The following is a 115078-nucleotide window of genomic DNA, read 5'->3' as shown; positions in this document are numbered from 1 at the left end:
GACCGCGCGGGGCGTCCACACGCGCGGGCGGTTTGTCGCCCATGTGGGTGATCTGGTGGGTGCTGGGGTGAGACTTCCCACCGGAACGGCGGGCCGACGGTGCCGAATTGCTGTCGCCGGGCTGGCATCCTGGGCGCGGTGCGCGAACCCGGGCGGAACCGCCGCCGGCCCGTCCCGCGGGCGGGCGGCAGGGCGCGGCGCGCGCGCCGCAGCACCCCGCAGCCACCGGACCGGCCGCCCGCACGGTCCGTTCGTCCCCGACCCAGGAGCCCCGATCACGTGACCAGCACCCCGACCTCGGCGCACGGGCTGTCACCGCTGCGCACGGTCCAGGTGCTGGGGCACGGCAGCGCCGGCAGCGCCGCGCACGTCCGCTCGCTGGCCGAGGGGCTGGTCGCCCGCGGGGTGCGGGTGACCGTCTGCGCCACCCCGGAGGCCGAGGAGGCCTACGACTTCGCGGGCACCGGCGCCCGCTTCGTGCACGTCCCGCCGCGGATGGACCCGGCGAGCGTGGCCTCGCTGCGCAGCGCCTGCTGGGACGCCGACCTCGTCCACGCGCACGGCCTGCGGGCCGGGATGCGCGCCTCGATGGCGCTGCGCGGACTGCGCGGCCCCCGGGGCGGCGGGCCGGTCCCGCTGGTCATCACCTGGCACACCAAGGCACACACCGAGGGCGCCCGGGCCGGGCTGGTGCATCTGATGGAGCGGCGGGTGGCGCGGGCCGCCGCCGTCGTCCTGGGGGCCTGTTCCGATCTGGTGGACCGGGCCCGCGAGCGGGGCGCGCGCGATGCCCGGCTGGCCCCGGTCGCCATTCCGGGCCCCCGGGCCGGCGGTGCCCCGGCCGAGCCCGAGGAGCAGGACCGGATGCGCGACAAGGAGCGGGCCGAACTGGGCGCGGTGGGCCGCCCGCTGCTGCTCGCGGTGGGCCGGCTGGACCCGAGCCAGGGCCATGACCTGCTGCTGGACGCGGCGCACGCCTGGTGCGCGCTCGATCCGCAGCCGCTGGTCGCCATCGCGGGGGAGGGCGAGCAGCGGGCCGCGCTCCAGCGCCGGATCGACCACGAGCGGCTGCCCGTCCAGCTGCTCGGCCGCCGCGACGACGTGCCCGAACTCCTCGCCGCCGCGGACCTGGTGGTGCTGTCCAGCAGATGGGAGGCGCGCTCGCTGATCGCCCAGGAGGCGCTGCGCGCCGGGGTGCCGCTGGTCGCCACCGACACCGGCGGCACCCGCGAACTGGTCGGCCCGGCCGCGGAGCTGGTCCCCTACGGGGATGCCGCCGCCCTGGCCCGCAGCGTGCGCGCGCTGCTCGCCGACCCCGTACGGCGCACGGCGCTCGCCGAGGCGGGCCGGACCCAGGCGGCCGGCTGGCCCAGCGAGAACGACACCGTCACCCAGGTCCTGAGCGTCTACGACGAACTGGCCCAGCCGATCCAGCCGGTGTAGCCCGCTCCGGTCCCGCGGCCGGGGCGGTCAAGGCTGACGTGCCCCGGGCGACCGCCGCCGTCAGCTCTGGTCCGTGTGACGTCGGGCGCGCAGGGCCAGCCGCAGGCCCAGCACCGTCTGCGGATCGTCCAGGTCCGTGCCGAGCAGCTGGGCGATGCGGGCCAGCCGGTCGTACAGCGTCTGCCGGTTCACGTTCAGATCCCGGGCGGTCTCCGCCTTGCGGCCCGCGCTGGCCAGATAGGCCTCCAGCGTCGGCAGCAGCGGCTGGCGGGCACCGCGGTCGTGCGCGAGCAGCGGCCCGATGGCGCGCTCCACGAAGTCGGTGAGGACGCCCTGCTCGCCGTGTTCGCGCATCCGCCACAGCAGCAGCTCGATGTCCAGCCGTCGGGCGTCGTACCAGGGCGCCTCCGGCAGTCCCTGGGCCGCGGCCGCCGCCTGGGCCGCGTGCCGCAGGCCGGGGCCCGCGGCCGCCCAGTCGCCCGGTGTGCCGACGACGACCACGGGGCGGGGCGCGGCCGGGCGGTCCAGACCGGCGCGGACGACGCCGGCGTGCAGGGCCTCGGCGATCCGGTCGGCGAGCGCCGCCCGGTCCAGGCCGGCGCGCAGCGCCACGAGCACCGGGACCCGGCTCTCCACGGGGCGCACGCCGAGCAGCACCGGCACCCCGGGAGCGGCGAGTTCCTCGCGCAGGGCCTGGGCGAGCAGCGCCCAGCTGCCGGGGGAGGGCAGGCCGGCGGGCAGCCGCATCACCACCGGGAGGACCGGGTCCGTACCGGGGCGGAAGCCCAGCAGGCGGGCCTGCGCGGGCGCCTCGGCCGCGGTGATCCGGCCCTCCGCCAGATCGGCGAGGAAGTCGCCGCGGCCCCGGGCGGCGAGCACCTCCTCCTGGCGGGACTGGAGCATGACGACGGCGAGCAGGTCGGCGGCGCGCTCGGCGGCGATGCGGTGCACCGGCGCCAGCGGGGTGTTGACGGGCAGCAGGACGAGCCGGGCCCGGACCGCGTCGGGGCCGTGGCCGCCGCCGGGGACGTCGATGCGTGCGCCGGTGTCGCGCAGCCCCTCCCAGGCCAGCAGCGGATCGGCGTCCGCCGGGCCGTCTTCCCCTTCCGGCCCGTCCGGCCCGGCCGCGTACAGCGGGCTGCCGTCGGGGGCCTCCAGGCAGAGCGGGTTGCCGGTGAAGCCGGCCAGCAGCCGCAGCACCTCCGGGGCGCCGCCACCGCGCAGCAGCACGTCGGTGCAGCGCCGCAGGACCTCGTCGGCGCGCCGCAGCATCGCGTAGTGGCTGTTGACGATCTCGGTGTGGATCGCCTCGGTGACCGTGACGTAGGCGACCTCGCGGTGCAGCTGGATCAGCGGCAGCCCGCAGTCCCGGGCGGCCTCGACCAGGGCGGTGGGCAGCGAGGCGAAGCGGGAGCCCAGCTCCACGACGAGCGCGGCGATCTCGCGGTCCGCGAGCTTGCGGATGAAGGCGCGCTGCTCGGAGGGCCGGGCGCCCAGCCCCAGGCCGGTGGTCAGCAGCAGCTCGCCGCCCTTGAGCAGCGAGGCGATGTGCGGGACCTCGCCCGCGTGCACCCAGCGCACCGCACGGTCCAGCCGGTCGCTGCCGGCCAGTACCTCCGGCAGGCCGCGGCGCAGCGCGGGCAGTTCCAGCGCCCTGCGCACCGTGATCTCGGTCTCCATTTTCGCTTCCGGCCCCATGGCCAGGAACGGTACCCGCAGTCCGCATTCCGGAGCGGGGTGGTCCGGTGTCACGGGGGTGTGTGCCCGAACGGCGAAGGGTGCCGCCCGGAAACCGGACGGCACCCGAGAGCCCCAGGAGTCCTAGCCCCCGTAGGCACCGCTGGCCGTCAGCCGCAGCGCGGTGTCGATCAGCGGGACGTGGCTGAACGCCTGCGGAAAGTTGCCGACCTGCCGCTGGGCCTTGGGGTCCCACTCCTCGGCCAGCAGGCCCAGGTCGTTGCGGAGCGAGAGCAGCTTCTCGAAGAGCTTGCGGGCCTCGTCCACCCGGCCGATCATCGCCAGGTCGTCGGCGAGCCAGAACGAGCACGCCAGGAAGGCCCCTTCCTCGCCCTCCAGGCCGTCCACCCCGAGGTCGTCGGCGCCGGACGTCGGGTAGCGCAGCACGAACCCGTCCTCGGTGGACAGCTCCCGCTGGATCGCCTCGATGGTGCCGATGACGCGCTTGTCGTCCGGCGGCAGGAAGCCCATCTGCGGGATCAGCAGCAGCGAGGCGTCCAGCTCCTGCGAGCCGTAGGACTGGGTGAAGGTGTTGCGCTCCTTGTCGTAGCCCTTCTCGCAGACGTCCCGGTGGATGGTCTCGCGCAGGTCGCGCCAGCGCTCCAGCGGACCGTCGACGTCCCCGGCCTCGATCAGCTTGACCGTGCGGTCGACCGCGACCCAGGTCATGACCTTGGAGTGCACGAAGTGCCGGCGCGGACCGCGGACCTCCCAGATGCCCTCGTCCGGCTCGTCCCAGTGCTTCTCCACCCACTGGATCAGCTTGAGCTGGAGCAGCGAGGCGTAGTCGTTGCGGGCCAGGCCCGTCATGTGCGCGAGGTGCAGCGCCTCGGTGACCTCGCCGTAGACATCGAGCTGGAGCTGCCCCGCGGCGCCGTTGCCGACCCGTACCGGACGGGAATTCTCATACCCCGGGAGCCAGTTGAGCTCGTTCTCGCCCAACTCCCGCTCACCGGCGATGCCGTACATGATCTGGAGGTTCTCCGGGTCGCCGGCCACCGCCCGCAGCAGCCACTCCCGCCAGGCCCGGGCCTCCTCGCGGTAGCCGGTGCGCAGCAGCGAGGACAGCGTGATCGCCGCGTCCCGCAGCCAGGTGAAGCGGTAGTCCCAGTTGCGCACCCCGCCCAGGCACTCCGGCAGCGAGGTCGTCGGCGCCGCCACGATCCCGCCGGTCGGCGCGTACGTCAGCGCCTTCAGCGTGATCAGCGACCGCACCACCGCGTCGCGGTAGGGGCCGTGGTACGTGCAGTGCTCGACCCACTCGCGCCAGAACTCCTCGGTGGCCTCCAGCGACCCCTCCGGGTCGGCCACGGCCGGCGGCCGCTTGTGGGAGGGCTCCCAGCTGATCGTGAACGCGATCCGCTCACCCGGCGAGACCGTGAAGTCGGAGTAGGTGGTGAGGTCCTTGCCGTAGGTCTCCGCCGCGGTGTCCAGCCACACCGAGTCGGGGCCCGCGACCGCCACCGTACGGTCGTCGATCTTGTGCACCCACGGCACGACCCAGCCGTAGGAGAAGCGCATCCGCAGCTCGGAGCGCATCGGCACGCGGCCGCTGACCCCCTCCACGATGCGGATCAGCTGCGGCGCCCCGTCACGCGGCGGCATGAAGTCGATCACCCGGACCGTGCCGCGCGGGGTGTCCCACTCCGATTCCAGCACCAGCGAATCGCCGCGGTAGCGCCGGCGGTCGGCCGGCACCGGGCGGCCCTGGGACCCGTTGGCCGGCCCCATCCGCCAGAAACCGTGCTCCTCGGTACCCAGCAGCCCGGCGAAGACCGCCGGCGAGTCGAAACGGGGCAGGCACAGCCAGTCCACCGTGCCGTCCCGGCACACTAGAGCGGCGGTTTGCATATCGCCGATAAGTGCGTAGTCCTCGATGCGCCCGGCCACGTGCGTCTCCCGTCGAACTGGAGTCACGCCCCCCATGGGACGTTGTGATTGTCCGTCCTGCCCATGAAACGTCGCCGAGCAGCGGGACCGGAAATCGGGCTGGGGGCACTCCCCGGCAACTGCCGGGGGGACCCCCACCCAGCGGTAGCTGGAGGAGGGTGGTGCCTTCCCGGACGGCTCAGGGTGGTGCCTTCCCGGACGGCTCGTCGCGAGTGTCCGAGCAGGATACGACGCACGTGGGTTCTCCGCGCGACCCTCGCGAGGACGAACATGGTCCGAACGGGTGGCCTCCGTCACGTGACACCGGCACGGGTGCCGCCGCCGCACGGATTCCGCTTCCGGCCGGGCGCGACCACCCCAGGTCGCTGATAGCCTGGTATCCCGTGGACCGGTGGGCCGCCCAGAGACGTCACGGCAGTGGTGAAGGCACCCCCGAGCCGCAGCGAGGCACCCCTGAAACCCCAGGCCGGCGCCGCTTCGCACCTCTCCACCTCGCGACCACGGGAGCCCCCTCTTGGCCATGCCGCCCAAATCCACGACGACCAAGCACCTCTTCGTCACCGGGGGCGTCGCCTCCTCTCTCGGCAAGGGCCTCACCGCCTCCAGCCTGGGAGCGCTCCTCAAGGCGCGCGGCCTGCGGGTCACGATGCAGAAGCTCGACCCGTACCTCAACGTCGACCCGGGAACGATGAACCCGTTCCAGCACGGTGAGGTCTTCGTCACCAACGACGGCGCCGAGACCGACCTGGACATCGGCCACTACGAGCGGTTCCTCGACGTCGACCTCGACGGCTCCGCGAACGTCACCACCGGCCAGGTCTACAACACCGTGATCGCCAAGGAGCGGCGCGGCGAGTACCTCGGTGACACCGTGCAGGTCATCCCGCACATCACCAACGAGATCAAGCACCGCATCCGGCGGATGGCGACCGAGGACGTCGACGTCGTCATCACCGAGGTCGGCGGCACCGTCGGCGACATCGAGTCGCTGCCGTTCCTGGAGACCGTCCGCCAGGTCCGCCACGAGGTCGGCCGGGACAACGTCTTCGTCGTGCACATCTCGCTGCTCCCCTACATCGGCCCGTCCGGTGAGCTGAAGACCAAGCCGACCCAGCACTCGGTCGCGGCGCTGCGCAACATCGGCATCCAGCCCGACGCGATCGTGCTGCGCGCCGACCGCGAGGTCCCCACCGCCATCAAGCGCAAGATCTCCCTGATGTGCGACGTCGACGAGGCCGCGGTCGTGGCCGCGATCGACGCCCCGTCGATCTACGACATCCCCAAGGTCCTGCACACCGAGGGCCTGGACGCCTATGTCGTGCGCAAGCTGGACCTGCCGTTCCGCGACGTGAACTGGACCCAGTGGGAGGACCTGCTGGACCGCGTCCACAACCCCGACCACGAGGTTCGGGTCGCGCTGGTCGGCAAGTACATCGACCTGCCGGACGCCTACCTCTCGGTCACCGAGGCGCTGCGGGCCGGCGGCTTCGCGAACAAGACCCGGGTGAAGCTGAAGTGGGTCACCTCCGACGACTGCAAGACCCCGGCCGGCGCCGCCGAGCAGCTCGCGGACTGCGACGCGGTCTGCATCCCCGGCGGCTTCGGCGACCGCGGCGTGGACGGCAAGGTCGGCGCGATCACCTACGCCCGGGAGAACAAGCTCCCGCTGCTCGGCCTGTGCCTGGGCCTGCAGTGCGTGGTCATCGAGGCGGCCCGCAACCTCGCCGGCATCGCGGGCGCGAACTCCACCGAGTTCGACCCGGCCGCGGCCGACCCGGTCATCTCCACGATGGCCGAGCAGATGGACATCGTCGCAGGTGAGGGCGATATGGGCGGCACGATGCGACTGGGCATGTACCCGGCCAAGCTCGCCGAGGGCTCGATCGTCCGCGAGGTCTACGACGACCAGCCCTACGTCGAGGAGCGCCACCGCCACCGCTACGAGGTCAACAACGCCTACCGCGGCGAGCTGGAGAAGAAGGCCGGGCTGCTGTTCTCCGGCACCTCTCCGGACAACAAGCTCGTGGAGTACGTCGAGTACCCGCGCGAGGTGCACCCCTACCTCGTCGCCACCCAGGCGCACCCCGAGCTGCGCTCCCGTCCGACCCGCCCGCACCCGCTCTTCGCCGGACTGGTGAAGGCCGCGGTCGCGCGCAAGACGGGCGCCGCGAAGTAGCCGCACCGCGACGGATACGGTTGCCGGGGTACGGCCTCGTTCTTCGAGGCCGTACCCCGGTTTTCTGCGCTGTAGAGGCACATACAGGAGGACGCGCCATGGCGATCAAGGACACCCCCGAGGAGTGGACGGTCACCGCGACCACGACGCCGTTCACCGGGAACAAGACCAGCGTCCGCACCGACCACGTCGTCATGCCCGACGGCTCCAGCGTCTCGCGGGACTACCAGGTCCACCCCGGCTCGGTGGCCGTCGTCGCGCTCGACGGCGAGGGCCGGGTGCTGGTGCTGCGCCAGTACCGCCACCCCGTGCGCCAGAAGCTGTGGGAGATCCCCGCCGGACTGCTCGACATCCCCGGCGAGAACCCGCTGCACGCCGCGCAGCGCGAGCTGTACGAGGAGGCGCACGTCAGCGCCGAGGACTGGCGGGTGCTGACCGACGTCTACACCACGCCCGGCGGCTGCGACGAGGCCGTACGGATCTTCCTCGCCCGCGGGCTGTCCGAGGCCGAGGGGGAGCGCTTCGAGGTCTCCGAGGAGGAGGCCGACATGGAGCTGGCGCGGGTCCCGCTGGCGGAGCTGGTGCGCGGCGCGCTCGCCGGTGAACTCCACAACAACTGCCTCGTCGTGGGCGTGCTGGCGCTCACCGCGGCCCAGGGCGGCGCCGGCCTGGACGCGCTGCGCCCCGCCGACGCGCCGTGGCCGGCCCGCCCCTTCGAGGCCTGAGCCGCCGGGCCGGCACCGCGCACCGCGGGCCCGTCGGATGATCCGCCGATCCGATCGGGTGACGTAACCGCCCCGCTCCGCACCGGACGTGACGCGCCGTGAACTACCCTCGGCAGCGTGCCGTCCGCGCCCCAGCGGCGGACTCGTACGCGCAGGTGGACGGGAGCGTGACCGGTGACGGACCAGGCGGTGGGCGGGGGACCCCTCCTGCCGGAGACGGGGGAGGCGCCGGCCGCGCCGGCACCCGGCAATCGCGCCCCCGGAGCCCGCCCGGAGGGCGCCGCCGCCCGCCCCGCGCCCTCCACCGGGGCCCTCGCCCCGCACTTCGCCGGGCGCCGCCGCGAACTCAAGGAGCTGCACGCCGACATCGCCCGGGCCGGCCTGGACACCCTCTCCGGCCGCAAGGGCACCCGCAGCCGGGTCCTGCTGATCGCCGGCCGCCCCGGCTCCGGGCGGACGGCCCTGGCCGAGCAGCTGCTGCGCGAGCGGGCCGGCGACCACCCCGACGGGGTGCTGCGGGCCATGCTCACCGGGCCGGGCGGCGAGCCGGCCGACACCGCCCGCACCGCCCGCGAGCTGCTGGCCGCCCTCGGCGCCGAGGCCCCGCCGGGCGCCGCCGAGGACGAGCTGACCGCACAGCTGCGCGAGGCGCTCGCCGCTCGCCGCGCCCTGCTCTTCCTGGACGACGCCCCCGGCGCCGAACAGGTCGAACCGCTGCTCCCGGACGCCCCTGACTGCCTGGTCGTGGTGGTCTCCCAGGGTCCGCTGACCGGCATTCCGGACGTCCGGCCGTGTGCCCTGGGCGGCCTGGACAGCGCGGCCGGCGTCGAGATCCTCAGCCGGTACGCCGGGCCGACCCGGATCACCGTCGACCCCCGGACCGCCGACAGCGTCGTGGAGGAGTGCGGCGGCCAGCCCGCCGCCCTGGTGCTGGCCGGTGCCTGGCTCGCCGCCCGCCCGATGTCCTCGGTCGCCGACCTGCTCCGGGCGCTGCACGACATCGACCTGCCCGACGACCTGCCCACCGGCGTCCGCCCGCTGTGCCGCGCCTTCCGGCTCGCCCACGACGCGCTGCCGCCGCCCGCCGCCCGGATACTGCGGCTGCTCACCCTGGCGCCGGGCGGCCTGGTGGACGCCCATATCGCCTCCGCCCTGGCCGGCTGCTCGGTGGCCGCGGCCGCCACGACCCTGGACGACTTCGCCACGCTCGGCCTGCTGCGCCCGCTCGCCGCACCGCAGGACGGGGACGGCGACGCCGCCGGCATCCGTACGCCCGACGCGGCCACCCACCCCCCGTACCGCCTGCCCGGCTGCCTCGATCCGCTGGTGCGGGCGCTGCTGCCGGAGTACGAGCGCCCGGCGGAGGTCCAGCTGGCCCGCGCCCGGATGCTGGAGCGGACCGTCCGGCTGCTGCAGTCCTGCCGCGCCATGGGGGAGCCGGCCGACTCGCCCGCCCGGCAGAAGGTCGCCGGCCTGCCGCGCTCGCTGCGCTTCGCCTCGCGGGCGGCGGCCGCGCACTGGCTGCACAGCCGCCGCGGCGCGCTGCTCGACGCCGCCGCGATGGCCGTCGCGGACGGCGAACTCGACACTCTGGACCGGCGGTTGATGGCCGCGCTGACCCGCACGCTGCTCGCGCACCGCGGCCCCGAGGCCGCCGCGCCCGACCTCTACGCGCTGCACGGGCTGGTCCTGCGGGTCGCCGAACGGCGCGGGCTGGCCCGGGAGCGGGCCGCCGCGCTGCTCAACCTCGCCGACCTGGACGGCCGGGCGGGCCGTACCGCACAGGCCCTGACCCGCTACCGGCAGGCGCTGGAGGCGGCCCGTTCGGTGCCGGACCCGGTGGCCACCGGCCGCGCGCTGGAGTCCCTGGGCTGCACGTACACCGAGCTGGGCGACTGGCAGCGGGCCGCCGACTGGTACGGCCGGGCGCTGGAGCTGCGGCTGGCCCGCGGCGAGGGGGCCGACGCGGCCCGGCTGTACGGCCGGATCGGCGGCGCGCACTCCTGCGCGGGCCGCTGGGACGAGGCGCTCACGTCCTGGCGGGCGGCCGCCCGGACCTTCCGCCGGCTCGGCGAGGTGTCCGGCCAGGCGCGGGCCACCGGGGAGATGGCCCGGGTGCGGGAGTACGCGGGACGGCCCGAGGAGGCGCTGCGGACCTGCCTGGAGGCCCTCGATCTCGCCCGCAAAGCGGACGACGGACGACTGGAGGCGGCACTGCAGCTGCGGATCGCGGACACCCTCGACCGGCTCGGCGACCCCGCCGCGGCACGGCTGCACCGCTCCGTCGGAGAACGACTCCTCGAAGATTACCCCGAGTGACCTACGAAATCGGTAGTGCTACTCCGAAAGATTATTGCTTTGCAAGGCTAGACAAGATGGGCTCCTTCAATAGACTGGCTTGGCCGCGTACGGCGCGGTCAGTTCCGTCATGCAGCGCATGAGGGGATAATTCCTCCTGCACCCTCTCTTTCAAGGACCGTGATCGACGTGAAGGTCGGCATCCCCCGCGAGGTCAAGAACAACGAGTTCCGCGTGGCCATCACGCCCGCCGGAGTCCACGAACTCGTCCGCCACGGCCACCAGGTCTTCATCGAGAAGGACGCCGGTCTCGGGTCGTCCATCACGAACGAGGAGTACGTCGCCGCCGGCGCCGGCATCCTCGACACCGCCGATGAGGTCTGGGGCACCGCCGACCTGCTGCTGAAGGTCAAGGAGCCGATCGCGGAGGAGTACCACCGCCTCCGCAAGGACCAGACGCTCTTCACCTACCTGCACCTGGCCGCGTCCCGCGAGTGCACCGACGCGCTGCTGGAGTCCGGCACCACCGCCATCGCCTACGAGACCGTCGAGACCGCCGGCCGCCAGCTGCCGCTGCTGGCCCCGATGTCCGAGGTCGCGGGCCGGATCGCCCCGCAGGTCGGCGCCTACCACCTGATGCGTCAGGCCGGCGGCCGCGGCGTGCTGCCCGGCGGCGTCCCCGGTGTCGCCGCGGGCAAGGCCGTCATCATCGGCGGTGGCGTCTCCGGCTGGAACGCGCTGCAGATCGCCGTGGGCCTCGGCTTCCACGTCACCCTGCTCGACAAGGACATCAACAAGCTCCGCGAGGCCGACAAGATCTTCGGCACCAAGGTGCAGACGATCGTCTCCAACGCCTACGAGCTGGAGAAGGCCGTCGTCGAGGCCGACCTCGTCGTCGGTGCCGTGCTGATCCCCGGCGCCAAGGCCCCCAAGCTGGTCACCAACGAGCTCGTCGCCAAGATGAAGCCCGGAAGTGTTCTTGTCGACATCGCGATCGACCAGGGCGGCTGCTTCGAGGACTCGCGTCCCACCACGCACGCCGAGCCGACCTTCGAGGTCCACAACTCGGTCTTCTACTGCGTCGCCAACATGCCCGGCGCGGTGCCGAACACCTCCACCCACGCCCTGACCAACGCCACGCTGCCCTACATCGTGGAGCTGGCGAACCGCGGCTGGGTCGAGGCGCTGCGCCGTGACCCGGCGCTGGCCAAGGGCCTGAACACGCACGACGGCAAGGTCGTCTACGGCCCGGTCGCCGAGGCGCACGAGCTGGAGCACATCGAGCTGCGCACCCTCCTCGGCTGACGCGTCAACGACACGCGTCAACGCGGCACATCCGGCCGGGTCCTGGTCACAGGGCCCGGCCGGTCGCATGTCCGAGCAGCGGAATCATGTGTTCCGGAACGCCCGCTCTCAACTCGCCGCGAACGTAACCCTTTAACCGATTCGCGCACCCCCAAAACATCGGTGCGATACCGCCTGCGCCCTTGACATCGGGGGGTCCGGTTACCGACACATCGTGCCGGGTCCGGTGGATTGTGTTGCTGCGGACGCCCGACACGCCATAGAGTCGCCAACCGTCGGCATGGTGCCACGCTGACCTATCGATAAAGTTTCCTGGTTACATCCAAGGAGGTAAGACGACTTGTGAATGAGTCGACATTTTCTCCCGGAGGTGGTCAACCAGGAGTGGTTGCACGGGGCCAGGGTCCCTCGGGGCGCGAGGCTGTCGGCTCCGTCGCGGTCCACACCTCCGCAGCCCATCAGAGCATTTCCACGACAGCCCACCAGAGCATGGACGGCCATCACGTGAACGCCATGGCCGGCGACCGGGGCAGTGGAGAACCCGCCCGTCTCGCCGACTACGACGACCTGCCCCAGGGGCACTTCTACGATCCGGACGCGGAGTACGAGCCGGACCCCGAATACGCCGCGACGCTCGCGCCGGACGCCGCGCGACAGCGCCGCGAACGCGTCGGCCCGACCGGACGCCCGCTCCCCTACTTCCCCATCCCCGGACCGCTGTCGGACCACGGCCCGGCCAAAATCATCGCGATGTGCAACCAGAAGGGCGGGGTCGGCAAGACCACCTCGACCATCAACCTGGGTGCCGCGCTGGCCGAATACGGCCGCCGGGTGCTGCTCGTCGACTTCGACCCGCAGGGTGCCCTGTCGGTCGGGCTCGGTGTCAACCCGATGGAGCTCGACCTGACGGTCTACAACCTGCTCATGGAGCGGGGGATGTCGGCCGACGAGGTGCTCCTGAAGACCGCGGTCCCCAACATGGACCTGCTGCCCAGCAACATCGACCTGTCCGCGGCAGAGGTGCAGTTGGTCAGCGAGGTCGCGCGCGAGTCGACCCTCCAGCGCGCGCTGAAGCCGCTGCTGGCCGACTACGACTACATCGTCATCGACTGCCAGCCCTCCCTCGGCCTGCTCACGGTGAACGCCCTGACGGCGGCTCACAAGGTCATCGTGCCGCTGGAGTGCGAGTTCTTCGCGCTGCGTGGTGTCGCGCTGCTCACCGAGACGATCGAGAAGGTGCAGGAGCGGCTCAACCCCGAGCTGGAGCTGGACGGCATCCTGGCGACGATGTACGACTCCCGCACCGTCCACAGCCGCGAGGTCCTGGCGCGCGTCGTCGAGGCCTTCGACGACCACGTCTACCACACCGTCATCGGCCGTACGGTCCGCTTCCCGGAGACCACCGTCGCGGGCGAGCCGATCACCACCTACGCCTCCAACTCCGTCGGGGCCGCCGCCTATCGCCAGCTCGCCAGGGAGGTGCTCGCCCGGTGTCACGCCGAGTGAGTCTTCCGGGAGCCGACGAACTGTTCCGTACCACCGGGGGAGTGGGGCTGCAGCCCTCCACCCCCCGCCGGCCGGTGAACGGCTCGGCGGCGCCCGGCGAGGCGCCCCGCGTGCCCGCACCGGCCGGCGAACCCGATCCGGCGGCGGACGCGCCGGAGACGGCCACCGCGGTCGGCCCGCGGCGGCCCGGCACCGGCGCGGACACCCCCGCGGCCACGGCCGGTGACGGCGGACCGGCCACCCCGCCGCGGGTGCCCGCCGTCGGCGCCCCGGCCGAGCACGGCGGCCGCGAGACGGATGGCGACACCGCCAAGAACCACCGGGGCCAGGCCGGGCAGGCCGGCACCGACGCGGCCGCGGCCGCCCAGCAGGCCGGCGGCCAGGGCCGCCGGCGCGGTGGCCGTGGCGCCAACCGCCGCCCCAGCGGCCGGGAACGGCACGACGAGAAGATCACCGTCTATGTCTCCGCCGAGGAGCTCATGGACCTCGAACACGCCCGGCTGGTGCTGCGCGGCGAGCACGGCCTCGCCGTCGACCGCGGCCGGATCGTCCGCGAGGCGGTCGCCGTCGTCCTCGCCGACCTCGAATCGCGCGGCGACGCCAGCATCCTCGTACGGCGGCTGCGCGGCCGTTAGCGGGTGCACGGGATAACCTGCCCACCCGGCGGGTGTCCCGCCCCTGACCAGCCCGCCGCCCCCGGCGCGGGACCTCCGCAGCATGGACCGCGATGCCGACGACCCACGACGACGCCACCCGGCCCCGCGCCCGCAGATCACTCGGGCCCGGGCCGGCCGAGGCAGCGGTGGAGCCGGAGGCGCCCGGGACCCCGGCGCCGCCCACGGCCGCCGCTCCCGTTCCGTCTCCGGCGGCCGCGGTGGACGAGGAGAGCCCGCAGGACGGTTCCGCCGCGGACGCGCCGGAGGACGGTGGCAGTGCCGGCGAGGGGACCTTCACCCTCCGGCTGGACAACTTCGAGGGCCCCTTCGACCTCCTCCTGCAGCTGATCTCCAAGCACAAGCTGGACGTCACCGAGGTCGCCCTGTCGAAGGTCACCGACGACTTCATGGCGCACATCCGCGCCATGGGGCCGGACTGGGACCTGGACCAGACCACCGAGTTCCTGGTCGTCGCGGCGACCCTGCTGGACCTCAAGGCGGCCCGGCTGCTGCCCGTGGCCGAGGTGGAGGACGAGGCGGACCTCGCGCTGCTGGAGGCCCGCGACCTGCTCTTCGCCCGGCTCCTCCAGTACCGCGCCTACAAGCGCATCGCGGACATCTTCAGCGGCCGGCTGGCGGACGAGGGCCGGCGCCACCCCCGTACCGTCGGGCTGGAGCCGCACCTCGCCGAGCTGCTGCCCGAGGTCGTCATCAGCATCGGCGCGGAGGGCTTCGCCCGGCTCGCGGTGAAGGCGATGCAGCCCCGGGCCAGGCCGCAGGTCTATGTCGACCACATCCACGCGCCGCTGGTGAGCGTGCGCGAGCAGGCCGAGGTGGTGATGGCGCGGCTGCGCGAGGCGGGCGAGGCCGGCTTCGGCAAGCTGATCGCCGACGCACCGGACACCCTCACCGTCGTGGCCCGCTTCCTGGCCCTGCTGGAGCTCTACCGGGAGCGGGTGGTGGCCCTGGAGCAGGAGGAGGCCCTGGGCGAGCTGACGGTGCGCTGGACGGGCGCCGAGGGGGCCGCGCCGCGGGTCACCGACGAGTTCGACCGGGAGCCGGGGCGGCCGACCGACGCGGCGGAGCCCGCGGAGCAGGAGGAGGAGCAGGCATGAGCGGTGCGGCCGGTGGTGAGGCGTACGACGTCACGGAGGCGGGCGCGCGGCCGCGGGGCGGGGCGGACGGCGACCCGGGGGCGCCGGCCGGGGCGCCGGCCGTCGACGGGCTGGAGCTGAAGCCCGCGCTGGAGGCCGTCCTCATGGTCGTCGACGAGCCGGCGACCGAGGAGCACCTGGCCAGGGTGCTCCAGCGGCCCCGCCGGGCGGTGGCGCTGGCGCTGCGCGAGCTGGCCGACGACTACACCCGCCAGGGGCGCGGATTCGACCTCCGGCTGGTCGCCGGCGGCTGGCGCTTCTACTCCCGCGCCGCCTACGCGGACGCCGTGGAGAGCTTCGTCCTGGACGGCCAGCAGGCCCGGCTCACCCAGGCCGCATTGGAGACTCTGGCCGTGGTCGCGTACCGTCAGCCGGTCAGCCGTTCCCGAGTCTCGGCCGTACGCGGCGTGAACTGTGACGGTGTGATGCGCACGCTCCTCCAGCGCGGCCTGGTGGAGGAGGCGGGGACGGAACCTGAAACAGGTGCGATCCTGTACAGGACGACGAATTACTTTCTGGAGCGGATGGGCCTGCGCGGCCTGGACGAGCTCCCTGAGCTCGCACCCTTCCTCCCGGAGGCGGAAGCGGTCGAGGGCGACTCCCCGGAAGGTATCCCGTCGTTCGACGTAGACGACAGCGGCGACTCTCAGACGGATCATTGATGCGAAGCAGCGGCAGGAACAACAGGGACAGCGGTCGGAGCGATCACCGCGGAGCCGAGGGGGGCTCCGCCCGGCCGAAGGCCGGCGGCAAGCGGGACGACAAGCAGCAGCGCGCGGGCCGCCCCCGTCCCGAGGAGCGCCGCTACGACGTGGGCGGCTCCGGCGGCTCCGGTGGTTCGGGCGGCTCCTCGGGCCGCAAGGACGAGCGCACCGGCGGCGCCAAGAGCGGCGGTCCCAAGAGCGGGGGCCCCAATGCCGGTGGCGCCAAGAGCAGCGGCAGCCGGGGCGCGGCGGCCCGTGGCGGCGCCAAGGGCGGCCCCCGTACCGGCGCGGCGTCCAAGGGCGCCCGCCCGGGCGCCAAGGGCGGCGCCCCGCGCGGCCGGGGCCAGGCACCCGCGCGTCCCCGTGAGTACGACGCCCAGGTGGAGGAGCGCAACCGCGCCCGCCACAGCAAGCCGCAGGTCAAGACCCCCAAGACCTTTGGCGAGCAGGAGGGCGAGCGGCTCCAGAAGGTCCTGGCCAGGGCCGGTATGGGCTCCCGCCGGGCCTGTGAGGAGCTGATCGACCAGGCGCGGGTCGAGGTCAACGGCCAGATCGTCATGGAGCAGGGTGTCCGGGTCGACCCGGAGAAGGACGAGATCAAGGTCGACGGCCTGACCGTCGCCACCCAGTCCTACCTCTTCTTCGCGCTGAACAAGCCGGCCGGTGTCGTCTCCACGATGGAGGACCCCGACGGCCGCCAGTGCCTGGGCGACTACGTCACCAACCGCGAGACGCGGCTGTTCCACGTCGGCCGGCTGGACACCGAGACCGAGGGCATCATCCTGCTCACCAACCACGGCGAGCTGGCCCACCGTCTGACCCACCCGCGCTACGGCGTCAAGAAGACCTACCTGGCCGCGATCCAGGGCCCGCTGCCGCGCGACCTGGGCAAGCAGCTCAAGGACGGCATCCAGCTGGAGGACGGCTACGCCCGCGCCGACCACTTCCGGGTCGTGGAGAACACCGGCAAGAACTACCTCGTCGAGGTGAGCCTCCACGAGGGCCGCAAGCACATCGTGCGCCGGATGCTGGCCGAGGCCGGCTTCCCGGTCGACAAGCTGGTGCGGACCGCCTTCGGCCCGATCGCCCTGGGCGACCAGAAGTCGGGCTGGCTGCGCCGGATGACCAACACCGAGGTCGGCATGCTGATGCGCGAGGTGGAGCTCTAGGCTCCGGGGCCCGCCGCCGGGGCCGCGCACCCGCGCCGAATTCCCTTGCGGCACGCCCCCACCACCCCTTAATGTCACTGTGACGTTAAGGGGTGGTGCTGTTCAGGGTGCCCACGGGGGCTCCCGCTACCGGCTCGCTGATAGGCCTGGCGCCGGGCGACGCGCTCGGGTGTCCCACCGAGTTCGACGACGTGCCGTCGATCCTGGCCGGGTGCGGCCCGTGGCGGCGGACGGCAGGCCGAACACGGCCCGGCGGGCGAGGTGGTGGCGGCGGCGCGGCTGCGCGCGGACGTCGAGGCGCTGCACGCCCGGCTGGACGCCACCCAGGCCGTCACGGCCCTCCTGGACGCCCCCGCGGGCCGCGACGCGCTGCACGACCTGATCGCGCGGGCCCGCCTCAGCCCTGTGCGGACGCCTTCCGGGCCCGGAAGAGGAAGTCCGCCACCCGGCCCACGTCCGGCTCGGCCGGCAGCGGCGAGCCGGACACCGCCGCCTCCGCCTCCTCGGACAGCCGCGCCATCCGCCGCTCCACCGTGGACCAGGCCACCTCACCGCGCCGGACCGCCAGCAGCGCCTCCCGCTCCTCGCCGACGTCCAGGGTGAGCCGGCCCGTGCGGAGCAGATCGCGCGAGGCGGCCAGCAGCCGCAGCAGATGCATGGCGTGCTTCCAGCGGGGCGCGCCGTGCTGCCGGACATCGGCCCGCAGCTGCTTGAGCTGGCCGGTGGCGTACCCCGCGAAGGTGCGGTGGGCCTGCCGCGACAGGAACGCCCCGCGCAGCGCGAGCAGCTCGCGCCCGACGGCGTCGACGCGCTCCACCAAGGGGGAGTGCAGGCACTCCAGGGCGGTCGGGTTCGCGCGCAGCCCCAACTGGCAGAAGCGCTCCAGCTCCCAGGAGAACTCCTCCTCGCGCGGCCCCTCCACATGGGTGGGCGGCTTCTCGAAGCCCCAGAACAGCGGGGTGGGTGCGAGATAGACCCCGCGGCGGTCGGTGTCACTGCTCTCCGTGGCCAGCCCGAAGGCCCGCGAGCCCATCACGCACGCGTAGACGGTGTGCTCGGCGACCAGCGAATGCCCTGCGGCGGCTTCCGACATGGCGGAGATTGTCGCTGGTGGGAGGTCGAATGTCACCCGTTTGGCCGACCCTCGCCGACGCCCCGTCCTGCGCTCACGGTCGGTGCCCGGAAGATCGCCGGACGTGCGGACGCGGGCCCGCCCGTTCCGCCGCCCGGCCGCCGGGCACGGAATGTCGGTGCGGCTGGTTACGCTGATCGGGACGCGCACGGGTGCGTGCGGCGGCACAGGACGCAGGGGAGCAGTGACGTGGCGGTACGAGCGGTCCGCGGGGCCGTCCAGCTGGAGCGGGACGACGCGCAGCACATGCAGGAGCAGGTCGGCGAGCTGCTCACCGCCGTCCTGGAGCGCAACGGCCTGCTGCCGGACGACCTCATCAGCGTGTGGTTCACCGCCACCCCCGATCTGCACAGCGACTTCCCGGCCGCCGCGGCCCGCGCCCTGGGCATCACGGACGTCCCGCTGATCTGCGCCCAGGAACTGGACATCAACGGCGCCATGGAGCGCGTGGTGCGGGTGCTCGCCCATGTCGAGACCGACCTGTCCAAGGCCGGGATCGCCCATGTCTACCTCGGCGCGGCCGGGGCGTTGCGGAAGGACATCGCGCAGTGAGGACCGCCCTCGTCATCGGCACGGGCCTGATCGGCACCTCGGCCGCGCTCGCGCTGCACGCCCGGGGCGTGCAGGTCTTCCTGGAGGACCACGACCCGGCCCAGGCCCGCACCGCCGCCGCGCTCGGCGCCGGCACCACCGAGACCCCGGGGGCGCCGGTCGATCTGGCGATCGTGGCGGTCCCGCCGGCCCATGTCGCCTCGGCCCTGGCGGACGCGATGGGCCGCGGCGTGGCCCGTGCGTACATCGACGTCGCCAGCGTCAAGGGCGGCCCGCGCCGCGAGCTGGAGGCCTCGGGCCGCGAGCTGTCCGGCTACCTCGGCACCCACCCGATGGCCGGCAAGGAGCGCTCCGGCCCGCTGGCCGCCACCGCCGACCTCTTCGAGGGCCGCCCCTGGGTGCTCACCCCCACCCGCGACGGCGACACCGAGGTGCTCAATCTCGCACTGGAGCTGGTCGCCCTGTGCCGGGCCGTCCCGGTCGTGATGGACGCGGACGCGCACGACCGCGCCGTCGCCCTGGTCTCGCACACCCCCCAGCTGCTCTCCAGCCTCGTCGCCGCCCGCCTCAAGGGCGCCGACGAGACCGCCGTGCGCCTGTGCGGCCAGGGCATCCGGGATGTGACGCGGATCGCGGCCTCCGACCCGGCGATGTGGATCGACATCCTGTCCGCCAACCCGGGCCCGGTCGCCGATGTGCTCTCCGAGGTCGCCGCCGATCTCGACGAGACCGTGCGGTCGCTGCGGGCCCTGGAGTCCGCCGACGAGGACAAGCGCGGCGGCGGCGCCCTCGGCATCGAGGACGTGCTCCGCCGCGGCAACGCCGGCCGCGACCGGGTGCCCGGCAAGCACGGCGCCGCCCCGGCCGCCTACGAGATCCTCGCCGTCCACATCGGCGACCAGCCCGGTGAGCTGGCCCGGATCTTCGCCGACGCCGGCCGGGCGGGGGTCAACATCGAGGACGTCCGCATCGAGCACGCCACCGGTCAGCAGGCGGGCTTCATCCAGCTCATGGTCGAGCCGCAGGCCGTGCCGGTGCTGGCCGCGGAGCTGCGGGAGCGGGGCTGGTCCATCCGGCAGTGAGACCGTGGACGGGGCGGTGCGGGTGAGCCAGTAACCTTGTCCGAGGCCCTTGTGGCCCTTGGACCCCCGCCCCGTGTACAAGAAAGGTGTTCGTCACCGTGGAAACCGCCGCTCGGACCGCCCCGGCAGCAGTGATTGTCGCCATCGACGGCCCCGCAGGCACGGGCAAGTCCAGCACGTCCAAGGCCGTCGCCGCCAAGCTCGGCCTCGGCTACCTCGACACCGGCGCCCAGTACCGCGCGATCACCTGGTGGATGCTGAACAACGGCATCGACGTCGACGACGCGATCGCGGTGGCCGACGCCGCCGCCAAGCCCGTGATCGTCTCCGGCACCGACCCGGCCGCCCCGACCATCACGGTCGACGGCCTGGACGCCGCGGGCCCGATCCGCACCCAGGAGGTCACCGCCGCGGTCAGCGCCGTCAGCGCCGTCCCCGAGGTGCGGGCCCTGATCACCGACCTCCAGCGCTCCATCGCCGCCGAGGCGCCCGAGGGCATCGTCGTCGAGGGCCGGGACATCGGCATCACCGTCCTGCCCGACGCCGACCTCAAGATCTTCCTGACCGCCTCCCCCGAGGCCCGGGCGGCCCGCCGCAGCGGTGAGCTCAAGGGCAAGGAGGCCCAGGCCACCGACCTGGCCGCCACCCGCGAGGCGCTGATCAAGCGGGACGCCGCCGACTCCGGCCGGAAGACCTCCCCGCTGGCCAAGGCGGACGACGCGGTCGAGGTGGACACCACCGAGCTGACCCTGGAGCAGGTCATCGAGTGCGTGGTCACCCTCATCGAGGGCGCCGGCGCCGAGAAGGCGGGGCGGGTCGCCCGGTGACCGACAGCGGCAGCGCGCCGAGCGCGGCCGGCGCCGCGGTCGGCCGGCGGATCGGCATCGGCCTGATGTACGGGCTGTGGCGGCCACGGGTGCTGGGCGCCTGGCGGGTGCCCTCGGCCGGCCCGGTGATCCTCGCCGTCAACCACTCGCACGGCATCGACGGCCCGATGCTGATGGGCACCGCGCCGCGGCCGGTGCACTTCCTGATCAAGAAAGAGGCCTTCGCCGGCCCGCTGGACCCGTTCCTGCGGGGCATCGGGCAGGTGAAGGTCGACCGCAGCACCGCCGACCGCAAGGCGATCACCGACGCGCTCGGGGTGCTGGGGAACGGCGGGGTGCTGGGGATCTTCCCGGAAGGCACCCGGGGCGAGGGCGACTTCGCCTCCCTGCGGTCCGGCCTGGCGTACTTCGCGGTGCGCTCCGGCGCCCCGGTGGTGCCGGTGGCGGTGCTCGGCAGCACCGACGGCCGCAGCCGGCTGACCCCGGCCGTCCCGCCGCTGCGCGCCCGTGTCGATGTCGTCTTCGGTGACGCCTTCGCGGCACAGGAAGGCGCCGGTGACGGGCGGCAGGCGGGCACCGGCCGGCGCACCCGCAGGGCGCTCGACGAGGCGACCGTGCGGATCCAGGAGCGGCTGACCGCCCACCTGGACCGGGCCCGGCGCCTGACCGGGCGCTGACACCCACACTTGAGTAGTGGGCCGCGGACGGGCGGCCCACCGACCACGATGATGAACGAGGAACGGACTTCATGAACGACCAGAACCCCACCGGCGACGAGCACGGTGCGCTTGGCGACGCCGAGTACGCGGAGTTCATGGAGCTCGCCGCGGAAGAGGGCTTCGACCTGGAGGAGGTCGGGGGCGACATCGCCGCGGCCGGCCACGGCCCGCTGCCCGTCCTCGCCGTCATCGGCCGCCCCAACGTCGGCAAGTCGACGCTGGTGAACCGCATCATCGGCCGCCGTGAGGCGGTCGTCGAGGACCGGCCGGGCGTCACCCGCGACCGCGTCACCTACGAGGCCGACTGGAACGGCCGCCGCTTCAAGGTCGTCGACACCGGCGGCTGGGAGCAGGACGTCCTCGGCATCGACGCCTCCGTGGCGATGCAGGCCGAGTTCGCCATCGAGGCCGCGGACGCGGTGGTCTTCGTGGTCGACGCCAAGGTCGGCGCGACCGACACCGACGAGGCCGTCGTCAAGCTGCTGCGCCGCGCCGGCAAGCCCGTGGTCCTGGTCGCCAACAAGGTGGACGGTCCCTCGGGCGAGGCCGACGCCGCCATGCTGTGGTCGCTCGGCCTCGGCGAGCCGCACCCGGTCTCCGCCCTCCACGGCCGGGGCACCGGCGACATGCTCGACGCCGCCCTGGACGCCCTGCCCGAGGCGCCCGCGCAGACCTTCGGCGCCGCGCTCGGCGGCCCCCGGCGGATCGCGCTCATCGGCCGCCCGAACGTCGGCAAGTCGTCGCTGCTGAACAAGGTCGCCGGCGAGGAGCGGGTGGTCGTCAACGAGCAGGCCGGCACCACCCGCGACCCGGTCGACGAGATGATCGAACTCGGCGGCAAGACCTGGAAGTTCGTGGACACCGCCGGCATCCGCCGCCGGGTGCACCTCCAGGAAGGCGCCGACTACTACGCCTCGCTGCGCACCGCGGCGGCCGTGGAGAAGGCCGAGGTCGCCGTCGTCCTGATCGACGCGGCCGAGTCCATCAGCGTCCAGGACCAGCGCATCATCACCATGGCCGTCGAGGCCGGCCGCGCCCTGGTGATCGCCTACAACAAGTGGGACACCCTCGACGAGGAGCGCCGCTTCTACCTGGAGCGGGAGATCGAGCGGGACCTCGTGCAGATCCCGTGGGCGATGCGGGTCAACGTCTCCGCGCGCACCGGCCGCCACATGGAGAAGCTGGTCCCGGCGATCGAGACCGCGCTGGCCGGCTGGGAGACCCGGATCCCCACCGGACGGCTCAACGCCTTCCTCGGTGAGATCGTCGCCTCGCACCCGCACCCGATCCGCGGCGGCAAGCAGCCCCGCATCCTGTTCGGCACGCAGGCGGGCACCAAGCCGCCGCGCTTCGTCCTCTTCGCCTCCGGCTTCCTGGAGGCCGGCTACCGCCGCTTCGTCGAGCGCCGGCTGCGGGAGGAGTTCAGCTTCGACGGGACGCCGATCCACATCTCCGTGCGGGTGCGCGAGAAGCGCAGCAAGAAGAAGTAGCGGCACCCCGGCCGCGCGGGCGGCTCAGCGTCCGTGCGGCCGGGTATCCCGCGGGGCCGGCGGCAGCGCCGGCGCGTGGCCCCTGCGGTGGTGGTAGGGCTGCCGGTTCACGACCTCCCAGTGGCCGGCGGGCGGCTGCGGGGTGCCCCAGTCCCCGGCGCCGCGCAGCACCTCCGGGAGCTCCGGCTCGTCCGTACGGTCCCCGGGCAGCGCCCGGAAGGAGCGGCGGTACTCGGCGTACAGCGCGTCGTAGATCGGGGTGGCCGAGCGGTGCTCCGTGGTGTGCGCCGTCCCGTGTTCGTACGACGGGCGCATGCCGGGGATCGGGTGGGTGTACGGGGCGCGGGAGGAGGCGTCGTATGCGTGCACGTATGTGCCAACGACCCCGATGGCAGAGGGATGCGGCTTTCGGGCGGAAATGGCGGATCGCGAGGGCATGACCGTCCGGAAGGGCGGCCCTGTCCCCGCGATCGGGTACCGAGCTACGGTCAGGTGCCGGCCAGCGGCATCTCCGCGGCGACCAGGGCGCCCTTCGCCGCGGCGTTCTCCAGCGCCTGCCGCAGCAGGTCCTCGCGCGGCTGGTGGCCGATGCTGCCGGCCGGTGCGGCGTACATCAGCACCGACTGCGCCTTGTTGGCCGCGGCGCGCCAGCCGTCGGAGACGGCCAGCGGCTGGTGGGCCTGCCACCAGGCGGCCTGGTTGCCGCCGCTGCCCGGCTGGAGGACGGCGTGCAGCTTGCCCATGGCCAGCAGCGCGGACCAGCCCGGGTTCGGGCCGGGGAGCTGGTTCATGTCCGCCACCGGGTGGAAGCCCTGCTCCAGGAGCAGCGGGAGGAAGTCGTCGTCCGTGCCGGCCGAGCCGGGGCGGGCGATCGGGCCGTCCGGCTCGACCACCAGGGCCGGGCGCAGATCGCCCTCGATCAGGACCAGGCCGCAGGTGATCCCGAGGGTCGCCTGGCGCGGGGTGGTGGGCACCGGGGCGGCCGGCGCGGGCTGCGCTCCGGGCGCGGGGGCGGCGGCGTCCTCTCCGGTGATGGAGCGCACGGCTCCCTGGAGCTGCTCCTCGGACACCGGGACGACCTGCGAGGGGATGCAGGTGGCATGGGCGAACGCGAGCACCGCGGTCTCCTCGCCCACGAACAGGACGGTGCTGGTGCGCTCCTGGTCGCTGTCCCCGGGGGTCCGGCAGGAGGTGCAGTCATAGCTGCCGGGGGCGTCGCCACCGGCCAGCAGGCGGTCGGCTTCTTCGTCGCCGATCTCGGCGCGAACGTCGTCACTGACGTCGAGCATGCGCGGCACGGGTGGCTCCTCGATCTCTGTGCGTCTGCCGGGTGGTCTCCCGACTCGTACCAGGACAACGGGTGACCTGCGGCAGGAGTCACGCGAGGACGGGAACGGAATCGAACCAATCGCCGCACAGGGGAAATCAACGGAAAGCCGCCCCGCAAGCGGTCACATAGCGCCAACTCTTGGTCAGGACTTGGCGCAGTCGGGGCCGTTCCGTACGCCGGACCGGGTGGCAACGGGCCGGCGAGGGCGTGGCGCGCTGGTCAACGGCGGGCGGCTGCCTACCGTCACCGGCTATGTCGGACAACTCTTCGTCGCCACGGCGCTTCGCGGGATCCGTCGGACTCCTCACCTCGGCCGCCGCCGCCCTGGTCCTGTGCCTGCCCGGTGGTGCCGCCGCCTTCGACGGGCCGGACGGCAACGGCACGGGCGGCGGCAAGGCCGGGCACGCCTGCGCCGACGACCAGTGGCCGTGGGGCTGCCTGGCGGAGTGCGAGAGCAGCGGCGACTGGCACATCAACACCGGTAACACCTTCTACGGCGGACTGCAGTTCTGGCAGCCCACCTGGGAGGCCTTCGGTGGCCTGGAGTTCGCCTCGCGGGCGGACCTCGCCACCCGCGACGAGCAGATCGAGATCGCCAAGCGGGTGCAGGAGGCCCAGGGCTGGGGCGCCTGGCCGGTGTGCGCCCGGCGCTACGGGCTGACCGGTGACGGGGAGCGCAGCCATGTCGTACGGCGCGGGGAGACGCTCGGCGATATCGCCCGCAAGTACGGGGTGAAGGGCGGCTGGCAGGCCCTCCACAAGGCCAACCGCACGGCCCTCGGGGACAACCCGAACCGGCTCTCGGTCGGCACCAGGCTGCGGGTGCCCTAGGGCTGCCGTCGAGTTCCCCGGCGACCGCCGTCCGGATCAGGCCAAGCCGCGAAGCCTCCGCCGGCCGGTGCGGCTCGTCTCGCCCTTGTCTCCTTTACCTCCCTCACCTTCCGCCGCTCCGGTGTACCGGCAGGACGGGTGGACCGCGCGGTGAGCGACTCCTGCCCGGTCCGCGTGCGTACCGGCGACGGCGGCTTCCTGCCGGGACGGTTTCGCGCCCTCACCGGCGGTTTTCCGGTCCGGGGGCTACCGGGGCGGGGTGCGGCGCTCGGGAACGGCGGCTTCTGGAATTACTGATTCCAGTTCATTGGGGGTGGAGGGTATTCGCGGCAATGGGGTTCCGTAAAGCCGTTACCGATGTCCTAACTCTTTCGGAACAACTTGGCCCCGCCCGCCAACCCGGAACCTCCTTTCGGTGTCCTTCCGTTCAGCAGGGGGAAACGTCGCGCCATCAGGAGGGGAGTGCGACGTCACCCACGGGGAGACCAGCATGGACCGGAAGACCAGGGGATACGGGGACGGATGCACATCTCATTCCTGATTCACAACGCGTACGGGATAGGGGGGACGATCCGCACCACGTTCAACCTGGCCCGCACGCTCGCCGAGCGGCACGACGTCGAGATCGTCTCCGTCCTGCGCCACCGCGACGCGCCGGTCTTCGACCTCGGCCCGCGGGTCGCGCTGCGGCATCTCGTGGACATCAGGGAGAGCGCCCCCGGCTACGAGGGCGCGGACCCCGCGCACGCCCGCCCGGCCAGGGTCTTCCCCGCCGCCGAGGTCCGCTACCGCCAGTACAGCGAGCTGACCGACCAGCGGATAGCCCGGCACCTGGGCCGCACCGAGGCCGATGTCCTGGTCGGCACCCGGCCCGGACTCAACGTGCACATCGCCCGGCAGGCGCGCAGCGGCCCGGTCCGCATGGGCCAGGAGCACCTCACCCTGGACACCCACCACCCCGAGCTCAAGCTGGCGCTGCGCAGCGCCTATCCGCGCCTCGACGCGGTCACCACCGTCACCGAGGCCGACGCCCGCTCCTACCGCCGCACGCTGCGGCTGCCCGGGGTGCGCATCGAGGCCGTGCCCAACAGCGTGCCGGCGCCCGCCGTCGAGGCCGCCGACGGCAGCGGCAAGTGGGTCGTCGCGGCCGGCCGGCTCACCCGCGTCAAGCGCTACGACGTGCTCATCCGCGCCTTCGCCCAGGTCGTCGCCGCGCGGCCCGACTGGCGGCTGCGGATATACGGCGGCGGCACGGAGAAGGCCGCCCTGCGCGCGCTGATCGAGGAACTCGGCCTGTACAACCACGTCTTCCTGATGGGCCCGGCCAACCCCCTGGAGGCCGAGTGGGCCAAGGGCTCGATCGCGGCCGTCTCCTCCAGCCTGGAGTCCTTCGGCATGACGATCGTCGAGGCCATGCGCTGCGGCCTGCCGGTCGTCGCCACCAACTGCCCGCACGGCCCCGGCGAGATCATCGCCGACGGGGTGGACGGCAAGCTGGTGCCGGTCGGCGACCCGCAGGCGCTGGCCGGCTCGCTGCTCACGCTGATCAACGACGACGACGCCCGCATACGGATGGGCGGCGCCGCGCTGGCCGCGTCCGCCCGCTTCGACCCCGCCACGGTCGCCGGGCGCTACGAGGACCTTTTCGGGGAACTGCTCGCCCGCCGCCGGGGAAGCCGGCTGCAGTGCGGACTGCATCGCGCCCGGGGAGCCCTGCTCAGCGGCGCGTACGCCACCAAGGATGCGGCCCGCGCCGCGCTGAGAGGGGTGCGGACGGCATGACGGCGCCGAGCCGGCTGACCGCGACCGGACACGACACGAAGGAGTCCTCCGCCATCGACCAGGAACCCGAGGCTCCGGACAGACCGGGGCCCGACGGCACCGAACCGCCGCCGGAGCGGGGCGCAGCGACGGCGCCGGCGGAGCTGCGGGCCGACTGCATCGCGGACTCCGCGGGCGGTCTCACCTTCGATCTGAGCGTCCCTGGGGACCTGCACCTCAACTGGAGCGCGGCGCTGGTGCTGCGGCTGCGCGGCGGCGACGGCGCGGACGACGCGGTGCGGCTGCCGCTCGGGCCGAACGGCGCCGGCCGGCTGCGCGCCGTGCTGCCCAGCACCGTCGCGCTCGCCGAGGGCCGCTGGAACGCCTACGCCGACCTCGGCGACGGCGAGGACCCCCGGCGCCTGCTGCCGGGCATCAACGACCTGCGCTCGCTGGTGGACCGCCGGCCGCTGGCGGGCATCGGCCGGCTCGGCGTGCGCATCCCGTACGCGACCAAGTTCGGCAACCTCGCGCTGCGCAGCTGGCTGCGCGGCCCGCACGCCGAGGCCGGCGACATCCTCGTCACGCCCGACGGCATGACGGTCTCCGGCCGGCTCTACGGTGCCGCGCCGGCCGCCGGCGCCCGGGCGGAGGCCCGGCTGCGCCGCACCGCGGCCTCCGCGGCGGCCCCCGCGGTCACGGTCACCGTCCCGCTGACCGTCGAGGGCGCGGAGTTCAGCTTCACGCTGCCCTACGCCGAGCCGGCCGGCCACTGGGAGGACGGCAGCGAGCCCTGGGACCTGTGGCTGCGCCCGGCGGAGGGCGCCGGGCCGGTGCGGATCGCCCGCCTCCTGGACGACGTCGCCGACAAGAAGCAGGTCTTCACCTACCCCGCGATGCCGGTGCCGACCGCCGCGGGCGACCTGCGGGCCGGGCCGTATTACACGCTCGACAACGATCTGGCCCTGCGGATCGCGGGACCGGTCGGGGACTGACGGGAAGCGGACCGCCGGCCGGGGCGCATCGAGGACCGCGGCTGTCCGCAAGGGCTGCGAGACTCGGGTCATGTTGGAGACCTCGGCACGGCTGCTTCGCCTGCTTTCCCTGCTGCAGTCCCACCGGGAGTGGTCCGGCGCCCAGCTCGCCGACCGGCTCGACGTCACCGCGCGCACGGTGCGCCGGGACATCGACCGGCTGCGGGAGCTGGGCTACCCCGTCCACTCCGCGTCCGGGACGGCCGGCGGCTACCGCCTCGGCGCCGGCGCCGAACTCCCGCCGCTGCTGCTGGACGACGACGAGGCGGTGGCGGTCGCGGTCGGGCTGCGCACCGCGGCGGCCGGCGGGGTCGAGGGCATCGAGGAGACCTCCGTACGCGCGCTGGCGAAGCTGGAGCAGGTGCTGCCGCACCGGCTGCAGCGGAGGGTCGGCGCGCTGAACGCCTTCACGGTGCCGATGTTCGGCGGCGGCCCCCGGGTCGACCCGAACACCCTCACCGAACTCGCGCACGCCTGCCGGGACTGCCGGCGGCTGCGCTTCGACTACACCGCCCACGACGGCACGCACTCCCGCCGCACCGTCGAACCGCACCGCCTGGTCTGCGCCCGGCGCCACTGGTACCTCGTCGCCTGGGACACCGACCGCGCGGACTGGCGCACCTACCGCGCCGACCGCATCACCCCCACCCCGCCGCACGGCCCGCGCTTCACCCCGCGCCCGCCGCCGGCCGAGGACCTCGCCACGTACGTCTCCCACGGCATCTCCACCGGCGCCTACGCCCGGCAGGCGACCGTGCTGGTGCGCGCGCCGCTGGAGCGGGCCGCGGAGCGCATCGGCCCGGCCGCCGGGACGCTGGAGGCGGTCGACGCGCACAGCTGCCTGCTGCGCACCGGGGCGCACAGCCTGGACGTGATGGTGGTGCACCTGGTGCTGCTGGGCTTCGACTTCGAGATCCGTGAGCCGCCCGAACTGCTCGCTCACGTACGGGAGATCAGGGACCGGCTGTCCCGGACGCTGGCAGCGGCGCCGGCGGCCGGTCCACCTCCGGGTGGTGCAGATCGAACGCCGGGGACTCCGAGCGGATCCTCGGCAGGGTCGTGAAGTTGTGCCGCGGCGGCGGTGAGGAGGTCGCCCACTCCAGGGAGCGGCCGAAGCCCCAGGGGTCGTCCACCGTGACCTTGGCGCCGTAGCGGGTGGTCTTCCAGACGTTGTAGAGGAAGGGCAGGGTGGACAGCCCGAGGAGGAAGGAGCCGATGGTGGACAGGGTGTTCAGCGCCGTGAACCCGTCGGCGGCCAGGTAGTCGGCGTAGCGCCGCGGCATGCCCTCCACGCCCAGCCAGTGCTGGACGAGGAAGGTGGCGTGGAAGCCGACGAACAGCGTCCAGAAGTGGATCTTCCCGAGGCGTTCGTCGAGCATCTTGCCGGTGAATTTCGGCCACCAGAAGTAGAAGCCCGCGTACGTCGCGAACACCACCGTCCCGAAGACGACGTAGTGGAAGTGGCCGACGACGAAGTACGTGTCGGTGACGTGGAAGTCCAGCGGCGGCGAGGCCAGGATGACGCCGGTCAGCCCGCCGAACAGGAAGCTCACCAGGAAGCCGACCGACCACAGCATCGGCGTCTCGAAGGACACCGAGCCGTGCCACATGGTGCCGATCCAGTTGAAGAACTTCACCCCGGTCGGGGCCGCGATCAGGAACGACATCAGGGAGAAGAACGGCAGCAGCACGGCCCCGGTCGCGAACATGTGGTGCGCCCAGACCATCACCGACAGGGCCGTGATGGCCATCGTCGCGCCGACCAGCATGACGTACCCGAAGATCGGCTTGCGGGAGAAGACCGGGATGATCTCCGTGATGATGCCGAAGAACGGCAGCGCGATGATGTAGACCTCGGGATGCCCGAAGAACCAGAACAGGTGCTGCCACAGCAGGGCGCCGCCCCACTGGGCCTCGAACACCACCGTCCCGAACTGCCGGTCCGACTCCAGCACCAGCAGCGCGGCCGCCAGCACCGGGAACGCCATCAGCACCAGGATCGAGGTGAACAGGACGTTCCAGGTGAACACCGGCATCCGGAACATCGTCATGCCGGGCGCCCGCAGCGTGATCACCGTGGTGATGAAGTTGACCGCGCCGAGGATGGTGCCGAAACCGGCCAGCGCCAGCCCCATGATCCACAGATCGGGCCCGGAGCCGGGGGAGCGGGTCAGCGAGTTCAGCGGCGCGTAGGCGGTCCAGCCGAAGCTGGGGCCGCCGTCCGGGGTGAGGAAGCTGCCCAGCACGATCAGGCCGCCGAAGAGGAAGAACCAGTACGAGAGCATGTTCAGCCGCGGGAAGGCCACGTCCGGGGAGCCGATCTGCAGCGGCATGATCTCGTTGGCGAAGCCGGCGAAGGCGGGGGTGGCGAACAGCAGCAGCATGATCGTGCCGTGCATGGTCACCGCCTGGTTGTACTGCTCGGGGCCGACGATCTGCAGCCCCGGACGGGCCAGTTCGGCCCGCATCACCAGCGCCAGCACCCCGCCCACCAGGAAGAACCCGAACGACGTGATCAGGTAGAGGTGGCCGATCTTCTTGTGGTCGGTGGTCGTCAGCCAGTCGACCAGTACGGCTCCGCGGCTCTGCGCCCCGGGAGGCCGCAGGTCGGCCCGGCCGGTGTCCGTCACCATCCGCTGCACCTCGTTCGTCGAGGGTGTACTGGGGCCCGGGACATGATCCCCGCGGCCGCGGCGCAGTGCGAGAGGGCGCTCCGGGCCGTTCCGGTGGGATCCGGCGGGTCGCGTCGGCCCGCCGGCCGACGCGCGGGCGGGGCGGGCCGCGACGTGCACGCGTCCGGCAATCGGGGCGTTGTGCGGGAAATGTGTTCGGAGTGTGTCTCGTTGGTCAATTTCCGGACGGCCGATAAACGGCATTGAGCGGCGGATATCCGGTGCTGCCGGGGGATTGTTTTCGGGCGCCGCGGCGCGCGGCCCGGACGGCCGATGACCGTTTTGTATTCGATCAAGGTGGAATTTCGGCTGCCGGCAAAGTCCACCCGGTTGCGCGGTCACGCGGCGCGTACGGGTGACGGAAGTCCGGCGGTCGTACCAACGCAGGCTGTGACACAAGTGTGACGAACGGCGGACCGCACGGTCACCGGAGTATGCACGGATGGGGCTCCCACCGCCCGACGGGCCGGGCTCCCACCGTGCGCGGACCGGGCTTCCACGGGCCGCCGCGGCCGCATACGGTGGCTGTCATGGCTGACCTACCGCACCTTCCGGACAACCCCGAGGACGACATCGAGGCCTACGTCGGCCTCGCGCAGGAGAGCGCCGAGGAGCAGGCCAGAGCGCGCGGCTGGACCACCGTCCGCTCCCTGCCGCCGGGCGCGATCATCACCATGGAGTACCTCTCCGGCCGCCTCAACTTCGAGGTCAAGGACGGCACGGTGCACCGCAGCTGGCAGGGCTGAACCCCCTGACGCACGACGAAGGCCCCGGCCGCTCCCTCGGGAGCGGCCGGGGCCTTCGTTGCGGGGTGGGGTGTGCGTACCGGCCCCGCGGTCGGTGCGGGCCGTCAGCCGCCGTCGTTGCGGCCGCGCCAGGTGGGCGGGCTCATCGGGGTGCCGCGGGGCATCCGGTCCGCGTGCGGCGGGCGCCGGGTGCCGGCCGGGGTGACCGGGGAGCGCTCGGAGCGGATGGTGTACGGCCGTGCCGGGTGGTGCGGCCAGCTGTCGGGGGAGTGGCCGGCGGAGCGGCCGCCCGTGCCGGCCGGGACGGTCTCGCGCACCAGCACCTCGCCGTCGGGCGCCAGGCGCTGCCGGGAGACCCCGGGGGCCAGCGCGCCGGCCGGCAGCGGGCCGCGCAGCGAGTTGGGGCGCAGCCGCAGCCACAGCCGCAGCAGGATGCCCATGAGCCGGTCCTCGAACCAGGTGACGCCGGGCTCCAGCCAGGGCATCGCCAGCAGCACCAGCAGCCCCGCGGCCCAGCCGAGCAGGACATCGCTGACCCAGTGCGTGCCGAGGTAGACGGTGGTCATCCCGACGCCGAGCGCGCCCAGCGCGGCGATCACCGACAGCGTGCGGCGGCGCAGCGAGGTGGTGGCGAGGTAGGCCAGCACGCCCCAGGTGACCACGGCGTTCGCGGTGTGGCCCGAGGGGAATATGTCGCCGCCCAGGTTCATCTCGTTGGCGCCGACCACGGTCGCGTAGTGCGGGCCGAGCCGGCCCATGCCGAGCTTGGCGGCGCCCACGGTGATGTTCAGCAGCAGCAGCGAGGCGCCGAGCACCAGCAGCGGGTGGAGGTTGCGCTGGCGCCAGCAGCGCCAGCCCAGCCAGGCCGCCACGGCCACCGCGGTCGGCCCGCGCTGGCCCAGTACAACGAAGTAGTCGAGGAAGGCATGGATCTCAGGCCACTGCTTGTACGGCTTGAAGAACATGACTTGCCAGTCGAGCGTGACCAGCCATGAAGTGACCAGCACACCGACCACGATCGCCAGGTACACCGCCAGCGTGCCCCAGAACAGCCACAGGCGGGTCCGGGTCATGCGGGGTGGTCGGGCGCGATCGGTCGGGCGCTCCTCCATCTGGTCGAGCTTGTCATCGGTACGCACTCAATCGACGTTACCGCGTGTGATGTAGGTGCTTGGTCAAACTGTGCGCTTTGTAATGACGATGTGATGTGGAATGTGTCTCAAACGAGGCTTCGCCGAAGGGATTTGCAAGGGAATTCCTGGCGATTCTCAATCGCTTCCCGTCATCCGCGTGTCGGCGCCCCGGGCGCCTTATCTGCTTTTCTCCGGAGGGAGTTTATCCGCCATTCGCCGCCAGGCCCCGTAGCGTTTCCCCGCGGCGCCGCTCACGGAGCGGAACCGGCCGGTCACGGCGGGCCCGAACCGTTCAGCCAGAACGCCCCGTAGACCGCGGAGCCGGCCGCCGCGGCGCCGATGGCCAGCCACGACCACACCGGCCGCCGGCGGGCCAGCGCCGCGGCCAGCGGCAGCAGCAGCGGATAGGCCGGCATCATCAGCCGCGGCTTGGACCCGAAGTAGCCCTTGGCCGTCAGCGCGAGCAGCAGTACCGCCCCGCCGTAGACCGCCAGCGGCAGAGGCTGCCCGCGGCGCACGCCGCGCACGTACAGCCAGCCCACCAGCCCGACGCCGAGGAGCAGTGCGACCCCGGCCGCGGCGGTGGGCCCGTTCAGCAGGCCCCAGGCGAACGCGCCGAACGCCAGCCCGCCGTCGAACCCGTTGCCCCAGCCGCCCTGGACGTCGAGGTAGCCGGTGAACGAGCCCTGCCGCGCGCCCACCCACAGGAAGTAGCCGCACCAGCCGAGCGGGGCCAGCAGCACCCCGGTCGGCAGGCCCGGGTGCGCACGGAGCGCGGCGCGCAGCCGGATACCGCCGTTGTGCTCGCGCCACAGCGTCGCCACCGCGGTGAGCCACACCGCCGCGACCACCGCCACGCCCACCGGGCGGGTCAGCCCGGCCAGCGACGCGCACACCCCCGCCGCGACCCAGCGCCCGGTCAGCACGGCGTACACGCCCCAGGCCGCGAGCGCGGTGAACAGCGACTCCGAGTACGCCATCGACTGCACGATCCCGACCGGCAGCGCGGCCCACAGCGCGGCCAGGACGATCCCGGCCCGCGGCCCGTGGAGCCGCTCACCGGTCGCGTACAGCGCCCAGGCCGCGGCGGCCGAGGAGAGCCAGGCGACCGCCATCCCGGCGTCGGCCGCCGAGACCGGCAGCAGCGCCGACAGCCCCCGCTCCAGCCACGGCAGCAGCGGGAAGAACGCCAGGTTGGAGTGGATGTCGCCGCCCGGCATCGTCACCGCGTAGCCGTAGCCGTCCTCGGCGACCCGGGTGTACCAGAGCGAGTCCCAGCGGGCGGTCAGCAGGGTGTGCCAGTCCTTGCCGTCGGCCGCCGACCACACCGCGAGCACGAGCACGCCCAGCAGCCGGATCGCCGCGTACGCCGCCAGCGCGGGCGCGGCCCGGCGCAGCGGGGTCCCCGCGGCGGGGTCGGCGCACCGGGTCGGGCCGGGAGCGGCGGCGGGCGCAAGATCGTTCATCCCGGGGATTATCCCGTGGCCGAAGAACGACGGTCGACGGCGGGTGGGGGGAACGCGAGGGGCTGCGATGCGCGTCTCATCGTGAGGTGAACCACGCAGGGTAGCGGGGGATTCGCGTAGTCTGACGTCTCTACTCGCCCGTGCCGCCGGTTCCCCCGGGGCGCTTTCGCGCCCTGATCCGCGGCAGCGAGAGCATGACTGGAGGTGCTGCATGTCAGGGACGACCGCGTCCGGCAGTGGACGGACCGCTGGTGTTCCCCGGCTGCCAGCCGGCGGTGTGAACCGCTGGACCGTGCTGATCGTGCTCTGCGTCAGCCTGCTCTTCGTCGCGCTGGACACCACCATCCTGTACGTCGCGGTGCCCTCGGTCACCGAGGATCTGCGGCCGGGACCGGTGGAGCTGCTGTGGATCGTGGATGTCTATCCGCTGATCGCGGCCTCGCTGCTGATCCTCTTCGGCACCCTCGGCGACCGCGTCGGACGCCGGCGCGTCCTGCTGCTCGGCTACGGCCTGTTCGGGCTGGCCTCGGCCGCCGCCGCGCTCGCGCCCAACCCGCAGACCCTGATGGTGGCCCGCGCCCTGCTCGGCATCGGCGGCGCCATGATCATGCCGGCCACGCTGTCGATCCTGCGGCAGGTCTTCCCCGACCGGCGCGAGCGCGCGGTGGCCATCGGGGTGTGGAGCGCGGTGGCCGCGGTCGGCGCCGCGGTCGGCCCGGTCCTCGGCGGCTTCCTCGTCGAGAACTTCTGGTGGGGCTCGGTCTTCCTCATCAACATCCCGATGATGGCGGCGATGCTGCTGATAGGCCGGTGGCTGCTGCCGGAGTCGCGCGGTGAGCGCAACGGCCCCTGGGACGTGATCGGCGCGATCGTCGCGGCGCTCGGTGTGCTGGGCGTGGTCCTCGGGGTGAAGCGGCTCGGCAGCGGCGCCCCGGTGGTGGGCTGGACGACCCTGCTGCCCATCGTGCTCGGCGTCGCGCTGCTGATCCTCTTCGTCCGCCGCCAACGCCGGCGCACCCACCCGCTGATCGACATGCGGCTGTTCGCCCGGCCCGCGTTCGGCACCTCCGTCGGCTGCATCGTGCTGGCCATGCTCGCGCTCGTGGGCCTGCAGCTGATCGCCGTGCAGTACCTCCAACTCGTCCTCGGGCTGAGCCCGCTGCAGACCGGACTGCGGATGCTGCCGCTGGTCTTCGCCGCGATGGCGGCCGGCCTGACCGGCTCGAAGATGCTGCAACTCCTCGGCCCGCGCGCCATGGTGTCCCTCGGCTTCGTGCTGACCGCCGTCGCGGTGCTCTGCCTGACGGCGATGAGCAGCCAGGACCGGCCCTGGCTGCTGTCCCTGGGCTTCGTGCTGCTCGGCTTCGGCTTCCAGTCCACGCTGTTCGGGGCGTACGAGTCGATGCTCAGCGAGGCGCCCGCCGAGCAGTCGGGCGGTGCCGCCGCGATCGGCGAGACCTCCTACCAGCTCGGTGCCGGTATCGGCGTCGCCCTCCTCGGCAGCGTCATGAACGCCGCCTACGCCCCCGGCCTGACCCGGGTCGACGGCGTCCCCGCGCACGCCTCCGCCTCCGCCGCGCACTCCCTCGGCGAGGCCTACAAGGTCGCCGCCGGACTGGGCGACGCGGCCCGGGCCGCGCTGCGCGAGGCCGCCCGGGAGTCCTTCGTCCGCGGGCTGCACATCACCCTGGTCGCCAGCGCCGTGCTGCTGCTGGTCGGCGCGGCGATCGCGCTGCGGCTGCCGCGCCGGGCCGCGGAGTCCACGGAGCGGGCGGAGGCGGAGGCGGACGGCGAGGCCGCGCCCGGCGACCGGCCGGCCGGCCGAGGTGCGCCCGCCGCGGCGCGCTCCGGGCACTGAGCGGCGCTTCCCGTCCCGGCTCCGTCCCGCCGTACGCCCGCGTGGCGCACGGCGGTGACCCTTGCCGGGCGGTACCGCGGGCCGTACCGTCGAAGGCGCATAACTACCACTGCTAGTTTTCGCCGCCGGAGGCCCCGCCATGCCCGCAACGCCGTCCGCAGAGTCCGCAGCGCCGTCCTCGAAGGGGGCGCCGTTCGACGCCCACGACCCCCTGGGCATCGACGATCTGCTGACCGACGAGGACCGCGCCGTCCGCGCCACCGTCCGCCGGTGGACCGCTGAGCGGATCCTGCCCTCGATCGCCGACTGGTACGAGCGCGGCGAACTCCCCGGCATCCGCGAACTCGCCCGGGAACTGGGGTCGATCGGCGCCCTCGGGATGTCCCTGACCGGCTACGGCTGCGCCGGCGCCTCCGCGGTCCAGTACGGCCTGGCCTGCCTGGAGCTGGAGGCCGCCGACTCCGGCATCCGCTCGCTGGTCTCCGTGCAGGGCTCGCTGGCCATGTACGCGATCTGGCGCTTCGGCTCCGAGGAGCAGAAGGAGCGGTGGCTGCCGCGGATGTCGGCCGGCGAGGTCCTCGGCTGCTTCGGCCTGACCGAGCCCGACATCGGCTCCGACCCCGGCGCGATGCGCACGCACGCCAAGCGCGACGGGACGGACTGGGTGCTCAACGGGCGCAAGATGTGGATCACCAACGGTTCGGTGGCCGGGGTCGCGGTGGTCTGGGCCCGGACCGACGACGGCATCCGGGGCTTCGTCGTCCCCACCGACACCCCGGGGTTCTCGGCCCCCGAGATCAAGCACAAGTGGTCCCTGCGCGCCTCGGTGACCAGCGAACTCGTCCTGGACGAGGTGCGGCTGCCGGCCGATGCCGTACTCCCCGGGGCCACCGGGCTGCGCGGTCCGCTCGGCTGCCTCAGCCACGCCCGCTACGGCATCGTGTGGGGCTCGATGGGCGCCGCGCGCGCCAGCTTCGAGGCGGCGCTGGACTACGCGAAGACGCGCGAGCAGTTCGGCAAGCCCATCGGCGGCTTCCAGCTCACCCAGGCCAAGCTCGCCGACATGGCCGTCGAACTGCACAAGGGGATCCTGCTCGCCCATCACCTGGGGCTGCGGATGGACGCGGGGCGGCTGCGGCCCGAGCAGGTCAGCTTCGGCAAGCTGAACAACGTCCGGGAGGCGATCGAGATCTGCCGCACGGCCCGGACCATCCTCGGCGCCAACGGGATCTCGCTGGAGTACCCCGTCATGCGGCACGCCACCAACCTGGAGTCGGTGCTCACCTACGAGGGGACCGTCGAGATGCACCAGCTGGTGCTGGGCAAGGCGCTCACCGGGCTGGACGCCTTCCGGTGACCGGCGCCGTGCGGTGATGCCGTGCGGTGGGGCGGGTGGCCGCCGCCCGGCCCTCGTGGGCCGGGACACGCCGGCGGCGGCCACCGTGGTCGCCGGGCCCGTGCGCGGGCCCGGGTCCGCTCAACTCTGGTTGAAGAAGCCGCCGTTGCGGTGGCCGCGGGCCTCGCCGCTGAGCACCTTGTAGTCGGCGGGGGTCAGCAGGAACACCCGGGTCGCGACCCGCTCGATCGAACCGCGCAGACCGAAGGTCAGCCCGGCCGCGAAGTCCACCACCCGCTTGGCGTCGGCGGACTCCATGGCCGTCAGGTTGACGATGACCGGGACGCCGTCCCGGAACAGCTCGCCGATACCGCGGGCGTCGCGGAAGCTCTCCGGGGAGACCGTGGCGATGCGGGTGCCCTGGTCCTGGGCGGCCTCATCGGCCACCCGGACCCGGGGGTCGGTGACCCACGGGTGGTTCTCCCCCGAGTCGCCGGCATCGGGTCCCTCGGCGTAGTCGTCGTCGTAGTAGCGCTCGTCATCACTGTCGTCGACGAGGCCAAGCCAGGCACTCGCCTTGCGCACCGATCCCATTGACGCCTCCTCTCACCCGCGGTCTCTGCGTGTCCGCCCCTATCGTCGTCCATGAGGCGGAGGGTGTGCCAAGTGGATAGCCGCCGCACGGGGGGTTCGTGACACATCTGGTGCAAAGAGGGTGGCGCGGCATCAGCTTACGCGCCCCATAAGGAAACTGACAGTATGAAGAACGTGACGGTCGGTATTTTACCGGCCCGATACCGAAAAGTGGCCGGTGAAAGGCGGAGCGGACCTCTGGGTAGGTTCGTGCACGGGACCAGGGCAAATGCCAAAGGCGCCGGCGCACCACCGGGAAATAGGACGATGATCGGGTGACTGGCCCATCCGGGGGTCGTTGACACGGCAGCAGATCGCGATCTGCGCACCGCATCAACTTCCCTCGAAAGTTCTCTACGTGGAATCTCAGACCACCCGCGCCGGCTACCGGCGCCTCCTGCGGACGCTGACGGACACCGTCGTGGCGCCGCGCACCCTCCGCGCCAAGCTCATCCGCATCCTGGCCGTCTCCCTCGCGATACTCCTGGCCCTGCTGGGCTTCTCCGCGGAGCGGCAGCTGGGCGACTACGAGAACGCCGGCACCACCGCGGCCGACGCCCGGCTCTCCGACGCCCTCCAGGGCTTCATCCACGAGCACCAGAAGGAACGCGGCCTGACCACCGGCTATGTCGGCGGCATCCGGGAGTTCCACGACCGGATGCTGGCCCAGCGCACGCTCACCGACGCCGCGCGCCGCACCGTCGGCCACGCGCTCGCCGGCCGCCACGACAGCGCCGCCGGCGCCGTGCGCGCCGCCCTGGTCCGGGTCAACGCCCTGCGGGACATCCGCGCCGCCGCCGACCGCGGCTCCGGCAAGGTCGAGCGCACCTACGACTACTTCACCGAGACCGATGTCGCCCTGAACCGGCTCGGGCTCGGGCTGGTCCAGGTCCGCGACGGCGAGCTGCGCGCCGACTACCAGGCGCTGCAAGTCCTCGGCACGGCAAAGGAGTTCACCGGCCAGGAGCGGGCCGTCGTGCTCGGCTCGCTGCACGCGCGGCGGTTCCACGGCGAGGACTACACCCGCTTCATGACCGCCCGCTCCGGGCGGCCGGCGGCCCTGGACTCGTATCCCGCGTGGGCCTCCGCGAAGCAGCGGCGCGAGGTGGACGAGGCGCTCTCGACCCCGGTCGCCCGGCGGCTCTTCGGCTACGAGAAGGTCATCGTCGAGGGGCGCGGCGCGATGCCGGCGCCCGCGACGGTGCCGCCGACCGCCTGGTACGACGCGGCGACCGCCACCATCAACGGCCTGCGCACCGTCCAGATCGCCCTGGGCCGGGACATCACGGACCGCGCCTCGGTGCTGCAGGACGAGGCCACCCGGACCCTGGTGCTCTTCGGGCTGCTGGCCCTCGGCTCGGTGCTGGCCCTGGGCGCGCTGGCCGTCGGCGCCGCCCGCTCGGTCTCCGGGCCGCTCGGCTCCCTCACCCGCCAGGCCCGCGAGGTCGCCGGCGGCCGGCTGCCCGACGCCGTCGCCCGGGTGCAGTCCGGGGACGGCTCGCCCGAGCCGCCCGGCCCGCTGACCGTCCCGCGGGGTGCGGGCACCGAGGTCCAGCAGCTGGCCGACGCCTTCGACCAGGTGCAGAAGGTGGCCTACGACCTGGCCACCGAGCAGGCCGTACTGCGCCGCAACGCCACCGAGTCGCTGGTCAACCTCGGCCGCCGCAACCAGAACCTGGTGCGGCGTCAGATCAGCTTCATCAACCGGCTGGAGCACGAGGACGCCGACCCGGGGACGCTGGCCAACCTCTTCGAGCTGGACCACCTCGCCACCCGGATGCGGCGGAACGCCGAGAGCCTGCTGGTGCTCGCCGGCGAGGCCAGCCCGCGCACCTCGGCCACCCCGCTGTCCGTCACCGACGTGATCCGGGCGGCGCTCTCCGAGGTGGAGGAGTACCGCCGGGTCACCCTGCGCCGGGTCGACGCCGGCTTCCTCAGCGGCGCGGTGGCCTCCGAGATCGCCCACCTGCTGGCCGAACTCGTCGAGAACGCGCTGAGCTTCTCGCCCCCGGACACCGAGGTGGAGGTCGAGGGCCGCCGCACCAGCGCCGGCTACCTCATCGCGATCGTCGACCACGGCACCGGCATGACCGCCCCGGCGATGGCCGAGGCCAACGTCCGGCTCTCCGGCATGGCCGGCTTCATGGCCGAACCGACCCGTTTCCTGGGGCACTTCGTGGTCGGCGCGCTGGCCCGCAGATGCGGCATCGAGGTCCGGCTCGGCGAGGCGCCGGCCGCCGGCACGGTCGCCCGGGTGCTCGTCCCGGGCAGCCTGATCACCGAGCCGTCCGCCGCGGCGGACGCGGCGGACACTCCCGGCACACGCGACGAGGAGCGGACCGCGAAGCCGGAGAAGAGCCGGCCGGCTGCCGGGCCCCGCGCGGACGGCGAAGCCGAGCGGCACGACGCGGCCGGCGCCCCCGCCGAGCCGCATCCGGCGGCCGGACCCGCCGCGGACGACCGGGCTTCCGAGGCGCTGCCGCACCCGCGCGCGTCGCGGGAGTCCACCGAAGCGAGCCCGGCCGCGGCCCGTGGCTCGGCCGGGTCCCGCACCCGTAACGGGCTGGTCAAGCGCGCCCGGCGCAGCGCCATCCAGTCGGCGGTGAACGAGGCGGCCGCCCCGCGCTGGCAGCAGCAGGCCGCCCCCACTCCGGACCGCAGCCCGGACGAGGTGTCCGGCCTGCTCGCCACGCTCCGCAGCGCCCATATGCGCGGCGGGATCAGCGTGGAGAAGGAGCGCGAGAAGGAGCAGGAGAAGGAGCAGGCGGCGGGCGCGGCCGGGCCCGCGCGGGAAGGCGACCGGGACAGCGGGCAGGACACCCGGCCGGAGGCGGCCGGGACGGCGACGAAGGGTGACGAGAAGTGAGCGTCGATCTCCACAGCGATTCACAGACCTTCAACTGGCTGCTGGCCAGCTTCGTCCGCAAGACGGACGGGGTGCGCGACGCGGTGGCCGTCTCCTCGGACGGGCTGCTGATCGCGGTCTCCGACGGTCTGGGCCGCACCGACGCCGACCATCTGGCGGCGGTGGTCTCGGGCCTGTCGAGCCTGGCGCGCAGCGCCTCGCGCCGCTACGAGTTCGACGGCGTCAAACTCATCATGATCGAGATGGGCCGCGGCTTCCTGCTGGTCTCGGCGATCCGGGACGGCAGCTGCCTGGGCGTGCTCGCCGACAGCACCGGCGAACTCGGCCTGGTCGGCTACGAGATGGCGGTGCTGGCCGAGCGGGCCGGGGATCTGCTCAACCCGGCGCTGATCGCCGATCTGCGGCAGGGCCTGCCGCGATGAGCGAGGAAGCCGACGCGGAGGAGCTGTTCGTCCGGCCGTTCATCATGACCGGCGGCCGGTCCGAGCCGATGCACGACGGGCTGCGCCTGGAGACGCTGGTGGTCGCCGGGCCCGACGCGTCGCTCGCGGGCCTGGAGTTCGAGCGCCGCCGGATCGTGGCGCTGTGCGCCCGGCCGACGATGGTGGCCGAGGTCGCGCAGAAGACCGGGGTGCCGCTGGGCGTGGCCAAGGTGCTCATCGCCGATCTGGTCGTCGCCGGACTGCTGGTGTGCCAACAACCCAAGGAGCTGCCGCTCCATGTCCTGGAGAGGATCAGGGACCATGTCAGGGCGCTCTGACAAAGCCGCACCGCTCGCCGTGAAGATCGTGATCAGCGGTGGTCTCGGCGTCGGCAAGACGACGTTCATCGGCGCGATCTCCGAGATCGAACCGCTGGACACCGAGGCCGCCATCACCCAGGTCTCCGTCGGAGTGGACTCGCTGGCCGGGGTGGAGGACAAGACCACCACGACGGTCGCGCTGGACTTCGGGCGGATCACGCTCGATCCCACCCTGGTGCTCTACGTCTTCGGCACCCCGGGCCAGGACCGCTTCTCCTTCCTCTGGGACGACCTGGTCGAGGGCGCGCTGGGCTCGGTCGTGCTGGTCGACACCCGGCGGATCGAGGACTCGTTCCCGGCGCTGGACTACTTCGAGGAGCGCGGCACCCCGTTCGTGCTGGCGGTCAACCGCTTCGACGGCGCCCGGCACTTCGAGCTGGACGAGGTCCGTGAGGCGCTGGGCATCGACCCGGCGGTCCCGGCGCTGGTCTGCGACGCGCGCGGGCGCCGGTCCGTGCGCGAGGTGCTGGCCGCGCTGATGGACGAGGTCGTGCGGCGGCACACGGCCGCCGGCCCGGCGCGGGCGGGGGCGCTCGCCCGCTGACGGGCAGGGGCGGGCGGCCGGACCGCCCGCCCCGCACCCGGCCGGACCGCTGCCCCGCACCCCGGTTGGTGTCGTCCCGGGTCCCGTCAACGGGACTGCCGGGAGCCGGTGTTGCGGGCCCCGGTGGGATGTCGGCCGTGTGACGGTCGCAAGTCGTGGGTGTCATGCCTCTTGCGCAGGGCGGGCGGTGCGCCGGACACTCCAGCTCAGCGCTTGTCAGGGGCACGCCGAAAAGGGACGTGCGGATTCCGGCCTGCCCCTCGGCTGCGCCTCACGGGCTGCCCACCGGCGGCCCCCCGATCCCCCTCGGAGGAATCAGTGAGGAACGCGCGCACCAACCCCCACAACGGCGTGGCGAGACGTACCCGGCTGATCGCCGTGGCGTCCGGACTGGTGGCCGTCGGCGCCATCGCCGTCCCCACCGCCAGCGCCCAGAACCCCGCACCCGCGAAGACGTTCAGCGCCGCCCAGCTCGGCGCCGCCGGAAGCGCGGTCCGTGCGGCCGATGTCGCCGGCACCGCCTGGCGCGTCGACAGCGCCACCCACACCCTGGTCGTCACCGCCGACCGTACGGTCTCCCCGGCCGGGATCGCCAAGATCGAGCGGGCCGCCGGCAGCAACGCCGCCGCGGTCCGCATCGACCGCATCCAGGGCACCTTCCGCAAGTTCATCGGCGGCGGCGATGCCATCTACACCCCCAGCTGGCGCTGCTCGCTGGGCTTCAACGTCCGCAGCGGCAGCACCTACTACTTCCTGACCGCCGGTCACTGCACCGAGGGCAGCCCGCCCTGGTACACCAACTCCTCGGACTCCACCAGCATCGGCCCGACCACCGGCTCCAGCTTCCCGGGCAACGACTACGGCATCGTGAAGTACACCAACAGCTCCCTGGCGCACCCCGGGACGGTCGGCAGCCAGGACATCACCAGCGCCGGCACTCCCACCGTCGGCCAGACGGTCACCCGCCGCGGCTCGACCACCGGCATCCACAGCGGCAAGGTCACCGCGCTGAACGCCACCGTCAACTACGGCAGCGGTGACATCGTCTCCGGACTCATCCAGACCACCGTCTGCGCCGAGCCCGGCGACAGCGGCGGGCCGCTCTACTCCGGGACCAAGGCCCTCGGCCTGACCTCCGGCGGCAGCGGCGACTGCACGTCTGGCGGCACCACGTTCTTCCAGCCCGTCACCGAGGCGCTGAGCGCCTACGGCGTGAGCGTCTACTGACGCCGGCCGGCTGAGGTCCCCGCGGGCCGTGGGCCCCGGCCCGCGGGGACGGACGCGCCATGGACCGCCGGAGCCGGTTCCGGCGGTCCGCGGCACGTCGGCCCCTGTCCGCCGGCGGACAGGGGCCCCGCCCCGCCCTGCCCTGCCGCGCGCGAGCCTCGACCGCCCCTCCAAGCCGGGCATACCATGGTAAATAAGGCGATTCGCATGGCGCAGGGCACACGTCAGGGAGCCGTGATGGTCGGAGAACTGGTGGCGACCGGGGTGGCGCTGGCCTCGGTGGGCGCGGTGTACCTCGCCGCGGCGGCGCGGGTGGTCAAGCAGTACGAGCGCGGGGTGGTGCTCCGGCTGGGGCGGCTGGCCTCGGAGGTGCGCGGACCCGGCTTCACCATGATCGTTCCGTTCGTCGACCGCATGCGCAAGGTCAACATGCAGATCATCACGATGCCGGTGCCCGCCCAGGAGGGCATCACCCGGGACAACGTCACCGTGCGGGTCGACGCGGTCGTCTATTTCAAGGTCGTGGACGCCGCCGACGCGGTCATCCGGGTCGAGGACTACCGCTTCGCGGTCTCGCAGATGGCGCAGACCTCGCTGCGGTCGATCATCGGCAAGAGTGAACTGGACGATCTGCTGTCGAACCGGGAGAAGCTCAACCAGGGCCTGGAGCTGATGATGGACAGCCCGGCCATCGGCTGGGGCGTGACCGTCGACCGGGTGGAGATCAAGGACGTCTCCCTGCCCGAGACGATGAAGCGCTCGATGGCCCGCCAGGCGGAGGCGACCCGAGACCGGCGCGCCCGGGTGATCAACGCCGATGCCGAACTCCAGGCCTCGAAGAAGCTGGCCGAGGCGGCCGAGGCGATGTCCGACCAGCCCGCGGCCCTGCAACTGCGGCTGCTGCAGACCGTGGTGGCCGTCGCCGCCGAGAAGAATTCCACCCTTGTCCTGCCTTTCCCGGTCGAACTGCTGCGGTTCCTGGAGCGCTCCGGGCTGCAGGCACAGGCGGAGACCGCGGCCGCCGAGGCCGTGCGCGGGCGCGCGCGGCGCCCGGCCGCCCCCGAGGTGGCCGACGACTCGCCCGCGGCCGTGGAGGGCGAGGCGGAGGGCGAGCGGCTGCCGGAGCTGGAGGACCTCCCGGAGGCGGAGGACCTGCCGGGCCGGCCGGAGGATCTGCCGTAGGGGGAGACCCTGCCGCAGGGGTGGAGGGGTCCGCCTCACGAAGGCCTGATGTCCCGTTGGCCGCCGTATATGCCTGTTGATGCGGGTGTGTACGGCGGCCTTCCGCGGTCCGGGGGCGGCTTCCGGTCGGCGGTTTCCGGCCAGCTATAGTCCTCACACGTGGCGAGGCCGCCGAGCTTCCGGACGCCCGCTGATGTCCGCACTCCGCATTGAGGGGCGCGGACACAGGTGTGACCGCCGTGTGGCGAAATGGTGAACTCCCGTATGTGAGACCGGTACTCGGTCTTGTGCACGAGTGAGGCCGATGGGGATACTCGGCCGCGCACACGTCGGCATGGACGCGGCTTCCAGGGGTGCGGCAATCCCGGGGGGACCGTCCGTGTGTCCATCCCACACTCTCCGGGCCCGGGCAACTCCCCACGGTTTCCGGGCTCTTCCCCCCCACGGAAGGCCCCGAGTTGAAGCACCGTCGCATACCCCACCGCCGCGCCGTGATCGCGGGAGCGGGCGCGCTCGCCCTCGCCGCCACCGCCACCGTGACCCTGGCCAACGCCAACGCCACCCCGGCGCCGCCCGCCACCCCCGCCCTCGCGAAGCTGACCTCCGCCGCGGCGACCACCCTCGCCTCCCACCTCAAGACGGATACCGCGGGTGCGTTCTACGACGCCAAGGCCAAGAAGCTGGTGGTCAACGTCGTGAACCAGGCACAGGCCAGAGCGGCGCGGGCGAAGGGGGCGGAAGCCAGATTCGTCAAGCACACCTTCGCCCAGCTCGACTCGGCCCGGCAGACCCTGAAGGCGAAGGCGACCATCCCCGGTACGTCCTGGGGGATCGACCCGCAGAGCAACAAGGTCGTGGTGACCGCCGACCGCACGGTCAAGGGCGCCAAGCTGGACCGGCTCACCGAGGTCGCCAAGAGCCTCGGGGACAAGGTCGAGGTGCAGCGCAGCAAGGGAGAGTTCAAGCCCTTCATCGGCGGCGGCGACGCGATCTGGGGCAGCGGTGCCCGCTGCTCGCTCGGCTTCAACGTGGTCAAGGACGGCAAGCCGTACTTCCTGACGGCCGGCCACTGCGGCAACGAGATCAAGAGCTGGTCCGACCAGCAGGGCGGCTCGGCGATCGCGACCACCGAGGAATCGACCTTCCCGGGCCACGACTTCTCCCTCGCCAAGTACACCGGCGACACCCCGCACCCCAGCGAGGTCGACCTCTACGACGGCAGCACGCAGAAGATCACCAAGGCCGCGGAGGCCACCGTCGGTGAGAAGGTGCAGCGCAGCGGCAGCACCACCCAGGTGCACGGCGGCACCGTCAAGGCGCTGAACACCAGCGTCAACTACCAGGAGGGCACGGTCACCGGTCTGATCCAGACCGATGTCTGCGCCGAGCCCGGCGACAGCGGCGGCGCGCTCTTCGACGGGGACGCCGCGATCGGCCTCACCTCCGGCGGCAGCGGCGACTGCACCAAGGGCGGCGAGACCTTCTTCCAGCCGGTGCCGGAGGCCCTGAAGGCCTACGGCGCGGAGATCGGCTGACCGCTCCGCGGTCCGGGAGGCCCTGACCTGCCGGACATGGCGATCCCCGGGCACCGCCGTCCGGTGCCCGGGGATCGCGAACGGTCCGGTCAGAAGTCGAAGACCGAACCGCGGCCGTCGGTCATCGTGCAGGGGTTGGCGAAGGTGTAGGTGTACGACACCCGCTTGCCCTGCCAGACGCCGTCCGCGGTGACCACGACGGGAGCCCACTCCTTGGTACACAGCCGCTGTGACGGCGCGGCGGTCACCGCGCTGAAGTCGCCGGCCACCGTGCGCAGTTGGTCGCAGGCGGCTATCGCGTTCGGGTGGCTGCCGCCGGACTTCGGCATGCAGGTGAGCGTCACCGCACGCTGCACCGTGGCGGTCGCACGGCTGTCGCCCTGGCCCATCGTCAGCACCAGTTCACTCGGGGCGTACAGGCCACCGGTCCGCGCGGGCTGCGCCGGGGCGGCCACGGCCTGCGCCGTGGTGGCCAGGGTGCCCAGAACCAGTGCCGCGCCGAGCGCGACCGCCCCAGTGATGTACCGCATGACGAACACTCCCTATCTCGAAGGTGCAGATACCGGACGGGAGTCTGGCCCAACCGCACCCCGAAAGCACCTTGAGTGCGCTTGAAGCGTTCACTTTGAGTCGTTACTCGAAAGCTGAGGGTAATGGCGCGAACCGGCCGGAGTAGATGCGGCACGGGTGGGTCGGAGTGCCGTGCGGCCAGCGGGGTTGCCCCGTTCGTCATGCTTCCGGCAAGCGGCGGCGCGCTCCGGTGTGCCGGGATCCGGCCACCGACCGGCCGTTCGGGCGGGTTTCGATCTCCGGCGATTGGCCGAAGAGGGGGGCCGGAGGGTCCCTCCGAGCGGTGCCGGGCGCCCGCCGAGGTAAGAGCCGGACCGCCGCTGCCCGCCTTACCGGCCCGCCGTCGGGCCTTCCTCGAAGCGCTACCGGCCCGGTTTCCCGGTGCCCGCCGGCCCGTCGCCGCGCCGCCCCCGCGCCGTGCGGCCGGACGTCTCGTTCGCTCCCCGTCCGCGGGTCCCCGCCCGTCCGTGTACCCCGGTCAGCTCCGGCATACCGGCCGTCAGCGCCCGCATGCTCCGCGCCACCAGTGCCGCCGGGCCCCGGGGCCCGTCCGGCGGCTCGTCGCCCGCCGCCCACTGCTCGACGGCGACCCGCAGCGCGCTGTTCGCGGCCGCCGCGGCCAGCCGTACCTCCAGCGGCCCGGCGCCGGTCAGCCGCTCCAGGACCGGCACCAGCGCCTCCTCGGCGTCGTGGTGCACCCGGTGCCAGACCGCGCGCAGCGCCGGGTCGCCCGGCATCGCCCGCAGCAGCCCGCGGGTCAGGCGCAGCGACTCGGCGGCCGGCGCGTCCGCGGGGGTCAGCGCCCGGCGGGCCGCCCGCTCCAGCACCTCGCACACGGGGGGCGCGTCCGGGGCGGCCGGCGCCGCCGTCAGCTCGTCGACCCACTCCCGCACCCCGCCGGCGAGCAGCGGCACCACCGCCTCCTCCTTGGTGCGGAAGTAGCGGTAGAAGGTGCGCAGCGCGACGCCCGAGGCGCGTGCGATCTCGTCGGCGGTGACGGCGGCGCCACGCTCCGCGAACAGCGCGGCCGCGGTCCGGGCGATCTCCAGCCGGGTCTCGGCCTTGCGTCGTGCGGTGAGCGAGGGGCGGGGAAGCGGGGCGGGTTCGGACACCGAGGGCATGGGGGCAGCCTACGTGTCGTGCCGTAACGGCACACCATGTGACATTGGCACAATGTGCCACTTCGGAGTTAGCGTGCCGGAGAATCCCGAGAACGGAGCTGGACCATGGATCGCTTTGACGGACGCCGTGCCCTGATCACCGGAGCCGGTTCGGGCATCGGGCGGGCCACCGTCCACCGGCTCCTCGCCGAGGGCGCCCGGGTGGTCGCCGCGGACATCGACGCGGAGGGGCTGCGGGGCACCGCCGCCCGCGCCGCCGAGGACGGGACGGGCGGGCGGCTGGAGACGGCGGTGCTGGACATAGCCGACGAGGCGGCGGTCCGCTCCGGCGTCGCCGCCGCGGTCGCCGGCCTCGGCGGCCTGGACGTCCTGGTCAACGCGGCCGGCATCCTGCGTTCCGCGCACACCCACGAGACCGGCCTGGACCTCTTCAACAAGATCATCTCGATCAATCTGACCGGTACGTTCCTGATGACCCGCGAGGCGCTGCCCGCCCTCCTGGAGGGCCGCTCGCCGGTCGTGGTCAACTTCAGCTCCACGTCCGCCGCGTTCGCGCACCCGTACATGGCGGCCTACGCGGCGAGCAAGGGCGGCGTCCAGTCCATGACGCACGCCATCGCCGCCGAGTACAGCAAGCAGGGGCTGCGCGCGGTGTGCGTGGCGCCGGGCTCGATCGCCAGCGGGATGACCCACGGACGCGGCCCGGGGCTGCCCGACGACGCCGACATGTCCCTCTTCGCCAAGCTCACCCCGGCCCTCGGCGAGGGCTTCGCGGCCCCGGAGACGGTCGCGGGCGTGATCGCGATGCTCGCCTCGCAGGACGGCGCCTTCATCACCGGCACGGAGATCCGGATCGACGGCGGCACGCACATGTGAGCCGCCGCGGGCGGGCGAGGCGGCCTCACGTGCCCGCGGGCGGGGGAGCGGGCCTCACGCCTGCCCGGTCTCGAAGCGGCTGACCTTGCCGTCCGCCACCGTGAACCTCCAGCGCGTCCGCATCTCGCCCCAGGTGTCGTTGCGGTAGTCGGCGACGAGGGACAGCCCGTGGTCCGACTCGGAGCGCACGTCCAGGTGGCCGCGGGTGGCGAAGACCTCCCGGTCGCACCACTCCCGCAGGTCCCGGTCGGCCCCGTCGTCGGACATCGTGGCGTCGGCGGTCAGGGCGTCGAAGAACGCCTGCTCGTCATGGTTGTTGAGGGCCGTGACCAGGGCACGGACCGCGGGGTGGGACAGCCGGCCGGCGGAGATGGTCATGCGGGGGTCACATCCTTCGTGCGGAAGACCGACAGGGCCAGGGTGAGCAGGGTGCCGCCCACCGCCCAGGCGGAGAGCACCAGGAGCGGGCCGGTGAGGGCGCTGCCCCGGAAGTAGGCGAGGGAGCGTGCCGCCCAGGTGCCCGCACCCGGCGGCAGGGCGGGGCCGATGGCGCGCCAGAACGGGGGCAGCAGGGGGTAGGGGTAGGCGCCGCCCGCGCTCGGGTTGCCCAGGATGACGATCAGCAGGATCGCCAGGCCGATGCCGAGGATGCCCAGCAGGGCCTGGCAGGCCAGGGTGGTGGCACCCACCGCGAAGACGACCAGGGCGCCCAGCCCCCACAGCCCGAAGAACGTGCCGGGCAGGGCGTCGAGGACCGGCCCGACGACGACCGCGCCGGCCAGCCCGGCGGCGATCGCGTACACCGCCAGCGCGGCCAGCCGGATGACCGCCCGGTGCCCGTTGGAGGGGCGCGCCCCGGCGCTGATCGCCAGGATCGCGGCGCACAGATAGCCGCCGACGCACCAGCCGACGACGAGGTAGAAGGCCGACAGGCTGCGGCCGTCGCCCGGTGCGACCGGGCGCACGTCCACCGTGCGGACGGTGCGGTGCCGGGCCTTCTCCACCGGGCGGACGACCTGTTCGAGCGCCTGGGCCAGGGAGGTGCCACCGCCGCCGGCGACCAGCAGCCGGTCGGTGCCGCCGCGCGGGTCGACGATCAGGGCCCCGGCGACCTCCCGGTCCGCGATCCGCTGCCGCGCCTGCCGTTCGGTGGGCGCCGCGCGCGGGTCCAGGGGGGAGCCGGGCAGCCGGTCCAGGGAGTGCACCAGCTGTCCGCCGGCCGGCGCGGGGGCGACCACGGCGAGCGGTACGTCGGTCGGCCGGGGGTGGTGGAAGGCGCCGGTGTACGACGTGATGAACGCGGTCATCAGCCCCAGCACGCCGAGCACCAGCAGCGAGGCGCGCGGGGTCACCGCGCTCTTCACCTCCGTGAGGAAGGTGGTGCGGGTGCCGTCGTCCGTCGTGGCCATGTAGCGCTCCCTGCCACCTCGCGGCGGGCGGTCCGGTGCTTTTGTCCCCCTATCTTCCGGGCGGCGCGGGGGCCGTGCAGAGCGGGTGGGGCCGATCGGCGGACGGGTGGGGCGGTGATCTTCGGCGTCTCTTCGTACGAATGTTCGATGGACGGGTATGGTGGAGGAGAGGAGCGGGGGACACAGGGTCGGTCGGGGCGGATGAGGCGCGGGAGGTGCGGATGCCAGGGTTCACGCATCTGCACACCGCTTCGGGCTTCTCCCTGCGCTACGGCGCCTCCCACCCGGAGCGCCTCGCCGAGCGCGCCGCCGAACGCGGCATGGACGCCCTCGCGCTGACCGACCGGGACGGGCTCTCCGGGGCCGTGCGGTTCGCCAAGGCCGCCGCCGAGGCGGGAGTCCGCCCGCTGTTCGGCAGCGAACTCGCCGTGGCGGAGCACGTGGTGGACCCCCCGGCCGGCAACCCCGCCGTGCGGCGGCGCACCCCGGTGCGCGGCGGCGCCTTCCTCGACGAGTCCGCCGCCCGCGCCGTCTTCCTGGCCCGCGACGGCGCGGCCGGCTGGGCCGCCCTGTGCCGGCTGGTCTCGGCCGCCCACGCGGGCGCGGCCGAGCGGCCCGTCCTCGCGTGGAGCTCCCTGGAAGCCGCCGCGGACGGGCTGACCGTGCTGCTCGGACCGGACTCCGAGGTCGGCCGGGCGCTGGCCGCCGGCCGCCCGGACCGCGCCGCCCGGCTCGTCGCGCCCTGGCGGGAGCTGTACGGCGAGGGGCTGCGCCTGGAGGTCGTCGACCACGGGCGGTCCGGCAGCGGACCCGGCTCGGCACGGCTGGCCGCCCGCACCCTCGGCTTCGCCGTCGACCAGGGCATCCGCGCCGTCCTGACCAACGCGGTCCGCTATGCCGACCCCGGCCAGGGCCCGGTCGCCGACGTCCTGGACTCCGCCCGCCGCCTGGTGCCGGTGGACCGGCGCCGGCCCGAGACCTGGGACGGCGGGGAGCGCTGGCTCAAGGACGCCGCCGCGATGCGCCGCACCGCCGGGCGGATCGCCGAGGCCGCCGGCTTCCGGCGCGACCTCGCCCACCGGCTGCTCGCCATGACCGAGGAGACCGCCGGCGAGTGCCTGGTCGATCCGCAGGACGACATCGGGCTCGGCCGGGTCCACTTCCCCGAGCCGCGGCTGGTCGGCGCGGAGCACCGCACCGCCGCCCGGGTGCTGCGCTCGCACTGCGCCGCCGGGATGGTGCTGCGCGGATACGACCGCGACCGTGCGCGCTGGGCGCGGCTGGAGGACGAGCTGCGCACGATCGAACGACTGGGCTTCCCCTCGTACTTCCTGACGGTCGCCCAGGTCGTGGCGGACATCAAGGAGCGGGGGATCCGGGTCGCGGCCCGGGGGTCCGGCGCCGGGTCCCTGGTCAACCACCTCCTGGGCATCGCCCACGCCGACCCGGTCGCCCACGGGCTGCTGATGGAGCGCTTCCTGTCCGAGCGGCGGGCGGCGCTGCCGGACATCGACATCGACGTGGAATCCGCCCGCCGGCTGGAGGTCTACCGCGCGATCTTCGACCGGTTCGGCGCGGAGCGGGTCGCCACGGTCTCGATGCCCGAGACCTACCGGGTGCGGCACGCGGTACGGGACGTGGGCGCGGCGCTGGGCATGGACCCGGCCCGGGTGGACCGCCTCGCCAAGGCCTTTCCGCACATCCGCGCCCGTGACGCGCGGACGGCGCTGGCCGAGCTGCCGGAGCTGCGCGGGGTGCGGGAGGCCGGCGACGAGCGGCTGTGGCAGCTGGTCGAGGCGCTGGACGCGCTGCCGCGCGGGATCGCCATGCACCCGTGCGGGGTGCTGCTCTCCGACGCCACCCTGCTGGACCGCACGCCCACCGTGCCCACCAGCGGCGAGCACTTCGCGATGTCCCAGTTCGACAAGGACGACGTGGAGGAGATGGGGCTGCTCAAGCTCGATGTGCTGGGCGTGCGGATGCAGTCCGCGATGGCGCACGCGGTCGCCGAGATCGGCCGGGCCACCGGACGCCGGATCGACCTCGACGACCCCGCGCAGGTGCCGCCCGGAGACGAGGCGACGTATACGCTGATCCGCTCGACCGAGACCCTCGGCTGCTTCCAGATCGAGTCGCCGGGCCAGCGCGACCTGGTCGGCAGGCTCCAGCCCGCCACCTTCCACGATCTGGTCGTCGACATCTCCCTCTTCCGGCCGGGGCCGGTCGCCGCCGATATGGTGCGGCCCTTCATCGAGGCCCGGCACGGCCGCAAGGCGATCCGCTATCCGCACCCCGACCTGGCGGAACCGCTGCGCGAGACCTACGGGGTGGTGGTGTTCCACGAGCAGATCATCGAGCTGCTGCGGATCATGACGGGCTGTCAGCGGGACGAGGCGGACGAGAAGCGGCGGGCCCTGTCGCACCCCGAACTCCAGGGCCGGGTCCGCGCCTGGTTCGCGCAGTGCGCCGGGCGGCGCGGCTATCCGTCCGATGTCATCGCCCGCACCTGGGAGATCGTCGAGGCCTTCGGCTCGTACGGCTTCTGCAAGGCGCACGCGGTGGCCTTCGCGGTCCCCACCTACCAGTCGGCCTGGCTCAAGGCGCACCACCCCGCGGCCTTCTACGCCGGGCTGCTCACCCATGACCCCGGGATGTACCCGAAGCGGCTGCTGCTCGCGGACGCGCGGCGGCGCGGGGTGCCGGTGCTGCCGCTGGACGTGAACCGCTCGGCCCTCGCTCATCGAATCGAACTGGTGTCCGGTGCCGGGTTGGGTTCCGTCGGTCCCGGCGGTTCCGGGGGCCGGTCCGGCGCGGTCTGGGGGCTGCGGCTCGCGTTCTGCGATGTGCACGGCATGAGCGAGGCCGAGGCGCGGCGGATCGAGGCGGGGCAGCCCTACCACTCGCTCCAGGACCTGTGGCAGCGGGCCAGGCCGAGTCGCCCGGTGGCCGAACGCCTCGCCCGGGTGGGCGCGTTGGACGCCTTCGGCGCGAACCGGCGGGATCTGCTGCTGCACGTCGCCGAGCTGCACCACCGCGGGCGGCAGGCGTCCGGCGGCCAGCTGGCGCTGCCGGACCGGGCCCTCGACGGGGCGGACGCGGAGCCGGGGGCGGCGGCCGATCCGGTCGAGCCCGCGGGGCTGCCCGACCTCGGCGAGGTCGAACGGCTCAGCGCCGAGCTGGGCGTCCTCGGCATGGACGCCTCCCGCCATCTGATGGCCGACCACCAGGAGTTCCTCGCGGAGCTGGGGGCGCTGCCGGCCCGGCTGCTGAGGGAGGCCCGGCACGGCGAGACGGTGCTGGTCGCCGGCGCCAAGGCGGCCACCCAGACGCCACCGATCCGCTCCGGCCGGCGGGTCATCTTCACCACCCTCGACGACAGCACGGGCCTGGTCGACTGCGCCTTCTTCGACGACAGCCACGAGGCCTGTGCGCACACGATCTTCCACTCCTGGCTGCTGCTGGTGCGCGGCACGGTCCAGCGGCGCGGTCCGCGCAGCCTCAGCGTGGTCGGCGCCGCCGCCTGGAACCTCGCCGAACTGGCCGAACTGCGCCAGGAGGGCGGGCTGGAGGCGGTCGCCGCCCGGCTCGCGACCCGGCCGGACGGGGGAGCCGCCGGGGCGTCCGGGGCGTCCGGGGCATCCGGGGCGGACACCGGGGAGGCCGGGGCGGACCGGGGGCCCGGCGGGGAGTCCGGCGCGGGCGGGGAGGCCGAGCCGGCCGGCGCCCCGGGCCGCACCATCCGGCTGGAGACCGGCTACGAGCTGCACCCGTGGGCCGACCTCCAGCCCCCGGGGGAACGCGCCGCCACCGGACGCAAGTTGTGGCACTCCAGCCCCGGGAGCGCGGGATGACCCCCGGCGCCGACACCGGACCCGGCCCGGCGGCAGTCCCCGCCGAGCGGCAGCCGGGCATGCTGCACATCCGCTTCCGGACCGCCGACGGCACCCCGCTGGGCGCCGGGTGCTTCGCGCAACTGCTGCAACTGCTCGCACAGTTCACGCCGGTGATCGAGGCGCTGCCGCCGGACGCCGCGCTGGCGGACGTCCGCGGTGCGCTGCGCTACTTCGACCGGGACGCGGCGGGCCTGGCCGAACTGGTGCGGCTGCGCGCGCTGGCCTGGCACGGCGTGCGGTGCACGATCGGGATCGCCGTCAACCCGCTGCTCGCCCGGATGGCGGCCCAGGGAGCGGCCCCGGGGGAGATCAGGGTCGTCCCCGATGACGCCGCCGCCGTCGCCGCGTTCCTCGACCGCCGGCCGGCCTCGGCGCTGCACGGTGTCGGCCCGGCGGCCGCGCGCGCCCTGTGCGCCTACGGGCTCGACAGCGTCGGCCGGGTCGCCGCCGCACCGCCCGCGACCCTCCAGCGGATCCTCGGCGCGCGGACCGGCCGGGTGGTGTACGAGCGGGCCCGCGGCATCGACCCGACGCCGGTGGTCCCCAACGCCGCGGCCCGCTCGGCGGCGGCGGAACACCGCTTCGCCCACGACGAGTTGGACCCGGACCGCCGCCGGCGGGCGCTGCTCTCGCTCGCGGACGGCCTCGGGGCCCGGATGCGGGCGAGCGGACAGGTGGCCCGCGCGCTCACCCTCACCGTCCGCTACGCCGACCGCTCCACCACCACCCGCACCCGGCGGCTGGCCGGGCCGACCGCGCACGGTCCCGCGCTGGTCGAGGCGGCGTACGCGCTGCACGCCGCGCTCGGGCTGCAGCGGGCGCGGGTGCGGTCGGTGGCGCTGCGCGCGGAGGACCTGTGCCGCGCCGAACTCGCCGCCCGCCAGCTGTCCTTCGACCCGTCCGACGACCGGGCGCACCGCATCGAGGCGGCCGTCGACCGGGCCAGGGCCCGCTTCGGGGACGGGAGCGTACGACCCGCGGCGGCCTTCGGCGGAGCCGGCCGCCCGCCCCCGCTCCGGGGCGCGAAACCTTCCGGCCCCGGTGCTACCCGGCCGTGACCCACCGGCCGTTCGTGACTCACCGGCCCCAATGCACCCCGCACCCGGCGTCGGCCCGCCGTCCGGCCCGGCGCCCGGACCCGCCCCGGTCGCTCAGCCGTACAGCCGCTCCGCGTACCGCGGGCCGTAGTGCCGCTCCAGCTCCTCCAGGGGCAGATCCTGGGCCTCGACGCCCTTGACTATCCGGGCCCGCGACGGCAGGGCGTCCGGCTCCCAGGTCTCCGGCTTCCACAGCTCCGAGCGCAAGAACGCCTTGGAGCAGTGGTAGAAGACCTCCTCGACCTCCACCAGCAGCGCCAGCCGCGGGCGGTGGCCCCGGACGACCAGGTCGTCGAAGAACGGGGCATCGCGCAGCAGCCGGGCACGGCCGTTGATGCGCAGGGTGTCACAGCGCCCCGGAAGGACGTAGTCCAGCCCGACATACGGATTGGCCAGGACGTTCATCAGGCCGTCCATGCGCTTGTTGCCGGGGCGGTCGGGGATCACGAGGGTGGTGTCGTCCAGGACGTGGGTGAAGCCCGCGGGGTCGCCCTTGGGGGAGACGTCGCAGCGGCCCTGCGCATCCGCGGTGGCCAGCATGCAGAACGGCGAGCGGGCCAGCCACTGGCGGTCGAGTTCGTGCAGGCGGTGCCGGGTCTTGTGCGCGGCATGGGCGGAGGGCTCACCGATCAGTTCGCGCAGCTCCGCCGCCGACGAGATCTCCACCAGCCCGGCCGCGTCCGCCGCCCCCGCCGCGTCCGCCGCTCCAGCCGTGTCCGCCGCTTCCGCCGTCCCCATCGGCGTCTCCCCTCACTCGCTCGGTCAAGGCATCACCGAATGTACGCGATGCCACTGACAATCGACCGTCCGCGTCCGGACCGGGCGCGCGGTCCCGCCGGAGCCCAACAGGACCTGGGGCGAACGCAGTTACGCACCGCGACCGGCCGCCCGGGCGGCGGGACAGGAGAGGCGCCGTGCCGCGCGCCGCGCGCAGCACGGTCCGGCCGCCGCGCACCCCGGACATCCGGTGAGGATTGTGTGGCGCTTCCTTCACCGTCACGCCGCTGGCACATCTCGCTTACCCGGCCGTAACTTACTTGTCAGTCAACTGCGTTGGCCCTTGCGATCCGGATCGCGTGAACGACTCACCGAGCACGTCGGAGTCCCCCTCACCCCGCAAGGAGCATCGTATGAAGCTGCGCTGGTCAAGAGCGCTGACCTGCCTCTCCGCCCTCGCCCTGGCCTTCGGTGCCGCCACCGTGCCCGCCGCCGCCGACGCCCCCACCGTCAGCAGCGGCTGGAACAACTACTCCTGCAAGCCCTCCGCCGACCACCCGCGGCCGGTGGTCCTGGTGCACGGCACCCTCGGCAACTCCGTCGACAACTGGCTGGGCCTGGCGCCCTACTTGGTGGCCCGCGGCTACTGCGTCTTCTCCCTGGACTACGGCCAGCTGCCCGGCGTCCCGCTCTTCCACGGGCTGGGCCCGGTCGACGCCTCCGCCGGGCAGCTCGCCGACTTCGTCGACCGGGTGCTGGCCGCCACCGGGACGCGGCAGGCCGACCTCGTCGGCCACTCGCAGGGCGGCATGATGGCGCGGGTGTACCTGAAGTTCCACGGCGGCGCGGACAAGGTGCACACGCTGGTCGGGCTGGCCCCCGACAACCACGGCACCGACCTGGACGGGCTGACCCGCCTGCTGCCGTACTTCCCCGGTGCCAAGCAGTACCTCGACAGGGCGACCCCGGGCCTGACCGACCAGATCGCCGGCTCCGACATCCTGCGCCGCCTCAACGAGGGCGGCGACACCGTCCCCGGGGTCCACTACACCGTGCTCGCCACCCGCTACGACGAGGTCGTCACGCCCTACCGGACCCAGTTCCTCGACGGCCCCGATGTGCACAACGTCGTGCTCCAGGACCTGTGCGCGCTCGACCTCTCCGAGCACGTGGCCATCGGACTCCTCGACCGGGTCGCCTTCCACGAGACGGCCAACGCCCTCGACCCGGCCCACGCCACCCGGACGACCTGCACCTCGGGCTGACCGGGAGCCGGTCCGGCCCCCTGTCGGCGAGGGGGCCGGACCGGTGTCGGCGAGGACCGGACCGGCCGCGTACCCGGGGCCGCCGCCGTCAGCCGTCGGCCAGCAGGGCGGTGGTGCACTGCTCGGCGAGGTCCTCGGCGTGCGGGGGCAGCGGGTGTCCGCCGCGCAGATGGCGGCGCACCACTGCCAGCGGGAGGTCGATGACCGCGAGCGTCACCCGGTCCAGGGCGGGGCGGCCGTGCATCCCCAGCGCCCCCGCGAGCGCCGCCATGGCGGCCCGGACCTGCATGTTCCCGTCCTCGGCCCGCAGCAGGTACTCATCCGGCCAGTCGTCGTGGCCGAAGTCGTGGGCCCCGTACAGCAGCAGCGCGGCCTCCCGGGGATGGGTGCGGCTCCACGCCACGACGTGCCGGGCGGCGGCCCGGGCCCCCGAGAGGGGGTCGTCCGACGACTCCAGGGCCTCGAAGTAGCCCTCCTGGAAGCCCTCGACGGTCCGCAGCCACACCTCGGCGAGCAGCGCGGACCGGCCGGGGAAGCGGTGGTAGAGCGAGCCGCTGGGCGCGCCGACGGCCGCCGCGACCGCGGACATGGTGACCCCCGACGGCCCGGCGTCGGCCGCCAGCCGCACGGCGGCGTCGAGCAGCCGCGGGGTGTCGAAGCGGGAGGGCCTGGCCATGTTCTGGAGGGTACTCTCCACATGCCGGAGATACCCCTCCGAAACGGTCCGAAGCGGGTGGACGGGGGACGGAAACGGCGCCGCCTCCCCGTTCACCGGACGGGGAGGCGGCGCCGCTCCCGGGCTTCCGGGCCGACGGATCGGTCACGGGCGGACCGTCACGGGACCGATCGGCCGGGTGGCCGGTCAACCGCGCAGGTCAGCCGCGGGACCGGGCGGCCTTGCGGCGGGTGGTGGCGATCAGCACGCCGGCGCCCAGGGCCACGACGGCGGCGCCGGTGGCGGCCAGCGGGGCGGTGGAGCTGTCACCGCCGGTCTCCGCCAGCTGCCGGGTGCCGGCCGGACGGGCGCCGCCGTCGGGCCGCGGGGCGTTGCCGGAGGCGTCCGCGCCCCCGCCCACCGCGGGGTCCTCGGCGCTCGCCGACCGCACGGTGCCGGTGTGGCCGTCCGCACCGGCGCCCTGGTGGTCGTGGTGGCTCATGTCCATCGACGACTTCGCGGCGCCCGCCGCGATCTGGCTGTCGGTCGGCGCGGAGGCCAGGGGCGCGGACTTCACGCTGGCTCCGGCGGCCGCGCCCTTCCCGAAGACGACGTCGGAGCAGGTGTAGAACGCCTCCGGGCTGTCCGACCGCTGCCAGATGCTGTAGATCAGGTGGCGCCCGGACCGCGCCGGCACCTTCCCGCTGAAGACGTACTCACCGTTGGTCAGCTTCGGGTCGGTCACCTTCACGAACGGCTTCGACTCCAGGTCGGACCACTTCAGCGGCTTGGCCGGGTCGTAGCCCTTCTTGGTGAGGTACAGCTCGAAGGAGCCCTTGTGCGGGGCGGTGGCCTTGTAGTGGAACGTGTGCGTCCCGGCCCGCATACGGGAGGACGGCCAGTCGGCCCGCGCCAGGTCCAGGCCCTTGTACGCGGGGTTGTTGGCGCTGCACAGCTTGCCGTTCGGGATCCGGGTCTTCGACTTGCCGCCGGCCTCGCCGTCCCGCACCCCGTTCCAGTCGTAGAGCGCCTGGCTCCCGCCGACCCGCACGGCGGCCTTGCACGCCGCGGACTGCGGGCTCTCCGGCCCCTCCGCGTAGCAGGCCGAGACCCGGCTCACCGGATCCGTCATCGAACCGTGCGCGGCGGCCGGGCTCGCGGCGAGCACGGTGAGCACGAGCGGCGCGGCACCGACCAGCGCGATCCCGGTGGCCTTACGACGAGCGGTCATCGTGGGGGTCTCCTTCATCAGTGGGCATCCAGCCGGGGCAGGGGGAGCAAGGGCGGCGCCAGTGGTGGGGGGTCGGGATGCGCACGACGGCACCGCCCCCCGGTGAACGGTGCCGGCGCCTCGCAACGCCGCCTTGCGAGAAGCACGCTAGCCCCGCTGAACAGCGGATTTACGGCACGGAGGGCGATGCGGATGATCTTTATGGTGGGCTTAAGGAGCCGCTAAGCGGGGGCACAGGCAGGCCGGGAGGAAACGGGCGGCGCGGGTGGGGCCGGTGGGGGGTTCCGGCTCACTGGTCGTCCGCCGTGGTGAAGGCGGGCGGGGTGCCGAGGTCGGCGGCGAGGGTGGTGAAGTCGTTCGCCGGGGCGTCCAAGGGAGCCGGGCGGAGGGGGAGTTCGGCCCAGATGATCTTTCCCTGGGAGGTGTGGCGGGTGCCCCAGCGCTGGGCGACGCGGGCGATGAGGAACAGGCCGCGGCCGCCCTCGTCGGTGGTCCGGGCATGGCGGAGGTGCGGGGCGGTGCTGCCGGTGTCGGACACCTCGCAGATCAGCGCCCGCGCCCGGATCATCCGCAGGCTGATCGGGCCGGTGGCGTGCCGGATGGCGTTGGTGACCAGCTCGCTGACGATGAGTTCGGTGGAGAAGCCGAGCTCCTCCAGGTCCCACTCCGCCAGCCGGGCCGCCGCCGCCCTGCGGGCCTCGCCGACCGCCGAGGGGTCGGCGGGGATCTCCCACGTGGCCAGCTGGGTGTGCGGCAGGGCCCGGGTGCGGGCCAGCAGCAGCGCCACGTCGTCGACCGGCCGGGCGCCCGGCAGCCCGTCGACCACCGTGTCGCAGAGGCTCTCCAGCGGCGCCTGCGGATCGGCCAGGGCGCTGCGCAGCCGGGCGATGCCCCCGTCGAGGTCGAGGGCCTTCCCCATCAGCAGCCCGTTGGTGTAGAGCGCCAGCAAACTCCCCTCGGGCAGGTGCAGTTCGGCGGATTCGAAGGGCATCCCGCCCAGCCCCAGCGGCGGTCCGGTCGGCAGCTCCAGCAGTTCGGCGGCGCCGGTGGGGCTCACCAGCAGCGGCGCGGGGTGGCCGGCGCGGGCCAGCGTGCAACTACAGGCGACCGGGTCGTAGACCGCGTACAGGCAGGTGGCGCCGACGACTCCGTTGCCGGCGGTGTCGGCGGTGCCGGTCTGCGCGTCGTCGGCGACCCGGTTGACCATGTCGTCGAGGTGCGCCAGCACCTCTTCCGGGGACAGCGGCAGGTCGGCCAGCGCCTGGACGGCGGCGCGCAGCCGGCCCATGGTGGCCGCGGCGTGCACGCCGTGGCCGACCACGTCGCCGACCACCAGCGCGACCCGGGCCCCGGACAGCGGGATCACGTCGAACCAGTCGCCGCCGACGCCGCTGAGCGAGTCGGCCGGCAGATAGCGGTAGGCCGCCTCCACCGCGCACTGGTCGGGCAGATCGCGCGGCAGCAGGCTGTGCTGGAGGGTGAGGGCCGTGGTGTGCTCGCGGGTGTATCGGCGGGCGTTGTCGATGGCCATCGCGGCGCGGGTGCCGAACTCCTCGGCCAGCACCAGGTCGTCGGGCTGGAAGGGCCCGGTGTGCTGCCAGCGGGCGAACGCGGCGGCGCCCAGGAAGACCCCGCGCGCCCGCAGCGGCACCACCATCAGCGAGTGGAAGCCGAGCGCGCGCAGCTGCGCGGCGTGCACCGGGTCCTCGGCCGCCCAGTCGCCGTCGTCGAGGTCGAGCGTCTGGAGCAGTGTGGAGTTGCCCTCGGTCAGGCTCAGCACCACGGGCGCCGACGGCGGGTAGGAGGCCCGCTCCCCGACCGCGACCACGGCCTCCGGGCAGCCCTCGCGCACGGACTGCTGGCCCGCGCGGCGCATGGCGAACAGCGCCGAGGCCTCGACCGGCCCCGCGGCCGGCTGCTCGCCGCTGAGCAGCGCGTCGAGCAGGTCGACGGTGACGAAGTCGGCGAGATCCGGCACCGCCGCGTCGGCCAGCTCCTGCGCGGTCCGCCAGACGTCCAGTGAGCTGCCGATGCGCTCCCCGGCCCGGTTCAGCAGCGCCATCCGCTGCCGGGACCGGTAACTCTCCGTGACGTCGAGCACCATGTAGCAGACGCCGAGGACCTGGCCGGCGCTGTCCTCCAGGCGGAAGAACGACGTGGAGTAGGCATGCTCGCGCTGCGGATCGGACTGCGGCCGGCCCAGGTACTCGTAGCCGACCGAGGGCAGGCCGGTACGCAGCACCCGGCGCATCTCCGCCTCGATGGCCTTCACGGCCAGGCCCGGCTGGACGTCCCCCAGGCGCCTGCCGAGGCGCGCCTCGCGGCTGGTGCCGCCCATCCGCTCCAGCGCGTCGTTCAGCCACACGAACCGCAGATCGGCGTTCACCATGCCCACGCCGATCGGGGACATCCCCAAAATCCCCTCCAGGAACGACCGGCTCGCTCCTGACCAGGGGGTCTGTGTCATCTCGGCGGCCAGCAGGAGACGTGCGGAGCCGTGCTCGGTGTCCTGGACCGGCAGGATGCGAAGTTCCAGGTCGAGCCGGTGCCCGTCCTTGTGGCGTACGGCCTCCAGCCCGCTCCAGCCGTCCGCCGACGCCAGCCGCGTGCGCCACTCACTGTCCGGCGCCGAGCTGGGGTCCACTCCGGTGAACAGGTCCGCGAGGGGCCTGCCGACGGCCTCGGACACCCGGTAGCCGAGCAGCCGCTCGGCCCCCTCGGTCCAGCCCTGCGTGACCCCCGCGCGATCCGTCACCACCACGGCCGTCCGCGTGAGGTCGAAGACGCCGTCTCCGGAGACACGGCTGCTCTGGGGCACACTCATATGACCGGTCCAATGCCGGTACCACCTGCGACGGACGCCCTTCCCGGACGTCCTCGACGCACCGTACCGGCCCTTCCACGGTACTCCCTGCGCCCTTGGCGGGCGCGCTTCCCGGCACCGGCCGCCGCCCCGCGGAGCCCGCCCGGGAACCGCGTCCGCACGGCGTTGTCAGTGGTCGCTGCCATCCTCGGCGCATGAGCACCGATGCCACTGCCGACCCTTCCCGCCGACCCCGTTCCGCCCCCGCCAACCCCCGTGCCCGCCCCCGGGAGTCGCCCCTGCCGACCGCCGGCGCCGCCTACTGGGAAGCGGCCGCCGCCTCCTTCGACGACGAGCCGGACCACGGCCTGCGCGACCCGGCCGTCCGTGCCGCCTGGGCCGCCCGGTTGCGCACCTGGCTGCCGTCCGGGCCCGCCGCCGTCCTCGACCTGGGCTGCGGCACGGGCAGCCTGGCGCTGCTCGCCGCCGAACAGGGGCATCGCGTCACGGGCGTCGACCGCTCACCGCGCATGATCGCCCGGGCGCGCGCCAAGCTCGCCGGCCACGAGGCCGCGCTCCTGGTCGGTGACGCCGCCCAACCACCCGTGGGGGAGCGGAGGTTCGACGCGGTGCTGGTGCGTCATGTCCTGTGGGCGCTGCCCGATGCCGCGGCCGCGCTGCGCCGCTGGGCCGGTCTGCTGGCCCCCGGCGGGCGGCTGGTGCTGGTCGAGGGCCGCTGGGGCGAGGCCGAGCCCATGGGCCTGCCGGCTGCCGAACTCACCGACCTCGTCGCGCCGTTGGCCGCCGGGATACGGGTGGAGAGCCTGGTGGGTGATCCGGTGCTGTGGGGCAAGGAGGTGACCGACGAACGCTATGCGCTGATCGCCGAACTCCCGGGCCGGGACGCGGCGGTGACCGGTGCCGTGCCCCAGCCCCCGTGCGGGTGAGCTGTCGGGTGCGGGTGGTGCTCAGCCCTCGCCCAGCGGGCGGACGTACCGCCACTCCGCGGCGAACGGCCGGTAGCCGAAGGTCTGGTTGAGGGCGAGCATCGGGGCGTTGTCGGCGTCGTTGCCGGTGAACGCCTCGGTGTAGCCGGCCTCGCGGGCGCGGTGCAGGGAGGCGGTCTTGGCCAGCCGGGCCAGGCCCCGGCCGCGGAAGGCGCGGCGGGTGCCGGTCATGTCGGAGGAGTAGCGGGTGCGGCCGTCGGTGAAGGCCAGGGCGAAGGAGGCGATCTCGCCGTCGACGGTGACCACCGAGGTGAGGTCCGGGTCGTGGTGGGGGTGTTCCCAGGTGTGCCGCAGCCAGTCCTCGTAGGCCATGGCGTCGATGGTGACATCGCCCGGCACATCCGCGGTGGCCTCGGTGTCCGCCTCGAACAGCCGCCGCGGGTCGGCCTCGAGGTCCGTGCCGGGGTGCAGCCGGACGCCGGGCGGCAGGTCGGAGGGGAGCTGCGGCAGCGCGGCCCCGGTGAGGTCCAGGCGCAGGAAGCGGGCCTGCCGGGTGCGGCGGTAGCCATGGCGCTCCGCGAAGGCCGATCCGCCGGTCCCGTCCACCGCCCAGCCGTGCAGCCGGGTGGCGCCGACCGCGGCGAGATGCTCCTCGGCCGCGGTCAGCAGGGCGCGGCCCACGCCCCGGCCGCGGTGGTCGGGGTGGACCTGGGGAGTGGCCGCGGCCTGCCCCGGAACGGCGGCGTCGTGCACCACGACGGCCCGCACCGTGCCGACGACCCGGCCGTCCCGCTCGGCGACGAACAGCCGCAGCCGCTGCGCCGCGGGCGCCGTGGCGACCTCCCAGGCGACGCCCTGCGGGGTGGAGAGGAGGAAGGGCACGGCGGCCCGTCGCAGCTCGGCGACGGCCCGGGCGTCGGACGGACGGAAGTCGCGCACGGTGAGTGTCATGACGGCGGACAGTACGCGTCGGTGCGCCCGGGCGCCGCCGAATTTCCGGCGGGCGGGGCGCGGCAGACGGCCGTGGCTCATTCCGTACGGCCGCCGCACGGTTTCAGTGGCCTGTACATCTATTCGCGCGTACGGTGCTGCTGTGGGCCGCCGCCGTGGCGCGGAGGCCCGCCGATGCCACGAAGGAGGAGCCGCCTCATGTGCGGAATCACCGGATGGATCTCCTACGACACCGACCTCACCACCCAGCGCCGCACGCTGGAGACGATGACCCGGACCATGGCCTGCCGCGGGCCCGACGCGGACGGGGTCTGGCTCGACACCCACGCCGCGTTCGGCCACCGCAGGCTCGCCGTCATCGACCTCGACGGCGGCGCCCAGCCCATGGCGGTGGACCACGAGGGCCGCACCCTGGTCGTCACCACCTACAGCGGCGAGGTCTACAACTACCGTGAGCTGCGCCGCGAACTGACCGGACTGGGCCACACCTTCCGCACCCACAGCGACACCGAAGTGGTGCTGCACGCCTACCTCGAGTGGGGCGCGGCGTGCGCCGAGCACCTCAACGGCATGTACGCCTTCGCGCTCTGGGACCCGCGCACCGAGGAACTGCTGCTGATCCGCGACCGGATGGGCATCAAGCCGCTCTACTACCACCCCACCCCCGACGGCGTGCTGTTCGGCTCCGAGCCCAAGGCCATCCTCGCCCACCCCTCGGTACGCCCCACCGTCGACGCCGAGGGCCTCGCCGAACTCATCACCTTCACCAAGACCCCCGGCCACGCCGTCTACCAGGGCATGCACGAGGTGCGCCCCGGCCATGTCGTCCGGGTCGGCCGCAACGGCGTGCGCACCACGCGCTACTGGGCCCTCGAGGCCCGCGAGCACACCGACGGCCTCGACACCACCGTCGCGCACATACGGGAACTCCTCGACGACATCGTGGCCCGCCAGCTGATCGCCGACGTGCCGCTGTGCACCCTGCTCTCCGGCGGCCTGGACTCCTCCGCCATCACCGCGCTGGCCGCCAAGGCGCTGGCGGAGCAGGGCCGCGGCCCGGTCCGCTCGTTCGCCGTCGACTTCACCGGCTACACCGAGAACTTCACCCCCGACGATCTGCGCGGCACCCCCGACGGCCCGTACGCCCACGCCCTGGCCGAGCACGTCCGCTCCGACCACCGCGACATCGTCCTGGACACCGCCGACCTGATGGACCCCGGCCACCGCGCCGCCGTGCTCGCCGCCCGCGATCTGCCCAACGGCTTCGGCGACGGCGACACCTCCCTCTACCTGCTGTTCAAGGCCGTCCGCGAACGGTCCACGGTCGCCCTGTCCGGCGAGTCCGCGGACGAGGTCTTCGGCGGCTACCGCTGGTTCCACGACCCCGCGGCCGTCCACGCCGACACGTTCCCCTGGATCGCCGCCGGCATCGCCGGCCGGTTCGCCGGCGGCGACACCGACCGTGAGGCGCTGCTCGACCACGGGCTGCTCGGCAAGCTCGACCTGCCCGGATACGAGCGGCGCCGCTACCGCGAGGCGCTCGCCGAAGTGCCCTACCTCGACAGCGACACCGGCCTGCAGCGCCGGATGCGCGAGATCAGCTATCTGCATCTGACCCGCTTCGTGCAGATCCTGCTCGACCGCAAGGACCGGGCCAGCATGGCCGTCGGCCTGGAGGTCCGCGTCCCGTTCTGCGACCACCGCCTCGTCGACTACGTCTTCAACACCCCCTGGGCGATGAAGACCTTCGACGGCCGGGAGAAGTCGCTGCTGCGCGCCGCCACCCGCGAGGTGCTCCCCGACCTGGTGGCCGACCGGGTCAAGAGCCCCTACCCCAGCACCCAGGACCCGCGCTACAGCGAGGCGCTGCGCACCGAGCTGAAGGCGCTGTGCGCCGACCGCGACGCCCCCGTCCGGCCGCTGCTGGACGCCGCCGCCACCGCGCACGCCCTCACCGACGGGGCGGCCGCCGGCATCCGTCCGGCCGCCGAACTCGTCCTCGGCATGAACGCCTGGCTGCGCACGACCGGCACCGCCCTCGCACTGTGACCACCCCCGGGGGATAGCACCTCCCGGCACGGCGGGCGCTCCTGACGCACAATGGATGCGACAAACAAGCGCACCGGCGGGTCCGCGCACCTCACGCACCCCGGGAGCCCCCGGGGCGGAGAGGCGTCGCGCACCCGCCCCACCACCAGCAACAGGAGCGCCCCCGTGTCCCCGCAGACCTTGTCCCTCACCATCGACCCGGCCGCGTCCGCCGCGCCGTTCGAGCAGGTACGCACCCAGATCGCGGATCAGGCCCGGGACGGCGCCCTGCCGGTCGGCTACAAGCTGCCCACCGTCCGCGGCCTGGCCGAGGACCTCGGGCTGGCCGCCAACACCGTCGCCAAGGCCTACCGCGCCCTGGAGACCGACGGGGTGATCGAGACCCGCGGCCGCAACGGCAGCTTCATCGCGGCGGCCGGCGAGGCCGCCGACAAGGAGGCCGCCGCGGCCGCCGAGTCCTACGCCCGCCGCGTCCGGCGCCTCGGCCTGGACCAGCGTGCCGCCCTCGCCGCCGCCGAGAACGCCCTGCGCGCCACCTACGGCGCCGGCGCCTGACCCGCACCGCCACCCAGCACCCGCCGCCCGAAAGGACCCGCATGCCCAGCCGGCACGCGCTCATACGCCGCCCCGGCCCCCGCCTCGCCGAGGGCCTCGTCACCCACATCGACCGCCGCCCGGTCGACCCCGCGCTCGCCCTGCGCCAGTGGGAGGCCTACGTCGGGGCGCTGCGCGACCACGGCTGGCAGACCACCGAAGTGGCCCCCGCCGACGACTGCCCCGACGCGGTCTTCATCGAGGACGCCGTGGTCATGTTCCGCAATGTCGCGCTCCTCACCCGCCCCGGCGCCGGCTCCCGCCGCCCCGAGGTGGCCGCCGCCCGCGCCGCGGTGGAGGCCCTCGGCTGCTCCGTGGGCGAGGTCCGGGCCCCCGGCACCCTGGACGGCGGCGACGTCCTCAAGGTCGGCGACACCGTCTACGTCGGCCGCGGCGGCCGCACCGACGGCGAGGGCATCCGTCAACTCCGCTCCGCCTTCGAGCCGTTGGGCGCCCGCGTGGTCGCCGTACCGGTCAGCCGCGTCCTGCACCTGAAGTCCGCGGTCACCGCCCTCCCGGACGGCACCGTCATCGGCTACCCGCCGGTGGTCGACGACCCCGCCCTCTTCCCCCGCTTCCTGCCCGTCCCGGAGGAGTCCGGCGCCCATGTCGTCCTGCTCGGCGGCGGCAGGCTGCTGATGGCCGCCAGCGCCCCGAAGAGCGCGGAACTCCTCGCCGGCCTGGGATACCGGCCGGTCCTCGTGGACATCGGCGAGTTCGAGAAGCTGGAGGGCTGCGTGACCTGCCTCTCGGTGCGGCTGCGCGAGCTGTACGCGTGACGGGCGCCGTTCCGCACCGCGTGCGCCTGCCCGGGCCGCGCGCCCGACCGCGCCTATCGTGACGCCATGAGCAACCTCGACCTCAGACCCGCGCCCGGCGTGTGCGGCGGCACCGGCCGCACCGGCCCGGTACGCGATGTCCAGCCCGGCAAGCAGGTGCCCCTCGGCGAGAGCACCGTCGTCCGCCGACTGCTGCCGAACCTCGGCCGGCGGATGGTCGGCGCCTGGTGCTTCGTCGACCACTACGGGCCCGACGACATCGTTGCCGAGCCCGGTATGCAGGTGCCGCCGCATCCGCACATGGGTCTGCAGACCGTCACCTGGCTCCACCAGGGCGAGGTGCTGCACCGCGACAGCCTGGGCAGCCTGCAGACCGTGCGGCCCCGGGAGCTGGGCCTGATGACCTCGGGCCGGGCCATCGCGCACTCCGAGGAATCCCCGCACGGCCACGGCCCGTTCCTGCACGGTGCCCAGCTGTGGGTCGCCCTCCCGGACGCGCACCGCGACACCGCCCCCGCCTTCGCCCACCACACCGACCTGCCGGTGATCGAGGGCGGCGGGCTGTCCGCCACCGTCCTCCTCGGCCAACTGGACGGCGCCACCTCGCCCGGCGCCACCTACTCCCCGCTGGTCGGCGCCGACCTCACCCTCGCCGCCGGCACCGACACCCGGCTGCCCGTCGACCCCGACTTCGAGTACGCGGCGCTGACCATCTCCGGCGAGAGCGAGGTCGACGGCGTCCGCCTGGGCCCCGGCGCCCTGCTCTACCTCGGCTGCGGCCGCGGTGAACTGCCGCTGCGCGCCGACTCCGACAGCAGCCTGCTGCTCCTGGGCGGTGAGCCGTTCGAGGAGCGGATCGTGATGTGGTGGAACTTCGTGGGCCGCTCGCACGCGGACATCGAGGAGGCCCGGTCGGCCTGGATGTCGGGCTCGCGCTTCGGCGAGGTGACGGGCTACGACGGCGACCGGCTGGCGGCTCCGGCGCTGCCGCCGGGGGCGCTGAAGCCCCGCGGCAGGGAGCGCTGACGGCGCCGGATCCGCCGCGCCGGCCCGCTCCCGACGAGCCGGTGGCAGATCCGTCCCGGCCGCTCAGATCGGGTCGTCCGGCGCGAGGCGCCGGACCCCGGGCAGCCGGTCGTCGAGTTCGCCGGGCTCGAACCGGCACATGCCCACCACGTGCCAGAACTCGCCCGCGATGTCACCGTCGTACTTGTAGCCGCCCGAGGGGGACAGCGCCGCCCAGCCGCCCGGCACACCGACCAGCGTGGCCCGCGGGGCCGGTGCGCCGTCCTCGGGGACGTCCCACAGCCGGACCGTGCCGTCCTCGCCGCCGCTCGCCAGCAGCGACCCGTCCGGGCTGAACGCCAGGGTGAGCACGCGGCCGGTGTGGCCGGTCAGCCGGGCCGTCTCCCGGCCCTCCAGCGGGTTCCACAGGCGTACGGTCCGGTCGTCGCCGGCCGTGGCCAGCAGCGGCCGCGCCGGATGGGCGGCGGCGGTCCACAGCCGGCCGACGTGGCCCCGGAGCCGGTGGCGCAGTGCGCCGTCCTGCCAGATGATCGCCTCGCCGTCCCAGGACGCGCTCGCCAGCCAGGCGTCACCGGGGCCGTGGGCCACCGCGTACACCCGGGCGGTGTGGCCCGCGAGTTCGGCGACGAGGCGGCCCTCGGCGAGGTCCCACAGCCGCACGCACCGGTCGTCGCAGCCGGTGGCCAGGCCCGTCCCGTCCGCCCGGAACGCGATCGACCGCACCCGGCCCCGGTGCTCGGCGAGGGTGGTCACCCGGGCGCCCGTGCTGCGGTACCACAGCGCCACGGTGTCGTCGTCGTTGGCGGTGGCGAGGATCTCGCCGTCGGTGCTGAACGCCTCGGCCCACACATGGTCGGTCTCGGCGTCGATCTCGCGCTGGTACTCACCGGTGCGGGCGTTCCAGAGGTAGAGGTCGCCGTCGCTGCTGGCGGTGGCCAGTTGGTGGCTGCCGGGGACGAACAGCGCCGAGACCAGGCGGTCGTGGTCGCCGGCGAACTCCCGGGTGCGGCGGCCGGTCGCGGACTCCCACAGCCGGACCACGCCGTCGTTGCCGCAGGCCGCCAGATACGTCCCGTCCGGGCTGAAGGCCAGGCTCGCGATCCGCCGCCCGTGGCCGCGCAGGATCCGCCGGCCCTGACCGGTGGAGGTGTCCCACAGCCGCACCAGGCCCTCGTTGCCGATGGTCACCAGCACCGGGTCGGCCTCCCGGGTGCCGAAGCGGCTCCGCGGCCGGAACCGGCAGGCCCAGACCGCCCCCTGATGGGCCGCGGGCTGCTGCCGCAGCGGGGTCACCGTCCAGTCCCCGGACCGGTGCGCCACCCGCCACAGGCGGACCGATCCGTCGCTGCCGCCCGCGGCCAGCATCGTCCCCTCGGGGTCGAAGACCACCTGGTAGACATGGCCGCCGCCCTCGGCCGGCGCTCCGGCGGCGGCCCCGGTCACCGGGTCCCACAGCCGTACCTGCCCGGTGGTGTCGCCGCTGGCGAGCAGCCGGCCGCCGGGGTGGAAGTCGAGGGTGTAGACGCGGCCCGTGTGACCGGTGAACTCGTGGCGCAGCCGCCGCTCGGCTACGTCCCAGACCCGCACCGTGCCCCGCTCGTCCGCGCCCATGTCACCGGTGGCCAGCAGGGTGCCGTCCGGGCTGAACTGCGCGCGGTAGGCGGGCCCCTGATGGCCGTCGAGGGAGCCGAGGAGCCGGCCGGACGCGGTGTCCCACAGGCGCACCGCACCGGCCGCGTCGCCCGTGACGAGGGTGCGGCCGTCGGGGCTGAACCCCGCGGTGTAGACGGGCGCGGTGTGGCCGTACAGCCGGTGCCGCGGGGTCCCGTCGGCCACCTCCCACACCGTGACCGTGCCCTCGCGGTCGCCGGTCGCGAGCTGCGCCCCGACGACGTCCAGGGACACCGGCCACACCCCGTCCGGGTGCACCTCCAGCCGGTGCAGGCAGGTGCCGGCGACCGGGTCCCACAGCCGCACGGTGCCGTCCGCGCCGCCGGTGGCGAGCACCCGGTCGCGGAACTTCACCGCGTAGACCCGGCCGGTGTGGCCCTGGAGGGTGCGCACCGCCGTGCCCGTCGCGGCATCGCACACCAGCACGCCGCCGTCCTCGCTGCCCACGGCGAGGAGTTCGCCGTCGGGGCTGTAGGAGACCGGCTCGGGCAGCCTGCTGGTGCGCATGTCGAAGCCGTACGGCACGCCGACCGCGGACGGCCGGAAGCCGGCCTCCACGGGCATGCCGGGCGCCTTGGCCGCCGCCCGCAGCTCTGGGGTGTCCAGCGTGGTGCCGTCGGCGACGGTGTTGATGAGGGCGGCGCGGTGCCAGTGGCTGCCGGCCACCCGGGCGCCGCGGAGTTCGGCGCCGATCAGCCGGGCCATCCGCAGATCGGCGCCGCGCAGATCCGCGCCGGTGAGCCGCGCCTCGTCGAGGCGCGCCCCGGCCAGGCAGGCGTCGCGCAGCACCGCGCCGGAGAAGTCCGCGCCGACCAGGCCGGCGTCGGTGAGGTCGGCGCGGGTGAGGTCGACGCCGGAGAAGTCGCGGTAGGAGAGGTCCTCCCCGGCGAGGACGGCGCCCCGCAGATCCGTGTGGGCCGGCACCCGCAGGCGGCTGAGGACCTTGACCGCGTTCGCCCGGGCGGCCTCACTACCCTCCGCAGCGGCACCCGGCTCGCCCTCCGCCCCCTCGGCACCGCCGGCCAGCACGCGTTCGGCCCACTGCTGGCAGGTGCGGTGGTCGGCGAGGTCGCACAGGAACTCCACCGCGAGCCGGCTCAGCGGGCGGCGGGCGAGCAGGCCGCTGTCCCCGGGGGCCGCGCCCGCCAGCTGCGCGGCGGCCTCCCGGGCCACCAGCCACTCGACCACCGAGCCGTGGATGAACTGGAACAGGCCGTCCTCGGTGCGCAGCAGCAGACTGCCCGAGCCGACCGCGTGGGCGGCCTGCGGCACGGAGAGCCTGCTGTCGGCGAGGCCGGTCAGCACCTCGCCCACGTCATGGAGTTCGTCCAGCCGCAGCGCGCTGCGGCCGCTCTCCCACAGGCGCAGCGCCAGGGTCGTCACGCCCCGCCACAGCTGCCGTTCGCTCAGCCCGGGCAGGCTGCCGGGACCGCCCTGGCCGCGGCGCTCCTCGTAGCGCAGCCAGGAGGTGAACACCTCCTCGTACAGCCCCGCAGGGCTCAGCGCCCGGCCGGCGCCCGCGACGGCGCGCAGCCGCTCGTGGTCGAGGTCGGCGACGAAGCTGAGCAGCCGCGGGTTGCGGCACATCGCGAGCAGGTCGGGGACGCCTTCGAGCAGCCGGACCCGGCGTTCGGCCGCGTGCTCGTCGCCGTAGCGGTTCACCAGGTAGGTGCGGATCTGGCGGGGTGAGAACTCCTGGACGGCCAGGACCCGGCGCTGCGGCAGCAGTCCGACGCGCTCCCCGAGCGCGGTCAGCACCTGGGCCTGCGACCTGAAGTGCTGGGTGCGGCTGCTGACCACGATCTTGGCGTTGTCCACCGCGGCGTCCAGCAGCATCTGCAGATGGTCGGCGGCGCGCTCGTAGCTGACCTGGTTGACCAGTTCGTCGAACCCGTCGAAGAGCAGCACGATGCGGCCCTGCCGGAGCATGTAGCGAAAGGCCCGCAGATCGATGGTGTCGACGCCGTGGTTCGCCAGATGGGCCGCCACCAGGCCGTCGACGGTGTGGGCCTTGTCGAGGGTGCTCAGCTCGATCAGCAGCGGTACGGCCCGGGGGAGTTCCTCGGGCAGCCGGCGGGCCAGCTCGCGCAGGGCGAAGGTCTTGCCGTGGCCGAAGTCGCCGAGGAGCAGCACGAAGCGGCCGTGGTCGGCGTCGAGCAGCCGCAGCATGTCCTCGACGAGCCCGTCGCGCTCCGCGCCGCCGGGCCGCTCCACCTCGCGGTAGCGCTGCGGCAGATACAGGCTCGGGTGGTAGGGGAGGTCGGTGCTGAGCCGCTCGGTCTGGCGGGCCACGTAGCCGCGCAGATCCAGCAGCCCCTGGAACTCGGTGAAGCTGCGCACCCGCACCCCGCGGCGGCGGGCCCGCTCGCGCAGCTCCGGCGGCGGGGGCGGGCCGTCGTGGACGAGTTCGGCGTCCGGCAGCGCATCGGAGGCGTGGAGGTGGTCGAGGAAGCGGTCGACGAACTCCGGCTGCGGGGTGCCGGTGCAGACCGCCACCCGCTGCTGCCGGACGAACCCGGACTCCGGCCACGTGACGAGCAGTTGCGGCACCTCGCCGGGCACCCGGCGGAGCTGGGCGCCCTCGTGGCGGGTGCGGCAGACCTCGGTGACCCGGGCGATCAGGGTGTCGAGCGGGTCCTCGACGGTGCGGCCGGCCTCCGGCGCGGGCGCCGCGGAACCGGCCCCGGCCGATGCGGCGTCCGGGGCGCCGGACGCCTCGCCGCCCGGGGCGGGCGCCGCCTCCGGACCGCCGAAGACGCGCCGGCTGCCGCCCCATCCGGTGGCGAAGCTCCGCGGCTGCCCGCCGGAGCGCTCCGGCCAGCGGGTGACGCCCTCGCCGGTGATCCGGAGCAGCTGGTGCCGGGCCGGGGCGGCGGCGCCGAAGACCGGGAGTTCGCCGGCGGCGAGGGGGAGTGCGGCGGCGGTGGGCGCGGCGGACGCGGCCCGGGGGCCGCCGGCGGGCCCGTGCAGCAGCAGATGCAGCCGCGGGCCGGTGAGCCGGGCGAGGACATCGCCGTCGCGGACCGGCGCGGCGCCGGGCGCGGTGTCCTGGCCACTGCCGCGGCGCGGGCCGCGGTCGCCGTCCGGGGCCGCGCCGGACCCGCCGTCGGAGGCGAGCGGCCGGTCCGCCCCCACCGGGTGGCGCAGCGCCCCGATCCGCAGCCACCCCTCCTGCTCGTACGGGCGCAGGGCCTGGGCGAACCAGGCCGCCTGCTCGGGCCCGAGCAGGCCGTAGCGGTCGTCGGGCCGGTGGCTGTACGCCATCGAGGAGTTGAGCCCGGCGACGACGGTGCGCAGGGCCGGGACCGGGAACAGGCTCCAGGGCTGGTCGCCGTCGAAGACGACGTCGAGGCCCTGGTAGAGCTCCTGGAACAGCCGGTGGTAGTGCCGCCACTTCGGCCAGTACGGCGGCCGGGGCTGCATCTCGTCGGCCTCGCAGGTGCTGAAGTAGGCCCGGCAGGCGGCCTGGCTGACGTCCTGCCCGCCGGGGACGACGGCGAGCCGGTCCGGATCGAGGCCGAGCCGGGAGCGCAGCCCGGTCAGGAAGCTGAGCGCCTGTTCGCACTCCCGGGGGCTGCCGGACGCCGTGAGGTCGCCAGTGACGACCAGGAGGTCGGGCTCGGGCGCCCCGGCGTCGGCGAGTTCGACCAGATCGCCCCAGATCGCCGCCTGGAGCGCGGCCGGTTCGGCGCCGCGGCCGAAGCACGGCCCGGCGAGGTGCAGCACCGAGACGGCCTCCCGGGACGGGCTCGCCTCCACGGCCTGCGGGTAGCGGGGCGGCACCGCGGGCCGCCGGCGCCCGGCCCAGCCCGGCTGCCCGAGCGGGCGGTGCGAGGAGGGCCGCGGGACGCTCGGCACGGCGGGCGGCGCGGAGCGCGCCTGCGGGCCGCCGGGGAAGCCCGGGCGCGCGGTGGGCCGCGCCCGGCCCTCCAGCGCCTGGCCGACCCGGGTGAGCAGCAGGTCCTTGGCGGCGGCGGTGTCGCTGACGCCCACCAGGTCGACGTAGGTGATGGTGGCGAGCAGGCCCTCGACGGGGATGTCCTCCGTACGGACCGTGATCAGCCGGCGCTCCGGGGCGTCGGGGTCGGCGCGTAACGCGGCCTGCCACTCCATCCGCCCGTACCGGGAGCGCTCGTAGTTGCGGGAGAGGACGGCGATGACGGCGGCGGACTCGCTGACCCCGCGGTCCATGAAGTCGACGAAGTTCGTGCCGGCCACGAAGTCCCAGGCCTGCACGACGGTCCGGTAGCCGGCCTCCTCCAGCGTCCAGGCGATCCAGGAGGCCCATCGCTCGTCGGCCGGTGAATAGCTGATGAAGAAGTCCAGCAGCTGCGTTTCCCCCGAAAGTTCCTGACGCCCGCCCATGGTGCCATCCTAGGGAGCGGGCCCCCGCGGGGCACCGGGTTCGCACGAACGGTGTGCCATGCTTTGCGGGTGCGTGCCGCCATACAACGTCTCCATGTGCTGGACTGGCTGGCCGGGGGGATGCTCGCCTGCGGTCTGCTGTGCCTGGCCACCGGGCTGCTGCCGGCCGGGTCCGCCGGGGACGCCATGCTCCGCGTAGCCCCGCTGCTCGCCTTCCTCGGTACGGTGATCGTGCTGGCCGAACTCACCAGCGCGGCCGAGGTGTTCGACGTGGTCGCCGCCGGTGTGGCGCGCGCCGGGCGGGGCAGTTACGCCGCGCTGTTCGTGCTGTGCGTGGCCTTCGCCTCGCTCACCACCATCACCCTCAACCTCGACACGACGGCGGTGCTGCTCACCCCCGTCATGCTGGCGCTCGCCACCCGGGTGGGGATCGCCCCCGTGCCGCTGGCCATGACGACGGTGTGGCTGGCCAATACGGCGAGCCTGCTGCTGCCCGTGTCGAACCTGACGAACCTGCTGGCGGCGGACCGCGTCGCGCTCACCCCCACCGGGCTGGCGGCCACGATGTGGGCGCCCCAGCTGGTGGCCATCGCGGTCACCATGGGCTGCCTGTGGCTGTTCTTCTGGCGCGCCGGCCGGCGCGGTGCGCGCAGCTACTCGCCCCCGGCGCCGCACCGGCCCGCGGACCGCACGCTCTTCCGCGTCTGCGCGGTGGTCTGCGCGGGCTTCCTGCTGGCCATCCTGCTCGCCGACATCCCGCTGTGGGCGGCCTCGGCGGCGGCCGCCGGCATCGTGGTGGCGGCGTTCGCGGTGCGCCGCCGGGAGGCGCTGCGGCTCTCGCTCGTCCCGTGGCGGCTGCTGGTCCTGGTGCCGGGGCTGTTCCTGGTGGTCGAGACGGTCGACGCGAACGGGCTCCACGAGCTGCTGGCGGCCGCCATCGGCACCGACGCCGGGCTGCCCGGCATGCTGCGCGCCGCGTCCGTCGGCGGCGGGCTGTCCAACGTGCTCAACAACCTGCCCGTCTACCTGGCCGGCGAGGCCGCCGTGCCGGCCGGCAACCACCACCAGCTGCTGGCACTGCTCATCGGGACGAACGTCGGCCCGGTGGTGACCCCGTGGGCCTCGCTGGCGACGCTGCTGTGGTTCGAGCGCTGCCACGCCCAGGGGGTGCGGGTGTCGATGAAGACCTTCATGGCCACCGGGGCGCTGCTCGCCGCCGTCGCGCTGCCGGCCGCCACGGTCGCGCTCGCGGTGGCCGGTTAGGCGCCCCCGGAGGGCTCAGCGGATGCCGGCCGCCGCTCCGCGCGCGGCCAGCTCCAGCAGATACGGCAGGGCGTCCGGCCGTCCGGCGACGAAGCTGCGGTCGGTGTCCGGGCCGGTGGCGGTACCGCGGAACGGGCCGCCGTCGAGGGCCCGGATCTCCACCCCCGCCTCCGTGGCGAGCAGCGCGCCGGCGGGCAGGTCGACGGCCTCCGCGCGGTAGCCGACGAAGCCGTCGATCGCACCGCGGGCCAGCATCGCCCAGGTCAGCAGCGGCGCCCACAGCTGGAGCAGCCGCCGGGAGCGGACCTCCAGCACCTCCTTCAGGGCCCGTGCCGCCGGATCGTCGCGGGCCACCCCGTGCCCCTGGGTCCAGGCGAGCAGCGGCCCGGCGGGCGGCAGCGCGCGCCCGGGTCCGGTCATCCGGCCCCGCGGCCCGTACGCGCCGCAGCCGGCGAGCGCGGTCCAGGTCCGGTCGGTGACCGGGTCGTGCACGACGCCGACGGCGGCCTCGTCGCCCACGCACAGGGCGATGCCGACGACATACGCGGGCAGGCCGATGACGACGTTGTTGCTGCCGTCGAGCGGGTCGACCAGCCAGGTGCGCGGGGTGCCCCGGCCGCCGTCGTCGCCGTCCAGCGCCCCGGCCTCCTCGGCGAGGATCCGGTCGTGCGGATAGCGCTCCCGGATCCGGCGGACGATCAAGTCCTCGGCCATCGTGTCGAGTTCGGTGACCACGTCGCCGTCGTCGCCCTTGGCCCGCACGCCGTAGTCGTCGGAGTCGTCCCGGAAGCGGGAGCGCAGCAGGGCGCCGGCCTCCCGCGCGGCGGCGACGGCCAGCTCCCGCTCGGCCGCGAACCGCGCCGAGGGGCTGTCAGGGGCAGGGGTCATGGATCCTCCTGAGCACGGTCCGCGCGGTCCGGGCGGTCTGCTCGGCGTCGCATGCCTGTCGTACCACTCGATGGCCGGTGCCGTGCAGCGGTCCGAGGGAAAGGTCGAAGCGCCCCGGCAGGGTCCGGCCGAGCACCAGCGTGGCGGCGGGGCGGTCCTCCGGGACGACCGTGGTGTGGAACTCTCCGGCCGGCAGGGTGTACACCGTGCCGCGGTGGCTGGTCTGCTGAGGGCCCGGCTCGCAGCTCACCAGCCGGGAAGTCGGCTGAATCTCGTCCACGCCCGAGGGGCGGCTGAGGACCTCGAACACCCGGTGGGTGGGCTCCGCCGGCCGCTCGACGACCCGCACCCGCAGATTGCCCACCGCCCCGTACAGCACACAACTGGTCAGCTCCCAGCTGTGCGAGTGCACCGGCGAGGTGGTCGGCCGGGCCGCCTGCCCGGCCGCCTCGCCGCCGAACGCGTGCACGCAGACGCCGTGGTCGCCGACGCGCTCCACCGGGAAGCAGACGAAGCCGAGCGGATGGCGCACCGCGCGCAGTCCGCGGCGGCCGGCGGCGATCTCCTCCAGGACCGAGGCGGCCGTCTCGAAGACCTCCGCGGGGGCGCCCTGCCGGTGCATGGCCCGTGCGAGCCGTCGGTGATCCATGGGACTGTGCACTCGGCAGCTCACCTCCGGTACGGGTTCTCCGCGCGCAGCGCCTTCTCGATGACCTCGCTGACGTCCCCGTCGGTGAAGGACGTCGGGAGCGGCAGCCCGAGGCCCTCGAAGAGCCGCAGGGTCTCGTCGACCGTCGGCTCCTCGCTCAGCGGGACGGTGCGCCGCAGGTCGAGCGCGACGGCCTGCTCCCGGCTCTGGTGGAGTTCGGTGACGTAGTAGTCGTAGAGCGGACGGTCCCGCTCCACGAGGAGGTTGACCCGCCGGGGGTCGTCCTGGGTGATGATCAGGCACGAGGCGGAGAGGTCGAAGCGCAGAGTGGGCACGACCGATGACAGATGCACATCGATCTCCAGCGTGTCGAGCCGCTGCCGGTGCCAGCAGGCCGCGAGCACCGTGGCGAACGACTCCTTGCGGGTGCGGTCGGCGCTCCAGCTGTCCGGCGGCACGACGTCCAGCCGGTGCGCGAAGGTCTGCCGGAAGCGGGCGTAGGCGGCGCAGGCCTGCTCGTCCGCCGGGTTGATGATGTCGATCTTGACGGTCAGGGAGCGGCGCTGGAGCTGCGCCTCCCGGATGCAGACCGGCAGGGTCACCGCACGCAGGTACGTTCCGGTGCCGCCCTTGAACACCCAGCGGTCGGTGCGGTGGCGGGCCCGGTCCAGGGCCTGCTCCAGCTCGGCGCCGGTCAACGACCGCACCATGGTGAGGTCTTCCAGCGCCCGGTGCGTCGCCGACATCGCGCCCTGGATGTCGGCCACCCGGCGTCTGCGCTCGGTCAGCGTCCCGAAGACCAGCGCGGCGAGCACCAGCAGGGTCGCGCCGGAGACGACGTTGTCCTGGATCGCCCCGCCGAAGACGTCGAGCAGCCCGATGACCAGCGCGGCGCCGAGCGCGACGACGCTGTCGAGATTGCGGAGGGTCCAGGCGACGGAATTCTCGACGCTGTGCCGTGTCCGCCCTGCCTGCCCTGCCTCTGCGGTCCTGCGTGCCACGCCCACAACCTCTCCCCCGGGTACCGGCATCGTAGGAGCGAGCCGAGCCCGGCGGCCAGGAAAAGGGCCGTTGACGATATCTTCTGCGCCACCTCCGCACGCCCCTCCCGCCGTCAGGACGGGGGACGGCACCGTTGCGCCGGGAGCAGCGCGCCCGTTCCACCGGGCCCTGCCGCCGGTTCGCCGCCGTCGTCGTCCTCGTCGTCCTCGTCGGGCGGTGTACCGGCGCCGCGTCGTGCGTGATCGCTGACCTTCAGCAGCAGGGCGATCAGCAGCCAGTTGGCGACCATCGACGAGCCGCCCTGGGCGAGGAAGGGCAGCGCCTTGCCGGTCAGCGGCATGAGGCCGGTGACGCCGGCCGCGACGACGAAGACCTGGAGGGACAGCGCCACGGCCAGTCCGAGCGCGAGCAGGGTGCCGAACGGGTCCCGGGACAGCAGCGCCGCGCGCAGGCCCCGCTCGGCCAGCAGGACGTAGAGGAGCAGCACCGCCATCAGCCCGGCGAGGCCGAGTTCCTCACCGACGGTGGTGAGGATGAAGTCCGAGCGGCCGGCGAAGCCGATCAGTTCGGGGTGCCCCTGGCCCAGTCCGGTGCCGGTCATGCCGCCGGTGCCGAAGCTGAACAGCGCCTGTGCGGCCTGGTCGGAGATCAGGCCCGGCGGGCGCCGGTCGGGGGGAAGGAAGATGGCGAAGGGGTGCAGCCAGGCCTCGATCCGGCCCTTGACATGGGGTTCGGTGGAGCCCACGACGGCCGCGCCGGCCACGGCCATCAGCGCGCCGCACACCACCCAACTGCCGCGCCCGGTCGCGACGTACAGCATCACGATGAACAGGCCGAAGAAGATCAGCGAGGTGCCCAGGTCCCGCTCCAGGACCAGGACCAGCAGGCTCGCGATCCAGATGGCGACGATCGGGCCGAGCTGCCGGCCGGGCGGCAGCCGCACGCCCAGGGTCCGCCGGCCGGTCAGCGCCAGGGCGTCGCGGTGGACCACGAGGTACCCGGCGAAGAACACGGCGATCATGACCTTCACGAACTCGCCCGGCTGGAAGGACACCGGCCCCAGATACACCCAGCGCTTGGCCCCGTAGGTGTCCCCGGGGTAGAGGGCCGGGGCGATCAGCAGCACGAGCGCGGCGGCCATGGTGACGTAGAGGTAGCGCTGAAGCCGCCGGTAGTCCTTGAGCAGGGCCACCGTCAGGATGCAGGCGGCCACCCCGATGACGGTCCACAGGAGTTGCTGCCCGGCGGCGGGCGGGGTGCGGTAGGCGTGGTCGAGGCGGTGCAGGAGGACCAGGCCCAGGCCGGTGAGCAGGGTGGCCACCGGCAGGATCAGCGGGTCCGCGTCCGGGGCGTAGCGGCGCAGCGCGAGATGCGGGGCGGCGGCGAGGCAGCACATCGCGAGCGCGAACCCCGCGGTCCCGTCCGGCACCGCGCCCCCGGTCGCCATGCCGACCGCGAGGTAGCCGAAGAGCACGACGACCACGACGAGTCCCAGCAGCAGTGCCTCGGTCCGGCGCGCGGCCGGTGCCCCCGGGGTGCCGTCGGACCCGGTGGCCCGCCGGGCCGGGAGGGTCAGTCCACGCACGGGACGCCGCCTCCCTCGACCGTCTCGCGCCGCGGCCCGCCACCGGACGACGGGGGAGCGCCGGAGCGGTCGGCCGCGGGCGGGCCGGAGTTGCCGCCCGCTGCCTTGTCCGGAGCCTTGCCGTCCGCTCCCTTGCCGTCCGTTTCGTTGCCGTCGGTTCCGGGGCCGATGCGCTCCCGCACCAGCCGCCGGATCGTCGCGGGGTCGACCAGGTTCACGTCCTCGCCGTGGTGCTTGGCGAATCCGGTGATCGGCAGCGTCGAGAACTCCACGTTGCCGCCGGAGAGGTTCTTCGCCTGCCGGAGGAAGGCGGGCAGGTCCCAGCCCTGGTCGATGACCACGTCCTGCTTGGCGGCATCGAGCAGGCGCAGCAGCCGGGCCGGGTCCGTGAACGTCTCGGCGCTGTCGAGCTCGTGCAGGGCCGAGGCGAGGAACGCCTGCTGCCGGCGGGTGCGGTCCAGGTCCCCGCGCGGCAGGCCGTGGCGCTGCCGGACGAAGGCGAGGGACTGCGCGCCGTCCAGCGTCTGGCGGCCGGCGGGGAAGTCGGCCCCGGAATAGCGGTCCTTGACCGGGTGCTTGAGGCAGACCGGTACGCCCCCCAGGGAGTCGGCCAGGTGGTAGAAGCCGGCGAGGTTGACCTCGGCGAAGTGGTCGACGGGCACGCCCAGGAACTGCGAGACGGTGGTGATCGCCGCCCGCCGCCCCGCCTCGCGCCCGGCCTGCTCCAGGGCCCGGTGGTCCGCGCCGCCCTGCCCGGCGAGGAGGTTCTCGTGGTGCGCCTTGGCCAGCCCGTACGCCTTTTTGATCTTGTCCCGGGGGAAGCCGGGGATGTCGACGAGGTCGTCCCGCGGCACCGAGAGGGCGGTGGCCCGGCCGCCGCCGGCCGGCACGTGCAGCAGGATCAGGGTGTTGGTGTTGTAGCCCCCGATCTCGGAGCTGCCGGCGTGCAGCTTGTCCAGCACCGCCGGGGGCAGGTCCTCGCCGTTCTGGTCCTTGCGGCTGTCCAGCCCCATGAGCAGGATGTTCGTCGCTCCGTCGGTGGACCGCTCCGCACCGTCCAGGGCCCGGGAGCTGCCCATGCTGCCGAAGACGTCGTGGTAGACGTACCAGCCGCCGAACCCGGCCACCACCAGCAGCAGGGCCAGGAACACGAGCACGAAACGGGCGGCCCGGGAACGTCCGCGCCGGTGGCGGCGGGTGCGCGGGGCGTCGGCCCCGGCCGGCCCGGGGGAGGCGTGACGGCGGTGGTGCATACGGGCGTCCTGTCGGTCTCGTCCCGGCGGCTCTCGGCGGACGAGGCCACGGGCGCTGGGGGCGAGTCCCGAGTGTGGGCAGGGCCGGCTGAAGGAAAGCTGAGGTTCCTGACGGCGCCTTCAGGCTCCCGGGCCCGGCGGCGTCCTCATCAGGCTCCGCGCGCGGGGAAGCGGGCCACCAGGAGCGCGCCGCGCTCGCTGGGCTCCACCCGCAGGCCGCCGCCGTGGGCCCGTGCGATGTCCCGCGCGATGGCCAGGCCCAGTCCGGTGCCGCCGCCCCCGCGGTGGCGGGCGGCGTGCAGCCGGGTGAAGCGCTCGAAGACCCGCTCGGCGGCCTCCGGGGGGATGCCCGGCCCGTCGTCGGCGACCCGCAGCACCGCCTCCCCGGTGGCCGGGTCGACGCCGGCGCCGAGGCGGACCTCGTGGGCGGCGTGCCGCAGGGCGTTGTCCACGAGGTTGGCCAGCAGCCGCTCCAGCTGCACGGCGTCGCCGCGTACGGGCACCGGAGCCGCCGCGTCCAGCACCAGCGGCACCCGGGGGTCGCGGCGCCGGGCGACCTCCTCCGCGCACAGCAGCGCCAGATCGGCCGGCTCCCCGGCCGGCACCGGGTGGGTGTCGAGCCGGGCGAGCAGCAGCAGATCGTCGGCGATCCGCTGGAGGCGCACCGCGGCGTCCAGCGCCTGCCGTACGGACGCGGCCGAGTCCGGGTCCCGCGCGGTGCGCAGCGCCACCTCCAGTTCGGTGCGCAGCGCGGCGATCGGATTGCGCAGCTCGTGGGAGGCGTCGGCGGTGAACTGCCGCTGCCGCGAGACGGCTTGCTCCAGGCGGTCGAGGGTGAGGTTGACCGTACGGGCCAGCTGCGTGATCTCGTCCTTGCCCTTGGGATCGGGCACCCGCCGGCCCAGTTCGCTCGCCGTCACGGACGCCAGCTCGGCGCGGATGGCCTCCACGGGGCGCAGCGCGAGCCCGGTCACCGCCCAGGCGATGAGGGCGGCCAGCGCCATCAGCAGCGGACCGCCCGCCAGCAGCGTCACACCCAGCGCGCGGGTGGCGTCGTTGAGGTCGGCCAGCGTGGTCAGCGCGTAGACGTACCGGGTGCCCTGCGCCGAGTCCGCCCGCACGACGACCGCCAGGCTGCGCTGGCCGAAGGCCGCCGTCCTGGGCAGGACCTTGCTGCTCGCCTCCCTGCCCGGGCCCGGCCGGAAGCCGGCGAGGTCGGCGGCGCCGGCCGTCGGGTCCGGGCCGGTGCCGGCGAGCGCCCTGCCCCGCGCGTCCAGGACGACGACGGCATCGACGCCGCCGGCCGGCTGCGGCAGATGGTGGGGCAGCGGGCCGGTACGGGCGGCCACCTTGCGGGCGGCGAGTTCGGTGCGGTCCTGGGTGTTGTCCAGGAGGTTGTCGGTCAGCGTCATGTACAGCCAGGCGCCGCCCACGGCCAGGACCATGGCCATGACCAGCGCGGCCGCCGTGGCCGCCCGCGCCCGGACGCTGCGCGGCAGCGGCAGCGCGCGCACCAGGGCGCGCAGCCGGTCAGCCGCCATCGGGAGAGATCCGGTAGCCGAGCCCGCGCACCGTGCGGATGGCGCGCCGCCCGAAGGGGACGTCGACCTTCTTGCGCAGCGAGCTGATGTAGACCTCGACGATGTTGGGGTCCATGTCCAGCGGCGAGTCCCAGACCTCGTGCAGGATGTGCAGCTTGGCGACCGTGCCGCCGTCCCCCGCCATCACACAGGCCAGGACGGCGAGTTCACGGGCGGTGAGTTCGATCTCGGTGTCCCCCCGGCGGCAGCGGCGAGCGACGGTGTCGACGACGAGGTCCCCCGCCTGGAGCGTGGGGGAGTGCACCTGCTGCGCACGACGGCCCAGCGCCCGCAGCCGCGCCAGCAGCACGACGAACGAGAAGGGCTTGGCGAGGTAGTCGTCGGCGCCCGAGTCGAGCCCCTCGGCCTCGTCGTGCTCGCCGTCCTTGGCGGTCAGCATCAGGATGGGGGTGGTGTCCCCCGCGTGCCGCAGCCGGCGGCAGACCTCGTACCCGTTCAGGCCGGGGAGCATCACGTCCAGGACGAGGGCGTCGTAGTCGCGGACCCGGGCGCGTTCGAGGCCGCGGTGACCGTCGTGGGTGACATCGACCCAGTGGCCCTCCAGGGCCAGCCCCCGCCGCAGGCTGTCGGCCAGCCCCTCCTCGTCCTCGACCACCAGAATGCGCATACCGGCAAGGATGGCATATCCCGCAAGGGAATTGCCTTTCCGTCCGCCCGGCGGGAGGCGATTTCCGCAAGGGCGCCGCCCTTCCGCGAAACCGCCTCGGTGGGATCTGCGACAACGCTCCCCGGGAATCATTCCCGAGCCGATACCGACTGAACGGAAACTGAAATTCCTGAAGACGGATTCAGGTTTCTCCTGCGCCGGAAGGGCGTGTTACTTTCCTTCGGGTGCCGCCGGCGGTGTTGTCCGGCGGCACAGGAATCCGGGCCGTTGCCCCGCGAGTGGAGGAGGTGATCGGGAATGCCCCCCGGTCGAAGTCCTCACCGCGCCCTGCCGGCCGGCTGACCGCTCCCCGAGCGCCGTCGCGCGGCACGCCGCCGCGCCCTGACGCCGGTGCGCCGCGCGCCCGTACCCTCACCCTCTTCTGCACCGCGGGAAAGGCCCTTGCCGCCCGCCCGCTTCCTCACTCCACACTCCACCACTCCGTACGCCGGCGCGGCTTTGCCGTGCCGTCCTGCGCGGAAAGGGAATTCACCATGACCATGCTCGCCCCGGAGAAGCTCGCTCCGCCGGGCCGCGGACCCCGCGGCCGCCGAGCCCGAAAAGCCGCAGAATTCGAGGCCCGTACCCGAATCGCCGGCGAAAAGCTCGCCCGCATCAGCGCGCGCCCCGCCGCACAGGTCCTCCAGGACGTGCAGGCCAGGCGCGACGGCCTGAAGTATTCCGATGTCACCGAGCGCCAGGAGCGTTTCGGGCCCAATACCGTCGCCCACGAGAAGGCGCCGCACTGGGGCGTCCAGCTGGCCAGGGCCTTCGCGAACCCGTTCATCGCCGTCCTGGTGCTGCTCGCCGCCGTCATGTACGTCCAGGACCCCGAGGACCCGGGCGTGGTCATCCTCTCCGTCATGGTGGGGATCAGCGGACTGCTGCGCTTCTGGCAGGAGTTCCGCTCCGGCCGGGCCGCCGACGCCCTCAGCCGGCTGGTCACCACCACCTGCGCGGTCCGCCGCCGGGCCGGCCGTTCGTCGCAGCCCGCCACCCTGGAGGTGCCGATGGACCAAGTGGTCCCCGGTGACCTCGTCAAGCTCGCCGCGGGCGACCTCGTCCCCGCCGATCTGCGGCTGATCGCGGCCAAGGACCTGATGGTCGGGCAGGCCGCGCTGTCGGGGGAGTCGCTGCCGGTCGCCAAGGACGACCTCCGCGGCGACGACCGGGGGCAGCACCCCACGGCCGACCCGGTGGACGCCGGCAACCTCTGCCTGATGGGCACGTCGGTGACCTCGGGCACCGCGACCGGGGTGGTCGTGGCGACCGGCGCGGACACCTACTTCGGCTCGATGGCCGGCTCGCTGGCCGGCGAACGCCCGCAGACCAACTTCGACCACGGCGTCCGCAAGGTCAGCCTGCTGCTGATCCGCTTCATGCTGGTGATGGTCCCCGCCGTGTTCGCCGTCAACGGGCTGACCAAGGGCGACTGGAAGGGCGCCTTCGAGTTCGGCGTCGCGGTCGCGGTCGGGCTGACCCCCGAGATGCTGCCGATGGTCGTCACCACCAACCTGGCGCGCGGCGCGGTCGCGCTGTCCCGCCGCAAGGTCGTCGTCAAGCGGCTCAACGCGATCCAGAACCTGGGCGCGATGGACGTGCTGTGCACGGACAAGACCGGCACCCTCACCGAGGACCGCGTCGTCCTGGACCGCCACCTCGATGTGCACGGCAGGCAGGACCCCGAGGTCCTGGAGTACGCCTACCTCAACAGCCACTTCCAGACCGGGCTGAAGAACCTGCTGGACCAGGCCGTCATCGACCGGATGCACGAGGCCGAGGAGGTTGTCGTCGACGCGCGTTTCACGGCGGTCGACGAGATCCCCTTCGACTTCGCCCGCCGGCGGATGTCGGTCGTCCTGCGCCGCAACGCCCTGGCCGGCGGGGAGAGCGACCACGGGCACGTCCTGATCACCAAGGGCGCGGTCGAGGAAGTCCTGGGCCTGTGCACCCATATGAGGGACCGCGGCGAGACGGTCGCCCTCACCGAGCAGCTGCGGTGGCACGCCGGCCGGATCGCCGAGGAGCACAACCGGCAGGGCCTGCGGGTGCTGGCCGTCGCCACCCGGACCGTCGACGAGCCCCGGGACACCTACGGCGTCGCGGACGAGTCCGGGCTGACCCTGCTCGGCTTCCTGGCCTTCCTCGACCCGCCCAAGGCGGACGCCGCGGCCGCCCTGGAGGGCCTCGCGGACCAGGGCATCACCGTCAAGGTGATCACCGGCGACAACGAACTGGTCGCCGCCCGGGTCTGCGCGGAGGTCGGCCTCACCGTGGGCGAGGTGGTCCCCGGGGCCGCGCTCGACGCCCTGTCCGACGCCGAACTGAGCGAACTGGCCGCCCGCACCACGGTGTTCGCCAAGGTCACCCCGGTGCAGAAGGCCCGCCTCGTGCGGGCGCTGCAGGCCCGCGGGCACACGGTCGGCTTCCTCGGCGACGGCGTCAACGACGCGGCCGCGCTGCGCGACGCCGATGTCGGCATCTCCGTGGACACCGCCGTGGACATCGCCAGGGAGTCCGCGGACCTCATCCTGCTGGAGAAGAGCCTCGGCGTCCTCGGCGACGGCGTCTCCCAGGGGCGGACCACCTTCGGCAACACCATCAAGTACCTGAAGATGACGGCCAGTTCGAACTTCGGGAACGTCTTCTCCGTCCTCGTCGCCTCCGCGTTCCTCCCCTTCCAGCCGATGCTGGCGATCCATCTGCTCATCCAGAACCTGGTCTACGACGTCTCCCAGCTGGCCACCCCGTGGGACCGGATGGACCCCGAATACCTGCGCAGGCCGCGGAACTGGGACGCGCGGGGCATCGGCCGGTTCATGGTCGCCATCGGACCGATCAGCTCCGTCTTCGACATCGCGATGTTCCTGATCATGTGGCACGTCTTCGGCGCCGACAACGAGGCCCATCAGGCGCTCTTCCAGTCCGGCTGGTTCATCGAGGGACTGCTGTCGCAGACCCTGATCGTCCACATGATCCGCACCCGCAGGATCCCCTTCCTGCAGTCCCGCGCGTCCTGGCCGGTCATGGTGATGACGGCCCTGGCGATGGCCACCGGGCTGTTCCTGCCCTTCTCGCCGCTGGCCGCCGGGCTCGGCATGGTGGCACTGCCGATGAGCTACTTCCCCTGGCTGATCGCGGTCCTGCTCTCCTACTGCGCCCTCACCCAGTGGGTGAAGACCTGGTACATCCGCAGGTTCCACAGCTGGCTGTAGAGGGGGAGGGCAACGGTGGGCGGGCCGGTCCGCGCCGGCTCACTCGCCGTGGTGCACGGTGCCGTCCTCGTCCATCCTCGGATGCATCTTCGTCGGCCCGTAGTGGTCCGCGTCCGAGGGGCGGGGCGGCTCCGGGCCGTCGGGGCCGCAGCGGACCATCCGCTCGACCCGGCAGATCCGGAACAGCTCGTCGTCCACCCGCAACTCGTCGGCGCGGCCCGCGGCCCGGAACTCCGCGGCGGCCCGCGCGTAACGGGCCCGCTCCCGGTCGTCGAACCCGTAGAGCAGCGGCCAGGATTCGGTCAGCCCGCCGAAGAGCTGCTGCCGAGCGTCGTGCGGGCTCGCCCGCAGCGCCCCCCTCGGCCGCCAGCCCCGTCCGTCGTGCTCCACCACACCGAAGCCGACGGGCAGCAGCACGACCTCCGGATGGGAGGTGAGCGCCCGCGTGGAATCCGCGCGCATCTCCTTGGGGAAGTGCGCCCCGGTGTAGACCAGGTCCCGCAGCGCCAGCTTCATGGCGCCGGCCATCAGGCCGTCCTCCCGGCCGGGGGTGAGGGCGAAGCCGGGGTCGGGTACCGGGGCGTCGCGGCGGTGCTCCTCCCACGACGGGTCGGCGGGTTCCGGGTCCGTGGGGCGCGGCGGCTCCGGGCCGCTCTCGCCGACGCGGGCGAACTCCTCCCCGCGCACCACGCGGTAGCGCACCCCGAGGACCGTCAGCTCGTCGACCGGTTCACGTTCCAGCACCGCCACCGCGGCCAGCAACTCCCGCCGCTCCGCGGGGTCGTCGGTGTCGTCCCGGGCCCGGAACCACAGCAGGGAGTTCAGGCCGTCCCGCACGTCCTGGGGCGCGCCGCTGGTCACGGACCGCACCAGGCGCCACGGCGCCGAGCCGCCGGGGTCCTGTGCGGCGAGGCCGAAGACCGGGCCGCGGAGCATGAGATACGGATAGCGGCGGGAGGCCCGCACGGCATCGGCCTCGGTCACCCACTCGGCCGGGTCGTCCCGCCGGACCAGGCCCTCGTGCAGCCGATCGAGCTGTCGCTTCCAGTCGTCGTCCATGCACTCATTGTTGTGGCGGGCGGCGGGAGGCGGGCCGGAACGCCGCAAATGATCAGCCTTTCCGCCGTGCGCCGGGCGGACCGGGGCCGGAGGTCAGAGATACAGGCCCGCGTCGGCCCCCGCGTCCTGGGCCGGGACCGACGCCGGACGGGTGCCGCGGCGCAGCGCGTACAGCTCGGCCAGCGAGGCGCCCTCGCGTCCGATGCCCTCCTCCGTGCCGAGCCAGCGCACCGCCTCGGCGCGGCTCAGCGGGCCGACCTCGACCCGGGCCAGGCAGCGGCCGGGGCGGATCACCGCCGGATGCATCCGCTCCAGATCCTCGTTGGTGGTCACCCCGACCAGGACGTTCCGGCCCTGGCCCAGCAGACCGTCCGTCAGGTTGAGCAGCCGCGACAGCGCCTGCCCGGCGGCGTGCTTGGCCTCGCCGCGGATCAGCTCGTCGCAGTCCTCCAGGAGCAGCAGCCGCCAGCGGCCCTTGCCGGTGCTGTCGTCCTCGCCGATCGCGATGTCCATCAGATAGCCGACGTCGTTGAACAGCCGCTCCGGGTCCAGCACGCAGTCCACCTGGCACCAGTCCCGCCAGGAGCGGGCCAGGGTGCGCAGCGCGGAGGTCTTGCCCGTGCCGGGCGGGCCGTGCAGCAGCAGCAGCCGGCCGGCGATCTCGTCGGGCGACACCTTCATCAGCCGGTCCATCGCCTCGGCCACCGGCGCGGTGTAGTTGGGGCGGATCTCCTCCCAGGTCCCGGCCGAGATCTGCCGGGAGGTGCGGTACTTCTCCCCGCGGCGCGGGGAGAAGTACCAAAAGCCCATCGGGACGTTCGCCGGCTGCGGGGCCGGCTCGTCCTCGGCGCCGTCGGTGGCCTGCCCCAGCACCGCCTCGGCGCGCTCGTCGGTGACGGCGGTGACCGTCACATCGGCGCCGCGGTTCCAGCGGGAGACCAGCAGCGTGTAGCCGTCCCCCTCGGCGAGCGTGGCGCTGCGGTCCTCGTCGCTCGCCGCGCGCAGGATCCGGGCGCCCGGTGGCAGCAGCGTCAGCCCGGACCGCACCCGGTCCACGGACCGGCTCCGGGCGAAGGGCTGCTCCCCCTTGGCGAACCGGCCCAGGAAGAGCGCATCGACGACATCGGACGGCGAGTCGCTGTCGTCCATGGTCAGCCGGAGCGGAAGGGACTCCTCGGTGGCGGACGGCTGGACATGATCGGCACACATACCGCCATGATCGGTCACGGCGCCCCCGCGCGTACACGGATTATCCCGGCGTTTTCCCGGTACCAGAACAGAACTGTTACTCAGAAAGCCCGGTGCACCCGCTCGTTCACTGGCTAATCTGCTCAATGTGCGCCGTCGTGCCGGGGAACGTCAGAGCAGGTTCATCGCCATCGCTGCCGGGCTGGCGGCGCTGGCGATACTGGTGGTCATCTGTTCCCTTCCGGGGGACCGCGAACAGGACGGGAAACGGCCCGTCCGGCCGGGCGTCACCGGCCCCGCCATCGGCTGGGGATTCACCCACACGCAATTCAGCGCGGACACCGGAACCGACGCGTCCACGGCCCGGGCCGCCCAGCTGCTGCACGACCGTCCGATGCCGCAGAACCAGCACATCATGGGCTGGGGCGCGGACAACCCCGAACCCCGCCCGGGGCAGTACGACTTCGCCGACCTGGACCGCCGCCTCGCGCTGATCCGGCGCACCGGCGGCACGCCCGTGGTGACCCTGTGCTGCGCGCCCGACTGGATGAAGGGCGGCACGGCCGGCCACACCGACTGGAACGCCCTGGAAAAAGCCCCCGACCCACAGCATTACGGGGACTTCGCCGCCCTCGCCGGAAAGATCGCCCAGCGCTTTCCGGACGTCCGCCACTATGTCGTCTGGAATGAATTCAAGGGATTCTTCGACGACGCCAAGGGCCGCTGGAATTACGAGGGTTACACCCGCCTCTACAACCTCGTCTACCGCGCGCTGAAGAAGGTGAACGGCGCCAATCAGGTCGGCGGCCCCTATCTGGTGATGGACAGCCATGTACCGGGCGACGACACCTACGCCTCCGACCTCAAGGGCCCCTGGGGAAGCATCGACCGGCGCACCCTCGACGCCTTCACCTACTGGAACCGCCACAAGGCCGGCGCGGACTTCGTGGTCGTCGACGGCTCCAGTTACAGCAAGGACGACCGCTACGCCCCCGACCCGTTCGCCGCCGCCCGGAAGTTCGCCGATGTGGGGCGATGGCTGCGCAAGCAGAGCGGGCTGCCGCTGTGGTGGGCGGAGTGGTACGTGGAGGTCGCCGACGAGAACGACAACCGGGCCCGGTGGAGCGAGCGCACCCGGACCGCCGCGCAGGCCACCGCACTGATCGAGATGACGGCCGGCGGCGCCGCCGGCGGCTTCTACTGGAACCCGGAGACCGAGGGCGCCGACTGCCCCGGATGCCTGTGGACCAGCACCCGGCTCGACGACGGCGGCAGGGAGCTGCCGATGATGACGCTGCTGTCCCGCTTCGCGCGCGCCTTCCCGCCGGGCAGCGGCCCGCACGACCTCGACACCGGCCGCCCGGAGGTCCGGGGGCTCGCCGACGACCGCACCGCGCTGCTGGTCAACACCGGCAAGCGGTCTGTCACGGTGACCGTGGACGGCAGGAGCGTCACCCTGGCGGGGTATGACGTGCGGTGGCTCGACCGCTCGTGACCCCGGCCGGGAGGGGCTCGGGTCGGGAGGGGCTCGGGTCGGGAGGCGCTCGCCCCCGGCCCCTCCCGGCCTCATGACATCGTCAGGAACCGCTGCACCAGCGACGCCAGGAACACCGCCAGCAGTGGCAACGAGAACCAGAACATCCCCTGCATCCAGTGCAGTTGCCGCCGACCGGGCAGGACCGCGACCCGCAGCACCTCGCGGGCCGTCAGCACCAGGACCAGCACGAGCCCCGCCAGCGCCCCGAGCACCGACCACGGCGTCCAGGTCACCTGCGGGCCGGGCCGGCCGGGGTGCGGCGCAGGCGCCGCGCCCGCCGGCTGCCGGGCAAGTTCGTACACCGCCGCATGCCGGTTGGACAGCACCCGCCGCAGCTCGGGACGCCCGTCCAGCGCGCCGCGCACCTTCCCCTCCCAGTCCGGGCGGTAGCCGGAATCCAGCCGCAGCGACTCCGCCTGCCCGTGGTTGACGAGGAGGTACGACCGCGGCCCCGCCTTCCGCAGCGCGGCGAGCAGCGGGACGACGCGGTCCGGGGCGCGCGGCGCCAGCACCGGTTCGTACTGCACCCGCTCCATGTCCTTGGCGCCCCACGGCATCTCCGGGGTGACGCTGTTGACCGGGTCGCTGCTCAGCCACAGCAGCCGCGCCGTCGGCCGGTCATGGGCGTAGACGTAGTCCATCGCCGCGACCTCGCCCGGCCGGATCCGTTCGAACGGCTCGTTGCCCCAGCGGGCGACGAGGAAGCCGACGGCCAGCACCAGGCCCGTCAGCAGCGCGGCGAGCGGCCCCAGCCCGCGCCGGTCCGCGCCGCGCGGGAAGATTGATAGCCCCGCCAGCACACACGCGCCCGGCAGCGCGAACAGGAAGACCCGCAGCGCCATCTCGCCGCCGTAGGACTGCATCCCGAAGGCGAGGAACGGCACGAATGTCAGCACCAGCAGCGCCCGCTCCGTGAAGCCCGCCGCCCGCCGCCGCAGCACCCCCCAGCAGGCCAGCGCCAGCACCCCGCCGGCCAGCGCGACCCGGGTGTAGAGCACCAGCTTGTGCGTGGGATCGCCGGCGATCCGGTCCGTGACGGAGGAGGAGAGATTGCCGCCGACCCCGCCGAGCCCGCCGAACAACTCGCCCAGATGACCCGACCAGTACGGCTCCGCCAGGAATCCCACCCAGGCCACGACCAGCACGCCGAGCAGCAGCGGAAGGCCCGGGAGGCTGGAGCGGTGGACCAGCACGAGGGCGGTCAGCACCCCGAGCATCACGAACGGGGTGAGCTGATGGCCCGCCACCGACGCCGCGAACAGCGCGATCAGCACCCCGAGCAGCACCACCAGCCGGCCGGGGCCGGCCGCCCGCACCTCCCGCTCGCCCGGCAGCAGCCGGCCGCCCAGCGGGCGCGGCGCCCGGAACCACACCAGCAGGATCGCCACGAACGCGAGATAGAGCAGATAGGTGAACCCCTGCGGGGAGAAGTAGTCCTGGCCGACCCAGCCGCACAGCGCGAACAGCCACGCCGCGCACCAGGTCGCGCGCCAGCTCGCCCGGATCGCCCGCAGCAGGAGGAACAGTGGCGCCAGATACAGCAGTTGGAGGACGGTGGGCCACCAGCGCAGCACCTCGGTGAAGTCGGTGACGCCGCAGGCCCCGGCGAGGAACTGCGCCCCGGCGAAGAAGCCGGGCCAGCTCCAGCGGGCGTCCAGATCCGGTACGGCGGTACCGGTCCGGGCCAGGTGGTCCAGGAAGCCCAGATGCTGCCAGGCCGTCGGGAAGCGCGGCTCGCTCTCCAATACGGCCGGCAGCGCGTGCAGCGTCACCACCGTGGCCAGCAGGACGGCGGTGAGCAGCACCGGGCGCGGCCGGGCGAGCCACAGCGCCGCGCCGTACGCCACCACCAGCAGCACCAGCCCGGCCAGCGTGAGCGCCGGCAGCACCGAGATCAGCCCCAGCCCGCTCATCCGGTCCAGCGAGGCATCGCCCATCCCGCGCAGCGGCAGCCAGAACAGGGCGAGCGCGGCGGCGCCCAGCGCCCACACGGCGAGGTCGGGACGGCTCCGCAGCCGCACCGAGAGCGGCGGACGGCCCACGGGCGCACGCTGGCCGGCCGGGCGGGCCGCGGGCAGCTCCCCGCGCAGCACCCGCCGCAGCCGGACGCCCGCGACCGCCACGATCACCGCCAGGCTGGAGATCTCCGCGACCCCGGCCCCGGTCAGCCCCGTCCGCGGCAGCAGGACCAGCGTCAGGCCGAGCACCAGCACGCACAACATGCCCTGGAGCACGGCGAGTTCGGTGGTGCGGCTCCGGGCGCGCAGTACCGCGAAGTACACCTCCATCACCACCCGCAGCGCGGCCCCCACCGCGAACCAGCGCAGCAGCGGCGTGGCCGCCTGCGCGTACCCGGGGCCGAAGATCCCCAGGAGGCGGGGCGCGAGGAGGAACAGGGTGAGGCAGACCGGCAGCATGATGCGGGCCATCCGCCCCAGCGCGGCCCGGGTGTGCCGGGCCAGCTGCGCCGGGTCGTGCGCCCCCTCGACGGTCAGCGAGGCGCCCATGTTGAGGGCGAGCAGATTGACCGTGCCGCCGATGGTGGTGGTGATGTAGAAGTAGGCGTTGTCCGCCGGGTCCACCTGCGCGGCCACCAGCACCGGCACCAGATAGACCACGGCCAGCGAGAACAGCGACCCGGTGGAGTCGCCGGCCAGGAACCGGCCCATCTCCCCGAGCGACGGCGGCCGGGCGGTGCGGTGGGTGGCCGCCATGTGCCGGGGCACCAGCCGCCGGAACACCAGCCAGCCCAGCGGAAGCACCGACACCGCGATCGCCGCGGCCCAGGAGACGAACACCCCGGCCATGGGCAGGAGCGCGGCGACCGCCACCAGCAGCCCCAGCTTCACCGTGGAGAAGGCGAGATTGCCGGCCGGCACCCACAGGGCGCTGCGCAGTCCGGTCAGCACACCGTCCTGAAGCGTGAGCAGCGACCAGGCGACCACGGCCAGGGCGAAGCCCAGCCCCGGCAGCGGGCCGTGCAGAAAGCCGTACGAGGAGCCCCAGGTGTCGAGGGTCAGCAGGAAGACGGCCGCGGCCACGGCCACCACCACCGAACTGCCCGCGTAGGCCCGCCGCACCAGCCGTGCGGTGCCCCGCCCGGCGACCGGGATGAAGCGGGCCAGCGCCCCGGTCAGGGTCAGCGCCGTCAGCCCCGCCAGCAGCTTCATCGCGGCGATCGCCGCCGAGCCCTGGCCGACCGCGGACTCCGTGTAGCAGCGGGCCGCGACCAGCCAGAACCCCAGACCGAGCAGCCCGGAGACGCCGGTGTTGAGCATCAGCGCATAGGCGTTGCGGAACAGCGGACTGCCGCCGCCGCGCCACCCGCGGCGCGTCCCGCGGCCGCCCTCCGGCCGCGGCTCCGGCTCCGGTTCCGTGCGCTCCTCGGTCTGGACGGTCGTGTCAGACACCGGCTTCGTCGCCCTCTCCTCCGCCGCGGACCCTCCGCGGCGCGCTCAGTCGCCCGGCGTGCACAGCCGGACCGCCTGCCGTGTTCTGCGGACCACCGCGTACCCCTTGGTGAGCACCCGGTCCCGGGCGAAGGCGCGGAGCACGCCCCGGCCCTCGACGATCCGGGCGAACTCCTCGATCCCCGTGTCGCGCCGCACCGTCATCCGGGCCAGGGCGTACGGCCCCTGCCGGCGGTCGGCGAGCGCGTTGCCCACCGCGAGCGCCTGCCGGAACCCCGCGCCGCGCACCGTCCGCCGCACCCGCCGGCCGGAGTGCCCGTAGGGGTAGGCGAAGGACTCCGGCGGCACCCCGGTCTCCTCGGCGATGATCTCCTTGCAGCGCAGCACCTCGTGCCGCAGCCGCTCGTCGCCGAGGTCGTCCAGCGGGGGGTGGCCGTGGCTGTGCCCGCCGATCTCCACCCCGGCCGCGGCCAGTTCGCGCACCTGATCCCAGTCGAGCATGGTGTCGGGCGCGCCCCCGGTGTCGTGCGGGCCGCGCAGCCACCCGGTCGTCACGAAGAGCGTGGCCGGGAAGCCGTGCCGGGCGAGCAGGGGCAGCGCATGGCGGTACACCCCTTCGTAGCCGTCGTCGAAGGTGATCAGCACGGGCCGCTCGGGCAGCGCCCCGCCCGTCCGCCAGGCGGCGGCGAGACCCGCGGTGGTCAGCGGGGTGAACCCGCCGTCGGCCAGCACCGCCAGCTGCGCGGCGAACGCCTCGGGCGGGACGGACAGGGCGCGCACGGCGGGCGCCGGTGCCACGGCGACCGCGTGGTACATCAGCACCGGCACCGCGCAGGGGCGCACGCTCACGCCGCCGCCTCCTCACGCACCGCGCCCGCGCCGTTCCCGTCCCCGCCAACTCCTCGGTGTCTGAACGCTATTGACCCTCTTCGGGCTCTCGCGGCGCCTCGGGCGTAGCCGCCCGCGGCGGCCGCCACCCCGGCGACGATCGCGCCCGCCCGGCCGGCGCCGCCCGGCCGGCGCAGCAGCGCGTCCCGCACCCCGCGCAGCACCCCGGCGGGCAGCACCCGGGTCGCGTAGCGCCGCTCGGTCGCCAGCCCGTCCCGGGCGCCGACGCTCCGCGCCACCAGCGCCTTGGACAGGCCCTCCGCGTACGCCCGGCTGCGGAAGTAGCCGAAGCGCTGCCGCTCGGCCGGCACCCGGTGGTGGATGACCGACCGGTCGTCGAGCAGCAGCACGGCACCGGGCACCGCCTGGGTGATCCGGATGCACAGCTCGGTCTCCTCGCCGCCCAGCGGCCGCCGTCCGCCGTCCCGGCCGATGCCGACGGCGAACCCGCCGACGAGGTCGAACGCGGACCTGCGGAAGGAGGCGTTGCCGCCCAGGACGTTGCGCACCCGCACCCTGCCCGGCGGCAGGCCGCGGTATGTGCAGCCCACCACCCAGTCGAACTCCTCGGGGAACCACGCCGGGCGGCGGCCGGACGCCCAGACCGGCTCGGTGCGTCCGCCGACCGCCATCACCGCCGGGTCCGCGTACGCCTCGGCGAAGTGCCGCAGCCAGTCCCGCTCGGCCACCGCGTCGTCGTCGAGGAAGGCGATGACCTCGCCGCCGGCCGCGGCGATGCCGGTGTTCCGGCCCGCGGACAGCCCGCGGGGTCCGGAATTGGCCATGATCCGCAGGGGAGTTGCGGGAGCACCGGGAGCGGACGCGCCCGCGCGAGCGCCCCCGAAGTGCTCCCCGAGCCGTGTGAGCAGCGCGGGGTGGTGGTCCACCACGAGCAGCAGCTCATGGGCGGGACGGGACTGGCCGTGCACCGAGGCCACCGCGGCCAGGATGTCGTCCCAGCGCTCCTCGGTGTGCACACAGACGACCACCGAGATCCGCGGCGCCGGGCTCATCGCGCCTCCCCGGTGATCATCGCCGGCCGGACCGGGCGGTTCTTCCGTGTGCCGCGCTCCCGCAGGATCACCTTCAGCACCCGCAGCCCGTCCCGGACCGCCCGCAGATTGCTGACGCCGTGGATGCGGTTGTACTCGTGGCTGGGGATCTCCTGCACCCGCAGCCCGGCCTTGACGACCCGGATGTTCATCAGCGTCTCGACCTCGAACCCCGCGCAGTCCAGGGCGATTTCGTCCAGGCAGTGCCGCCAGAAGGCGTTGTATCCATAGCAAAGGTCGGTATAGCGCGCGCCGAATTTGGCATTGACGACGGCGGTCAGCACGCGGTTGCCGAGCTTGCGGACGGCCGTCATGTCGTCCGTGCCGCCCCCGTTGGCGAACCGGGAGCCCTTCGCGAAATCGGCCCCGGACACCAGCGCCGAGACATAGCTGACGATCTCGGCGCCGTCGGCCGACCCGTCCGCGTCGACCATCACGATGATCTCGCCGGTGCAGGCCGCGAATCCGCTGATCAGCGCGTCCCCCTTGCCTCTGCCGCGCTGCGGTACGACCGTGACGCCGGGCCACAGCTCGCGGGCGACCCGCACCGTGTCATCGGTGGAATTCCCGTCGACCAGGACCACTTCGTGAATCCAGTCCGGCAGGGTCTTGAAGACGTACGGGAGATTCTCCGCTTCATTCATCGCCGGAATGACGACACTGACCGGTGGTGCGATGGCCAGATGCGAGGAAACGGGCCGGTAGGCGGACTGGTCCGGCGGCAGCGTCAGCGGTGGTTCGTCCGCGTCGGCCGGGCGAAGGAACGCGCTCATGATTTCTTGCCCTCTCGTCCGGTTGACCGCCCACCCCCGGGCGGTTCCGTGCTGGTATCCGGTTCGAAAGGGGGGTTCACACCCCGGTCGGGACGGCCGCGATCACCGTCCGAGCAGGGCGAGCTGGCATACGTCGTACGGCTGCGCGGCTCGTGCCACGGTCCTCGGCAAGCCGCGATTGGCAAGCGAAAACCGCGTACGGGACCCCCCCCACCGCGCACCGCACCGAACGGTTCATCGTGTCGCCGGGGCCCTCCCCAGGAGCCGTCTTGCGATGATCGTCCGTTGCGGGTGGATGTGCGTCGGTATTGATAATTGGGACTGTAGGACAAGATCTTCCGCCGGAAATGGCCTTTGGCGTAATTCACCCGCACATACCGAGGCACGCCGGTATTTATGCACCGGCGCACGCCCCGTTGCGCCGTTGCGCACCACGCGGTGAACCCCCATGTCAGCGGCGCGTGGCCGAGGAGTCCCCGCCCCCCGACCGCAGACGCCCCCACTGCTTGAGGACACGATCGGCGGACGCGAACAGCTCGGGCCTGGCCAGCACCGCGTTGCGCAGCGCACGCACCGGCGCGCGCCGGGCCCGGTGGCCCAGCGCCACCGGGTGGGGCCGCATCACCCACCCCTCGGACACCGTGAGTTCACGGGTCTTGAGGGAGTCCTTGTAGTCCTTGGCGCCCCGCCCCAGATCGAGATACGCCATCGACTCCGCGGCCGCCGCCTGCGCCATCCGCAGATGCAGCACCAGCCCGGGGGAGAACTTCGCGAACTGCGGGTCGTAGGCCGGGAACCAGCAGCCGAGCACGGCGTCCGAACGCAGCCCGAAGTGCGCCGCGACCGGCCGCTCGCCCGCGTAGAGCACCGACAGCAGCCCCGCGAAGGAGTCGGTGCGGGTGTGGAAGAGGTGGCGCAGGAGCCGGACGATCCAGGGCTGTGCGAAGCGGTCGCTGCGCCCCGTCCTGCGGTACTGCGCGGACTTCCACCGCATCAGCGCCGGCAGCGCCGCCGGGTCCCGCTCGTCATGGACGTAGCGCACCGGTCCGACGTCCCGGCCGAGCTTGCGCTCCTTGGCGAGGGTGGTCCGGGTGAACTTCGGCGACCGCGCCCGAAGCCCCGCCAGATACGCCTCGAAGCCCTGGTCCACATCGATGACGGGCGAGGCGTGCCGGACCGACGAGGCCGTCTCGAACGGCTGCTGACCGGCCACCAGGTGATCGAACTCCAGCACCGACAGTCCGCAGGCGCGCAGCAGCTCCCGGGCGTCCCACCCGAACCCGGGCAGGTGCACCAGTCCCTGCGCGTCGGAGACGCCGAGGCCCACGGCCCGGCCGATGCCCAGCGCCGAGCGCTGGAAGGGCAGGAACGCGGCCGGTCGGCCCTCCTGGTGGAGCACCGCGACCCGCACCCCGCCGCGGCAGCGGTCGACGGCCTCGGCGAACTCGGGGGACAGGAAGGGGTTCGCCAGCTGCGGCGAGCCCAGGGCAGGTGCCCGGGACTGCAGGGCCGTCCAGGCGCTCCGGTCGGCCCCGGGGAGCTCGCCGGGGCGGTACACCGCGACGTCCATGTCAGCCCGCCCCCCGCCCGGGAGCCCGGCCGGCCCGCTGCGGCAGCGCGCCCACCAGTGCCAGCGCGAGGCTGAACACCGCCACCGCCACCACACCGCCGCGTATCGACCACAGATGCAGCGTCAGCATGCCCTGCGCCACCAGCAGATCGACGGCGAGCGCCCCGGCCCCGGCGGCGACCGCGCGGCCGAGCGGATCCATCCGGCCCAGCGCCGCGGCGATCGCGCCGGCCGGTGCCGCCAGGAGGAAGAAGAGGGCGAGCGGCGCGCGCAGCGGCGACTCGACCCCGGCGAGCGCCAGGACGGCGCCCAGGCCGCCGGCGCCCGCGGCCGCGCCGAGCGCCAGCGAGGCGGCGGTGCCCACCGGGCCTCGTGCGCCGGACGGCGGCCGGTCGTACGGGTCCCCGTGCGGGATGGTCTTGGTGTGCATTGGCTGCATTGGCTGCTTTGCCCCCCATAAGCACCGGATGCCGGGCCTCAATGTCGCGCAGCGTTCGGAGCACCGTCAAGACGCGCAGACGGCCGGAAAACGGCGCAACCGGACGGCCGTGCGCTGTCGGTACGGCGCCGGCGAGCCGCCCACAGACGGCGCAATGGCGCCGCCGCGGGGCCGCCGTCCGGAGACTGGGGGGACGTGCCGCGAGGTGAGGTGACCCGCCGGAAGGAGCCGCGCTGGTGGAGCCGCCGAGCGGAACCCCCCTCACGGTGGTCATGGTCTGTCTGACCGTGGCCACCGGGATGCTCGACGCCGTCAGCTTTCTGGCGCTCGGTCATGTCTTCACCGCCACCCAGACCGGCAATCTGCTCTTCCTCGGCTTCGGCATCGCCGGGCAGGGCGGCGTACCGGTGGCGGCGACGCTGGTCTCGCTGGGCGCCTTCGTGCTGGGGGCGGCGCTCGGGGCCCGGGTGGAGTCCGGGCTGGCCCGCCGCCGGCGCCCGTGGTTCCCGGCCGCACTGGTCACGGAGGCGGTGCTGCTGGCCGCCGCCGCGGCCGCGGCCTGGCAGCAGGGCCCGGCCCACGGGCTGCCGCCGGGCCGGAGCTACGTCATCGTCGGCCTGATGGCGGTGGCGATGGGCATGCGCAACGTCACCGCCCTGCGCATCGCCTCGCCCGACCTCACCACCACCGTCGAGACCCGGGCGATGACCGCCCTGATCAGCGGCTCACCGGTGGGACACGACAAGCGGCTGGGCTACGGCAGCCACGTCGCGGGCCGCCGCCTGGCCTCGGTCGGCGCGATGTTCGCCGGCGGCCTCCTGGGCGCCGGCCTCCTGGGTCTCGGCACCCGCCCGATGCTGGTGATCGCCCTGGTCGCGGTGTCCGTCGCGGCCACCGCCGCGCTGGTCCCCGGCCTGGCCCGCCGGCGCACGTCCACGGAGGACTGACGGACCGTCGCGTGCACCGCCCCCGTGCTGAGCCCCCGCCGCCTGCCGGGAACGCCCCGCGGCCGTGCGCTCCCCGGTGCGCCATCGGGGTGGTCATGGACGTGTCGGGTGAGGCGGGGTGAACGGATGACATCGGAGGGAACATCGCCTCGGAAAGGGAGATTTGCCGTGAACTGATGATGAGTTTTGGCATGGACACTTCCGGCTACCCGCGAGTCTTGCTACCACGGAGGTGGCAGAGCTCCTGCTAAGGGAGGTTCCATGAAACTGTCCCGATTCGCGGCCTTGACGTCCGCCTTCTTCGTCACCTCGGCGCTCGCGCTCACCGGCGCGAGCGCCGCCGCGTCCGCCCAACTCCCCACCGCCACCGGCTATGTGGCCCTCGGCGACTCCTACTCCTCCGGTGTCGGGGCCGGCAGCTACGACAGTGCCGGCGGCTCCTGCAAGCGCAGCGCCAAGTCCTACCCGGCCCTCTGGGCCGCGGCGCACTCCCCCTCCTCGTTCCGCTTCACCGCCTGCTCCGGCGCCCGAACGGGTGATGTTCTCAGCAGCCAGCTCGGCCCGCTCAGCAACTCCACGGGGCTGGTCAGCATCACCATCGGCGGCAATGACGCAGGATTCGCCGACACCATGACGACCTGTGCGCTCCAGGGCGAGAGCGCCTGCCTGTCCCGGGTCGCCCAGGCCAGGAGCTTCATCGACAGCACCCTGCCCGGCCGGCTCGACGGGGTGTACGACGCCATCTCCCAGAAGGCCCCGGCCGCCCGCGTGGTCGTCCTGGGCTATCCGCACTTCTACCGGCTCAACGGCACCTGCATCGCCGGCCTCTCCGAGCGGTCCCGCGCCGCGATCAACGCCGCGGCCGACGACATCAACGGCGTCATGGCCAAGCGGGCCGCCGACCACGGCTTCTCCTTCGCCGATGTCAACGCCACATTTTCCGGACATGAGCTGTGCTCCGGCAGCCCGTGGTTGCACAGCGTGACCTTCCCCGTCGACGAGTCCTACCACCCCACCGCAGCCGGCCAGTCCGGCGGCTATCTGCCGGTGTTCGCCTCCGCTGCGTGAGCACCCGTCCGCCGGCCGCCGGGGAGGGGCGGTGAGATCCGCGTCTCCCCTCGTACCTCCCGGCGGCCCGTCAGAGACCCCACCGGGCCGCCCGTGCGGCCCGGTGGTCGCTCAACTCGCCCTGGTCCGCGCGGTGTAGGTGACATTCCGTATGGTGTGCGTCAACGCCATAGCGGGGCAGGTGAATCCGATGACCGGTCTGCACGCGTGTCCTGAGAGAGAGATAGGGTTACCCTGCCCGGGCCGGGTGCCCTCGTAGGGTGGGGAGAGTCATGGAACAGATAACAGTGCGTAGCAGGGCGCGTGTCCCTGCCATCAACTGCGGGAGCAGTGCGTCCAGTGCGCGCCTCGACCGCCATTTCGCCGTGCTGGGTGGCCCCGCCATCCCGCAGCGTGAGGTGGAGGGCGCGACCTCGCTGATGCAGGAGCTGACCGCGCGCGATCGTTCGCGTTCGAGGAACAGCCGCGGCGCCAGGGTGTCGCTGTTCGCGCCGCTGCGCAGGCTGCGGCGCTCGCTGTTCGGGGGGCACGGCTGATCCGCTGCTGAAGCGGCATCTCGGGCGATCACACCGTCCCGGCGCGGCACTGCGGTCCACCCGCTCCTCGGGCCCAGGGCGCCGGCAGTGTGTCGGTGTGCTCGCCGGGGCGGGAAACCCCGCCCCGCGGCTGCCCCGATCCGCTCATCCGCCCGGCCCCGTCCCCACCCGGCCGGCGCAGGACTCCCCACCACCCGTTGCGCCGCGACGGGTGGTTTCTTGTGCGCGCACACCCCTCGGCACGCGCCCCCGCGGGCTCACAGCAGCGCGAACTGCCCCTCCGGCCCCTCCTCGTGATGGTCGAGCACGGAGGCCGGGCGGTGGGCGTGGACCGGCGCGGGCAGGATGCCGGCCGCCCGGAGTTCCCCCGCCGCGAGCTGCGGGCCCTCGTCCGTGGCGCGGTGCAACTCCGCGCACTGCGGGGCGAGTTCGGCCAGCAGCGCCAGCACGGTCAGCAGCTCCAGCAGCTCCGAGGTCCACTCCGGGAGCCAGCCGGTGGGGCGCAGCGCCGCCAGCGAGCCGGGCTCGGGCTCGTCCGCGGCCGGGCCGGTGCGCTCGGCGCACCATGTCTCGACGACCCGCAGCCCGCCCGCGTGGAACTCCCAGGCGCCCGCCGGCACCGGGGAGATCCGGCCGTCGCCCAGCAGCAGCGCCTCCTCCTGCGGGTCGTAGCCGGGTGCCGGGGGCAGCCCCCGGTCGGGGAGCGGGGAGCGGACGTAGGGGCGGCGGCCGCCGGGCATCCGGGGCCGCTCGCCGTCCGATCCGCCCGGGGCGCCATGGACATGCGCGCCCCGGGTCCACAGCCACAGCAGCCGCCCGCCGAGCGCGACGCCACGCTCCCAGACGTCCGGGTCGGCGGTGAGCGGCACCGTGCAGCCGTCGGGGGAGTGCCGGGCGCTCGCGGCGAGCCAGGCGAGCAGGTCGGCGGGGCCCACCGCACGGTCCAGGCGCCGGCCGAGCAGGGCGAGCAGGCCGGGTGCGAGGTTCGGCTCCCGGCCGCCGGGCCGCCGGTAGAACGGGCGGATCCGGCCCGGGCGGCCGGCCGGCGAACGCCCGTCGGGCAGCAGCGTGGTGCACACCACCGGGGGCCCGGACAGCTGCGGGACCTGCCCCCACTCGACGACGAACAGCTGCCGCTCGTCCGCCACCCGCCACAGCTCCGGCCGGGCCCCGTCGATCAGCCGGTGGTCGGGCAGCAGCCACTGCTGGTCGAACGGACCGTGCAGGATCCGCACCGGCTCGGGGCAGGGGCCGCTCGCGCGGTGCAGCCGCCCGGTCCCGGTGGCCTGGCCCGGCAGCTGGCCGACGGCGGAGTGCAGGGTGCGGGCGCGGGACGGCCGGAACAGCCGCTCGCGGGCGGCCGTGTCACCGGCCTCCACCAGCGCCTTCCAGCGGGCCCGCAGGGTCGCCGGGTCCGCCGCGCGCACCCAGGAACGGCCGAGCCGCAGCGGCGCCACGGACCACGGCATGAGATCGGACAGCCGTGGCGCGTCCTGCTTCGCCGTCACGCGGAGCCCCTCCCGGACCGTTCGGTTGACCCCGGCATGGTAACCACGCGACCCGGCGGGCGTGCCGGGTCGGCCGGTCACGCCACTCCTTGGGGGCGGGTCTCCTCGTGCTCTTCCGCTTGCTGATCTTGGCGGAGTACGGTCCTCGCCGTACGACCGGCCACCCGCCGCGGACCTGGCTCCGTGCGGGGCGCCGGGACCTGCTCAGGGGAGGAGCGTCATGCGGGACACCACCTCGCCCACGCCGGAACGGCGCGGGGGAACGGCCCCGGGCGCCCGGGCCGCCGCACGGCTCGACCGGCTGCCGCCGACGCGCTGGCACCGCTGGCTCACCCTCCTCGTCGGCGTCGGTGCCTTCTTCGATCTCTACGAGCTGTTCCTGGGCGGGGTGCTGGCCGCGGTACTGGCCGGGCAGTGGCACCTGGGGCACGCCGCGGTGTCCTGGGTGATCGCATCCGGCTTCCTGGGGATGTTCGTCGGCGCCACCGTGCTCTCGGTGCTCGCCGACCGGTTCGGGCGGCGCCGGATGTTCCTGGTCAACCTGGCCGCGTACTCGGTCTTTTCGCTGCTGAGCGCCGCCGCGCCGGATCTGTCCTGGCTGCTGCCGCTGCGCTTCGCGGCCGGGCTGGGGCTCGGCGCCGAACTCGTGCTGGTGGACACCTACCTCGCCGAGTTCCTGCCCCGGGCGGTGCGCGGGCGCTACATCGCCTGGGCCTACACCGTCGGCTTCCTCGGCGTGCCGGTCGCCGCGCTGCTCGGGGCCCGCCTGGTGGCCGCCCACCGGCTGCTGGGCCTGGAGGGCTGGCGCTGGCTGCTGCTCGCCGGCGCGCTGGGCGCCGCCTTCCTCCAGCTGATGCGGCGCCGCCTTCCGGAGTCGCCGCGCTGGCTGGCGGTGCAGGGGCGCGACGCGGAGGCCGAACGGATCGTGGCGGAGCTGGAGGAGAAGGTGGCCCGGGAGAGCGGCGGCAGCCTGCCGTCGGTACCCGAGACGGAGACCGTCTGGCAACGGCGGGTGCCGCTGGGGGAGATGTTCCGGGCCCCTTGGCGGCGGCGGACCCTGATGTGGTGGCTCTTCCAGGTACTGCAGACCGTTGGCTACTACGGCTTCGGGTCGCTGGCGCCCGTGGTCCTCACCGCGAAGGGGCACACCGTCACCGAGTCGCTGCTGTACGCGGCGCTGAGCTTCTGCGGCTATCCGGTCGGCTCCGCGCTGTCGGTCCCGCTGATCGACCGGATCGAGCGCCGGACACTGATCATCGCCTCCGCACTCGGCATCGCCGCCTGCGGCCTGGCCTTCGGCTTCGCCACCGCCTCCTGGGCCGTCGTCACCTTCGGCTTCCTGCTGACCGTGGCCAGCAACGTCTTCTCCAACGCCTTCCACGTCTACCAGACCGAACTCTTCCCCACGGCCCTGCGCAGCAGTGCGATCGGCATCGCCTACGCACTGTCCCGACTCACGTCGGTCGTACTGCCCTTCGTTGCACTGAGCGTGCTGAACGACTTCGGCGCCGCCGCGGTCTTCACGGCCTCCGCGGGACTGATGCTCCTGCTGTGCCTGAACGTGGCACTGCTGGGCCCCCGCACGACTGGGCGCAGCCTGGAAAGGATTTAAGGGCTTCCCACGTTTTTGTCTTTCCCGCCGTGGTTTGTTGCGCGCCGTTTCTCGCCCGCTTCGCGGTGCGCGCGCCGTTGCGCCTGCGGCGGGCGGGTCCGCTGCGCGGGGCTGTTGGGTGCGGTGACGGTCCTGCGGGGCCTGGTGTGTGGACTGCTTCGCTTTACGTCCACACACCAGGCCCCTCCGGCCCGCCCCCTCCCGTTGGAGGGTGGGGAAAAGGCCCGGTGGGGGTGCACGTGAATGGGCAAGCGCGCCTCGTGGTCGTACCGAAACGGCCGACGACGGACAGAGGCTCCGGCCGGGCACGACGCCCGCCCCCACCCACCGATACTTCTCCCCCCACGGGAGGGGACGGGCCGGAGGGGGTGGGTGTTCGGACGTAAAGCGAAGCAGTCCGAACACCCACCCCCGGAGGTCCGTCACCGCACCCAACACCCACCGCCCGCCGCAGGCGCAACGGCGAGAAGCCACTGCGGCGCCGCAGAAGACAACGCGGGAGAAACGGTCAAGCGCAGCGAACCGGCCCGCCGCAGGCGCAACGGCGAAAAACCCCCACGGCGGGAAAGCCGACAACGCGGGAACAGCCCCGCGCAGCGGAGGCGCACCGCGAAGCGGGCGTAAAACGGCGCGCAACAACACGGCGGGCCAGCCGACTACGTGGGAAAAAGACTAAGCGTCCAGCGTCACCGTGAAGGAGAAGCGATCGCCCCGATAGTGGATGCGGGCCACGTCGACCGGGTGGCCCGCGTCGTCGTAGGTGATGCCCGTGTAGTGGAGGATCGGGCTGAGCAGGGGGATCCGCAGGAGGCGGGCGGTTTCGGGGTCGGCCAGTCTGGCCTCGACCGTGTCGGTGATGCGGCTGATCCGTACGCCCACCACGTCGCGCAGTACCTTCGTCATCGGCCAGCGGGTCAGGTCCGCCGGGTCGATGCGGGCGGCGATCTCGGGGCGTACGTAGTTGTGGGCGTGGTTGGTCGGCTCGCCGGTCTTCTCGTCGCTGCGCAGCCGGCGGAAGCCGGTCACCTCGGTCACACCGGGGAAGTGGCCGGCGAGTTCGGCCGGCACGGGGGTGGGGCCGTGGTCCAGCAGTTCGGTGCTCATCCCGGACTGCTGGGCCACGATCGCGTCCACGGAGCCCAGCAGACGCACCGGCGCACCGCGCTGCGCGCTCGGTTCGATGAAGGTGCCGCGCCGCCGGTGCCGGCTGATCAGGCCCTCCGCCTCCAGCTCCTTGAGGGCCTGGCGCATGGTCAGCACGCTCACGCCGTAGTGCGCGGCGAGCGCGTCCTCGGTGGGCAGCCGCAGCGGCGCCTCGGGGGAGCGGCCCAGTATGGAGGCGCGCAGCGACTGCGAGACCTGGTACCACAGCGGCAGCTTGCGGTTCAGGTCCAGCGAGTCGGGAGCGAAGGTGGTCACGAGGTCTTCCCCGGTGTCACGGACGGAAATGGCGCTGGAGACCCTGCCACACGTCGTCGTAGCCCTGCTGGAGATGGCCGGCGTCGCGGGCCTGCTCGGTGAGGGTCAGCGGCCAGCGGGTCTCGAACATGAAGGCCAGGCCGTCGTCGATCTTCTGCGGCTGGAGTTCGGCGGCGCTCGCCCGGTCGAAGGTCTCCCGGTCCGGCCCGTGCGCCGACATCATGTTGTGCAGCGAGCCGCCGCCCGGGACGAAGCCGCCCTCCCCGGCGGCCTTCGCGTCGTAGGCGCCCTCGATCAGGCCCATGTACTCGGTCATCACGTTGCGGTGGAAATACGGCGGACGGAAGGTGTCCTCGCCGACCAGCCAGCGCGGCGCGAAGACCACGAAGTCCACGCCCGCCAGCCCCGGGGTGTCGGAGGGGGAGGTGAGGACGGTGAAGACCGACGGGTCGGGATGGTCGTAGCTGATCGAGCCGAGGACGTTGAAGCGGCGCAGGTCGTAGACGTACGGGACGTGGTTGCCGTGCCAGGCGACGACATCCAGCGGGGAGTGGTCGTAGGTCGCCGTCCAGAGGTGGCCGCAGAACTTGTTGACGACCTCGACGGGGCCCTCGACGTCCTCGTAGGCGGCGAGCGGCGCGCGGAAGTCCCGGGCGTTCGCGAGGCCGTTGGCGCCGATCGGGCCGAGGTCGGGGAGCTGGAAGGGCCGGCCGTAGTTCTCGCAGACATAGCCGCGCGCGGCCGGGCCCCGCCCGTCGGGCGCGGCGTCCAGCAGCTCGACGCGGAAGCGGACCCCGCGCGGGATGAGGGCCACCTCGCCCGGTTCGGCGCGCAGCAGGCCGAGTTCGGTGCGCAGCAGCAGCCCGCCGCGCTCCGGCACGATCAGCAGCTCGCCGTCCGCGCTGCTGAACACCCGCCGGTCCATGGAGGTGTTGGCGCGGTAGAGGTGCACGGCCATGCCGCTGCGCCGGGACGCGTCGCCGTTGCCGCCCAGGGTCCACAGGCCGTCGAGGAAGTCGGTCGGGCCGGCGGGCTCGGGCAGCGGGTCCCAGCGCAGCCGGTTGGGGTCGGGGACGCAGTCGGTGAACGGCGCCGAGCGCAGGGCGCCCTGCGCGGCGCGGGCGAACGGCGGGTGGGCGGCCGACGGGCGGATGCGGTAGAGCCAGGAGCGGTGGTTGGTGCCGCGCGGTTCGGTGAACGCCGAGCCGCTGAGCTGCTCGGCGTAGAGGCCGAGCGGGGCGCGCTGGGGGGAGTTGCGGCCGATCGGCAGTGCCCCGGGGACGGCCTCCGAGCCGTGCTCGTTGCCGAAGCCGGTGCTGTACGCCAGCGCCTCGGCTGTCTTCCGCGCCTGCTCGTTGCCCGTGCCGGTCATCGCGTGCTCCCGCCGCTCAAGGAATCCTATGCAAGACATTAGGATTCAGGTGGGGGGCCGTCAACGGAGACTCCCGGTCGCGCGGCCGGAACGCCACGGTTACCCGCCGCCGGCCCGGTCGCCGGGCAGGATGGACGGGTGCAGCAGCCCCCGCGCCCCGCCCCGCCGCTCGGCTCCCTCCGCCGCGCCCCCGTCCAGCAGCGCAGCGCCGAGCGCCTGGCCCGGATCCTGGACGCCTGCGCCCATGTGCTGGAGGAGACCGGCTACGAGAATCTGAGCACCCGCTCGGTGGCCGTCCGGGCCGGTGTTCCGATCGGCTCCGTCTACCGCTTCTTCCCCAACAAGCGCGCCATGGCCGAGGCCCTCGCCCGGCGCAACCTCGACGCCTACGCGGACCGCATCACCGCCCGGCTGGCCACCCCGCACCCCGCGTCGTCGCAGTGGCACCGCGCGATGGACGTGGTGATCGACGAATACCTCGCCATGAAGCGGACGGTGCCGGGCTTCGCGCTGGTGGAGTTCACCGTCCCCGCCCCGCGCGCCTCCCGCCAGGCCAACTACGAGGTGGCCGACCGGCTGCTGGGCCTCTTCGCCCAACCGCTCGGCCTGGACCCCGCCGACCAGCGGCTGCGCACCGCCTTCCTGGTGGGCGTCGAGACCGCGGACGCCCTGCTCCAGCTCGCCTTCCGTACGGATCCGGAGGGGGATCCCGCGATCGTCGGGGAGACCAAGCTGCTGCTGCGGGCCTATCTGGTGCGCTATCTGGACGGCGGCGGGACGGTCCACGACCGGGAGTGAGGGCGCGGCCCGGCGGGGGCGCGGAGGCTGCCATGGCGCGGCGGTGCGGCCCTGCCGTTCCGGGAGATCCGCATTGACCTGGGGTTTTGCTCGTATTGCTCGCGCGTCAAGGCCTTGTTAACAAAAGTTTGCGGCACCTAACGTCAGCCCAACCGCCACCCCCGGCAGATGTTCAAGGGCGAACGTGAGGTACCACTGATGCTGACAATCCTCGGATTTGTCATGATCGCCACCTTCCTGGCGCTGATCATGATGAAGAAGATGTCACCGATGGCAGCGCTCGTGCTGATTCCCGCGCTGTTCTGTGTCCTGGTCGGACAGGGCGCGCACCTGGGCGACTACGTCCTCAAGGGCATCGGCGACCTGGCCCCCACGGCCGCGATGCTGATGTTCGCCATCATCTACTTCGGGGTGATGATCGATGTCGGACTCTTCGACCCGGTCGTCCGCGGCATCCTGAGGTTCTGCAAGGCCGACCCGGTCCGCGTGGTGGTCGGCACGGCGCTGCTCGCCGCGATCGTCTCGCTCGACGGCGACGGCTCCACCACCTTCATGATCACCGTCTCGGCCCTCTACCCGCTCTACAAGCGGCTGAAGATGAGCCTGGTGGTCATGACCTGCGTCGCCGCCACCGCCAACGGCGTGATGAACACCCTCCCCTGGGGCGGCCCCACCGCCCGCGCCGCCACCGCCCTCAAGCTCGACGCCGGCGACATCTTCATCCCGATGATCCCCGCCCTGGCCGTCGGCCTGCTCGCGGTCTTCGTCCTCGCGTACGTCCTCGGCCGGCGGGAGCGCAAGCGGCTCGGCGTGCTGACCCTCGGCGACACCCGGGAGGTGACCGAGGACGTGGACGTCAAGGAGGGCGAGCCGGTCCTGGTCGGTGCGGGTGCGGTCGGCACCGGGGGCGTCCCGTCCGGTGGTTCGCGCACCGCGGGCGGCGCCGGCAGCGGTTCCGGAGCCGCCGCGTCCGCCGGCTCCCCGGACGGCGCGGACGAGGCCGACCTCCAGGCGCTGGACCCGCGGCGCGCCACCCTGCGCCCCAAGCTCTACTGGTTCAACGCCGCGCTCACCGTCGCGCTGCTCACCCTGCTGATCCTCCAGGCGCTGCCGATCCCGGTGCTGTTCCTGCTCGGCGCGGCCCTCGCGCTCACCGTCAACTTCCCGCAGATGAAGGACCAGCGGGCCCGGGTCGCCGCGCACGCCGAGAACGTCCTCAACGTCTCCGGCATGGTCTTCGCCGCCGCCGTCTTCACCGGGGTGCTCACCGGCACCGGCATGGTCGAGCACATGGCCCGCTGGCTGGTCGGCGGCATCCCCGACGCGCTCGGCCCGCACATGGGCCTGGTCACCGGCGTGCTCAGCATCCCGCTGACCTACTTCATGTCCAACGACGGCTTCTACTTCGGCATCGTGCCGATCCTCGCGGAGGCCGGTGCCGCCCACGGCGTGACCCCCGTCGAGATCGCCCGGGCCTCGCTCGTCGGCCAGGCCCTGCACATGTCCAGCCCGCTGGTCCCCGCCGTGTACGTCCTCGTCGGCATGGCCAAGGTCGAGTTCGGCGACCACACCCGGTTCACCGTCAAATGGGCCGCGCTGACCTCGCTGGTGGTCCTGGGGGCGGGGCTGCTCTTCGGCATCATCTAGCGGGGCGGGACCCGGCCCGGGGGTCGGCCGCGGGGGCCCGCACCCCCTCCCACAAGGGGATGTTGCGGACGCCTCGTAGGCTCGTGCCCGCCGTCGCCCCGGCCCGGGGGACGGCGGGCTCCCTGGCGCACGCAAAACTACCGGCGCTAGTTTGGGGGGACGACGACCGGCGCCACGGGAGGATCACGACGTGAAGCAGCACGACGCGATGTACATCGACGGAAGCTGGCGGCCCGCCGCGGGCGGCGGGACGATCGAGGTCGTCAACCCGGCCGACGAACAGGTCATCGCCACCGTCCCGGCCGGGTCCGCGGCCGACGTGGACGCCGCCGTGCACGCCGCCCGCGCCGCCCTGCCGGGCTGGGCCGCCACCCCGCCCGGGGAGCGCGCGGACCGGCTGGCCGCGCTGCACGGCCGGCTCACCGCGCGCGCCGACGAGATCGCCGGGACCGTCACCGCCGAACTCGGCGCGCCGCTCGCCTTCAGCCAGGCCGTGCACGCCGGGGTGCCGCTCGCGGTCTGCGCCTCCTACGCCGAACTCGCCCGTACGTACGCGTTCGAGGAGAAGATCGGCAACTCCACCGTGCTGCACGAACCGGTCGGGGTGGTGGGCGCGATCACGCCCTGGAACTACCCGCTGCACCAGATCGTCGCCAAGGTGGCCCCGGCCCTCGCGGCCGGCTGCACGGTGGTGCTCAAGCCCGCCGAGGACACCCCGCTGGTCGCCCGGCTCTTCGCCGAGTGCGTCGACGAGGCCGGGATACCCGCCGGCGTCTTCAACCTGGTCACCGGCCTCGGCCCGGTCGCCGGGCAGGCCCTCGCCGCGCACGAGGGCGTCGACCTGGTGTCCTTCACCGGCTCGACGGCGGTCGGGCGGCGGATCGGCGCGCTCGCGGGCGCCGAGGTCAAGCGGGTGGCGCTGGAGCTCGGCGGCAAGTCCGCCAATGTCATCCTGCCCGGCGCCGACCTGGCCAGGGCGGTCGCGGTGGGCGTCGCCAACGTCATGGCCAACTCCGGCCAGACGTGCAGCGCCTGGACCCGGATGCTGGTCCACAAGGACAGCTACGCCGAGGCCGTCGAGCTGGCGGCCGCCGCGGCCGCCAAGTACGTGCCCGGCGAGCGCGTCGGCCCGTTGGTCAATGCCCGCCAGCAGGGCCGGGTCCGCGGCTACATCGAGCAGGGCATCGCCCAGGGGGCCCGCGTCGTGGCGGGCGGCCCGGAGGCGCTCGAGGGTCCCGGCTACTACGTCCGGCCGACCGTCTTCGCCGACGTCACCCCGGAGATGGGCATCGCCCAGGAGGAGATCTTCGGTCCGGTCCTGGCGCTGCTGGAGTACGAGGACGAGGACGACGCCGTGCGGATCGCCAACGGCACCGTCTACGGCCTGGCCGGCGCGGTCTGGGCGGGCGACGACGCCACGGCGGCCGCGTTCGCCCGCCGGCTGGACACCGGGCAGGTCGACATCAACGGCGGCCGCTTCAACCCCCTCGCCCCGTTCGGCGGTTACAAGCAGTCCGGCATCGGCCGGGAGCTGGGCCCGCACGGCCTGACGGAATACCTGCAGACCAAGTCGCTCCAGTTCTGAGCCGGCGGGGCGGGCGGCGGACGGCGGGATGCCCTGCCGTTCACCGCCCGCCCGCCCGCCCGTCGTCCGCCCGCCCCGTCCGTCCCCTCCCTCCGCCCGTCCTCCGCACCGAGGAGATCCTGTGGTCCGCGCCGCCGTCCTGTCCGCCGTCAACGCCCCGCTCCGGGTCACCGAGATCGAGCTGCCCGCACCCGGCCCCGGCCAGGTCCGCATCAAGCTCGCCGCCGCCGGTGTGTGCCACTCGGATCTGTCGCTGTCCAACGGGACCCTGCGCCAGCCCGCCCCCGCGGTCCTCGGACACGAGGGCGCGGGGACCGTGACCGCGGTCGGCCCCGACGTGACCACGGTGGCCCCCGGCGACCAGGTCGTCCTCAACTGGGCGCCGTCCTGCGGCGACTGCCACTACTGCGGACTGGCCGAGCCGTGGCTGTGCGCCGGCGCGGGCCTCGCCGCCGGCTCCCCGTACGCCACCCTCGCCGACGGCACCACCGCGCTCTACCCCGGCCTGGGCACCGCAGCGTTCGCCGAGGAGACCGTGGTGCCCGCACACGCCGCGCTGCCGCTGCCGGACGGGGTGCCGCTGGCCGACGCCGCGCTGCTGGGCTGCGCGGTGCTCACCGGCTGGGGCGCCGTCCACCACAGCGCCCGGGTGCGCGCGGGGGAGTCGGTCGTGGTCCTCGGTGTCGGCGGGGTGGGCCTGGCCACGCTGCAGGCGGCGCGGATCGCGGGCGCCGGCCCGATCGTGGCCGTGGACGCCTCACCGGCGAAGGAGGAGCTGGCCCGGGCGGCCGGCGCCACCGAGTTCCTGGTGGCGGACGCCGCGTTCTTCGAGAAGGAGGGCGCCAAGCGGATCCGCGGGCTCACCGGGGGAGTGGGCGCCGATGTCGCGATCGAGTGCGTGGGCCGCGCCGACACCATCCGCGCCGCCTGGTCGGCGACCCGCCGCGGCGGCCGTACGACGGTGGTCGGCATCGGCGGCCAGGAGCAGCAGGTGACGTTCTCCGCGTTGGAACTCTTCTACTTCGGCCGGACGCTCTCCGGCTGCGTCTACGGCAACAGCGACCCCGCCCGCGATCTGCCCGTCATCGCCGAGCACGTCCGCTCCGGTGCGCTGGATCTGTCCGCGCTGGTCACCGAGCGGATCGGCCTGGACGGTATCCCGGCTGCCTTCGACGCGATGCTGGCCGGCAAGGGCGGGCGGGCGCTGGTCGTCTTCTGAGGCGTCCGACGAGGCTGCCGAGGCGGGTCGGGCCGCGCCGGAGGGCCGGTGACGGCCGGTCAGCCGCCGTCCGGCGGGACGAGGCCGGGGTGCGCCAGCGCCAGGCCGTCCACCAGCGCGCGCAGCCCGGTCTCGAACGCGCCCTCGTCCACCTGCCGTTGATGCTCGGCCAGCAGATGGGCCTGGCCCAGGTGCGGGTAGTCGGCGGGGTCGTAGGCGCCCGGGTCGTCGACGAAGCCGCGGGCGAACGAGCCCAGCGCCGAGCCGGCGACGAAGTAGCGGACCATCGCGCAGACCCGGGTGGCCTGGGCGGGCGGCCAGCCCGCCTCGACCATGCCGCCGAACGCCGCGTCGGCCATCGCCAGCCCGGCGGGGCGGCGGCCGGGCCCCTGGGCGAGGAACGGCACGATCTGCGGGTGGGCGGCCAGCGCCGCGCGATAGGAGCGGGCCCAGTCGAGCAGCCCGGTGCGCCAGTCGCCGCCCGAGGCCAGCGCCGAGACGTCGACCTGGGCGATGACCGTGTCGGCCACCGCGTCGAGGATCTCGTCCTTGGTCGTGAAGTGGTTGTAGAGGGAGGGTCCGCTGACGCCCAGCTCCGCCGCCAGACGCCGGGTGGAGAGCGCCGGCAGCCCCTCGGAGTCGATGAGCGCCAGCGCCGTGGAGACGATGCGTGCGCGGCTCAGCAGGGGCTTGCGGGGTCGGGCCATGCCGTACATGGTAGAGGCTGCGGCGGCGAAAACTAGCAGCGCTAATTAAGCGTTCCCGCACCCGGCCGGACCCTAAGCGCTTGCTCAGCGGCGCGATATGGTGTTCGATCCGTCAGAGGAGGGTCCCTGGCGGACCGAGGAGCGGGGAGCGCGATGGGTGCGGCGGCGGAGCGGGCCGAAGAGGAGCACGAGGAGTGGGCCGGGGTGACCCCGGACGCCGCGCGACGGCTGGTCGGCGCCGCCGTCGAGGCCTTCGCGGAGCGCGGCTACCACGCGACCACCACCCGCGACATCGCCGGCCGCGCCGGCATGAGCCCGGCCGCGCTCTACATCCACTACAAGACCAAGGAAGAGCTGCTCTACCGCATCAGCGGCATCGGCCACGAGAAGGCGCTGCGCATCATGGGTGCCGCCGCCGGGGCCGAGGGCAGCGCCACCGAGCGGCTGCGCGACGCCGTGCGCACCTTCGCCCGCTGGCACGCCGAGCACCACACCACCGCCCGGGTCATCCAGTACGAACTCCAGGCGCTCGGCCCCGAGCACTACACCGAGATCGCCGGCCTGCGCCGCCGGACCGACCGGTTGCTGCGGCAGATCATCCAGGACGGCGCGGACAGCGGGGAGTTCAGGGCCGACGATGTCCCGGGCACCACCCTCGCGGTGCTGTCGCTGTGCGTGGACGTCGCCCGGTGGTTCACCGCCGACGGCCCGCGCACGCCCGACGAGGTCGGCACCCTCTACGCCGATCTCGTGCTGCGGATGGTGGGCGCACCGGACCCGGGCCGGAGCACCGGCGCCTCGCACTGAGCGGATGGCCGGCGGGCCTCTTGCCGCCGGCCGCCGACCCTGGTGTGCTGCACCGACGACAAGGGCCAGTTGTCCGGATCGGGCCGAGCCGATCCGAACGGCAGCCACCGGGGGGCGGCATGTGGTCCGGCAGGCACACCGATTACCTGGAGGACACCGCTCGGGCGATCGCCGCGGAGATACGGCGGATCCGCTCCCGGCGGCGCGCCGCGGCCGCCGCGTACGGCAGGGAGCAGGTGGAGCGGAGCCGTGCGATCGCCCGTGACACCGACGCCGCCGAACGGCAGCGCCTCGCGGTCCTCGGGCAGCTCCCACCGGCCGAAAGGGGGCGCCGTCGGCCGCAATTCGGTGGCGAACCCGGGCCGCCCGGGAGCAACATGCCCCGCATGACTGACGCACCCGCGCGATGGAGCCAGGCCACCGTCCACCCCGACATGTGGGCCGATCCGGACGACGACCCCCGCGACAGCGAAGGCGCCGGTCCGGACGGCGAGTTGGCGACGCTGCGGGGCTTCCTGGCGGACTACCGCATGACCCTGCGGATGAAGTGCGAAAGCCTGGACGCGGAGCAGCTGGCCCGCCGGTCGGTGCCGCCGTCGACGATGTCGCTGCTCGGCCTGGTGCGGCACCTCGCCGAGGTGGAACGGGACTGGCGCAACTGGATCGTCGACGGCGCCCCGCTGCCGAAGCTGTACGGCGCGCGGGACGCGGACTTCGACGGGGTCGTCGCCGAGCAGTCCGCCGTCGACGCCGCGTACGCCGATCTGGAGCGCGAGCAGGCCGCGACCGACGCCGCGCTGGCCGCGCACCCGGACCTGGGCGAGCGGGTGGGGAAGGACCAGATCGCCGTGCGGGCGCTGATGGTGCACCGGATCGAGGAGTACGCCCGGCACTGCGGACACGCCGACCTGCTGCGCGAACGCGTCGACGGCAGGGTGGGGCAGTGACGGGGGCCGGGGCCGCTCCGCGAGGGGCCCCGGCACCGGTCCGTGGGGCGCCGGGCCGGTAGCCGGGCGCCCGCCGTCCTACAGGTAGAAGCGGCTGACCGTCTCCGCGACGCACACCGGCTTCTCGCCGCCCTCGCGCTCCACGGTCACGACCGTGGTGAGCTGGACGCCGCCGGACACCTCGGCCACCTCCGCGATCCGGCCCGTGGCGCGCAGCCGGGAGCCGACCGGGACGGTGGCCGGGAAGCGCACCTTGTTGGAGCCGTAGTTGAGGCCCATCTTCACGTTGTCCACGCGCATTAGCTGCGGCACCAGGGCGGGCAGCAGCGACAGCGTCAGATAGCCGTGCGCGATGGTGGTGCCGAAGGGGCCGTCCGCCGCCTTCTGCGGGTCCACATGGATCCACTGGTGATCGCCGGTGGCCTGCGCGAACAGATCGATCCGCTTCTGGTCGATCTCCAGCCAGTCGCTGGTGCCCAGCTCCTCACCGACCGCGGCCCGCAGTTCGTCGAGCGATCCGAATACTCGGGGCTGTGCCATCTCCGTCTGCCTCCTCGGGATCCATCCGCCGCTGCCACACACCGGCCGGGGGCGCATACTAAGCGCTTGCTCAGCATGCGGAGTGGGGGTGCCCACTGTCAACGCTTTCCGGACCACCGGACGCGTCCCGGGTGGCGCCGGAGGCAGCGCCTAGGCTGGATCCGTGCCCCAGCTTCCGTACCAGGTCCATGAACTCTCCGTCGGTCAGCTCTCCGCGCGCAGCGGCGCCGCGGTCTCCGCGCTGCACTTCTACGAGTCCAAGGGGCTGATCAGCAGCACCCGGACGGCGGGCAACCAGCGCCGCTACACCCGTGACGCGCTGCGCCGGGTCGCGTTCGTGCGGGCGGCGCAGCGGGTCGGGATCCCGCTCGCGGTGATCCGTGACGCGCTGGCGCAGCTGCCCGACGAGCGCACGCCCAACCGCGCCGACTGGGCCGGGCTCTCCGAGGTCTGGCGCGCCGAGCTGGACGAGCGGATCGGCCAACTCAAGGAACTGCGCGACCGGTTGAGCGACTGCATCGGCTGCGGCTGCCTCTCGCTGGAGACCTGCGCGCTGTCCAACCCCTACGACAGCCTCGGCGCCCAGGGGCCCGGCGCGCGACGGCTGCGGGTCGACCGGAGCGCCACCGACCCGGCGGGGGCGCAGCGGCGGGCCGACGACCCGCAGGAGAGCGCGGCCGGGCCGGACGGGCCGGGGCGGCCGGGCGAGCGGGGTGCGGCGCCGGGCGGCGGTCCGGGGTGCTGTCCGGGCGAGGCGTGAGAGCGGTGCGGGCGGGCGGCCCCCGGGCGGGGCGCCCCCCCGCACCCC

Annotated in this window: 91 protein-coding genes and 1 pseudogene; 53 read left to right on the top strand and 39 right to left on the bottom strand. The window is 73.7% G+C overall.

Annotated elements, in window-relative coordinates; translation table 11 throughout:
• The first annotated feature begins 279 nt into the window (after positions 1 to 279).
• Positions 280 to 1443 carry a glycosyltransferase family 4 protein gene (locus IEY78_RS20865; RefSeq protein WP_189100480.1) on the top strand — a complete coding sequence of 388 codons (1164 nt, stop codon included), beginning with the start codon at positions 280 to 282 and terminating at the stop codon, positions 1441 to 1443.
• Positions 1444 to 1503: 60 nt separating this feature from the next.
• Here IEY78_RS20865 and IEY78_RS20860 read toward each other — a convergent pair whose 3' ends face one another.
• Both IEY78_RS20860 and IEY78_RS20855 read right to left on the bottom strand, forming a co-directional pair.
• A complete protein-coding gene (locus tag IEY78_RS20860) occupies positions 1504 to 3123 on the bottom strand; it encodes a PucR family transcriptional regulator (protein ID WP_373294201.1) in 1620 nt (539 codons plus the stop codon).
• 141 nt (positions 3124 to 3264) lie between these two features.
• Positions 3265 to 5070 (bottom strand): glycoside hydrolase family 15 protein, encoded by a 1806-nt coding sequence (locus IEY78_RS20855; protein WP_268240300.1) that lies wholly within the window; start codon positions 5068 to 5070, stop codon positions 3265 to 3267.
• A gap of 520 nt (positions 5071 to 5590) precedes the next feature.
• On the opposite strand from IEY78_RS20855, the gene pyrG reads away from it, so the two are divergent.
• The 10 genes and pseudogenes from pyrG to IEY78_RS34565 all read left to right on the top strand — a co-directional run.
• Positions 5591 to 7246: a CTP synthase gene (gene pyrG / locus IEY78_RS20850; RefSeq protein ID WP_189100474.1), complete on the top strand. Its 1656-nt coding sequence runs from the start codon at positions 5591 to 5593 to the stop codon at positions 7244 to 7246.
• A 98-nt stretch (positions 7247 to 7344) separates the two neighbouring features.
• Positions 7345 to 7971 carry an NUDIX domain-containing protein gene (locus tag IEY78_RS20845; RefSeq protein ID WP_189100472.1) on the top strand — a complete coding sequence of 209 codons (627 nt, stop codon included), beginning with the start codon at positions 7345 to 7347 and terminating at the stop codon, positions 7969 to 7971.
• Between the two features lie 174 nt (positions 7972 to 8145).
• The gene (locus IEY78_RS20840; protein WP_189100470.1) at positions 8146 to 10290 is read left to right on the top strand and encodes a tetratricopeptide repeat protein; all 2145 of its coding nucleotides are present in this window, start codon (positions 8146 to 8148) and stop codon (positions 10288 to 10290) included.
• A 168-nt stretch (positions 10291 to 10458) separates the two neighbouring features.
• Entirely contained in the window at positions 10459 to 11574 is a 1116-nt protein-coding gene (gene ald / locus IEY78_RS20835; protein WP_189100529.1) for an alanine dehydrogenase, read from the top strand.
• 489 nt (positions 11575 to 12063) lie between these two features.
• The gene (locus IEY78_RS20830; protein ID WP_030078562.1) at positions 12064 to 13080 is read left to right on the top strand and encodes a ParA family protein; all 1017 of its coding nucleotides are present in this window, start codon (positions 12064 to 12066) and stop codon (positions 13078 to 13080) included.
• The gene (locus IEY78_RS20825) at positions 13077 to 13715 is read left to right on the top strand and encodes a hypothetical protein (protein ID WP_229700080.1); all 639 of its coding nucleotides are present in this window, start codon (positions 13077 to 13079) and stop codon (positions 13713 to 13715) included. The genes IEY78_RS20830 and IEY78_RS20825 overlap by 4 nt, the downstream gene beginning before the upstream one ends.
• 92 nt (positions 13716 to 13807) lie before the next feature.
• Positions 13808 to 14851: a segregation and condensation protein A gene (locus IEY78_RS20820; RefSeq protein ID WP_189100464.1), complete on the top strand. Its 1044-nt coding sequence runs from the start codon at positions 13808 to 13810 to the stop codon at positions 14849 to 14851.
• A complete protein-coding gene (scpB, locus tag IEY78_RS20815) occupies positions 14848 to 15552 on the top strand; it encodes an SMC-Scp complex subunit ScpB (RefSeq protein ID WP_189100462.1) in 705 nt (234 codons plus the stop codon). The genes IEY78_RS20820 and scpB overlap by 4 nt, the downstream gene beginning before the upstream one ends.
• Positions 15552 to 16763 carry a pseudouridine synthase gene (locus IEY78_RS20810; protein ID WP_189100460.1) on the top strand — a complete coding sequence of 404 codons (1212 nt, stop codon included), beginning with the start codon at positions 15552 to 15554 and terminating at the stop codon, positions 16761 to 16763. Before scpB ends, IEY78_RS20810 begins: the two co-directional genes overlap by 1 nt.
• 92 nt (positions 16764 to 16855) lie before the next feature.
• Positions 16856 to 16990, top strand: a pseudogene (locus IEY78_RS34565) (ADP-ribosylglycohydrolase family protein); the annotation flags it as partial.
• A 170-nt stretch (positions 16991 to 17160) separates the two neighbouring features.
• Here IEY78_RS34565 and IEY78_RS20805 read toward each other — a convergent pair.
• Entirely contained in the window at positions 17161 to 17856 is a 696-nt protein-coding gene (locus IEY78_RS20805) for a nucleotidyltransferase domain-containing protein (RefSeq protein WP_189100458.1), read from the bottom strand.
• Between the two features lie 228 nt (positions 17857 to 18084).
• On the opposite strand from IEY78_RS20805, the gene aroH reads away from it, so the two are divergent.
• The 5 genes from aroH to der all read left to right on the top strand — a co-directional run bounded on the left by aroH (position 18085) and on the right by der (position 22565).
• Positions 18085 to 18447, top strand: coding sequence for a chorismate mutase (gene aroH, locus IEY78_RS20800; RefSeq protein ID WP_189100456.1), 363 nt, complete (start codon positions 18085 to 18087; stop codon positions 18445 to 18447).
• The gene (locus IEY78_RS20795) at positions 18444 to 19529 is read left to right on the top strand and encodes a prephenate dehydrogenase (RefSeq protein ID WP_189100454.1); all 1086 of its coding nucleotides are present in this window, start codon (positions 18444 to 18446) and stop codon (positions 19527 to 19529) included. The genes aroH and IEY78_RS20795 overlap by 4 nt, the downstream gene beginning before the upstream one ends.
• 86 nt (positions 19530 to 19615) lie before the next feature.
• Positions 19616 to 20356 (top strand): (d)CMP kinase, encoded by a 741-nt coding sequence (cmk, locus tag IEY78_RS20790; protein ID WP_189100452.1) that lies wholly within the window; start codon positions 19616 to 19618, stop codon positions 20354 to 20356.
• Complete coding sequence (locus IEY78_RS20785) at positions 20353 to 21033, top strand: lysophospholipid acyltransferase family protein (RefSeq protein ID WP_189100450.1); 681 nt, start codon at positions 20353 to 20355, stop codon at positions 21031 to 21033. The genes cmk and IEY78_RS20785 overlap by 4 nt, the downstream gene beginning before the upstream one ends.
• A 71-nt stretch (positions 21034 to 21104) precedes the next feature.
• Positions 21105 to 22565, top strand: coding sequence for a ribosome biogenesis GTPase Der (gene der / locus IEY78_RS20780; RefSeq protein ID WP_189100448.1), 1461 nt, complete (start codon positions 21105 to 21107; stop codon positions 22563 to 22565).
• 24 nt (positions 22566 to 22589) lie between these two features.
• Here the strand turns inward: der and IEY78_RS20775 are convergent, their stop codons facing one another.
• Positions 22590 to 22934 (bottom strand): hypothetical protein, encoded by a 345-nt coding sequence (locus tag IEY78_RS20775; RefSeq protein WP_189100446.1) that lies wholly within the window; start codon positions 22932 to 22934, stop codon positions 22590 to 22592.
• Positions 22935 to 23053: 119 nt separating this feature from the next.
• Positions 23054 to 23863, bottom strand: a complete 810-nt coding sequence (locus IEY78_RS20770; RefSeq protein ID WP_189100444.1) for a DUF8842 C-terminal domain-containing protein — start codon at positions 23861 to 23863, stop codon at positions 23054 to 23056.
• Positions 23864 to 24147: 284 nt separating this feature from the next.
• Here IEY78_RS20770 and IEY78_RS20765 point away from each other — a divergent pair, with 284 nt between their 5' ends.
• From IEY78_RS20765 to IEY78_RS20750, 4 genes are all read left to right on the top strand, one after another.
• Positions 24148 to 24726, top strand: a complete 579-nt coding sequence (locus tag IEY78_RS20765) for a LysM peptidoglycan-binding domain-containing protein (RefSeq protein ID WP_189100442.1) — start codon at positions 24148 to 24150, stop codon at positions 24724 to 24726.
• A 522-nt stretch (positions 24727 to 25248) separates the two neighbouring features.
• On the top strand, positions 25249 to 26508 hold the full coding sequence (locus IEY78_RS20760) for a glycosyltransferase family 4 protein (protein ID WP_189100440.1): 1260 nt from the start codon (positions 25249 to 25251) through the stop codon (positions 26506 to 26508).
• Complete coding sequence (locus tag IEY78_RS20755) at positions 26505 to 27482, top strand: hypothetical protein (protein WP_189100438.1); 978 nt, start codon at positions 26505 to 26507, stop codon at positions 27480 to 27482. Before IEY78_RS20760 ends, IEY78_RS20755 begins: the two co-directional genes overlap by 4 nt.
• A 70-nt stretch (positions 27483 to 27552) precedes the next feature.
• On the top strand, positions 27553 to 28584 hold the full coding sequence (locus IEY78_RS20750) for a helix-turn-helix transcriptional regulator (RefSeq protein WP_189100436.1): 1032 nt from the start codon (positions 27553 to 27555) through the stop codon (positions 28582 to 28584).
• On the opposite strand, the gene ctaD is transcribed toward IEY78_RS20750, so the two are convergent.
• Positions 28475 to 30154 carry an aa3-type cytochrome oxidase subunit I gene (gene ctaD / locus IEY78_RS20745; protein WP_189100434.1) on the bottom strand — a complete coding sequence of 560 codons (1680 nt, stop codon included), beginning with the start codon at positions 30152 to 30154 and terminating at the stop codon, positions 28475 to 28477. The two genes, IEY78_RS20750 and ctaD, sit on opposite strands and share 110 nt — an antisense overlap.
• Before the next feature lie 569 nt (positions 30155 to 30723).
• On the opposite strand from ctaD, the gene IEY78_RS20740 reads away from it, so the two are divergent.
• On the top strand, positions 30724 to 30939 hold the full coding sequence (locus IEY78_RS20740) for an I78 family peptidase inhibitor (protein ID WP_189100432.1): 216 nt from the start codon (positions 30724 to 30726) through the stop codon (positions 30937 to 30939).
• Positions 30940 to 31043: 104 nt separating this feature from the next.
• On the opposite strand, the gene IEY78_RS20735 is transcribed toward IEY78_RS20740, so the two are convergent.
• Both IEY78_RS20735 and IEY78_RS20730 read right to left on the bottom strand, forming a co-directional pair.
• Positions 31044 to 32078, bottom strand: a complete 1035-nt coding sequence (locus tag IEY78_RS20735; protein ID WP_189100430.1) for a phosphatase PAP2 family protein — start codon at positions 32076 to 32078, stop codon at positions 31044 to 31046.
• Positions 32079 to 32344: 266 nt separating this feature from the next.
• Positions 32345 to 33538: a putative hexosyltransferase gene (locus tag IEY78_RS20730; protein ID WP_189100428.1), complete on the bottom strand. Its 1194-nt coding sequence runs from the start codon at positions 33536 to 33538 to the stop codon at positions 32345 to 32347.
• A 211-nt stretch (positions 33539 to 33749) separates the two neighbouring features.
• On the opposite strand from IEY78_RS20730, the gene IEY78_RS20725 reads away from it, so the two are divergent.
• Together IEY78_RS20725 and IEY78_RS20720 are read left to right on the top strand one after the other, a co-directional pair.
• Positions 33750 to 35396 (top strand): MFS transporter, encoded by a 1647-nt coding sequence (locus IEY78_RS20725; RefSeq protein WP_189100426.1) that lies wholly within the window; start codon positions 33750 to 33752, stop codon positions 35394 to 35396.
• Positions 35397 to 35535: 139 nt separating this feature from the next.
• On the top strand, positions 35536 to 36753 hold the full coding sequence (locus IEY78_RS20720; protein WP_189100424.1) for an acyl-CoA dehydrogenase family protein: 1218 nt from the start codon (positions 35536 to 35538) through the stop codon (positions 36751 to 36753).
• 120 nt (positions 36754 to 36873) lie between these two features.
• Here IEY78_RS20720 and IEY78_RS20715 read toward each other — a convergent pair whose 3' ends face one another.
• On the bottom strand, positions 36874 to 37326 hold the full coding sequence (locus IEY78_RS20715) for a cell division protein SepF (protein ID WP_189100422.1): 453 nt from the start codon (positions 37324 to 37326) through the stop codon (positions 36874 to 36876).
• Between the two features lie 397 nt (positions 37327 to 37723).
• Here IEY78_RS20715 and IEY78_RS20710 point away from each other — a divergent pair, with 397 nt between their 5' ends.
• The 7 genes from IEY78_RS20710 (at position 37724) to IEY78_RS20680 (ending at position 45521) form a co-directional block, all read left to right on the top strand.
• The gene (locus IEY78_RS20710; protein ID WP_229700079.1) at positions 37724 to 40231 is read left to right on the top strand and encodes a sensor histidine kinase; all 2508 of its coding nucleotides are present in this window, start codon (positions 37724 to 37726) and stop codon (positions 40229 to 40231) included.
• Positions 40228 to 40653, top strand: a complete 426-nt coding sequence (locus IEY78_RS20705) for a roadblock/LC7 domain-containing protein (protein ID WP_189100420.1) — start codon at positions 40228 to 40230, stop codon at positions 40651 to 40653. The genes IEY78_RS20710 and IEY78_RS20705 overlap by 4 nt, the downstream gene beginning before the upstream one ends.
• Positions 40650 to 40991 carry a DUF742 domain-containing protein gene (locus tag IEY78_RS20700; RefSeq protein WP_189100418.1) on the top strand — a complete coding sequence of 114 codons (342 nt, stop codon included), beginning with the start codon at positions 40650 to 40652 and terminating at the stop codon, positions 40989 to 40991. Before IEY78_RS20705 ends, IEY78_RS20700 begins: the two co-directional genes overlap by 4 nt.
• The gene (locus tag IEY78_RS20695) at positions 40975 to 41577 is read left to right on the top strand and encodes a GTP-binding protein (protein WP_189100416.1); all 603 of its coding nucleotides are present in this window, start codon (positions 40975 to 40977) and stop codon (positions 41575 to 41577) included. Before IEY78_RS20700 ends, IEY78_RS20695 begins: the two co-directional genes overlap by 17 nt.
• Positions 41578 to 41895: 318 nt before the next feature.
• Positions 41896 to 42804 (top strand): S1 family peptidase, encoded by a 909-nt coding sequence (locus IEY78_RS20690; RefSeq protein ID WP_189100414.1) that lies wholly within the window; start codon positions 41896 to 41898, stop codon positions 42802 to 42804.
• A 237-nt stretch (positions 42805 to 43041) separates the two neighbouring features.
• A complete protein-coding gene (locus tag IEY78_RS20685; protein ID WP_189100412.1) occupies positions 43042 to 43986 on the top strand; it encodes a slipin family protein in 945 nt (314 codons plus the stop codon).
• Between the two features lie 458 nt (positions 43987 to 44444).
• Positions 44445 to 45521: a S1 family peptidase gene (locus tag IEY78_RS20680; protein WP_189100410.1), complete on the top strand. Its 1077-nt coding sequence runs from the start codon at positions 44445 to 44447 to the stop codon at positions 45519 to 45521.
• Between the two features lie 89 nt (positions 45522 to 45610).
• Here the strand turns inward: IEY78_RS20680 and IEY78_RS20675 are convergent, their stop codons facing one another.
• Together IEY78_RS20675 and IEY78_RS20670 are read right to left on the bottom strand one after the other, a co-directional pair.
• A complete protein-coding gene (locus IEY78_RS20675) occupies positions 45611 to 46051 on the bottom strand; it encodes a subtilase-type protease inhibitor (RefSeq protein ID WP_189100408.1) in 441 nt (146 codons plus the stop codon).
• A 402-nt stretch (positions 46052 to 46453) separates the two neighbouring features.
• Entirely contained in the window at positions 46454 to 47212 is a 759-nt protein-coding gene (locus tag IEY78_RS20670; protein ID WP_189100406.1) for a TetR/AcrR family transcriptional regulator, read from the bottom strand.
• Positions 47213 to 47317: 105 nt separating this feature from the next.
• Between IEY78_RS20670 and IEY78_RS20665 the strand changes: the two genes are divergently transcribed.
• Positions 47318 to 48088 carry an SDR family NAD(P)-dependent oxidoreductase gene (locus tag IEY78_RS20665; RefSeq protein WP_189100404.1) on the top strand — a complete coding sequence of 257 codons (771 nt, stop codon included), beginning with the start codon at positions 47318 to 47320 and terminating at the stop codon, positions 48086 to 48088.
• Between the two features lie 54 nt (positions 48089 to 48142).
• On the opposite strand, the gene IEY78_RS20660 is transcribed toward IEY78_RS20665, so the two are convergent.
• Both IEY78_RS20660 and IEY78_RS20655 read right to left on the bottom strand, forming a co-directional pair.
• The gene (locus IEY78_RS20660; protein ID WP_189100403.1) at positions 48143 to 48466 is read right to left on the bottom strand and encodes a nuclear transport factor 2 family protein; all 324 of its coding nucleotides are present in this window, start codon (positions 48464 to 48466) and stop codon (positions 48143 to 48145) included.
• The gene (locus IEY78_RS20655; RefSeq protein WP_189100401.1) at positions 48463 to 49497 is read right to left on the bottom strand and encodes a DUF3533 domain-containing protein; all 1035 of its coding nucleotides are present in this window, start codon (positions 49495 to 49497) and stop codon (positions 48463 to 48465) included. The genes IEY78_RS20660 and IEY78_RS20655 overlap by 4 nt, the downstream gene beginning before the upstream one ends.
• Before the next feature lie 221 nt (positions 49498 to 49718).
• On the opposite strand from IEY78_RS20655, the gene IEY78_RS20650 reads away from it, so the two are divergent.
• Both IEY78_RS20650 and IEY78_RS20645 read left to right on the top strand, forming a co-directional pair.
• The gene (locus IEY78_RS20650; protein ID WP_189100399.1) at positions 49719 to 53348 is read left to right on the top strand and encodes a DNA polymerase III subunit alpha; all 3630 of its coding nucleotides are present in this window, start codon (positions 49719 to 49721) and stop codon (positions 53346 to 53348) included.
• Positions 53345 to 54448: a DNA polymerase Y family protein gene (locus IEY78_RS20645; protein ID WP_189100397.1), complete on the top strand. Its 1104-nt coding sequence runs from the start codon at positions 53345 to 53347 to the stop codon at positions 54446 to 54448. Before IEY78_RS20650 ends, IEY78_RS20645 begins: the two co-directional genes overlap by 4 nt.
• A gap of 93 nt (positions 54449 to 54541) precedes the next feature.
• Here IEY78_RS20645 and IEY78_RS20640 read toward each other — a convergent pair whose 3' ends face one another.
• A complete protein-coding gene (locus IEY78_RS20640) occupies positions 54542 to 55225 on the bottom strand; it encodes a pyridoxamine 5'-phosphate oxidase family protein (protein ID WP_373294200.1) in 684 nt (227 codons plus the stop codon).
• Positions 55226 to 55617: 392 nt separating this feature from the next.
• On the opposite strand from IEY78_RS20640, the gene IEY78_RS20635 reads away from it, so the two are divergent.
• The gene (locus tag IEY78_RS20635) at positions 55618 to 56469 is read left to right on the top strand and encodes an esterase/lipase family protein (RefSeq protein ID WP_189100395.1); all 852 of its coding nucleotides are present in this window, start codon (positions 55618 to 55620) and stop codon (positions 56467 to 56469) included.
• Positions 56470 to 56557: 88 nt separating this feature from the next.
• Here IEY78_RS20635 and IEY78_RS20630 read toward each other — a convergent pair whose 3' ends face one another.
• From IEY78_RS20630 to IEY78_RS20620, 3 genes are all read right to left on the bottom strand, one after another.
• Positions 56558 to 57145: a TetR/AcrR family transcriptional regulator gene (locus tag IEY78_RS20630; protein ID WP_189100393.1), complete on the bottom strand. Its 588-nt coding sequence runs from the start codon at positions 57143 to 57145 to the stop codon at positions 56558 to 56560.
• 199 nt (positions 57146 to 57344) lie between these two features.
• Complete coding sequence (locus IEY78_RS20625) at positions 57345 to 58355, bottom strand: lytic polysaccharide monooxygenase (RefSeq protein ID WP_189100391.1); 1011 nt, start codon at positions 58353 to 58355, stop codon at positions 57345 to 57347.
• Between the two features lie 289 nt (positions 58356 to 58644).
• Complete coding sequence (locus tag IEY78_RS20620; protein ID WP_189100390.1) at positions 58645 to 61179, bottom strand: SpoIIE family protein phosphatase; 2535 nt, start codon at positions 61177 to 61179, stop codon at positions 58645 to 58647.
• 194 nt (positions 61180 to 61373) lie between these two features.
• Between IEY78_RS20620 and IEY78_RS20615 the strand changes: the two genes are divergently transcribed.
• Positions 61374 to 62105, top strand: coding sequence for a class I SAM-dependent methyltransferase (locus tag IEY78_RS20615; protein ID WP_189100388.1), 732 nt, complete (start codon positions 61374 to 61376; stop codon positions 62103 to 62105).
• 21 nt (positions 62106 to 62126) lie between these two features.
• On the opposite strand, the gene IEY78_RS20610 is transcribed toward IEY78_RS20615, so the two are convergent.
• On the bottom strand, positions 62127 to 63056 hold the full coding sequence (locus IEY78_RS20610) for a GNAT family N-acetyltransferase (protein WP_189100386.1): 930 nt from the start codon (positions 63054 to 63056) through the stop codon (positions 62127 to 62129).
• 198 nt (positions 63057 to 63254) lie between these two features.
• Here IEY78_RS20610 and asnB point away from each other — a divergent pair, with 198 nt between their 5' ends.
• From asnB to IEY78_RS20590, 4 genes are all read left to right on the top strand, one after another.
• Positions 63255 to 65105 (top strand): asparagine synthase (glutamine-hydrolyzing), encoded by a 1851-nt coding sequence (gene asnB, locus IEY78_RS20605; RefSeq protein WP_189100384.1) that lies wholly within the window; start codon positions 63255 to 63257, stop codon positions 65103 to 65105.
• A 165-nt stretch (positions 65106 to 65270) separates the two neighbouring features.
• On the top strand, positions 65271 to 65660 hold the full coding sequence (locus tag IEY78_RS20600; protein ID WP_189100382.1) for a GntR family transcriptional regulator: 390 nt from the start codon (positions 65271 to 65273) through the stop codon (positions 65658 to 65660).
• Positions 65661 to 65701: 41 nt separating this feature from the next.
• Entirely contained in the window at positions 65702 to 66478 is a 777-nt protein-coding gene (gene ddaH, locus IEY78_RS20595; protein WP_189100380.1) for a dimethylargininase, read from the top strand.
• A gap of 66 nt (positions 66479 to 66544) precedes the next feature.
• A complete protein-coding gene (locus IEY78_RS20590) occupies positions 66545 to 67504 on the top strand; it encodes a pirin family protein (protein ID WP_189100378.1) in 960 nt (319 codons plus the stop codon).
• Between the two features lie 63 nt (positions 67505 to 67567).
• On the opposite strand, the gene IEY78_RS20585 is transcribed toward IEY78_RS20590, so the two are convergent.
• Complete coding sequence (locus IEY78_RS20585) at positions 67568 to 73540, bottom strand: WD40 domain-containing protein (protein ID WP_189100376.1); 5973 nt, start codon at positions 73538 to 73540, stop codon at positions 67568 to 67570.
• A 120-nt stretch (positions 73541 to 73660) separates the two neighbouring features.
• On the opposite strand from IEY78_RS20585, the gene IEY78_RS20580 reads away from it, so the two are divergent.
• Complete coding sequence (locus IEY78_RS20580) at positions 73661 to 74803, top strand: ArsB/NhaD family transporter (RefSeq protein WP_189100523.1); 1143 nt, start codon at positions 73661 to 73663, stop codon at positions 74801 to 74803.
• Between the two features lie 15 nt (positions 74804 to 74818).
• On the opposite strand, the gene IEY78_RS20575 is transcribed toward IEY78_RS20580, so the two are convergent.
• The 7 genes from IEY78_RS20575 to IEY78_RS20545 form a co-directional block, all read right to left on the bottom strand.
• Positions 74819 to 75691 (bottom strand): inositol monophosphatase family protein, encoded by an 873-nt coding sequence (locus IEY78_RS20575; protein ID WP_189100374.1) that lies wholly within the window; start codon positions 75689 to 75691, stop codon positions 74819 to 74821.
• Positions 75675 to 76340, bottom strand: coding sequence for a hypothetical protein (locus IEY78_RS20570; RefSeq protein ID WP_229700078.1), 666 nt, complete (start codon positions 76338 to 76340; stop codon positions 75675 to 75677). Before IEY78_RS20570 ends, IEY78_RS20575 begins: the two co-directional genes overlap by 17 nt.
• Before the next feature lie 20 nt (positions 76341 to 76360).
• The gene (locus tag IEY78_RS20565) at positions 76361 to 77341 is read right to left on the bottom strand and encodes a hypothetical protein (protein WP_308290174.1); all 981 of its coding nucleotides are present in this window, start codon (positions 77339 to 77341) and stop codon (positions 76361 to 76363) included.
• A 113-nt stretch (positions 77342 to 77454) separates the two neighbouring features.
• Positions 77455 to 78927, bottom strand: a complete 1473-nt coding sequence (locus IEY78_RS20560; RefSeq protein WP_373294199.1) for an FtsW/RodA/SpoVE family cell cycle protein — start codon at positions 78925 to 78927, stop codon at positions 77455 to 77457.
• A complete protein-coding gene (locus IEY78_RS20555) occupies positions 78915 to 80180 on the bottom strand; it encodes an LCP family protein (protein ID WP_189100368.1) in 1266 nt (421 codons plus the stop codon). The genes IEY78_RS20560 and IEY78_RS20555 overlap by 13 nt, the downstream gene beginning before the upstream one ends.
• 149 nt (positions 80181 to 80329) lie before the next feature.
• A complete protein-coding gene (locus IEY78_RS20550) occupies positions 80330 to 81721 on the bottom strand; it encodes an ATP-binding protein (RefSeq protein ID WP_189100366.1) in 1392 nt (463 codons plus the stop codon).
• Complete coding sequence (locus tag IEY78_RS20545) at positions 81711 to 82388, bottom strand: response regulator transcription factor (protein ID WP_189100364.1); 678 nt, start codon at positions 82386 to 82388, stop codon at positions 81711 to 81713. Before IEY78_RS20545 ends, IEY78_RS20550 begins: the two co-directional genes overlap by 11 nt.
• Positions 82389 to 82921: 533 nt before the next feature.
• Here IEY78_RS20545 and mgtA point away from each other — a divergent pair.
• Entirely contained in the window at positions 82922 to 85642 is a 2721-nt protein-coding gene (mgtA, locus tag IEY78_RS20540) for a magnesium-translocating P-type ATPase (protein WP_189100362.1), read from the top strand.
• 39 nt (positions 85643 to 85681) lie between these two features.
• Here mgtA and IEY78_RS20535 read toward each other — a convergent pair whose 3' ends face one another.
• Together IEY78_RS20535 and IEY78_RS20530 are read right to left on the bottom strand one after the other, a co-directional pair.
• Positions 85682 to 86701, bottom strand: a complete 1020-nt coding sequence (locus IEY78_RS20535; RefSeq protein ID WP_189100360.1) for a DUF5954 family protein — start codon at positions 86699 to 86701, stop codon at positions 85682 to 85684.
• A gap of 93 nt (positions 86702 to 86794) precedes the next feature.
• The gene (locus IEY78_RS20530) at positions 86795 to 87910 is read right to left on the bottom strand and encodes a DUF5925 domain-containing protein (RefSeq protein ID WP_189100359.1); all 1116 of its coding nucleotides are present in this window, start codon (positions 87908 to 87910) and stop codon (positions 86795 to 86797) included.
• Between the two features lie 127 nt (positions 87911 to 88037).
• Here IEY78_RS20530 and IEY78_RS20525 point away from each other — a divergent pair, with 127 nt between their 5' ends.
• On the top strand, positions 88038 to 89384 hold the full coding sequence (locus IEY78_RS20525) for a glycoside hydrolase family protein (protein WP_189100358.1): 1347 nt from the start codon (positions 88038 to 88040) through the stop codon (positions 89382 to 89384).
• A gap of 71 nt (positions 89385 to 89455) precedes the next feature.
• Here the strand turns inward: IEY78_RS20525 and IEY78_RS20520 are convergent, their stop codons facing one another.
• From IEY78_RS20520 to IEY78_RS20495, 6 genes are all read right to left on the bottom strand, one after another.
• Positions 89456 to 92836: a lipopolysaccharide biosynthesis protein gene (locus IEY78_RS20520; RefSeq protein WP_373294198.1), complete on the bottom strand. Its 3381-nt coding sequence runs from the start codon at positions 92834 to 92836 to the stop codon at positions 89456 to 89458.
• A gap of 45 nt (positions 92837 to 92881) precedes the next feature.
• On the bottom strand, positions 92882 to 93652 hold the full coding sequence (locus IEY78_RS20515) for a polysaccharide deacetylase family protein (protein ID WP_189100517.1): 771 nt from the start codon (positions 93650 to 93652) through the stop codon (positions 92882 to 92884).
• A 29-nt stretch (positions 93653 to 93681) separates the two neighbouring features.
• Positions 93682 to 94737: a glycosyltransferase family 2 protein gene (locus tag IEY78_RS20510; protein ID WP_189100357.1), complete on the bottom strand. Its 1056-nt coding sequence runs from the start codon at positions 94735 to 94737 to the stop codon at positions 93682 to 93684.
• Complete coding sequence (locus tag IEY78_RS20505) at positions 94734 to 95549, bottom strand: glycosyltransferase family 2 protein (protein WP_189100356.1); 816 nt, start codon at positions 95547 to 95549, stop codon at positions 94734 to 94736. The genes IEY78_RS20510 and IEY78_RS20505 overlap by 4 nt, the downstream gene beginning before the upstream one ends.
• Positions 95550 to 96000: 451 nt before the next feature.
• Positions 96001 to 97119, bottom strand: coding sequence for a GNAT family N-acetyltransferase (locus IEY78_RS20500; RefSeq protein WP_189100355.1), 1119 nt, complete (start codon positions 97117 to 97119; stop codon positions 96001 to 96003).
• A 1-nt stretch (position 97120) separates the two neighbouring features.
• Positions 97121 to 97549: a hypothetical protein gene (locus IEY78_RS20495; RefSeq protein ID WP_229700077.1), complete on the bottom strand. Its 429-nt coding sequence runs from the start codon at positions 97547 to 97549 to the stop codon at positions 97121 to 97123.
• A gap of 245 nt (positions 97550 to 97794) precedes the next feature.
• Between IEY78_RS20495 and IEY78_RS20490 the strand changes: the two genes are divergently transcribed.
• The 3 genes from IEY78_RS20490 (at position 97795) to IEY78_RS20480 (ending at position 100109) form a co-directional block, all read left to right on the top strand.
• Entirely contained in the window at positions 97795 to 98505 is a 711-nt protein-coding gene (locus tag IEY78_RS20490) for a YoaK family protein (protein WP_189100354.1), read from the top strand.
• A 261-nt stretch (positions 98506 to 98766) separates the two neighbouring features.
• The gene (locus tag IEY78_RS20485) at positions 98767 to 99573 is read left to right on the top strand and encodes an SGNH/GDSL hydrolase family protein (protein WP_189100353.1); all 807 of its coding nucleotides are present in this window, start codon (positions 98767 to 98769) and stop codon (positions 99571 to 99573) included.
• 272 nt (positions 99574 to 99845) lie between these two features.
• The gene (locus IEY78_RS20480) at positions 99846 to 100109 is read left to right on the top strand and encodes a hypothetical protein (RefSeq protein WP_189100352.1); all 264 of its coding nucleotides are present in this window, start codon (positions 99846 to 99848) and stop codon (positions 100107 to 100109) included.
• A gap of 257 nt (positions 100110 to 100366) precedes the next feature.
• On the opposite strand, the gene IEY78_RS20475 is transcribed toward IEY78_RS20480, so the two are convergent.
• Positions 100367 to 101617: a type ISP restriction/modification enzyme gene (locus IEY78_RS20475; RefSeq protein ID WP_189100350.1), complete on the bottom strand. Its 1251-nt coding sequence runs from the start codon at positions 101615 to 101617 to the stop codon at positions 100367 to 100369.
• Positions 101618 to 101837: 220 nt separating this feature from the next.
• Here IEY78_RS20475 and IEY78_RS20470 point away from each other — a divergent pair, with 220 nt between their 5' ends.
• Entirely contained in the window at positions 101838 to 103229 is a 1392-nt protein-coding gene (locus IEY78_RS20470) for an MFS transporter (RefSeq protein ID WP_189100348.1), read from the top strand.
• A gap of 672 nt (positions 103230 to 103901) precedes the next feature.
• Here IEY78_RS20470 and IEY78_RS20465 read toward each other — a convergent pair.
• Positions 103902 to 104648, bottom strand: coding sequence for a GntR family transcriptional regulator (locus tag IEY78_RS20465; RefSeq protein WP_189100346.1), 747 nt, complete (start codon positions 104646 to 104648; stop codon positions 103902 to 103904).
• Positions 104649 to 104664: 16 nt separating this feature from the next.
• Complete coding sequence (hmgA, locus tag IEY78_RS20460; protein WP_189100344.1) at positions 104665 to 106020, bottom strand: homogentisate 1,2-dioxygenase; 1356 nt, start codon at positions 106018 to 106020, stop codon at positions 104665 to 104667.
• 138 nt (positions 106021 to 106158) lie between these two features.
• On the opposite strand from hmgA, the gene IEY78_RS20455 reads away from it, so the two are divergent.
• The 4 genes from IEY78_RS20455 (at position 106159) to IEY78_RS20440 (ending at position 111269) form a co-directional block, all read left to right on the top strand.
• Positions 106159 to 106818: a TetR/AcrR family transcriptional regulator gene (locus tag IEY78_RS20455; protein ID WP_189100343.1), complete on the top strand. Its 660-nt coding sequence runs from the start codon at positions 106159 to 106161 to the stop codon at positions 106816 to 106818.
• Between the two features lie 198 nt (positions 106819 to 107016).
• Positions 107017 to 108465, top strand: coding sequence for a CitMHS family transporter (locus tag IEY78_RS20450; RefSeq protein WP_189100342.1), 1449 nt, complete (start codon positions 107017 to 107019; stop codon positions 108463 to 108465).
• A gap of 190 nt (positions 108466 to 108655) precedes the next feature.
• Positions 108656 to 110050 carry an aldehyde dehydrogenase family protein gene (locus IEY78_RS20445; protein WP_189100341.1) on the top strand — a complete coding sequence of 465 codons (1395 nt, stop codon included), beginning with the start codon at positions 108656 to 108658 and terminating at the stop codon, positions 110048 to 110050.
• Between the two features lie 121 nt (positions 110051 to 110171).
• Positions 110172 to 111269 carry a Zn-dependent alcohol dehydrogenase gene (locus tag IEY78_RS20440; protein ID WP_189100340.1) on the top strand — a complete coding sequence of 366 codons (1098 nt, stop codon included), beginning with the start codon at positions 110172 to 110174 and terminating at the stop codon, positions 111267 to 111269.
• Between the two features lie 59 nt (positions 111270 to 111328).
• Here IEY78_RS20440 and IEY78_RS20435 read toward each other — a convergent pair whose 3' ends face one another.
• Entirely contained in the window at positions 111329 to 111976 is a 648-nt protein-coding gene (locus IEY78_RS20435; protein ID WP_189100339.1) for a TetR/AcrR family transcriptional regulator, read from the bottom strand.
• Positions 111977 to 112129: 153 nt separating this feature from the next.
• Here IEY78_RS20435 and IEY78_RS20430 point away from each other — a divergent pair, with 153 nt between their 5' ends.
• On the top strand, positions 112130 to 112783 hold the full coding sequence (locus tag IEY78_RS20430) for a TetR/AcrR family transcriptional regulator (RefSeq protein WP_189100338.1): 654 nt from the start codon (positions 112130 to 112132) through the stop codon (positions 112781 to 112783).
• Between the two features lie 377 nt (positions 112784 to 113160).
• Positions 113161 to 113730 (top strand): mycothiol transferase, encoded by a 570-nt coding sequence (locus IEY78_RS20425; RefSeq protein ID WP_189100336.1) that lies wholly within the window; start codon positions 113161 to 113163, stop codon positions 113728 to 113730.
• A 78-nt stretch (positions 113731 to 113808) separates the two neighbouring features.
• Here IEY78_RS20425 and IEY78_RS20420 read toward each other — a convergent pair whose 3' ends face one another.
• The gene (locus tag IEY78_RS20420) at positions 113809 to 114270 is read right to left on the bottom strand and encodes a MaoC family dehydratase (protein WP_189100334.1); all 462 of its coding nucleotides are present in this window, start codon (positions 114268 to 114270) and stop codon (positions 113809 to 113811) included.
• A gap of 163 nt (positions 114271 to 114433) precedes the next feature.
• On the opposite strand from IEY78_RS20420, the gene soxR reads away from it, so the two are divergent.
• Positions 114434 to 115030: a redox-sensitive transcriptional activator SoxR gene (gene soxR, locus IEY78_RS20415; RefSeq protein ID WP_229700076.1), complete on the top strand. Its 597-nt coding sequence runs from the start codon at positions 114434 to 114436 to the stop codon at positions 115028 to 115030.
• The last annotated feature ends 48 nt before the right edge of the window (positions 115031 to 115078 follow it).

Origin of the sequence: Streptomyces kronopolitis (assembly GCF_014646275.1) — a bacterium.
In the GTDB taxonomy this organism is placed as follows: domain Bacteria; phylum Actinomycetota; class Actinomycetes; order Streptomycetales; family Streptomycetaceae; genus Streptomyces; species Streptomyces kronopolitis.
This window is presented reverse-complemented; position numbering and strand designations above follow the sequence as displayed.

What these genes read in the sequence shown, in the direction of transcription:
- IEY78_RS20860 (WP_373294201.1), bottom strand. Translation starts at nt 3,123, where the DNA reads ATGGAGACCGAGATCACGGTGCGCAGGGCGCTGGAACTGCCCGCGCTG.
- pyrG (WP_189100474.1), top strand. Translation starts at nt 5,591, where the DNA reads ATGCCGCCCAAATCCACGACGACCAAGCACCTCTTCGTCACCGGGGGC.
- IEY78_RS20845 (WP_189100472.1), top strand. Translation starts at nt 7,345, where the DNA reads ATGGCGATCAAGGACACCCCCGAGGAGTGGACGGTCACCGCGACCACG.
- IEY78_RS20830 (WP_030078562.1), top strand. Translation starts at nt 12,064, where the DNA reads ATGGACGGCCATCACGTGAACGCCATGGCCGGCGACCGGGGCAGTGGA.
- IEY78_RS20820 (WP_189100464.1), top strand. Translation starts at nt 13,808, where the DNA reads ATGCCGACGACCCACGACGACGCCACCCGGCCCCGCGCCCGCAGATCA.
- scpB (WP_189100462.1), top strand. Translation starts at nt 14,848, where the DNA reads ATGAGCGGTGCGGCCGGTGGTGAGGCGTACGACGTCACGGAGGCGGGC.
- IEY78_RS20810 (WP_189100460.1), top strand. Translation starts at nt 15,552, where the DNA reads ATGCGAAGCAGCGGCAGGAACAACAGGGACAGCGGTCGGAGCGATCAC.
- IEY78_RS20805 (WP_189100458.1), bottom strand. Translation starts at nt 17,856, where the DNA reads ATGTCGGAAGCCGCCGCAGGGCATTCGCTGGTCGCCGAGCACACCGTC.
- der (WP_189100448.1), top strand. Translation starts at nt 21,105, where the DNA reads ATGAACGACCAGAACCCCACCGGCGACGAGCACGGTGCGCTTGGCGAC.
- IEY78_RS20765 (WP_189100442.1), top strand. Translation starts at nt 24,148, where the DNA reads ATGTCGGACAACTCTTCGTCGCCACGGCGCTTCGCGGGATCCGTCGGA.
- IEY78_RS20760 (WP_189100440.1), top strand. Translation starts at nt 25,249, where the DNA reads ATGCACATCTCATTCCTGATTCACAACGCGTACGGGATAGGGGGGACG.
- IEY78_RS20755 (WP_189100438.1), top strand. Translation starts at nt 26,505, where the DNA reads ATGACGGCGCCGAGCCGGCTGACCGCGACCGGACACGACACGAAGGAG.
- IEY78_RS20750 (WP_189100436.1), top strand. Translation starts at nt 27,553, where the DNA reads ATGTTGGAGACCTCGGCACGGCTGCTTCGCCTGCTTTCCCTGCTGCAG.
- ctaD (WP_189100434.1), bottom strand. Translation starts at nt 30,154, where the DNA reads ATGGTGACGGACACCGGCCGGGCCGACCTGCGGCCTCCCGGGGCGCAG.
- IEY78_RS20740 (WP_189100432.1), top strand. Translation starts at nt 30,724, where the DNA reads ATGGCTGACCTACCGCACCTTCCGGACAACCCCGAGGACGACATCGAG.
- IEY78_RS20730 (WP_189100428.1), bottom strand. Translation starts at nt 33,538, where the DNA reads ATGAACGATCTTGCGCCCGCCGCCGCTCCCGGCCCGACCCGGTGCGCC.
- IEY78_RS20725 (WP_189100426.1), top strand. Translation starts at nt 33,750, where the DNA reads ATGTCAGGGACGACCGCGTCCGGCAGTGGACGGACCGCTGGTGTTCCC.
- IEY78_RS20720 (WP_189100424.1), top strand. Translation starts at nt 35,536, where the DNA reads ATGCCCGCAACGCCGTCCGCAGAGTCCGCAGCGCCGTCCTCGAAGGGG.
- IEY78_RS20715 (WP_189100422.1), bottom strand. Translation starts at nt 37,326, where the DNA reads ATGGGATCGGTGCGCAAGGCGAGTGCCTGGCTTGGCCTCGTCGACGAC.
- IEY78_RS20700 (WP_189100418.1), top strand. Translation starts at nt 40,650, where the DNA reads ATGAGCGAGGAAGCCGACGCGGAGGAGCTGTTCGTCCGGCCGTTCATC.
- IEY78_RS20695 (WP_189100416.1), top strand. Translation starts at nt 40,975, where the DNA reads ATGTCAGGGCGCTCTGACAAAGCCGCACCGCTCGCCGTGAAGATCGTG.
- IEY78_RS20685 (WP_189100412.1), top strand. Translation starts at nt 43,042, where the DNA reads ATGGTCGGAGAACTGGTGGCGACCGGGGTGGCGCTGGCCTCGGTGGGC.
- IEY78_RS20675 (WP_189100408.1), bottom strand. Translation starts at nt 46,051, where the DNA reads ATGCGGTACATCACTGGGGCGGTCGCGCTCGGCGCGGCACTGGTTCTG.
- IEY78_RS20670 (WP_189100406.1), bottom strand. Translation starts at nt 47,212, where the DNA reads ATGCCCTCGGTGTCCGAACCCGCCCCGCTTCCCCGCCCCTCGCTCACC.
- IEY78_RS20665 (WP_189100404.1), top strand. Translation starts at nt 47,318, where the DNA reads ATGGATCGCTTTGACGGACGCCGTGCCCTGATCACCGGAGCCGGTTCG.
- IEY78_RS20660 (WP_189100403.1), bottom strand. Translation starts at nt 48,466, where the DNA reads ATGACCATCTCCGCCGGCCGGCTGTCCCACCCCGCGGTCCGTGCCCTG.
- IEY78_RS20655 (WP_189100401.1), bottom strand. Translation starts at nt 49,497, where the DNA reads ATGGCCACGACGGACGACGGCACCCGCACCACCTTCCTCACGGAGGTG.
- IEY78_RS20650 (WP_189100399.1), top strand. Translation starts at nt 49,719, where the DNA reads ATGCCAGGGTTCACGCATCTGCACACCGCTTCGGGCTTCTCCCTGCGC.
- IEY78_RS20645 (WP_189100397.1), top strand. Translation starts at nt 53,345, where the DNA reads ATGACCCCCGGCGCCGACACCGGACCCGGCCCGGCGGCAGTCCCCGCC.
- IEY78_RS20640 (WP_373294200.1), bottom strand. Translation starts at nt 55,225, where the DNA reads ATGGGGACGGCGGAAGCGGCGGACACGGCTGGAGCGGCGGACGCGGCG.
- IEY78_RS20635 (WP_189100395.1), top strand. Translation starts at nt 55,618, where the DNA reads ATGAAGCTGCGCTGGTCAAGAGCGCTGACCTGCCTCTCCGCCCTCGCC.
- IEY78_RS20630 (WP_189100393.1), bottom strand. Translation starts at nt 57,145, where the DNA reads ATGGCCAGGCCCTCCCGCTTCGACACCCCGCGGCTGCTCGACGCCGCC.
- IEY78_RS20625 (WP_189100391.1), bottom strand. Translation starts at nt 58,355, where the DNA reads ATGACCGCTCGTCGTAAGGCCACCGGGATCGCGCTGGTCGGTGCCGCG.
- IEY78_RS20620 (WP_189100390.1), bottom strand. Translation starts at nt 61,179, where the DNA reads ATGAGTGTGCCCCAGAGCAGCCGTGTCTCCGGAGACGGCGTCTTCGAC.
- IEY78_RS20615 (WP_189100388.1), top strand. Translation starts at nt 61,374, where the DNA reads ATGAGCACCGATGCCACTGCCGACCCTTCCCGCCGACCCCGTTCCGCC.
- IEY78_RS20610 (WP_189100386.1), bottom strand. Translation starts at nt 63,056, where the DNA reads ATGACACTCACCGTGCGCGACTTCCGTCCGTCCGACGCCCGGGCCGTC.
- asnB (WP_189100384.1), top strand. Translation starts at nt 63,255, where the DNA reads ATGTGCGGAATCACCGGATGGATCTCCTACGACACCGACCTCACCACC.
- ddaH (WP_189100380.1), top strand. Translation starts at nt 65,702, where the DNA reads ATGCCCAGCCGGCACGCGCTCATACGCCGCCCCGGCCCCCGCCTCGCC.
- IEY78_RS20590 (WP_189100378.1), top strand. Translation starts at nt 66,545, where the DNA reads ATGAGCAACCTCGACCTCAGACCCGCGCCCGGCGTGTGCGGCGGCACC.
- IEY78_RS20585 (WP_189100376.1), bottom strand. Translation starts at nt 73,540, where the DNA reads ATGGGCGGGCGTCAGGAACTTTCGGGGGAAACGCAGCTGCTGGACTTC.
- IEY78_RS20580 (WP_189100523.1), top strand. Translation starts at nt 73,661, where the DNA reads ATGCTCGCCTGCGGTCTGCTGTGCCTGGCCACCGGGCTGCTGCCGGCC.
- IEY78_RS20575 (WP_189100374.1), bottom strand. Translation starts at nt 75,691, where the DNA reads ATGACCCCTGCCCCTGACAGCCCCTCGGCGCGGTTCGCGGCCGAGCGG.
- IEY78_RS20570 (WP_229700078.1), bottom strand. Translation starts at nt 76,340, where the DNA reads ATGGATCACCGACGGCTCGCACGGGCCATGCACCGGCAGGGCGCCCCC.
- IEY78_RS20555 (WP_189100368.1), bottom strand. Translation starts at nt 80,180, where the DNA reads ATGCACCACCGCCGTCACGCCTCCCCCGGGCCGGCCGGGGCCGACGCC.
- IEY78_RS20550 (WP_189100366.1), bottom strand. Translation starts at nt 81,721, where the DNA reads ATGGCGGCTGACCGGCTGCGCGCCCTGGTGCGCGCGCTGCCGCTGCCG.
- IEY78_RS20545 (WP_189100364.1), bottom strand. Translation starts at nt 82,388, where the DNA reads ATGCGCATTCTGGTGGTCGAGGACGAGGAGGGGCTGGCCGACAGCCTG.
- mgtA (WP_189100362.1), top strand. Translation starts at nt 82,922, where the DNA reads ATGACCATGCTCGCCCCGGAGAAGCTCGCTCCGCCGGGCCGCGGACCC.
- IEY78_RS20535 (WP_189100360.1), bottom strand. Translation starts at nt 86,701, where the DNA reads ATGGACGACGACTGGAAGCGACAGCTCGATCGGCTGCACGAGGGCCTG.
- IEY78_RS20530 (WP_189100359.1), bottom strand. Translation starts at nt 87,910, where the DNA reads ATGTGTGCCGATCATGTCCAGCCGTCCGCCACCGAGGAGTCCCTTCCG.
- IEY78_RS20515 (WP_189100517.1), bottom strand. Translation starts at nt 93,652, where the DNA reads ATGTACCACGCGGTCGCCGTGGCACCGGCGCCCGCCGTGCGCGCCCTG.
- IEY78_RS20510 (WP_189100357.1), bottom strand. Translation starts at nt 94,737, where the DNA reads ATGAGCCCGGCGCCGCGGATCTCGGTGGTCGTCTGTGTGCACACCGAG.
- IEY78_RS20505 (WP_189100356.1), bottom strand. Translation starts at nt 95,549, where the DNA reads ATGAGCGCGTTCCTTCGCCCGGCCGACGCGGACGAACCACCGCTGACG.
- IEY78_RS20500 (WP_189100355.1), bottom strand. Translation starts at nt 97,119, where the DNA reads ATGGACGTCGCGGTGTACCGCCCCGGCGAGCTCCCCGGGGCCGACCGG.
- IEY78_RS20495 (WP_229700077.1), bottom strand. Translation starts at nt 97,549, where the DNA reads ATGCACACCAAGACCATCCCGCACGGGGACCCGTACGACCGGCCGCCG.
- IEY78_RS20485 (WP_189100353.1), top strand. Translation starts at nt 98,767, where the DNA reads ATGAAACTGTCCCGATTCGCGGCCTTGACGTCCGCCTTCTTCGTCACC.
- IEY78_RS20480 (WP_189100352.1), top strand. Translation starts at nt 99,846, where the DNA reads ATGGAACAGATAACAGTGCGTAGCAGGGCGCGTGTCCCTGCCATCAAC.
- IEY78_RS20470 (WP_189100348.1), top strand. Translation starts at nt 101,838, where the DNA reads ATGCGGGACACCACCTCGCCCACGCCGGAACGGCGCGGGGGAACGGCC.
- hmgA (WP_189100344.1), bottom strand. Translation starts at nt 106,020, where the DNA reads ATGACCGGCACGGGCAACGAGCAGGCGCGGAAGACAGCCGAGGCGCTG.
- IEY78_RS20450 (WP_189100342.1), top strand. Translation starts at nt 107,017, where the DNA reads ATGCTGACAATCCTCGGATTTGTCATGATCGCCACCTTCCTGGCGCTG.
- IEY78_RS20435 (WP_189100339.1), bottom strand. Translation starts at nt 111,976, where the DNA reads ATGGCCCGACCCCGCAAGCCCCTGCTGAGCCGCGCACGCATCGTCTCC.
- IEY78_RS20430 (WP_189100338.1), top strand. Translation starts at nt 112,130, where the DNA reads ATGGGTGCGGCGGCGGAGCGGGCCGAAGAGGAGCACGAGGAGTGGGCC.
- IEY78_RS20425 (WP_189100336.1), top strand. Translation starts at nt 113,161, where the DNA reads ATGCCCCGCATGACTGACGCACCCGCGCGATGGAGCCAGGCCACCGTC.
- IEY78_RS20420 (WP_189100334.1), bottom strand. Translation starts at nt 114,270, where the DNA reads ATGGCACAGCCCCGAGTATTCGGATCGCTCGACGAACTGCGGGCCGCG.